This window comes from Nostoc sp. (genome assembly GCF_036917935.1).
In the GTDB taxonomy this organism is placed as follows: Bacteria; Cyanobacteriota; Cyanobacteriia; order Cyanobacteriales; family Nostocaceae; genus Nostoc.
The window spans coordinates 57,672-173,014 of the sequence record NZ_JBALEL010000022.1 but is presented as its reverse complement, the minus strand read 5'-3'; the positions used below and the strand labels follow the sequence as shown (position 1 = coordinate 173,014).

The following is a 115,343-nucleotide window of genomic DNA, read 5'->3' as shown; positions in this document are numbered from 1 at the left end:
AATTGAAATGTTTTGGGAGCAATAACAACCACTATTTTAGCTGGTTTGAATGCTTGATAGGGGTCTTTTTCGGGAAAAAGTTCAGTATTGAGTAAGTCTTCAGTCACTCCATTCCCGATGGAATAAATTTGCTGTGGAGTTTTACCATACCATTGGGAAATTAGTTTAGGAATTGATTCACCTGCTGCAATAATTGGACTACCAGAGAATATTAAAATTCCTTGAGCAATATATGTCTTAATACATTGTGCAAACTCCTTGAAAGGATTGGCAACTGAAAACAAGCGCATCCAGTATTCATAAGGCGAAAATGTATGAAAATCCAATACAAGAGAGGAACTACTGTGTTTCCTAAGCTTTAGTGAAACTAAAGCAGCCAATCCAGGTAATGTTTCTTGAGCATACACAATATCAGGACAAAACTCGTCGATGCACTTTTCTATAGCTTGAATATATGACTTCAAGCTTCTTGAACCAATAGAAAAAGAAGGTGCATAATTAACAGACGAACAATCTAAACCTAGCTGAAAAACATCAAAATATTTAGTAAGATATTGTCCTAAATAAAAAGGTCTAGTAAATGCACCAAATGGTTGACTAGAATCGAGTGTTGAGACAATTAGTAAGCGTTTACCCATAAAATGATTGCTAACTATGTTTATAATTTAAAACTACATTTGTCCACTTGTTAAGATATTTATAACTTATCCAAGTATTATTGACTAATGACTTTCGTGCAAGTACTAAATTTCTGAGTTAGTTTGATTAATATCCTCAGCAAATGTGGGAGAAGTTGCTAAATCCTTGTAACCAATAATTGCTCTGATATAGGGTAATAACCAGTAAAATATCCAGAATGGCCCAGAATGTCTGCTACAAAATATAGTCCAGGATTTCAATGGGAATCCTTTAATTTGTAGTATCTTTTTCAAGCGTTCTAATATATTTAAATTGGTATCTGCCCAACTATTGCGGATAGAATTTTTAGTACAAGTACCAATATATCCAGGAGCTACCCATATTTGAAAACCCAATTTCCGCGCTCTCAGGGCATAATCTAAATCTCCTAAACTGTGAACAAAAGCTGTATCGATATTGCCAACTTTGGCGGTAACACTTTTAGGAATTAGCACGCAGTTACCATACATAGCATCGCATTTTTGGATAACCGAATTTGGTTCTAAAAATTCAAACTTATTAGAATACCACTTTTTAGATTTTACTGCTCCTCCATAAGTTGCTCTTCCTGTAATTGAGTCTTTAGTTGAACCAACTATAATTGAGTCTGGATAACCAAGTTCCGTCAAATTTTGATGAACCTGCAATAGTTTACTCACAGCATTGGCTTCTAGAAAGGTGTCATCATTCAACCACAGATAATAATCATATTGATATTTTATCGCCTCACCAAAGGCGAGATGCATTCCTCCCACCCAAAATAAATTGCCATTCCCCTGAAGAATTTGTACTTCTGGATATTCTGCTTTAACAGCCTCTGTAGTCCCATCAGAACTCCCATCATCAGTTAAATAAACATCACAATGATTTTTTTGCTGATATAAAGAATTTAGGCAGGCAAGAGTTGTATTCCGCCTGTTATAACATGTCATAATTACAGCTAGATTTGCTTGCTTCATTTCATTTACCCCATATAATATCTACTATCGACAAAAACAATCATATAAATAATGCACTTTTATGCAATATTTACAAATTTACCTTCATAATCCAAACATCAAATTTTTCCCTTCCGTATATTTTTAGGTAAGTTTAAAATTTAACCATCTTTTCTATCCAGCCACTGAGATTAATATCTAAATTAAAGTTTTTTAGTTTTTGTTCCATTCTTCTGACCACCAACACATATCGATGCCAAACTGATACGCGAGGCATATTAAGTCTGACAACCTCTTGACATAACCATCGATATTTATCTGAATTTATATTGAATTTTTGCAATCTTTTTATTTGTGCATTCCAATCGTTATAGAAAAATAAGTTGAAATAATGAATGGATATAATATCATCCCAATGTTTAATTTGTATTCCTGTTGATAAACGGTTATGTAAAGGTAATGGATAACTATAATTAGGAGGAAGATGTTCGATATTCTCTTCCAAGGCACATAAAGTTACAGACAAAACAGACTGCTCAACAAAATAAATACCCTGGGGAGGAGTAATATCCAGGCGCATTACTTTTTCAAAGTTCTCTTTCCAAGCTGTAAATATACCCGCACTTCTTCTCACAGCAACCAAACCAGAATTCCAGTAGGCTCTGATTCTTTTATTACCAATTGGTGTGTCAACAAATACCTCACGCTTTACTCCCAGTACTTCATATAGTTTTTGCCAATACCATTCTTGAGGGTCTTGCAGACCTGTAGAACCAATTCCTTGACCATACTCAGGACGTATCCGTACATTACAATCTACTGGCAATAAAAATTCTTTTGGTTCAGAAAAAAAGCATTTGTCACTGTCTAAAAAAACCAATATTTCTGCATCGATATTTTGTTCTGCATAGGCACAAACTAAGGGTTTATTGGCTAAATAATATTCATGAAATTCTCGATTTATCGGGATTTGTTGATGAGTCACCTGCAATGCTTCAAACGCTTGTTGGGTTTGCTTTAATATCGGTTCACCTACCCTAGGATGAAAACTATATATAGGTGTATTTTTCAATTCACCGCAGAATTTACGAATACTTTCTGCAAGCATCAAAGATTGACCTTCTAAACGGCCAGGTTCTGTACAAATTATAAAAGCTATAGGTAGTGACATATTATGAAGTATTGATTTACTAGGTTAATTACTCAATGAAGATTTCTTTGCTGTCATCAATATTTCCTGAAACAAGGCTGAATAACGACGTGCTTGAAGTTCCAGAGTGAATTCTTGTTCGGCTTTGTCGCGAGCATAAAATGATAGTTTTTGCAACCTCTGTTCATTTTCAAGTACCCAGGTAATTCCTTTGGCAAAATCCTCAACTTCATAAGGTTTAGCCAAATAGCCGTTCTGCTGATGATCAACAATATCTTTTAAGCCAGTAGAATTAAACGCCACAACTGGAGTACCACAAGCGAATGATTCCGAAGCTGTCTGTCCAAAAGATTCTTGAAGAGACGGTACAAGCATCACATCAGCTGCTGAGTAAACAGTTGCTAAAGATATAGCATCGTGTAAGTGTCCCAAATAGTGGGTTTTGAAGCCTAAATCAGGTGGATTTTCGGGTTGAGATGCTCCAAAAATCACAACTTCCAAGTCATCCTTCCAGCCAGATTTACTCAATTCTTGTAAAGCTGGTTGCAACAAATGAAATCCTTTATTTCTATCGCTTGTTGCTTCTATCGCTCCAAAGAGTATCAGCTTCTTATCTTGGGGTAGATTGAGTGCTTCTCGCGCAAAATGTTGATTGATCGGTCGATATTTTTGAGTATCCAGTCCGTGGGGAATTACCTCGATTCGCAAATTCTGGAACAAAGAACTGGAACGAGCGCACTGTGCTAACCAAGAACTTGGTGAAACCAGAGTTAAATTTAAATTTTTCCAAGCTTTTACTTTCCGCTGCCATACCCAACGGGATAGATCCCATTCATTACCACTGTTGAGTTGAGGACAAGCCCCGCAGGATACTTTGTAGCGATCGCATTCTCCTGTAACGTGACATCCTCCAGTAAACCCCCACATATCATGGAGAGTCCAAACTAGAGGATACTTCAGTTTAGGGAATGTTTCTATTTGCATAAAACCTCCGCTAATCCAATGCAAATTAATTATGTCTGGATTAATCTGAGAAACTTTAGAAATAACTCTATCTGGCAACCATTGAGCAAAAAATGGAGTACTTTTCTTTTGACGATAAAGCTTTAATGGTAAACTTTCAATTGTCAACTTGGCCTTAGCGATGCCTTGAAATAGTCTAATCTTAGGTGCAATTACTGTTTTATCATCACTATATTTTTCCTGGACTAACATTTGTGACTGTAGTCCTATATCCTGTAAACCTGTGTGCAACCGATATGCAGCCCTCGCTGCACCTCCATTAATATCATGGGTACTAATATGTAAAATCTTCATTTTTATTAACCTCCTAATTACTAAAACTATTTCTGACTGCCAGAAAAATTAATCGATTAAAATATTTTTATGATTTCGTTGATATTCAACAGTCAAAGATAATGACGTGGTGACATACATTAACCAATTCCAGCTAGGAGTTAATAACCTGGCTTCTGAAAAGTTCACTATGACAATGATAAGTAGCATCTGCATTGGCCAATAATCTTCCGGTTTTTTAGCGACAGAAATAATTCGAGTCAATGCCATTACAAAAAACCGGACAAACCCTGCTGCAAAAGTCAAAAAACCTAAGAATCCTAATTCTAATAATATTTCTAAAAAACCATTGTGAGCATTGCTCGCCCAATCATAAGTAGCTCTTAATTTAGATGCAGCATTACTAGTCCAAAATCCCGAAAATCCATAACCTAGCCAAGGTCTTTCCAAAATCTTGGAAATCACTAGCTCCCAGAGGTCAGAGCGTCCATTGAAGGTAAGGTCTTTGCCAGAAGTACCAACTACAGTTTCGGCATTATTGAGAAGTAATATTGAAGAGATCATCAGTAACATTAAAGTTGAAGTAATCATAATAACTTGCAACTTATAATTAGTTTTTTTCAGGGATCTATAGAAAGGTAAAAGTAATATCATTGTCAATAGAATCGTTAAAGATGTTGTTGAACGTGAGAGGATAATTAGACATATAGATATCCCACATAGTGTCCACATCAACCAGCGATATCGATGTACACTAAGACCAAGGTGCAAAAAAACTCCTGCACTCCAAGCCATCATGTAACCTAATTCATTTTTATGACCATAAATTCCACTCCACATACCTAGTAATTCAGGTGATTCGTGAATATAACCTGGTACGAATGCAGAAAATAGTATAGATAATGATGCAGCTACACCAAGCGCCCAAGCTATCAGCCTCATTTGTTCTCTAAGGGAATAACGCATTGCTAAATAGATGGCAAGAAAATATATTCGGATTAGACCTCTTAGATAAGTAAGACTAGAACTTAGGTCTTCTGACCATAAAAGAGAAAATATAACTATTGCTAGTAACAAAAACTGTAATGGACTTCTAGTAATTACATAAAGAAAACCTTTCCAGTATGAAATTAGGAAATAAAATAGGATTAAATATGAAACTATATTGAATAAAGTATCTAGCTTATCGCCTCCAAGGGTAGACATGGAAACTTCTTGTGCAGGGTGTATTGTTAATGCCCCTACAGCAATGAGTAATAGCAAGATAGTTAATATTTTTTCTGTTAATTTTACTTTCATTTCTGAAATTTAATCTATCTATTTTTTTATTGTTGAGTAATTCAATCTTTTCTTCAATTCCTCTTTAAAAATATCCAATGCAGTTGCTTTATAGACTGTTTTTTGGGTAAAATTATCTGCTTCTACATTCCTAACAATAAATGGTGGATGCTTTAAGGGAAATTCCATTGCTTGCATCGACATATTGATGAACGAAAATTCTTGATTGGATGTGAAATGAGTTGCGTCTGCACCAACACCAACATTAGAGATTAAATTGACATTGGGAATAATGCTTAAGCTTCCCTGCATCCAACAAGCAAATGTCCATTGGTAATCCCAGGTTATACCTGTAGGATTGTTATAAACAGATTGAAATATTCGTTGCCAAGAATTTACTGCTTTTCGGTCTAAGAGAATGTCATGTAAAAGGTTTTCTGCTTGCACCTCTTTCCAGAGTTTGATGGTCAAATCATAATGTTGCCAAGCACGTCTCCAACTTGCCCAACCCCAGCAGTGATTGTAGCGAGAAAAATAGTAACTGTAATTTGTGCGTTTTCGTCCGAGTTGAAGATTTTGAGCAGAGATTGTGGCGATTCTGGTGTCATTTCTATATTTTTCCAGCAGATCTTCACTAAACCTGAAAAAAGTTGGGTGAGGGATACAATCATCTTCTAAAATAATTGTCTCTTCAACATTATTAAATACCCAATCTAAACCACTCGATACTCGTTTTGCACAACCTAAGTTGATATCAGAATAATTTTTGATAACTTCGCATTCCCAATCAACTCTCTCAATAATTGCCCTAGTTGCTTCACACTTTTCTACTTCATCTTCGCGCTCAGTGCGGGGGCCATCGGCAATTACAAAAAGTTTTTTTGGCTTGGCTTGGCGAATAGCCTCAAAAACTTTTTCTGTTGTTTGTGGGCGTTTAAAAATAATAAAAGTTACTGGTGTTTGCATCATATAAAGGTTAAATAACAACGATCAGTATTTGTAAAAAGGAATAAGCGATCGCACCTGAATCTTAAATATTTTTTGTGTTCTTGAATCAAATGCGTTGCATATAAAAGCAGCAGCCGCTTGAGATATTATTGTTGCGATCGCAGCCCCTAGTCCTGCATATTTAGGAATAAGTAATAAATTAAGAACAATGTTTAGTATCGCCCCAAATAAAGTCTTACCTAAAGAAACGTGATTCAAACCTTCAGCAATAAACCAAGGTGATGTTGCCAGACCCATAAATACAAACAAAGAAGTCCAAATATGAACTGCTAATATTGCTCCTGCTTCTGCATATCCACTTCCAAACATCACCATAATTATCTTGTCAGACAAGAATGACATTGGCAGAGCAATTGCCAAAGATATACATGTCATTAGACTGAGTAATTGTCCTATTCGCTGATAGTAAAGACTTTCTGATTTTTCCTTAGCTGCATAAATTGCAGGAGCGACAGAAGAAACAATAGCCCCTGGAATAAAATACCAAATTTCAGAAATACGCACAGCAGCAGAATAAACTCCTACCTCACTATCTCCGATCATTTGACCTAACATCACCTGATCTATTCTCATAAAAATCATGATGGCGAACCCCGAAAAAATTAGAGGTAAACTCTCTTTCAGAAGAGTTTTGGCAGCCGCAAAACTCCAACGCCATAACCACAATGAAGCTCCTTTCACTTGGTAAACAATCAACAAGCCAATTGCACTCATCGCAAATTCCGCTAATGTTACCAAAGCAAAAGCTAGCAATGGTGCTTTTGTTAAAATTAGTGCGATTTTAATGACAGTATTTAGCAGAAACGCTGTATTTTTAGCAATCACAGTGTATTTTGACTGCACCTGTGATTGAAACCACAGTTCAATAGTATCAGACGCCCTAAAAATTCCTGCTATTCCTAAAATTGCAACTAGCCATATCTTTAGTGTTTCCTGCTCACCTAAGAAAAACATCGTGCTAACTGCTAATAAGACAGAAGCAATTCCACCCAGAAATTTTAGCCAAAAAGTGGTTCCTAAAATTTCCTCTTTGTTTGATGATTGACGAACAAGATGGCGAACTACTACCTCATCCAGTCCGAGAGTGAAAATTGGGCTAAATAAGGCAACAAAAGCTAAAGCATAGTTAAATAGACCATACTGCTGTACTCCTAAATAGCGTGCTACCCATACTCCTACTACCAAGCTTGCACCCATACGTAGAATGCGATCAGCGAACAACCAACCTGTATTGGCAATAATTGCACGCAGTCCAGAACGAGATTTAAATGTTGATAAGTTTTTAAATTTGAATTTACTTAACATTATTTTTATTAATTAATAATATGACATTCTCTATCCCTATCAAGCTCAGGCTATTTTTTCGTTTTCACAGATACAAAATAAAATGTATTTATCCAGTAACTCACATCATTTACCGCCTACCATGTTTTTAATTTACCAGTCATCAAAGTTTTAAAAAAATAGCTAAATAGTAAAATCATCCCCTTTATTTTCCAAAACAAACTATGCTCAAACAAAAATATTATTTTCAAATACGAAACAAAATCTTGATATTTTGGGCATGATATTGTTTTTAACTCATTGAGAGATGTGAAAGCTAAGAATAACGGTGAGCTAAAATTATTTTTTTGCAGAATATAATTAAAGAGGGAATTGCGTTTCCAGAATCTCTTGTATTCATAGTTTTTGTCTATGTCTAAAAACTTTTTATTATGATACTGATTATTCTCATGTATTCTATACATCACTAGAGGTTTAGACATATAAAACTTTTTAGCCCCTACCAAAGAAGCTCCCCATACCAGACAGTCATCAGCCCTTACACGCCAATCTTCTATATTTGGAATAGGTAAAAATTTTCTGACTATTTCTCTACGTATTGATAATGTTGAAGTTATCGAACCAATCCATTCACCATTATATAAAGTTCTGATTACTGAATAACCCAAATCTAAATCAACTGCATCACTTTGAAATGTTCCTTCCACGGCTCCAAATTTTTTATAAGCACAAAATATCAAATCACATTCACTACGTCTCTTGTAAAAATTTAGAGCGGTTTCTAAATACTGAGGTTCATAAATATCATCAGCGTCTAAAAAAAATATAATGTCACCAGTTGCAGCTAAAAATCCTTCATTAAAGGATGATAATTGTCCTTCATTTTTTTCTTTCAAGATACATTTAACATTAGCTACTTGAGTAAATTTATTGATGACTTCCGCAGAGTTATCTGTGGATGCGTCATCAACAATAATAATCTCATCAAATTTAACTGTCTGATTTAAAGCGCTATCAATTGCCTCAGAGAGAAATTCAGCATAATTGTAATTATTAATTAAACAAGATGTTTTAATTTTATTTTTATCCATTATTTCTACAGTCAAAAAGTTGGGTTTAAATGGTTGTAGTGATAGCCGCTTTCACAATTTATAAGAGAAATTAACGCTCTTTGCGAAATTTTGTTAAGCTACTCGATACCAAATCTTCCTCAATTTGTCGTTTTTTGGTGTCATGAAAATAATTATTAGGTTCATTTTTAGTATTTACACCATTGATGACTATCCCTAATACCTTCTGACCTGACTGAGTTAAAAACTCTTTAGCTGCATTCGCACTGCTCAAGTCAACCACTCCAGGACGAACGACTAATAAGATACCGTCAGTCAGGGTGCTTAAAACAGCAGCATCTGCTATTCCTGACAGAGGCGGAGTATCAAAAATCACAAGATCGTATTCTCTCTCAAAGTTACTAATTAATGTCACCATGCGTTGAGAATCTAGCATTGCTACTGGATTGGGAGGTAAAACTCCAGAAGTAAGAACCTCCAGATTAGGCATTACTTCTTGTACCGATGTATCTAATAAAGCTTGTCCAGTAATTACATTACTTAGTCCTGTTGTATTTGTTAGCCCCCAGATATGATGCTGTATAGGATGACGCATATCTGCATCCACCAATAACACCCGACGCCCAGCCTGAGCCATAGTCACAGCTAAATTTGCAGATACGTCAGACTTTCCTTCTTTGGCAACAGAACTTGTAATTACAATACTTTTGAGCGGTTTATCAGAACAGAGGAACTTCAAGTTAACTTGTAGTATTTGGTATGCATTACCAACAGGGAAGTAAGGAATATCTCTGCCGATGATTTTGGGAATAGGTCTATCGAGTCCTGCTATAGAAGAATGATCTTTACCATTTTTACCTTGTGTGGGAATCACTCCCAAAACACTATATCTCAAGACTTCTTTGGCTTCTTTGACGGTCTTCACCGAGCGGTCTATCAAGTCTAAACTAAAGGCAATAATTATACCTAAGAAAAGACCAACTCCTCCACCACCAACAATAAACAGAATTTTGCGAGGTCCTTCTGCTTTATCAGGGATTAAGGCATAGGAAATAACACGAGCATTAGGAATCTTTTGGTTCTGTGCAATATCAATTTCTTGGCGTTTCTTTAAGAGTGTTTCGTAAGTTGTTTGAGCTGCTTGCAACTTCCGTTCTAGCTCTCGTTGATTCTGTTCTAGCCTTGGTAAATTATTTGCTCGTTTGATGTAGGCATCTTGCTGTTGCTTGAGTGTGGCAATTTGTCTCTCCAGACCAACGCGTTCTGCCTGAGCACGAGTAATATCTGCAATTAGGCTTTGCCGCAGTTGTCCAACTTGTAAACTTCCCTGTGTTATCTGCGCTGAACCTGCTACTTGTCCTGTGCGCTCTTTTAACAAGTTGTTAAGAGCTGCGACTTTTTCTTCTAAGTTAGTGATTGTAGGGTGTTCAGGTGAAAAACGGGTACGCTCAAGTGCCAGTTGGCTCTCTGTTTCTTGGAGTTGGGCAAGCACTTTCTGAACTCCAGGTGCTTGACTCAATTCAGATTCGATTACACCTTGCCGTGAATCTACCTGAGCTTCACTGGTTAACTGTTCTAGACGACCCTTGACATCATCTAGTTGAGCTAAAGCTTGAGAAATTTGGTTTCCTAACTTGGAAATTGTATCGACTGCTGCGGTTGCTTCTTGTTCTAGGACAACAACTTTATTCGTTTCTTTAAATAGCCGCAGTTTTGATTCGGCTCTTCTGACAATTTCCTCAGCTTTAGGTACTTCTGTTACAAGAACCTGTTTGGCTGTCCGCGCTTCATTCTGATTAGCCTTGATATTTAGATCGATATAACTGTCAATAACTTCATTGACAATTTTAGCAGCTAGTTCCGGATCGCCGCCTTTATAAGAAAGTTGTACAACATCAGTGCCTTTGATTCCTTCTATTTTTAGTTGTTTTGCCAAGTCGGGAATCGAGAGCAGTTTGCCTTGACTATCTTTGAGGTTAAGGGAATTAATTGTTTTCTCAATTACTGGATTCGATCCAATAACTCTCACCTGAGTTTCCAGGGGATTGTCGTTCACATTCAAAGCTTCTAGGCGTCCTATGTCATCCGGTAAGCCCGTGAGTGAGGAAGAGCGATTTGTTTTAATCATCAAACTTCCTTCTGCTTTGTATGAAGGTTTTAGTGAAAATGCATACAAGCATCCAAGGGTAACAGATATGGCAAAAATTCCAACTAGAGGTAGCCAACGCCGTTGAATAACTTCTAAGTATTTCTGAATATTTACTTCTTCAAAGTTTGGTAAAGATTCCATCGTCATAATATATACAAACTTTTATAAAAAAGACTATTTACTTACAGTAGATTGTTCTCAGCATTTCGCTTACAGTAGCACTGTAGTTTACTTTGCGATGGTAATATTTGCGTTGATTTTCAGCTAATGCCTTTTGGCTGAGGTTGTTCAATATCTGAAGTTAACTAATAGTTTTGCAAGTCGCAAAGTTAACAACTTACATTGATATTCTCCTGACAGCAAAAACAAGATAGATCGCAATTTCCTCCCTGATTTAGTGGCTTTCCACTTTTTTTGGTTAACTTAGTTTTGTGTTACTACTACTACTGATGCAAGTATTGATTATTAATCTAACAATCACTATCATATTATGTAAGAACACTGAATTCGAGAACTTTACAAAAAATTCATACAAAATGCTATCAGACTAGTACAGGAGGGGGGAAATCCACTTACTATCTCAATTAACCAGACAAGTAGCTCAAGGAACTTGTTCAAGGTAGGCAAACTTGCGTCACTCTTTACTATATTTTTAATGAAGTTTGGCTATACTTCTTATTACCTGTGTTAATCTGAAGTACCCATAGCTAGATTGCTATTTTTTGGTTTCTGTATCTAGCCAATTGTAATTATTAAACTGACATTAAATGTTGAGAGATTGAATTATGAAATCCTCTTCTATTATCTTAGTGCTTGTGATTAGCGCACTTGCTCTCAGCCAGAGTGCAGATGCTAACCAAGAGAATGTTCCCATGACAACAGGCGATCGCAATCAGGCTGGAGTTTTATTGACGGAACCAGCCACGATTAACACTACATGGAGTAATTTTATTGGACAGACTAATAATCCAAAACAAACTCGTGAATCAATTTCGTTAGTGCAGGAGCAAGGATGCCAAAAAATTAACCCGCTTGAGTACATTAATAACCCAGGCGCTTTTTTTAAGCAATGTCAGGAGCCAACAAAGACTCAAAGTACTGAGCCAATTGAGTATCTCAAGGTTCCTAAACTGGATTCTGGTATTAGTGTGACAGTTACTAAGTTTTGATATAGGAACTTTTTTAACAATAGGTAACTAATTCTTGGTAGTGTAATTTATCTAGATAATTTACGCTCAAACATGGATGAAATATTTATGCTGGCTGCTTTAGCTCAAAGCAGAAAAGCTTTGCCGGAATGTTTGCCTAATCCACCAGTAGGTTGTGTAATTATAGATACCCAAAAGATAGTGGCTCAAGGATACACGCAAGCACCAGGAAAACACCATGCTGAGGCTGACGCACTTAAACAGATTCAAGGTAAAGCTTTCAACTTCTTGAAAATGTATGTAACTCTTGAACCTTGTTCTTTTCATGGATGCACTCCCGCCTGTACTTTAGCGATCGCTGAAGATTGTCGGATACATGAAATATATGTATCTATACTTGATCCAGACCCCCGGAATAATGGTCAAGGATTAGACATTATCAGTAAAGCAGGAAAGATAGTTAATGTCGGATTATGCGCCAATGAGGTGAATGCTTTTCTTAACCAATATCTACTAAAGTGATGATTGAAGAGTTAGATTAAAATTTCAAGATAGTAGCATTTTCGCAAAAATCTTGGCAATAAGTCAATCATCTGTCTAGATGCATAAATCTGCTTTGGTGTCAACTTAAGGTGAAAAATAGTAAGCGAGAAAGCTATGAGATGTTGCTTGGTTATAAGTCTCAGACTATTTTCGACTTCTCCAATAAGTGAGGAATCTTGTTGTTCAAGTTATGCTCTATAACAATCAACTACCTACCTCTAAATAAAAGTCTTTTCGCTTCAATCGGATATTTAGTGGCGATCGCGGGTGTTGCTATCTTGCCAAGTATTATCCTTGGTGTTAGTGTTACCACTGTTACCACTTTTAATCCATAAAATGTCTTCAGGAGTAATTCTATTGATAATACCGCATCCAATACAGATATCTGCGTACACTATGACACAAATGCAATTGTCACAGATATCTGCGTTTTTGTCATCCTCAATCCCTAATAGAGATATGAGTGAAAATGAATGTAGAGATGTAGTGCTGATACGTCTCTACAAGGGTTCTGGATACCGCATAATTAATTTCATTAGATGTCTAATTACTAAATATTGGACCTGACTTCTAAAAAAAGCTGTTATTGAGCAGCGGGAAAAGGAGAAGTGCTTTCTCCCATGTTTAACGCTCGCCCGCTATGTACCCAGCTTGATATGATTGGATTATCTAGCAAAAAAGTAGAGGTGAAAATGGATATTTTATATTTAATTAGAATTGCATGAAAGTATAACTAGACTATTAACACTTCAACAAATAAGCTTTTTGTATTTTGATGATTGTAAAAGTTGCTGTTAGTAATTTAACTCTGAGATAATAGAATCGTTAATCGTTAGGTTTTGGAATTTTTCTCAGAACTGCATTAGATAATTAAACTAAAGATAATTGTGGTTGAAAAAATGCAAAAATCAATAAAAAAGGAGTGTAATTACTTCAAAGGATATGCTGATGATACTTTAGGTAATTGATTTGTGACTGGTGATGATGTTAGTATTAATGGGTGGGTTGATTTTGGGTTTATTATCTCCAAGAATTAACTTGTAATGTATCATAGACCAGAATTCATCAGTGTTGCCAATTGATTACATCTGTTGCACAAATTACAAATAATAGTTCCACCCCGCCAAAGCTGCGCTTTGTCTCCCCTAAAATCTAGGGAAAGGGAATTAAGGGATGGGGTGTTAGGGACTTTTGCAAGATATGTATTGATTGGCAGTGTGAAATGGCTGTAGGTCTGAATATCTAGACTTGATACCAATAAATTGATGAGGTTACAGAGGAGCAAATAACCATGAGCAACTTAACATCTCCACATACCGAAGTTCAAAAAACGAAGAAAAAAAGTTTAGCCGCAGATAAAAAGCCTCGAGCTACAGATGATATTGTGCGTAGTTATCTGCAAGAGATCGGGCGTGTAGATTTGTTGACTCGCGAACAAGAGGTTATTTTTGCCCAACAAGTGCAGCAGATGATGAGTTTATTAGCTGCTAAAGAAGAATTGGCTGTGAAATTAAACCACGAACCCACGCAGCAAGAATGGGCAGATCAGGTGGAGTTAAGTGTTGAGGTGTTAGAGCAACAGCTAAATTTAGGACACCATGCCAAGCAGAAAATGATTCAGGCTAATCTCCGGTTAGTGGTAGCTGTGGCGAAGAAATACCAGCACCGCAACCTGGAATTTATGGATTTAATTCAAGAAGGTACTTTAGGTTTGGAGCGAGGGGTGGATAAATTTGATCCTGCCCTTGGTTATAAGTTTTCTACCTACGCTTACTGGTGGATTCGTCAAGGAATTACACGGGCGATCGCTCAACAAGGACGGACAATTCGTTTACCTATCCACGTCTTTGAGAAACTGAACAAAATTAAACGGGTGCAGCGAGAATTATCTCAACAGTTGGGTCGCGTTCCCACTACTGCTGAAATTGCCACTGCCTTATCTTTGACACCTAGCCAAGTTCGAGAGTGTTTGTACTTGGCGCGTCAACCCTTCTCTCTAGAGGCGCGAGTTGGTGAACAACAAGATACAGAATTGCAGGACATACTGGAGGATGATGGCCCTTCTCCCGAAGATTATGCGGTTGAAGAATCTCTCCACCAAGACTTACAAGACTTATTGGCAAAGCTGTCTCCCCAGCAGCGAGAAATATTAACCTTGCGCTTTGGTCTAACTGATGGGTATGAACTTTCTTTAGCACAGATTGGCGATCGCATGGGTATTAGTCGAGAACGGGTGCGTCAGATAGAACAAAAAGCTCTCAGTCTCCTCCGACGCCAAAAGGAACAAGTGCGTAGTTATCTAGCTAGCTGAGGTTATTTTTTGATAATTTAGGGCATTTAAACTGAGGAAATCACCATCATGACTGTGTAAAATTCAGTCATTTTGGGCAAAAATAAACCTAAATAATCTCTCTTAATGATTTGATATGAACACATCAAAGACAGTGCAACAATTGCAAGTACAATGGGTGACTTCTGAAAACTTTCGCCGTTATGGACAGGTGATTTTTGCAAGTCTTGATGGTAAAACTTATGATGGGGAAGATGCCCAGTTAAACCTGCAAAACGGGATTCCACGATTTTATGTTATGCGGTTGGAGAAGAGAGGGCGAAAGTTCCACAAAATTACTCGCCATCTCCAATGCACTCAATGTCTGGGTTCTTTGTCAGGGAAGGATTGGTTAATTGCAGTTTGTCCTCCTGATAATAATGTGAATGAACCCGCATTAAAAGAGATTGCTGCTTTCCGCATTCCGGGAGATTGTTTTATCAAGCTAGATGAGGGTACTTGGCACGCTGGCCCCCATTTTGACCATGAAGCTGTGGATTTTTATAATCTGGAACTAGCTGATACAAATATGGTCGATCACTTCACCCATGATTTTCTCAAGAGTCATCAATTAGAGTTTGAGATGGTTTAGGTGAGATTAGGTTTAATTATAGACATAGACAAGCCATTTTCCTAAATCAGTTCAACCATTTGAATCTATTTTCCACAGAAGGAAGGATTAGTTCAAGTGTTAGGTCAGTTTGGTTATGATGTATAGATGTGTAATGTTAGCCTAGAAATTGATATCCCAGCAGAATGGTTGCGTAAAAGTTTCCACTGCCTTTGAAATTTTTCTTAAACATTCATTTTATGTCTTCTTCCAATTCTCAATCTTCTCACAAAAGCTTTGTCTACCGCGAATTTGGCAACGACAACTCCGCTGCCATAGAAAGACCAATTCCAGAACTACCCCCACAACAACAAAATCTGAAAGTACAAGCTTCCCGCAAAGGACGCAAAGGCAAAACCGTCACCGTGATTAGTGGTTTTCAAGCCAAACCGGAAACCTTAGCAGATTTGGTGAAGCAGTTGAAAACCCAGTGTGGGACAGGTGGGACACTTAAAGACAACGAAATTGAAATTCAGGGCGAACACAAACAGAAAATTGTCGAGGTTTTGACCAAGCTAGGTTACAAAGCCAAAATTAGCGGTGGCTAATCTGGAGTGCGGTTTACCGTATCTAAACCGCGATCTAGATTAAGAGAGGGAATGTTATCTTTGAAAAGTACAAATATGCTTGAGCAGTGGTGAATCAGTTCGCCAGCAAGCTGTTTTTTGTGAGATGAACAGGAGGTTTAAATGGATTTAGTTCGGATTCTGTGTGCCATTTTCCTGCCGCCTTTGGGAGTTTTTTTACAAGTAGGTTTTGGTATAGACTTTTGGATTAATATACTTTTGACGCTTTTTGGTTACATTCCTGGGATTATTCATGCAATATGGATAATTGCTAAAAAATAATTCTTTGTAGAAGTAGGTTGAGCGTACCAATCTCGGCGTTACTGATTCTGAGTAATGTTGGTGTAGAGGCAATTCATGAATTGCCTCTCTCAAAAAGGTTAGGAAATTAACTGTTTTGTATTTTTAACTTTAATTAAAGAAAAATCTCTAAAAATCCTATTTTATTTTTGAAATATACATAGACACTGCCCAATAAAACCCGATATCTAAATAAAAGTTGTAAAAACAGTATTTATAAAGTGTCTAATGTCGGCTTTGGTGTAGTGGAAAATATCGAATTAACTCTAATTTTTTAACATGGCATAGAGTCTAAACTCTAGAAGCAAGGGGCAGATGTGCAATTGCCATTGCACAGTTGAGACGTTCAAATCTTTGATTAACCCAGTGCGTATATCTAGTACCCAGCCATGAACCATAGGCGCTTTTCGCTCATGGAGTACCTGACGCATGATGGAAGTTTGGTAAAGATTTTTTACTTGTGCCACAACATTGATTTCCGCCAAACGATTCAGACGTTCTTCTCTTGTTGGCAAGGCATCAATTTCTTCTTGTTTGTCTAAATACAGTTCCCGAATCGGATTTACCCAGTTATCAAGAATTCCGATGCTTCTCCCTTCTAAAGCTATCTTAATTCCTCCGCAATCATAGTGACCACAAACGATAATATGTTCCACTTTAAGATGTAAAATTGCGTATTCTAAAACTGCTAAAAAGTTTATATCCGTTAGAGAAACTTGATTGGCAATATTACGATGTACAAATAACTCTCCTGGTTCTGTATGGGTAAACTTTGTTAATGCCAGACGACTGTCAGAACACCCGATATATAGAAAAGGTGGTGTTTGTCCGCTAGATAATTCTTGAAAGTAAGTTGGGTCTAGGGCTAGCTTTTCGGCAACCCAAGCCTGATTATTTCTGAGGAGTTCATCAATGCTGTTGTATTTCATCTTTTGTCAAATTCGAGAGAGAATCTGATCAATATTTTAACTTATCTACAGTTTCCTCTAAATCAAGATGAACTTTTTCAGAGCTAAAATCTGATAAATATGACGATTATTTCTACAGCATTAATAGAATTATTGTATAAATTGTAAAAAGCTAAGTTAGTAGTTAGAGAAACAACAACTATGTATAACTTGAGAAAACTAGCTAAAGAAAGTAAAAATTATATCAATTAAAGTCTGAGCGTTGAAACTGCCGATTTAAAATCTAGCATTTATAGATATTTTTCCAAAGCTAAGAAAGTTCTGTAACCAGAATGTATATAAATTCTTTGAAATCACACCCCAAACTGTGCATTTGAGTCAAGCAAGTGCGGCGGAACTTTTAAGCACTCACCACTTCAATACACAGGGACACTTTCTGATGATGGTAAGCTAACTTCACAAAAATGCCAAATTTGAGGTTGAGATATTTAATTTATCAACTTCAATCGGGGGCAACAACTTTGCTATCGTGATGATGGTTGATCGACCAACGATGATCAATAGTTACAGAGGAAAACTCGCAAATTTCTTCTAGTCGCTTTTGCTGCACAGCAGCTTTACGGAGAGTAATAATTAGCTGATTCACCTGATACCGTAAATCTGGATTATCATTTACTGCTAACATAGTTTGTCTTTCTAAGAGTTGAAGTATAAGTTCGTAGTGAATAGGTGAAGGTAGAGGAATTTGCTCCATGAACTTAAATTTTGATTTCATATTTGGTATTTTCTATTAAGTAAGTAGGTGGGAAAATTTACAAGTATGTCATTGCGAGTGAAACGGAGTGTAACCAAGCAATCACAAGGACTTTGACGGGTTTACATTTTGTTACATAGTTAGATTAATTCGTGCCTACCTACTTAGTCAGAGTTTGTCTTTTGTAAATGAATTGTTACATAATAAATAACTAGTTGTTTATGGCTTTAATTTGATTAGCAATGAAGATTTGGCAAAGATATTGATGATATTTGATGGCAAAGTGCTGCGTGTCTACGCATAGTGTGCCCAATTGCCAACTATTGTGTGCAGTTTGCCCTAAGCCAGTTGGGGCTGATGAGGTGTAACTTTTCAGAAATTCCTCGGCAATATATGGGCGATCGCAGCGCCGGGATCTGGTTGTTTTACCAAAGATTCTCCAATAAGCACAGCAGATGCACCTGCTGTCAGCACCAAACTCAAATCCTCTGGGTTGTGTAGTCCTGATTCGCTGACAACAAGGATGTTTTTCTCTTGCAATTGGCTACCCCTTGCAGCTAAAAGTTGGCAAGTGGTTTGCAGATCAACAGAGAAATCTTCCAAATTGCGATTATTGATTCCTACCAAGGAGACTCCATCTAAGGCTAACACACGGTCAAGTTCTGCCAAGCTATGGACTTCAATCAGGGCTGCCATTTTCAGGTTGTTAGCAATTTTGAGGAAGTATTTCAAATCTTGATCGCTCAGGATAGCTGCAATCAACAAAATAGCATCTGCACCCTGAACTCGCGCCAAGTATATTTGGTAAGCATAAATCACAAACTCTTTACAAAGTAAGGGCAAATCTACCGCAGCCCGAACTTTGGCTAAGTTATCAAAACTACCTTGAAAGAACTTGGTATCTGTCAGTACAGAAAGACAACTAGCTTTGGCTTGCTGATAAGATTGGGCGATCGCTACTGGGTCAAAATCTTCTCGTAAAACGCCTTTGCTGGGTGAAGCTTTTTTGATTTCGGCAATCAATGCTGGCTTTGTCTTACCTTGGCGCAAAGCGGCGACAAAATCACGGGTTGGCGGCGCAGTGAGTACCTGCTTCTGTAATTCTTGCAAAGGAACCTTTTCCCGCATTTGGTCATATTCTACTTCTTTCTGCCAGACAATTTCCTCCAAGATGTTGTTTGGCGCTCCGTCAGGCACGACAGCCTGATAACGTAACATGGATACAGCAATAACTGGGTTAGGTGAACGACGACGGATTTGCATAATTAGTCATTGGTCAGTGGTCATTTGTCATTGGTCATTGGTCATTGATCAGTGGTCATTTGTCCTTGTTTATTAGCAAAGGACAAATGACAAAGAACAAATGATTAAATTGCGATCGCTCGTTTATAAGCTTCGTCCAAGACTTCCGAAAGTGTTGGATGGGCGTGAACTAAATGTGCGAGACTTTGGACAGATTGACGGTTGGCGATCGCAGCTGACGCTTCATGAATTAAGTCTGAGGCGTGCAGTCCGAAAATGTGAACGCCTAAGACTTCTCCGGTGTCTTTGCGATATATCACCTTGGCAATACCGTCGGCTTCATTTTCTGCCAACGCTTTGGAATTTCCTTTGAAGTAACTTTTACTTGTGGCAATTTCAAACCCCTCGGTTTGTCCCAACTCCTTAGCTGCTGTTTCAGTTAAGCCTACATAGCTGACTTCTGGGTGGGTAAATGCCGCTGCGGGGATGCTGCGATAGTCTACTATTCTTTCCCTCCCAACTATGTTTTCTACCGCGATGATGCCTTGAGCAGAAGCCGCATGTGCCAACATCATTTTCCCATTAGCGTCGCCAATTGCCCACAAATGCGGCACGACTTCACCTGCTGATAGCACTGCCATGCGATCGTCAACTGGGATAAAATTCCGCCGATCAACTTCCACGCCCACAGACTCTAAACCCAGATTTTTGGTCGCTGGGATGCGTCCGGTAGCCACCAAGCAAGCATCTACCTCGATGACATCGACATCTTCTTTGGTTTTGAAATCTGCTAACTCAATCACCACAGGTGAACCGGGAATGACTTTTTTGGCGTATATCCCGACTTTCGTTTCAATATCGCGGGGAGTAATTAGCACCCGTTCGGCAAGTTTGGCAATATCGCGGTCAAATCCTGGCATTAACTGATCTAGGGCTTCAATCAAGGTGATTTCACAACCCAAAGCTGAGTAAATATCAGAAAATTCCAAGCCGATATAACCACTGCCAATAATCGCTACCCAGTCTGGTAGCGACTCCAACTTGACACCTTGATCGCTGGTAAAGACAGTTTTGCCGTCTACTTCAATCCCCGGAGGCACAAAAGGAATTGAACCTGGCGAAAGGATGATATCTTTGGCTGTGATCGTTTTTTCACCACCGTCTCCGGTGATAGAAACTTTTTGCGCCCCAGCGATTTTTCCCCAACCTTTGATGATATCGACTTTTAGACGTTTGAGGCTGTTGGTTAAGTCGCCTTGAATTTTCGAGACGAGATTATTAGCATGATTGGCGATCGCTTGGCGATCGAATTCCACGCTACCAATTTGAATTCCCAGTGACTTGAGGTGGTGGGCATTGCGTAACTCCCGTACACGTCCAGATGCTGCCAGCAGAGCTTTAGAAGGAATACAGCCCCGATTAACACAGGTTCCTCCCATATCAGCAGCTTCAATAATCGCTGTTTTCAGACCACAACTCACGGCGTGTAAGGCTGCGCCATGTCCGCCTACACCAGCGCCGATAATTACTAAATCGTAATCATATCCTTGACTCACGTTAGTTTCCCCGTGTGCTTCGCCTATTTATTCTCAACTTGACCGACAATCAGCGCAACCCCTTTAACAGTTATCAGTTTTATCGCTAGACTATAAATCCCTCACCATACATTACCCTGACTGTTTACTGTTGACTGTTCACTGATTTAAGGTTCGGGTGTTGCTAACTCAAATTATGATTCACTCACTTCTGGCGAAAATATGGATGTTTTCATTATATGGGTTGGTTTTCCCAGAAAAGCGACAATAAATTAGGTGAGTATTTGCAGGGTAGTGAAGCGGATTCCAGTTCTGAGCTAGTTAAGGAATAGAAATTGCAGTCTCATCCAGAGTCCCCACACCTTTTTCTTTACAGCGCGTTAGCGTAACACTAAGCTGGATTTAGGATTGATCCAGCTTAGTGTTACGCAGGCGATCGCTCGATGTCTATTCCCCAAATTAGTGAATTTACTATTCGCCGTCATGCCAACGCCAAATCTTTCCAGCGGGGCGAGGCATATTATCAGTCTGGTGCTGTCAATGCCGTGATCCAACGTGGTCATCTGCTTCAGGCAGATGTTGTCGGCACTCAAGCTAGACCTTATCATGTCAACCTGAGTTTCGATAGCAGTGGGTTAACCTCAGTAAAATGCACCTGTGCCTACGACTTTCAAGGGTGGTGCAAACACATTGTCGCGACGATGCTCGTCTGTGCGCGTAACTCAGAAAATATTGAGCAGCGCCCCACCCTAGAACAACTACTAAATCGCCTCGATCATATCCAAACTCAAAGGCTGCTGCAAGAGTTGGTAGCAGAATACTCACCACTGATTGAGGCGATTGACCGCCATGTCAGTTGGATGACGAATCCTGCTGATAACCAAACAACCATAAAACCCGTGCGCCGTAATACTCTTGATCCGGCTCCCTTTCGGCGGCAAGTACGGCAGATTCTCAAGGATACCGTGCGCTACTTTGAGGAGGGGTACGAAGAAGACCCGATTGGCGAAGATTTGCTGAGTGTGGTGCAAACTGCGGTAGATTTTAGCGAACGGGGAGAGGGTGAAAATGCGATCGCTATTTTGGAAGCGATTACCTCTACCTGTGTCGAAAATTGGGATGATGTTGCCGAATACGGTGCTGAAAATGAGCAAATTGTCAAGGAACTGAATCAAGCTTGGTGTGAAGCAATTCTTAGCACCGAACTCTCCCCAGAAGAAAAAGTTGATATTCAAATAAATTTGGAAGCGTGGCAAGATGAGTGGAATGTTGATTTTGGCCTAATTATGGAGGCTTTACGCCAAGGTTGGGATTATCCGCCCCTGGTACAAGTTCTCCAAGGTAATATCAGCGAAAGGGGAGCTTGGGAAGAAGATGTACCAGATTATGCAGACGATTTGGCATTAATTCGCCTGAAAATTCTCGAACGTCAAGAACGTTATCAAGAATACCTGTATTTAGCAGCAGCGGAAGGGCAAACCCAGCAATATCTGACAATGTTGGGGCGTTTAGGCAGGGTGGAAGAAGCAATTGATGCTGCTCAAACCCAAATGAACTCAATGGAAGAAGCCTTTGCCCTAGCGAAAACACTCAGCGTTCAGGGAGCATTACAGCAAGCACTAGATATAGCCCAGAGTGGATTAAATTTACCTGGTAATTGTCAGTACGAACTGGGAATTTGGACAAGTGATTTAGCTGTTGAGTTGGGTAATAGTGAAACTGCTTTATTAGGAATCAAAGCGGCTTTTCAAGTCAAGCCCTCCTTTGTGGATTACCAAAAGATGGCAGAATTGGCTGGGGAAAACTGGGAAAGTGTCCAAACAGACCTGCTGAGAATTGTCCGTACTTATAGTGGTTGGGGAACAGAATCAGCCAAGGTGGATATATTCTTGCATGAGGGGCTAATTGATGATGCAATTGCGATCGCTAGTGAAATCAGTTCTGATCATTCAGAGTTAATTCACCGAGTCATGGATGCTGCTATCCCTCACAATCCTAGTTGGGTGATTGCTAATGCTCGTCGCCGTGCCGAAAAGATTATGGATGCAGGAAAAGCCGAATACTACTATTACGCGGTTGAATGGTTGAAAAAGGCGCGTAATGCCTACTTAGAATCTGGGAAGAAAGCTGACTGGTTAAGCTATCGGGAAAACTTGATGCAAACTCACGCTCGTAAACGTAAATTGATGGGAATGTTTAAGCAAAGCGGTATGGAGTGAAAAAGGCAGGAGGTTGCAATCAGCGTGTAGGCTTCTCTTGCAGAGACGCGCAACGGAAAGACCTCCGCTGATTGCAGCACACTAAAATTAGAGATTTGCTGTAAGACTTAAACCGCAAAAAAAGCTTTAGTCACTTTACTGAGGCAGAGGACAGCATTCCTCTAGCAAGAATTATGACAACAAATATAGGAGTGAAAATGACGTAGGCACAATCCATGAATTTTGCCTACCAAGGATTTTTGGCAACGCATAATTAATTTATGGAGATGTCTCATCGATACTTTTAAGTCTGCGATAACCAGATGATTTAGCTTTTATATCATGTCCGGCTGATTAGTTGTCATTGCGAACGAAGTGAAGCAATCTCCAAACCCTTGTGATTGCTTCACTTCGTTCGCAATGACTATCGTAAGTTATTAAGCGGACATGATATTACAGCTATTTTCAGGTAAATAAACCACGCGGTAGGGGCACAGCATTGCTCATTGATTGGTGTCAACTTAAGCTGAAACTCCTTTAAAACCTCGTTTCTAGCCAGAGGCTAGAAATGCTGCTCCTGGCGGCTCTGCCGCCAGCAAGAGAGGCGGAGCCTCAAGGACGAGCATTCCCAGTCGGAGACTCTTAACGAGGCAATCTAAAAGCTAGTTCTAGACTTGCTTTCACGTTAAGTTGACACCAATGAGCTTTTTCTGTGCCCTTACGACAGATGTGGTTCAAATACATGAAAATTGCTTTTAAATTGAGATTTGCTCAAGATATCAACTTTAGCGACAAAAGATGAAGTAAGATTCACATCTGAAGCAGTCCCCGTATAATCCCATAGTTGCTGACAAAAAATAGTCCAGTGCGATGATTGATAAATACCCTCAGAATCTTATAGTGTCCTGCTTACCGCTGAGTATGCTTCTATTGTTCAGCAGTATATCTTTAAGTCCACTGAAAGCTCAGGCTGTTGATGCTACACAATTACCAACTAGTAATTTCACCCGATCACAAAAAATTCCCCCACCACAGGATATCCAACCACCTTCACCTTCCCCCCTTCCCTCACCTGAACTGCCACAGCCACTCCCCCCACCAGCAGAACTATTTCCACCCTCCGCCCCAACTCCCACACCAGATGAACGACTCCCTGGCAACTTTCCTCAAACTATTGTTGTTGAACGGTTTGAAGTTCTTGGTAGCACAGTCTTCAGTGCCCAAGAGTTAGCCAAAGCCACTGCTGAATTTACCAAACGACCGATCTCGCTGACTGAAGTCTATCAAGCACGTTCTAAAATCACTGATTTATACGTCAAAAATGGTTACATTACTTCTGGTGCTTATATTCCACCTCAAACAATCCAATCCGGTGTTCTCAAAATTCAGGTGGTCGAAGGTAAATTAGAAGATATCCTGGTAACTGGGACTCGGCGGTTGAATCCGAATTATGTCCGCAGCCGACTAGCAATAGCAACATCAGCGCCTCTGAATCGCCAGCGTCTGTTAGAAGCACTGCAACTTTTGCAACTTAATCCTTTGATTGAAAACGTGACTGCTGAACTCTCAGCAGGATCGCGGACTGGTGCGAGTCTCTTAGAAGTTAAAGTCACTGAGGCAAAAACCTTTAGTAGTCAAATAGTTCTTGATAATGGGCGATCGCCTAGTGTTGGCAGTTTTCGCCGCGGATTACGATTGAATGAAGCGAACTTACTCGGATTGGGAGATGGTCTAAGTTTAGGATACACTAACACTGATGGTAGCAACTCCTTTGATGCCAACTACACATTACCTCTCAATCCCCGCAATGGAACCCTTAGCTTCAACTATGGCGTCACGTCGAGTAATGTCATTGAACCTCCTTTCGACTTCCTAGATATCGAATCGGCATCTCGCTACTACGAACTGACATTTCGCCAGCCCATAGTTCAAACTCCTACAAAAGAATTCGCTTTGGGGTTAACAGCTTCCCGACGCGAAAGTGATATCTCATCTTTGCTACAGAGACTAGGGGTTCCCGCCTCTGAACTTTCGCCTGGTGCTGATGAAGAGGGACGTACCAGGGTATCTGCGTTGCGATTTTTTCAAGAATGGACTTCTCGTAACAGTCGTGAAGTCATCGCCTTACGCTCTCAATTCAGTTTGGGCATAGATGTGTTGAATGCCACGGTTAATCAAGATGCTCCCGATAGCCGTTTTTTTGCTTGGCAAGGACAAGCGCAGTGGGCACGCCTTTTAGCTCCTGAAACCTTATTGTTATTACGTTTAAATACGCAATTCGCATCTAGAACACTTTTGCCTTTAGAGCAATTTGGCTTAGGTGGGCAGGATAGCATTCGGGGCTACCGTCAAGATTACCTGCTGACGGATAATGGCACTTTTGTTTCTGCGGAAGTTCAAGTCCCGATTTTGCGCTTACCCCAGATAGATAGCACCTTACAGGTTATCCCTTTTGTAGATTTTGGTGTTGGCTGGAACAGTTCTGGTAGAGAGAATCCCGACCCTAATACTTTAGCTGCTGTTGGTCTGGGGTTGCGTTGGTCACAGGGCGATCGCTTCACCGTTCGTCTTGACTGGGGCATTCCTTTAGTATCTATTGACTCAAATCATAGAACATTACAAGAAAACGGTCTGTATTTTAGTTTACTCTATAATCCTTTTTAACAGTACCCCTGTCCATCCCCACCCTACTAAGAGTTGAGGGTGGGGATGACAGTAGTCAACGATGAAAACACAATGATTATCTAAGTTTTTATAAAAAAAGACCCTGGGTATTATTCCAGGGTGCATACACGTTTTTCAGGCATTAATAGGCTGAATAATAACTCTGTAAAATAGTGATTTCTACTATCCATAGAATGATCCAAAAGCAGAATTTAGTTAATTTTAGTCTATCAATACATCTGTCGTTGGGGAGTATACAAGTATCAATTTAAGCTAATTCAATTTTTGGTAATTTTTTGGGAGATATCCTCAAAAAAATCTCTGGTAAAGGAGAACAACTTAAGTGTTTTTAGGTAGTTGTACAGTAAACAAACTACCTTTACCTAGTTCAGAAGCGACCTGGATAGTTCCTGCGTGCCCTTCGACAATGCGGTGGGATAGATGTAGTCCTAAGCCACTACCTGAGCGTTTATTTCTACCTTGGCGAAATCGCTCGAAAATTGTTGCCCGATCTTCAGGCGCAATTCCATATCCTGTATCTTGTACCTCAATTTTTACCAAATTTGAATTTCCTGGAGCAGGTGATGTTTCAAAAATGCGGATTGTTATGCCTCCTGTATCTGTAAATTTGATGGCATTTGCAATCAGGTTGTTTAGGACTCGCCGTAGTTCCAAGCGATCGCCCATAATAATACCAGCGTTTTGACTCAGTGGATCTAATTCACGGGTATCTATTTCCAGAGTCAAGCCTTTTTCACTAGTTAGAGGACTTAGTTCGCTGACTACTTCTTGAGATATCTCACGTAAATCGCATTCCTCCCAATTCAACGTTTTTTTACCTGCCTCGAAGCGATACACTTCTAACAGGGTGTTCACCATTTCCATCAAATTTTGGTTACTGCGAATCATCACGGCGATCGCTTGTTTCATTTCCGGCGAAATTTTGCAGAATGTTTCCATCTCAAACAAATTCAACATCCGATCGGCGGCTACTAGGGGAGTTCGCAAATCATGAGTCAGACGGGAAACAAAGTCTTCGCGTTGCCGGGCCATTTTTTGTTGTTCGTCCAGACTGTGCTTAAGACGCAATAGCGATCGCACTCTTGCCAGTAGTTCATCAGTATCAAATGGTTTACGAATAAAATCGTCAGCACCAGCATCCAAACCTTCGACAACGCTGGATTGGTGAAAGGCAGTAATCAACAGAATTGGAATATAAGAGATTGCAGGGTTATTCCGAATCCGACGTGTGACTTCATAACCATCTATCCCCGGCATCATCACATCTAACAGAATCAGATCGGGTGGAGATTGGTCAATTTGCTGCAAAGCCTTTATTCCATCTGAAGCCAAATCAATTTTATACCCCTCACTTTCTAAAATTGCTTCAACCAAAATGAGATTATCTCGAGTGTCGTCAACTGCGAGGATACGATAAATTTTATTATCTTCAACTACAGACATGATTTATCAACTTTTATCAGTTTTTTTGGGAAGTAATTTATAGTTTAAATTTAGGATATCCTATTGGTGCTTTCCTGGCTTGACAAGATGAATGATGGGGTTTATTAGCAGAGCAAAAAACTTCCTCACCATCTAAATATAAAGGTAGAGCATCATCGACTACAGTCGGTAATCTAATTTGATGTGGCAATTCAATTTTAAACATTGAACCGACCCCCAATTTGCTCTCAAGAAATATTTTACCACCCATCATTCGTACTAGCGAATCTATAATTGCCAAACCCAGACCTGTACCTGGATATTTGCGAGTGATGGTTTGATCAACTTGCCGAAATGCTTCAAAAATATGTTTAAAATCTCTGGGTGCTATGCCAATACCTGTATCCTGAACAATAATTGCCACTTGATTTGCAGGGAGTTCCTTAACCTCAACCCAAATTTCACCAAACTCTGTAAACTTAATGGCGTTAGAGAGCAGGTTAATTAAAATTTGTTTTACACGACCCGGATCATTAAATACCAAAGGATTTTGCAAATCGGTTTGTACTAATAATGAAAGATTTTTAGCATCAGCTAGGGAACGCATTTCACCTACAGCAAGATTTATTACCTTTGATACATCAAATACTTCCGCCTTTAAGTCTAATCCTCCTCCCTCCAGTTTAGAAAAGTCGAGAACTTCATTAAGTAGCATCAGCAAATGCTTCCCATTATTCAAGATCCGCTCAATCATATCTGCTTGCTGGTGCGTTAGTTGACCGAACTTAGGACGCAGCAGTATTTGCGAAAAACCAATAATCGCATTCATCGGCGTTCTGAGTTCGTGGGATATAGTTGCCAAAAAAAGTGATTTTAGCCGTGATGCCTCCAATAGCTTGAACTTTTGTATTTGAATCTGTTGCTGTTGTCTCTCCAATTCTTGGTTCTTACTAATGAGTTGTTTATGACTTTCTCTAAGCTGCTGGTTTGCCAAATCTGCCTGCATTTCCGCCCGATAAACCCGAATCGCACTCCGCAAAACCTGCGACAAAGTTTCTGGGGATATTCTAGACTTAGAGAGATAGTCTGTAGCACCAGCTTTCAATAATTGGAGAGTAATTTGTTCATCTCCTTGACCAGTTAAGACTATTAAAGGAACTTTAATTTCCGAAGAGCGTAGCTGTTGAATCAAGGTTAGTCCATCCTGATCTGGTAAGCTAGAGTCGAGGAAAACACAATGATATGCAGTAGTGGTTAAGGCAGAAAACGCATCATTACCATCGCCTACTTCAGACAGTTCCATCTGAACACCTGCTTTCGTTAGGGCAGAACGAATGCTTATCCGGTCTCCTTCGTCATCGTCTACAAGCAAAATTTTCAGCGTTTCTTCCATCGGGTTTTATTTTTACCGCCAAACATAGGTTGATGTTTAATATTTCCCTTTTCAGATTATCCAACTAAAGAATATAATATTTTCGGACATCTAAAATCTGTAATTTGATTGATTAAGATATTGTGCATAATATCCACTTTCATGCCTGCTTGACATCCATCACATCAACTTCCTTCTTCTCCCCTAGTAGTATATTAATCACTCTTTCGGGCATTTACCTGGGTTTAAATTGAGTCTTTTGCATCCTGAATCTGATTAATTTACCAGAGTCGGGGAATTAAACTCTTAATAAATGCTCAATGACTATCAAAAAATTAGTAATTAACAAAGTAGACGCAGCTGATATTAAAGTAAAATAAAATACTTTACTCAGCTTAAAACAATTGTAAATGAGTGAGCAAGCCACCGTCGTCAGCCATTGGTGAGAGTTGCATCCCATTATCGTGTACCATAAGCTTGAAGAGTTTTACCTATCAGATTAGTTAGACCAGCTAAATAAAAAAGTACTATCTATACCTATTCGTGAATCTGAAGTAATCCTACCTCCTGAAATTTCGACAATTTTCTTAGCGATCGCCAGGACTGTGTTAGTATTTACCCAGCTAGATCGGACTTAATACATGTTCGTAAAATTACCAAAACTTAACCCATAAGAAAGCTTCCCGACAAAAGTTAGGCAGAAATTAAAAACCTAAAAGGGGTGAGGTTTGCACAGATGGCTTGTATATTTTTTGAAAAGTCAGGCGAACAAGCTAGCCACAAAGGACTACGAATTACTTTGCTGTTGCTGATTCTGGCAAATTTTAACCCCGTCTGATTCCCTTCCATGAGGATTTCTATTGGCTCCATCAATTGGATGAATCCAAAGGTTTGGTTAAAAATCGTTCCAAACCATCCTTTACTTTTTCGTAAAGCAACTTTGACGCGCTGTAATTTTTTCATTTTCGTAAGCTTTTTTTTAAGTTTTATACAAAATAATACTAATTAAGGAATGGAACATGGCAACTTCAAGCTGAATTATAAGCAGGAAGCAGCAATTTGGCATTTGTCTCAATATTTCATACTTTTTGTCTAAGTATCCATATATCTTCAGCTAGATTTGTCCTCTATCTAAATATCAAAAAATTGGGTACTTATTATTTCTATCGGTGGATGCAGACTGGTTGAAATATCATCTATCTTTAGTTTGGGAAAATAAGAGATAGTAGTTAGAGAAAGGTAATACTTTGAAAGATGCCAACGGCACAAGAGTGAGTGTAGCGATGAATGAAATTAGTATTATTTTAATTGAAGATCATGACTTAACGCGAATGGGGCTACGAGCGGCATTACAGTCTCATAGTGCATTGAAAGTAATTGGCGAAGCAGCAAATGCTACCCAAGGATTAAAACTTTTAGAAACGGCAAAGCCAGACGTAGCGGTTGTAGATATCGGCTTGCCTGACATGGATGGCATCGAACTCACTCGTAAATTCAAACGCTACCAGGCTGAAACTGGGCAATCAAATACGAAGATTCTCATCCTGACAATGGATCATACAGAGGATGCTGTACTTGCAGCCTTCGCCGCTGGTGCTGATTCTTATTATATGAAAGAAACCAGCATCAGTAAATTAACAGAGGCGATCCAAGCAACTCACGGCGGTAACTCTTGGATTGATCCGGCAATTGCCAATGTGGTATTGCGGAAGATGCGGCAAGGTATTCCTGGAGAAAGCCAAAGTTCTGACAAGCCGAAGACTGTAAAAATTGAGGCGCTGGCGACAGAATACGAGCAAGTTTTGGAAACATACCCCTTGACTCAACGGGAACTAGAAATTCTGGAGTTGATTGTAGCTGGGTGTAGCAATGGTCAGATTGCTGAGAAACTCTACATTACGGTTGGTACTGTGAAGACCCATGTTCGTAATATTCTAAATAAACTATGTGCTGATGACCGTACCCAAGCTGCTGTGAGGGCCTTACGTTCTGGGTTGGTAGCGTGAGGGACTAGGGGGAGATGAGGGAACAAGGGGACAAGGAGAATACCCAATACCCAATACCCAATACTCAATGCCCGATCATCCCAATCTTTCCTGCAAGCAATTAGCAATGCGTAGTGCTGCTCCCGATTTGCCCATGCGTCGGCCACCATTCTCGGCAATAATTTGCAAATTATCAGGATTTTTAAATAGGGATTGTACAACCTTCGCTACTTCTGACGGCTGATCAATTAAAATCAGAGATGATCCAAGAAGGCGACTTTGAGCTTCAGCAAAAGCAGGGTTATATTGTGGCCCATTACCGGAAATCGCGATCGCAGGTTTCCCTAAACCGATAAACTGTTCTGTGGCTGTCCCTGCCATTGCGATCGCTAAATCTCCCAAATGCAAGCAATCATTATAGGCTTGTTGTGTCAACAGCAGATAGGCATTTCTCTGTTTAAATGTTAATACATTTGGGTCGCGAAGTTGGATAGGAGATGCTGATTCAGTGCGCCAGCCTTGGGATTGCACACTTTGGGATAAAATATGAGAGTCTAAACTAGGAGCGATCGCACCTAAAAATATCACTGTGCCAGAAGTGTAAAACACCGAATCTCGCTCCTGGAAACTTGCCATCAATGCAGAAACGGCAATCATAATTTTTTCCCAGTTCGTGTATGCCTCTGGCGGACGGGAACCAGGAAGAAGAGTCACCATTAGAGGCCGAACTGTCTCTTGTTGTTGGACATCCTGACTATAAAATTGTTGGCGTGAAAAGGTCGGTTCTAGACCATCCATCATGGGATTACCGAGATTAAAAGCTGGAATTGGCCATTGTTTTAATGTTTCCGTCGTCAGCGCATCTCTAGGGAACACTGCCTTACAACGGCGACGACTCATTAACCAACGTTCCCAAGGATGGTAAACTGAACCAGAAAAGTTTTCCCAACGTGCATTCTGAGATTTCCGTGGTAATAATCCAGCTTCATCTTGCACATAATATTCAGATTTCGCCGTACCGACAAAAGCATAATTAGCGCCGCTGAAAGTTGCAAATAACAGCGGGACAATATCTCCCACTGCTAAAATCGCTCTTTTGTTACCTAATTTTTTTTGAGAACTTACCCAACGGCGAACAGCTTTAATCTGGCTGAGGGTAAGTTGCAATAAACCACCGCGTACATCCCGCGCTAATTGGCGTCCATCCATATAAATAAAGCCGCCAGAAGGCATAGTGCGGACTGAACCGATGAGTGGAATATCCAACTGTTGATAAGCATGTCCTTCACCCACCAGAGGTAAAGCAAAGATTTCTGGTGGGTTTGGTTGTCGTTGGAGTTCTTGCAAAATCCGAACTGCAATCATATCTTCCCCATGACCATTACTTAATACAAGTAACCGCAAAGGAGAAGTTACAGATTGGGAGTTAGAAGCTAGGGATGACCGAGATACATTACTCATAAGAAACAAAATATCAAAATTAACTGTCTATTTGGGTAAGAGGTATAAATAGGGAAATCGGCGAAGAAGCTGGAAGTTAGTATTATCCCTATTTCTTTACTTTCGTACAACTAACACCAATTTTGGATAGGTAGTATTGTTTGAAATTCCACCGAACAGCCTTTTGGTCAAGACTTTTAATCAAAAATCTAAAATCTAAAATCCAAAATTAGTATAACTCCCAGTTAACTAGGTTAAATATTATGCGAGTTTCTGCTACTGCAATTTTTACTTTAGCTACTTTAGCTGCTGGCAATGTCACTCAGCAAGCAACGGCTGCACCTGCTAAAACCGTTACGCCAACTGCAAAAGCTGGTAACTTGGTGGTGTCGAGAATTGAAGACACTCCCGCACGGGTAGAGACAATTGCTTCCCCAGAAACTATAGTTGCACAACAATTTTCCCAAAATCTCGTCATCGTACAAACAGGTGCAAACAAAAATTCCCCAGTAGTCTTAAAGTCAGCAGACAAGGGTAATTCTCCTGTAACACTCCTTCCCACTCCCTCTTTTTCCCCCTCATCTCCCAAAACTCCTGCTACTGAAAACGATTTAGTAGTTACAGCTACAGATGTACAGGTAGTGGGAGCCAATCAAGAATTGCAGGAGATCATTCGCAAAGTCATTAAAACTGAGGCTGGTGGAGAAACCAGTCAAAGCCAGTTACAAAAAGATGTCGCTGCAATTTTAGATACAGGTTTATTTAGCAATGTCAGTGTGAATAGCTTTAGTACACAGACTGGATTAAATGTAGTTTATCAAGTGCAACCGCTGATTGTGCGATCGCTGCAATTATCTGGTGCTAAAGTACTTACCTATCAAGTCGCCCAACAACGTTTGCAATCTCAGATTGGAACCACCATCAGTCCCATTGGACTGCAACAAGCAGTAGCACAAATTAACAAGTGGTACGCCGAAAATGGTTATAACTTGGCGCGGGTGCTATCAATTAAACCCAGTTCTCAAGGTATTCTCACTGTGAATGTTGCTGAAGGCTTGGTGAGTGATATTAAGTTTCGCTTTATCAGCGATGAGGGTAAAACTGTTGATAGTAAGGGTAATCCCGTCGGAGGACGCACTAAACCAGATTTCCTACAACAACAACTCAAGTTGAAACCTGGTCAAATCTTCCAAGAAAATGTCGTTAAACAAGACATACAACAGCTATATCGTACTGGTTTATTTGAAACTGTGAATGTTGCCTTAGAAGGAGATGCGACAAAACTTGATTTAGTCTATCAACTCAAAGAAACTGGGGCGCGTGGTGTTAACTTGGGTGGTAGTTACAATGCCGATCAGGGATTGGTAGGTACAATCAGCTATCAAGATCAGAATGTCGGCGGTATTAATGATACTTTAGCTGCGAATGTTGGTGTAAGTAGCCGAGACTTGCAGTTTAATACCAAATTTATCAGTCCCTATCGGACAACTAACCCCGATCGCTTGGGCTATACTCTGAATGGTTTTCGGAATCGAGAACTTTCGGAAACCTTTGATGACAAGATTACGCTAGCTAACGGCGACAAAGTGCGAGAAGGTCAAATTGGCGGTGGTATCAGCTTGCAGCGACCAATTGATGACTGGAATACCTCATTAGGATTAAACTATACCCGAACTAGTATTCGCGATCGCCAAGGTAATATTACCCCAACCGACGCTCAAGGCAATCCCCTCTCTGTGAGTGGAACTGGTATTGACGACCTAACTACCGTATCCTTCATCGCCACCAAAGACCAACGAGATAACCCCATCAATCCAACTCAAGGTTCCGTTTTAAGTCTGAGTACAGAACAATCTATACCTATCGGTCAAGGTAATATTTCTCTAAATCGCCTCAAAGCCAACTACAGCCAATATTTACCAGTCCAGTTATTTAACAGCAAACAGCCACAAGTTTTTGCAGTGAATCTGCAAGCTGGTACCGTCATTGGGAATTTACCGCCCTACGAAAGCTTTAACTTGGGTGGTTCCAATTCAGTGCGCGGTTACGATTCTGGAGAAGTTGGCAGTGGTCGCAGTTATGTGTTAGCTTCCGCAGAATATCGTTTTCCCGTATTACCAATTGTAGGCGGTGTATTGTTTGCCGACTTTGCCTCAGATTTAGGCTCTGGTGATACTGTATTAGGAGATCCGGCTGGTGTGCGGGATAAACCAGGTTATGGTTTTGGTTATGGGGCGGGAGTGCGATTAGATTCACCACTAGGCTTAATTCGGGCTGACTATGGCATTAATGACCAGGGAGAAAGCAAGGTGCATCTAGGAATTGGGCAGCGATTTTAATGTTAAGGCGTTGCTAAGAGGTCATATCCAGAAATTAAATATGCGTTATCCAGAACCCTTGTAGAAACGTAGCAGTGCTAGGTTTCTACATTCTTTATTGACATAGATTTCACATGGTATCTTAACAATTCTGTTCAAAATCTAGGGTTTTATTAGTGAAAGTTCCATAACACTTCACTCATATTATTTGTCTATATGAGATAATTTCCGATTAATTATTAAAGATAAAGAAAATTAGCTCAATATTCGTATGCAGCAACTATCAATCTACAATGTGGAGTTCCCAATTCATCTCAGTGCTAAAACAATTGTTCGACGTTTAAGTGCCACAGTTATGTGCCTTACCCTAGCAGGCGTTCAAGGAAGAGAACAACTGTCACATTTTCGCGAGACATTAATTTTTTAATAGTGCTAATCATCCAGAATATAAAAAAATATTATAAGTAATAGTATGGAAAAAAGTGTTATTAATGCCAGCCTTTCTACTCAGAACCTAACCTTTCGTCCCGGTGATACTCCTGTATCATTTGAGGTAACTGTCAATAATGACAGCGATCGCTTCGTCAATTTTCAGATAGAAATTGCCGCAGCTGGAGAAACCCGAAACACAGGATATCGCTGGTATAGACTCGAACCAGAGGTAGCAGCAGCCAAGCCACCCGGCAGTAGTACCATCTTCCAAGTCTTCGTATTCAATACACCCATTCCGGGATTTATCGGTACTGTCAACCTAATGGTGAAGATTTTTTCACCGCAATTAGCACAACAGTGCAGACTTGTGCTACGTCTGAAAATCGAGCGAGACAACAGACCAACACATTTAAGTGTAGAATTGCCTGTGCGAGAGTTCCAAGTTTATCCCCGCAATTCTGTCGATATACCTGTAAGGGTGCGGAACTTGGGGCAACAACCGACTGAGGTGATGCTACGTTTTACAGGTGTTGATCCGTCTTGGCTGGCTGGCAGTGCAGAACGTCGATTATCTTTAGATCCAGGTGGTTTAGCAGAAGCCACATTCCAATGCCAACCTCCTTCTGTAGTACAAGCGCCCAGTCAAAATTACCCTTTTACTATTGAAGCTGTTAGCAATAACGGTTATCCCACTAATGCTGAAGGCAACATTGAAGTTTTACCTGTAGGTTTTATAGACTTTACCACTAGAGAAAAACACCTGAAAATTCCTAGTAAATCGGCATGGTTGCCTGACTGGAAATCTGATACAGCTTCCTTTGAATTACTATTTAAAAACGCTAGCAACCTCAACCAGCAAATTAATGTGCAGGTGCAGGGTAGAGACTGGCGAAAATGTAGTTTTAAAAACCTTCCTGAAACCGCCAATCTGCATCTAGGAGAGACAAGTAAAGTTATCCTCGATGTTAAAACAAAACGCCCTTGGGTAGGAATCGGCAAAACTTTGTTGCTGGAAGCTAAATCGGAATTATCCGACCAACGTTTAGGGAGTACAGACCCAGCCACGCAGACATTAGAAGTGGAGACTTTGCCAATTATACCTCTATGGCTACAATTGGCTGCGATCGCACTTTTAGCCGCACTCCTAGCATTAATCCTGCAACCAAGAGATGTAATGCATACCCGTTCTGTAAACTCAGTGCGTTTTAGTGGTATTGGTTTATCTGTAGTCAGTGGCTCAGATGATTGTACCTTAAGACTTTGGAGAATCGGTGCTGATAACTTAGACCCCGATGACAGAGTAACATACGCAGGGCAGCCCCTTGCTTGTGAGCAACCGCAACAGCCCAAAGGGTTGATGGCGATTACCGATGACGCAGTACAAGTCTTACGCTTCATGCCGTTACAAAACGATCGCGCGGCTGTTGGTTTAGATAATGGTGTAATTGAACTCAGAGATGTCCCATCAGGTGCAAAGATTAGCCAACTTCAAGACCTTAAAGATCCTAAAGCAAAAGGCGATCGCGTTTTTGACTTAGCTTTCACCTCAAACTCACTTAACTTATTCAGTGGTTATGGCAGTGGTAAAGTTAGATTATGGTCAAGACCAGCGCCTAACAGCGATTTTCTGCCAGAACCGCAAGTTATCGACGTACAAAGTACATTGAAACTATCAGGTTTCCAAGTCCGGGCATTAAATCTCAGTCCAGATGCAAAAACTCTCGTAATTGCTGGAAACTTTAAGCGTTTCATCTTGTGGCAGTGGAACCCAACTCAATCTGATAAACAATTCCCAGGTTTATCTGTGCAAAATCTAGAAAAACTAGACCCATTAGTTGGGCGTGAAGACTATATTTGGGCATTGGCTTTTGTTCCTAATTCGGCAGAAAAAATCCTCGCAACCTCCGATTCTGCGGGCTTTATTACGATTTGGAATTTGAATCAGTGTCAAACTATCAAAAATCCGAATCCCCTCGAAAAAGTAAATGAACTCAATTGTTCGCCACTAGACCGCTGGCCAGCATCAAAAACATCTGTGCGTAGTCTGGCATTTAGTGATGATGGTAGTCTCTTAGTAAGTGGTAGCGATGATGGCCGAGTTGTGGTTTGGTACTTAACCCCCAAACATCAGCTCGACAAAACAAAAGCCGCAGAAGGTAAAACAATTTACCAAAGCTCTAAAAAAATCAATAGTATCGACTTGAAAACAAATCAAGGAACCATGATTGTGAGTGGTAGCGAAGATTTTCAGGTCAAACTACACCGCATCAAATAAGGGAGTCAATGACATGCAAGCTAAATTCAATCCACTGCAAGTTATTATCAACCCACCTGGAATTCAATTTGGGATGCCAGGAGACACCATTGAACTCTATGTTGTTGTAATCAATCAGGGAGATCAGAGTGCAGTTATTGACTTATATTTTGTTTTTGACGAAGTATTTCAAAATTTAACCGGCTGGTCTAGTTCTCCTAGAGAAAGTTTAGCATTAGCTCCAGGGCAAAATAGCGACGAAGTAAAATTTGAGTTTCAAATCGCTGCAAATGCTCTCCCCGGAACCTATGACTATACACTAGTCGTAGATTCCCCTGTACATTATCCCCAAGATACTCCCATAACCTTCCCAAACCAAATTAAGGTTCTGCTAAAAGAACAGACAGCAATTCGGGTAAATGATCCGACATTTTCCCTTAGACCTAACACCAACCCCAACAAACCGCTAATTTTCAATCCTAGTGAACCTCTGCAAGTGGAGGTAATAGTTGACAATCGCTCTTATCTCGTAGACAGGTTCCGCTTGAGTTGCCCAGATTTAGACGATGACTGGTTCACAATTAATTATCCTGCAACTGGATTTGAGGGGACAGGGTTAGTGTCTGACGTGACTGCACTAGAACTCAACCCTGGTACTCAAGGTCAAATACTGTTGAAATTTCACCCACCTGGGGATACCCTTGCGGGAAGCTATTCTCCGACAATCCGCTTGTATTCGGAAAACTCTCCAGACTTAGTATTGCTAGATTTGGTGTATATCCAAATTCCGACAAATTATCGCCTAGATATAGAACTTAATACCATCTTGGGACAAGTTAGCCGTAGTCTTGGCAAGTACGAATTATCACTAACTAACCAGGGTAATATTGTCCGTGAACTGATATTAAACTTAAAAAGTCGAGACGAAGAAGAACTATATACTTACAAATTTGATCCGACTGAAGTAAGATTATTACCTAATAGAAGTGCCCTGGCTAATTTGACGGTCAAACCCAGACCTTGGTGGCGACGACCGTGGTTTGGCACAGGGTTAGTGGTCAACTTTCAACTCGACATCAAAGACCAACAAAATTTACCCCTACCTAACACATTGCCTCAAGGAACTTTGGTATGGAAATCCCGTCCTTGGTGGCAATTTATTCTGTTAATTTTAGCAGTTTTGGGGTTACTAGGTGGGATAGGATTCATCATTTGGCGAATTTTAAACCCCGATCCTTTGAGATTAGAAAATTTTAGTGCAAATGACTCTCAAATCACTGAAGACGATGAAGTCGCTTTGAAATGGGACATTCACAATTATCAACAGTTGCAAAAGTTGGTTCTGACAGCCAAAGGTTCGCAACCGATTCAGCCGATTACATATAACTTTAGCAATGGCATTCCGGAAACACTGGGTAAGGGAAGCCCTAATGAAATACCTCCTTGTCAGGTGCAAGATAAACAAGAGCTAATTTGTAGCAACGTTAAAACTGGAGTGAAAACAAAAGGGAATTACACTTTTGAGTTACAAGCCTTTTATCGTAATGGGATAAAATTATTTTCTCCTAATAACAAAGTAGCCAGCCAAACAACCCAAGTAGAAATAGCTGAAAAACAAATTGCGGAAGTACTTAGTTTCCAAGCAGATAAACCACTGTATACAAAAGGTCAAAATATACTTTTAACCTGGACAATTGCCCGGCCATTATTGTTAGCACAAATTCAACTTGCTGGCAGTGCAGATGATGGTACATTATATAGTAAACCAGTTACTTATAAATTTAATCAAGGTAATATTACAGACCCGAAACTTCAAAAGCTATGTACACAACAAAATCAGCAACTGCGATGTACAAATATTCCTCTATCAGCATATAAAGCTGGAAAATATGCCTTTGAAGTCAAAGCTTTTCCTAACAATGGAAGTCAAAAAACTAGTTTTAAAAAGACTGAATCAAAAATTGAAATATTGCCGAAACCATTTAAGATTGTCTCTTTTAGAATCAATGGTAGCGAGCAACCAAATTTGGTTCTCAACGAAGGCGAATCTGCTACCCTGAGTTGGAGAGTAGAGGGAGAAAATATTCAGGTTAAACTTCTACCATACGGCAATGACGTTCCACCAGTTGGCTCAATGAAGCTTCCAGTCAATCAAGCTTTCCCCCCTCAAATCGGACTGCTAGTGAATGATATATCTGGTAAGCAACAATCCCAGCAAAGAGGATTTGCAATCACGGTACTCAAAAAAGTAGAGCCTACTCCTACTCCTATACCTGGCATTAACCCAATTCCACCTACTCTGCCACCTAGAAATAGCCCATTTAAGACTCCCTTACCTCTGAGGTAAGGGGAGATGCCGCAAGCGGTGGGGTTCTTTCTATGCGTCTTCATATAGAAATGGTATAAGCATCGTTCTTCTCTACGAGACGTTACACGTAGCTTGCTTCTCCGTAAGAGTATGCGTAGTTCTGGTGCCCTGGTGGAAGCCAACGCACCAGAAGGCGGTAGCCTGGGGTAAGCTGCTCCACGTCTATCTTAAAAAAAATTGACTTTGATAAAGGCGTACTAGCTCAATTCCTATTTTTTTCAAAAGCTCTGCGTCTTTGCCCATTCTCAAACAGGGGTTTTCGCAACGGTACTACGTCAGCTTCACTACTCTCACGTGCTACCCGAATCAACAACCCAGCAGCTATTAAGCTGGCAATCATCGAATTACCACCATAACTAAACATAGGCAAAGGTAAGCCAGTAGTCGGTAGAGAACCTGTAGCAACACCAATGTGGAGCAATGATTGTCCTACCATCAAAATCGTTACACCGATCGCTACCAATCGATATACTGTATTTTTAGCCTTCAGCGCCACAATTAATCCGAGAGTAGCAAATGTAGCTAAAAGTGCTAACAACACCATACTGCCAACAAAGCCAAACTCTTCAGCGAACACCGCAAAAATAAAATCGGTATCCTGAATTGGTAAATAAAACAACTTTTGTTGAGAAAGCCCATATCCAGAACCCCAAGTTCTACCAGAACCCACAGCTAGTAGACTTTGCACCAACTGATACCCATCTCCTGTAGCATCCGCCCAAGGATTGAGGAATGACATTACCCGCTTACGCTGATACTCTTTAATGCTAATACTGAGTACTGCCAACATCACTCCACCAATTGCTGTTCCTCCCAGATATTTGTAAGGTAAGCCAGCTGCTAGAGCAATTAGCCAAATAGTCATACCGCAAAGTGCTGTTGTACTCAAGTTAGGCTGGGCAAGAATTCCTAAAAGTACCAGACCGAAAATACCCAACCAAGCCAAGCGAACCCGCCAACTGATTCGTTCCCACTGACCAAAAAGCCGCGCACTTTGCAGCACTAAAAAGGGTTTAATTAATTCTGAAGGTTGAATCGGAATTGGCCCGATCGCAATCCAACGCGCTGCATCAAAAGCCTTTCTTCCTAATCCTGGGATCAGTGTGACGAAAATTAACCCCAAAAACAGCAACAAAAACCAATGGGATAGTCCCAAAATTTTCTGCAACGGCAAATTAACAATAATATTGAATCCGATTAAGGAAACTAAGACCCAAAGCAGTTGACGTTTAAAGTAGTACAACCCATCATTCTGACGGGCGTCAGCGACGGCGTATGATGCTGAAAATAGCATTATCAAGCCGACGAACAGCCAAATCAACGTTAACCAGCGCAACAACCGCGCTTCTAATGCCCAGTTGGAAACTGAACTATCAAAAATTGGAATCAGGCGGCGTAGATTCACGATCAGTACAGGTAAAAAGTTAGAAATTAGGAGTTAGAAATAAAACTCATAAATCATAACTTATAACTCATAAGTGGACTTTACAACCATAAATCTTAGGGTTTTCAACTTCAATACACCACTAATTCAATATTTCTGACAATTTGCGATCGCTCTCACGCAATGTAAAAGTAGTATTTTATACTCAAAATTTAGAATTGTTATAGTTAAGAGCGATCGCTCGAAAATTGACTTAAAGTATTTATTTAATTAAACTTAATGATTTAACGTAATTGACTAATTGTTTATCCATAGATAAGGGAATTTCAATCCAGAACTCAGTTCCTTTTGGTGACATCGATAATATAACTATTGAAGCAGGTGAGATGCCCCGCGAGATGGAACTAGAGGCGATGCGGGTGATGTCAGACTTTGCTGAAGGCCGGGATGTTCCAATGGTTGTCTCCTATACAGAAGCACAACTACAACACGGCACAATGTACTTTAATGATGCCCGTGGATTGCACCAAACAGTAAGAAGGAAAACTGAAGGTCTAAGAATTTCAGTAGATTTCCGGTTTCGCAGAAAATTTAATGAAGATTATCGAGCAATGGTAGCACCTAGTATTGGTGGTGTTGAAGAAGATATGAGTGTGCCTTACGAAGACTGGTTAAAGGTTGGTAAGGAAACACTAATTGTATTTGATGAAACTTCTGAACAAGCAAGGAAAAAACAAAATTCTGGCGCTCCAGTTCCGCTATACACTCGCGGATATCGCCTTGTAGAAATCTTCAACTCTTAACTTTCAGAAAGACGAGCAACAAAAACAAAGAGGTCTAATACCAGACCTCTTTTTTAATTTTTATCACCCATAGACCTTGATTCATAAACTTTGCGATAGTCTAATTTTCTGAAATAGAAGTTTTCTATCTGTTACCCGAAATGAAATAACATCTTGATAAATTCTGGATATTTACCTGAAACAGGGTACATATACGGAAGTATACAAAAGATATATGTGTTATGAAAGCTAGTTATATACTTTTCATAGAAATTGATAACCCTTGTACTAATTTAGGTGCAGCACAATCATGCCAACACGTATTTTCTTAGCAAATCCAGATATTGATGTTAATATTCCTAGCTATATTGAAGAAGCACTTGATTACATCAAAAATAAACGGGAGTATCAGATCACCTGGAGTGCAGGTCAGGTAAAGTCAATTAAGGTTGAAGATAAAGCCTACTTGAAAAAAACTGGACAGGGGAAACGTGGTTTCATTGCGGTAGGAGAAGTAATCGAGGCTAAAGATGCTCAACGCTTGAATCAACTTCCTGAATATCCTAAATACTCTAAATACTCTGATGCTTATACTCAACATTTCTTTGGAAACTGCCCTACTGTATTAATAAGGCTCGATGAGGTTGTGAGTCTTGATAGTCCTTTAGAAGATAGCCATCTACTAAAATTATCAAGTATGCAGGGGGTCAATCTTGTTAGGTACGGAAGTGGACAAGAACTAGGTTTTCAGTACGAAGCTGCCCTAGATGCTGAGTGGAAGAAGTACTTTAAGAAGGTTAACAAGCTTTATTAAGAGTACCTGGTTTCTATATGACTTAATTAACATATTTTTTGTAGTATCAATTCTCAACAAAAAAGAGGTCTTTCTCGACCTCTTAGCAATTCCCTAAAATAATGTTCTATTTACAGAATTACAACAAGCCAGTATTAGTACCTTGCTTACCAGTTACCAGTTGCACCTTGATGATTTTGCCGCCTGCTTTTTGAATGCGTTGCTGTTCGCGGAACCAGTTCTCATAAGGAACTAGCTTCGTGAAGTAAGTATTTTGCAGTTCGCGTTGGGTACGAATTCGGGTTTGACTAGGAACTAGAGCAGTAATTTTAAACAAACGGGACATATTTGGAAAATCTCCTGTATACTTTGTGAAAACTTTTTTATCTCAAAATCTTTAGTGCAAATCTTTTAATCATTCAAAGGCTGGAAATCAAACATCAATACTAGACCACCAACACTCATCACTGATAATTTACCAAGATAAGCAATAAAACGTTCTAGCACTCACGATTGATTTCCAGACCTTAATAAAGTCGCACCTAAATTTTTAAGCGCAAACTAGTTCTTAGCTTAAGCCAGAGGAGATATAGTCTAAGTAAACGCCCATTTCCTTGCCGGCGTCAGAACCTACCAAACTGGCGGTTACTTCCTTGATTGCTTGGATAGCTTGCACGGTAGCACCGACGGGAACACCTAAGGAGTTATAGGTTTCTTTCAAGCCATTCAATACACGCTCATCCAAAATGGAAGGATCGCCAGCTAACATAGCGTAGGTGGCATAGCGGAGGTAGTAGTCCAAATCGCGGATGCAAGCAGCATAGCGGCGGGTGGTGTACATGTTGCCGCCTGGACGGGTGATGTCCGAGTACAGCAAAGATTTTGCTACAGCTTCTTTGACGATCGCAGCAGCGTTAGCGCTGATGGTGCTAGCAGCACGTACCCGTAGTTCGCCAGTGGCGAAGTAGCCTTTTAGCTTTTCTAAAGCCGAAGAGTCTAGGTATTTACCTTGAACGTCTGCGGAGTTAATGACAGCGGTAATTGCGTCTTGAGCCATGTTGTTAATTCCTTATTTCCAACCGTATTGCAATACTTCTGTTTCAGTAGGTAAACAGCTTTAACCTATCCTAGAAGAGCGCCAACTAGGTAGTCGAAGTAGCTACCAGCTTCACTAGCATCATCACCAGACAGCAATGTACCAGCTACATTCTTCAGCCCACGGATACCTTCAGCGACACCATCGATAGGAGTTCCCAAGGACTTGTACAGTTCACGGGCACCGATAACACCAATTTCTTCGATGGGGGTAACATCACCAGCAACGATACCGTAGGTAACGAGGCGGAGGTAGTAATCTAGGTCACGCAGACAAGTAGCAGTCAATTCTTGACCGTAAGCGTTTCCACCAGGAGACACAACATCAGGACGCTTTTGGAACAGTTGATCGCCAGCTTGCTTAACAAGCCGTTCGCGATTTTCTGACAAAATTTGAGCAATCCGCACACGGCGCTCACCACTTGCAACAAATGACTTGATCCGATCTAACTCACCAGGGCTGAGATAGCGGGCTTCTGCATCAGCATTCACGATAGCTTTCGTGACAATACTCATTAATGGATTCCTCCAATACGAATGAAACCAGGATTTGATTAAACTGGTGCGACTTTAAATTTGGTTTACTGAGTTTATTTTCTCGTTCTTTTAAACACAACAGTTTTATAACTGCTACGGCTAATAAATTACGAGTTTGCTTGAGTCAACATAAGTACACAAGCTTTTAAACTCAGTTACCTTCCGCAAAACATTTTCCGGCATTCTGTTGAGCATTTATGACTGCTCTTAATACTTTGTAATATTGCTTTTCAGAATTTGCTGTTCAAACTGCAATCTGAGAGCGGTATTACGAAAGGTTACGAAGGTTACGGGGGAAGGGTTACAGGGGACTGGAGACTAGAAATAATCTATTCCCTATTCCCTATTCCCTACCCCCTACTCCCTAATCAACCGCTACACTGCCGAGGTAGTTACCTGCTGGCAAAGATGGGAAGCGGTTGTAAGGCACAACATCTTCACCGAAGTAGCGGCTATATTCTGGACTTTCGACTATTGCTTCTACCGCAGCTGACAAACCGCTATCGGCTAGCAGATTGTTATACTGGCGAATTTCTTCCTGAGTTGCGGGTGTACGCCCCAACAGGTGACGGAAGAGGAACTCAATGACCTTGGCATGAGGATAAGGTGACGAGAAGCGCTGGCGATAGATTTGGGAACTGGCTAGTTCACGCACAAACTCGCGGACGGAAATTTCACCATTCTGGAGTTTGCTATCTAGGTCAGTACGGCGGAAATTATCAGGCACTTCACCGTTAAATACATCCAACACTTGCCGATAAATGGCGTTGATTGCCTGTTGTTTATCGGTTTGGTTGGTGCTTTCTGTTAGACGGTAAATGCGTGCATGTTTACGCACACCCTGTTCCACGGGTTGTCCGCTAACATCGTTGTAGGAACGACCTAATTCAGCAAATGAGGGCTTACCGTTTGTTTGGGCTGCTATATTTGCGATCGCTTGTGTCAACAGCTCCGTATCGCTAGCTCCGACGCGGGCTTGCACTGGCTTAAAGCTAGGCACAACTACGTCATCGTTTTGCTTGGTAAGCTGGTTGTACAATTTCTCCGTATTCGGGAAGTTTGCCGCCGGGAGGGTCGGGAAGCGACGGTAAGGAACCGTATCTTCACCAAACACCTGGTTATATTCCACACTATCTACCAAAGCACCAATAAAGGCACGAATACCCTGGGTAGCCAAAATCTGGTTATACTTGCGGATTTCTGCTTGGTCTAGTGGCGCACGTCCCAAGAAGTGTTTAGTTCCCAACTCAATCACTTTGGTGTTGGGGTAAGGTGTGTAGAACTCTTTTAGGTAGAGGTTAGAGTAACCCAAACCTTCAATAAATTCCTTCACACTAATTTCGCCGTTCCCCAGCTTGCTTTCCCATTTTGTAAATTCGTTTTTGGCGATGTAGGGTGCAATATCCCGCTCAAAAATCTGACGATAGGCAGCGCTAATCAAAGTTTGCACTGCAACTTTATCGCTGATATTCGCCACCAACTTAAAGATTTTGGTTTGTTCGCGTTGCTTGCTGACACCTTGGTTAATGCGGAACTGAATATCTGGTTCTGACCGCTGTTCTGTGACTGTACCCAATGTCACAAAGCTCGGCGTTACTTCCTTCTGGACTTTCGCAGCAACATCTTCACGAATGCTACCAACGCGCAATTGTCGCCCTGATACACCACCAGGAGTCAGATACCGTTCGTAAGGAATTGTATCTTCACCAAATGCTTCGTTGTATTCTACGCTGTTAATAATGGCATCAACTACCGCGTAAAAGCCCTGTTTAGCGGCGATGTCAAAGTACTTGTTGATTTCTTGACGACCATAAGTCGGACGACCCAACAAGCGGCGGTGAATATACTCGATCGCTTTACAAACATAAAGCGATGACCAGTACAGATTGCGGAATACATCTGACTTAGCCAAACCACGGATAAACTCCCGCACAGAAATGTCGCCGTTTTCCAGCTTGATTTCCAATACCTTCGGGCGCTGACCTTCGTAAAGATCACGACCGAAAACTTGCAGGTAAGCAGCTTTAATCAGAGCTTGCGTGGAGCTTTCGGAGTATCTGACGCTAGAATTTTTGGCAGCCTTTTTACCTCTAGTACCAGGCAGTTGGTCTAATTTGAACACTTTGGGCCCAAGAGTACCAGGAGCTTCACCCCGCGCCTTGGGATTGCTATTTTGGTTATTAATCCCTGCCCCTTGGTGAATCAGGATGCGTTTGGTATCCTTGCCAAAAGGAGCCGGACTGGTGCTGGGGTTGCGAGTTTCTTTCGGGAAAATCGCCCCAAACTGAATTTCCAAGGGGTCATTACCAGAACCATAAGGATGTTGATCTGGTAGCGGTTGCTCGTAAGCGGCAAATGTGGTAAGGAACTGAGGGATCTTGCGGAAAGGCGCACTGTAGTTAAACAGGTCTTGCTGCGGCCCCCAGTTGCGACATTCTTGTGCTTCTTGACCCAGACCCCGCAGGTAGGGTACTGTTTCTTCACCAAAATAGTCGCTGTATTCAGCCGAATCTACTAAGCCATCTACCAAGGCTGGTAGACCACCGTTAGAAATAATCGAGAAGTATTTTTGTACTTCTTCGCGGCTACTTGGCCCCCGTCCTAAAATGTGACGGAAAGCTAGTTCGATGACTCGGCTGTTAATAAAAGGCTGGTAAAACTGTTTTTGGTAAAGGGGAGATTTAGCTAAACGACGGACAAACTCTTTCACAGAGATGTCGCCATTCTTCACCTTGGATTCCAGGTCAGATATGGACAAGCTATAAGCACGGGTAATGTCGCGCTCAAAGATTTGCCGATATGTCGCTTTGATTACCTCATTTTTTTCGCTCGCTGACAACCCAGTTTTCATCACAAACTTGGGACGTCGTTCTGCCGCATTAAAGTAAATTTGCGGCAGTTGCAAACCTTGCTGGTCGCTAGAGGGGCGTTGGCGGACTTTATTTGAAGGTGTGGCTGCTTTGAATTCTGTTAACAAAACATCCATGTACTGAGACACAATTTCTGTAGCCTCAGCATCGTTGCGGAAAAATGAAAGTGACCCGGCTTTGATTTCCTGCAAAGCTACTAGCGTTGCTTCACCAGAGCAGGCATTTTCAATGATTTCCCGCAAACCCCGTGTATTCACCGCTATGATGTTGGGGTCGCCAGCAACGATCGCATAAGTAGCGTAGCGCAAGAACCAGGATAAATCCCGTAAGCTCTTGGCCATGTTGCTTGGGCCATAACGAGCAATGTTAATTGGTCTGAAACCTGCCGGTGTCGGGCCGCTGGGGGATGAGTTAAAGATTGAGCGTAAATTTTCTAGGAACCCACCACGACTTTCAACGTAGGTTACAGTTCCTAATTGCATCCCTTGTTGAACATTAGCACCACCACCACCAGCAGTTACTAGTTCCGCTTCTCTGGGCTTTTCTAAAAAAGCCATTGGCGAACCACCGACAAAAATCCGGTTGGCAGCGCGAGATACAATAATCTCGGCATTATCCGTCAGCGTCTGAGAAATTTCTAGACGCTTTGCACCAGATGCAAAATAGCTTGCCAGTTCATTTAATTCACCACTTCCCAAAAAGCGGTCTTGCTGCTCGGCTTGGGTAATTGTCGCTACTGCTAGGGTTTGATATAGTTGCGGACGCGCAACTGAGCTTCCACCACTTGCCTTAACACTCATCGGATTTGTAAAACTCCCATCATAAGCGTTTATGTGTTAAGTCTGGATCGTTTTGAGGCTTGACACATCGGTGTGTCTATGCTTTCTGATCTTGAGAGTATTGCCTGCAAAACTGCCAGTAAATTAACCCAGTTAGCTTTTAGATTAGAACGTTTTGCGTTCTCAAGGCGGGTTTATTAAGAAGTGTGTAGAACCTGTATCTTAAATGTCTCCAGTATTAAAAGTGCATACTCCAGTTTGTCTGAGATGAAGTCTAAGTTTTGTAACCAAGTAGTAGGTTGGGAACTGTCTACTGATTTGTTTTTTATTTAAACGTATAGGGGCGCAGAGACACGCAGAGAATTTACTACTAATTAATTAAATGTTGTACTTAGTCACTGGACAGTGGTTATTAGTCGATGTTAAGTTGTTTTTGCTACTAAAGAACTCATATTCGCAACTGAATACCGCACGGGAAGCAATTCTTAATTTGTGGTGGTTTAATCTGCAAATAGTCAGTATTTATATACAGGGGAAATACTATGCACAAAAGTTGTAAATTTAACTATTTATTCCATGCTACCCTATCTGCGATCGCAGTTATTTTGGCTGTCACTCCTGCAAATGCGCTTCCAGAACAAAATATCAACACTGTTGTCAAGTGGGCAAAGACTAGATCCCAATTACCAACTCTGAGATACAACAGCGAAGCCCACGGCTACGAGGGTACAAAGGGAAATTTATACTTTTATGCTGATGTCACTTCTCAAAATGGGACAGTAACTAAAGAAGGCATAACCGTTAGTGGTGATAAACGCCTCAAATTCACCACAAAAAATGCCAATTCAGTAAAACTGTTACAAAATATTTATAATTCTAATATTGCCAATGACTTTCAGAAGTCCCGATATATCACCAAAGTTGGACGTGACCAATTTTATCGTGGACAAAAGCTTGCTTACATCGCTGCTGAGGTACAAGGTGGCTCATCATTGCAGATGATTCCCTTAAATAAGTTGCAAGAGTTTATAGATAATGCCAAATATTGCCAAACCAATCAGTGCGACGTTTAATTAGGGATTTTCCAGAATTGAGCAAATCCTTGTAGACCACACCCACAGCGTCAATTAAACTCTGATTGATTGTAAATCATTGGTGCGATCGCAAAAGACAATATGATAAAAATCAAACCACAAATTAACCAAGCCAGTATAAATAATTAAAGGTTTTTAGTAAGCACTACCCTGCGGGAACGCTGCGCGAACAATATTTAAAAATTCAGTACTAAAATCCTGACTATGAACTTGTTCTAGGTCAGCAGTTATAATCAATATAAAACTTCAAGGTTAAAAATATTATGAATTTAGCTGTAAAAAATTATACTAAAAATACTACACCCAAGTTAAATTATGATGTCTTAATTGAAAACCAACCAGACGGCACAATTAAAGCAACATTACTAGGTTTACCAGACTGCCAAGGTTTAGTCTGGATTAACAGGTTCGTGCAAGTATTCCTCCAAAGGTTTAAAGAAAGGTAAGAAAGGTTTCCAGTCGCTCAAACGAATTGCTACTTTTTCTAGTCCATCAGTGGAAGCACAAATAAACTCTTGTTTTTCGGAAATAACCTTTACCTGCATATCTTTTACTGCATTTGTTGAGGTGATAAAAGTTGTTTCATTGACAAACTCACCTTTATCGGGCTGAAACAACAGTTTATATTCTGACTCTTGGGAACGCAGCACAATAAATCCATCCCCGATTTGCATAGCTGCAACCCAGTCAGGAGTAGCCACGAAAACTAATAACGTACAAGCTAAATCATTGACAGAATAATCTCCTTCTTCTGCTTGCTTCTGTAATTCTTTAATAACTTGGTTCACAATCTTAACAAACACTTCCTCTGCTTCTTCTTTGGAAAGTGGTTGAGAAAAAGCTTTATTTTGAGGAAATTCATTAATTTCAGAAAAGCATTTAAGTACCGTTTCTACCGCCAACTTAGAACCAACATCAGAATGTTTTGCGCTACCAGTACCATCAGCAACCGCGCCTACAATGACATCATCAAAGATGCGATAATCCACATAATCTTGACAAAGTATCTCCTGCTTTTGATGACTTGTTCCGATCGCAGAATCCGCAACAGCTTTCCAACTCACAAAATTTCCCCTAAGTAGTAATTTGACCCCATCCCACAGCCGGTAAAGCTACAGCCTGTCCTACTTTGCCGCTAGAAACCCGTTTCATCGAAGCAGAAAGCCAGACAAACAACTCACGAAAATCCAAGCCATTTAGCATAATTGGTGGACGTTCAGGAGGAGAAATTTGTTTGAGTATATTCATATCAGCATCCTTTACACCAACCGCAAAAAATGACAGTCGGCTTTGTGCTTCTGCTTGTCTCAATCTTTGCGCGGCTGAATCCCAGGAGTCAGTTGGCGTTCCATCTGTAATCAAAAACACCCAAGGGCGATAATAGAGAATACCGTTATCTTTATAAGTCTGTTTCCGGTTTTCTAGAAAATCCAAAGCATACTCAATCGCCCCACCCATTGGGGTAACACCAGTTACTTCCAATATAGGCGGTGTAAATTGGTGAATCGTCACAAAGTCTTGCGTGAGTTTAACTATGGGGCCTTTAAGAGGTTAAATGAATAAGTATTTCACTGTGATTTTAGGCACTTTTAGATCCCCCCTAACCCACGCCAGTCGCTCATGGGGGAAACCCCCATCGCTTTTAGCGTCTCCCCTTGGGAGAAGACCGCGCTGGCTCCCCTTAAAAAGGGGGGAACCGGAATCAAAGTCCCCCAATTTATCGGGGGATTTAGGGGGATCTAAAACTTTTGATACCGACAAGAGGACTTTTCAAACATCCTCTAAAAGAATATCAAATTAAACTTTTAATATTTAATTCCTTAAGTCAGGACATTGTTTTATGGAAGGAATAAATTACTCTCAAATTATTCCAGATATTTTAAGTAATCATTCAGCTAATGATGTGGCTAATGGCACAGAGGTTCAATTGTTATTTGATGCAGAACGCCATCATTATCAAGTCTTAAATATTGGCTGGAAAGAACAACGGAGAATTTACGGAGTTATAATTCATGTTGATATTAAAGAGAAAAAAATTTGGATACAAAGAGATGGTACAGAAATCGGCATTGCTAATGAATTAATCGCTGCTGGAGTACCTAAAGAAGATATTGTATTAGGATTTCACGCTCCTTATAAACGCCAATTTACTGACTTTGCTGTTGGATAAATAGTAGGAAATAAGCAATAGTAATCTTTGCCCTAATCATCCACTATCCGCTAAACTCAGAAATGCTGCGTTATTCCTGATCATGTCCGACTCCCAAACTGTTAGTGCTGCTGTTGCCAAACTCTACAATACCTACCCCTTTCCGCCAGAAGCCCTGTTAGATGAACCACCCCCAGGCTATAACTGGCGCTGGAATTGGCTAGCCGCTCATAACTTCTGCACAGGTCAAAAACCCCAAAAGCAAGATATTCGGATTTTAGATGCAGGTTGCGGTACTGGTGTGAGTACAGAGTACTTGGTTCACCTCAATCCTCAAGCTTCGGTTGTGGGAATTGACCTCAGTAGTGGCGCTTTAGCTGTAGCCAAAGAACGTTGTCAGCGTTCAGGCGCTACCCGCGTGGAATTTCATCACCTCAGCTTGTTTGATGTGGAACAGTTACCGGGTGAGTTTGATTTAATTAACTGTGTTGGCGTTTTGCACCATACACCCGATCCCATTCGCGGTATTCAAGCTCTGGCGAAGAAGTTAACCCCAGGCGGCTTAATGCACATTTTTGTGTATGGGGAGTTGGGGCGCTGGGAAATTCAACTCATGCAAAAAGCGATCGCACTTATTCAAGGTGACAAAAAAGGCGACTACCGCGATGGTGTCCAAGTCGGGCGACAAATCTTCGCTTCCCTACCAGAAAATAACCGAATTGTCAAATACGATAAACAACGTTGGTCGCTAGAAAACAACAAGGATGAATACTTTGCTGATATGTACGTTCATCCTCAAGAAATTGACTACAACATTGAGACGCTGTTTGAATTAATAGATGCTTCGGGATTGGAGTTTATTGGTTTCTCGAATCCGAGTTTCTGGGATTTAGAGAGACTTTTGGGTAAAGCACCAGAGTTAGTAGAACGAGCAAAAGATTTGAGCGATCGCCAGCTTTACCGCCTGATAGAATTATTAGACCCAGAAGTAACTCATTACGAGTTTTTCCTCGGTCGTCCTCCCTTAATCAAAGCTGACTGGTCAGACGATAACGCTCTACTGGCAGCAATTCCCGAACTTAATCCTTGTATTGAGGGATTTCCCAGTCAATGTTTCTTTAATTACGATTACCAAATTGTAAATTTGTCTGTAGCAGAGTTTGAGTTTATGCAAAGATGTGATAGTAATTCCACCGTTACAGAGATTTTGGCAAGTGTAGAACTGGGATTAGATGGGGTAAGAACCCTCCTGCAACAGCAGTTAATTTTATTGACACCTACTTAGGGAATTCAAGTAAAAAAGATCCAATTATTTATTGTGGGATGGGCCTTTTGGCTATCCCACAATCAGATATTTATCCGACAACAGCCGGACTTGCTACCTTCTGGTGTCTTTGGGAAGGCGGACGCATTCCTAAACCAAGTAAATTCAGCATTTCTCGGTCAGTATCGTAATCTGGACAGGGAGTTGTCACCGTCAACATCTTGTTGTCGTCGCTGGAAAAGATAGAATTGGCTCCTGCCATAAAGCAGAAAGCTTGCTCAACTTGAGAAAGTCTCGCCCTACCGGCACTAAGACGCACATCGGCAGCTGGCATTAAAATCCTGGCTGTGGCAATCATCCGCACAATATCCCAAATGGGGACATCAGGCTGATTTTCTAAGGGTGTGCCCGGTACTTGTGAAAGAATATTAATCGGTACAGACTCTGGATGTGGATGTAAGTTTGCCAGAGTTTGTAACATCCCAACACGGTCATCAACAGTTTCACCCAAACCCAGAATACCGCCGGAACAGACAGTAACATTTGTCTCACGCACATTCTCAATTGTGTTCAAGCGATCGCTATATGTCCTTGTGGTAATAATTGTGCTGTAATATTCTTGCGAGGTATCTAAGTTATGGTTGTAGGCATAAAGTCCCGCTTCTGCCAATTTCCTAGCTTGATTTGCCGTCAACATACCCAGAGTGCAGCACACTTCTAAACCCATTGCGGTTACATCCTTAACCATTTCCAGGACTTCCTCAAATTGTGAGTTATCCCGCACTTCGCGCCAAGCAGCACCCATGCAGATGCGACTAACACCAGTTTCTTTAGCTTTCTGGGCGATGTTAACTACCGTTTCCTTTTCTAGGAGTGCTTGCGCCTTTACCTCTGTTTTATAGCGGGAAGATTGAGCGCAGTAGCTACAATCTTCTGGACAACCTCCCGTTTTAATCGATATAAGCTTACAAACTTGGATTTTTGTTGGGTCATGATATTGGCGATGCACGCTAGCAGCTTGATAAATAAGCTCTAGCAAAGGCGTGTTGTATATCGCCTGAATCTCTAATTCCTGCCAATCGTAGCGTATTCCCACCACATCACTATCCTTCTTGTAGATTGGGTTAATCAAGAGCTGTCTTTTGCTTGAATCTGCTGCGGTACAGCGTTTGGGCAAAGCGATTTTATCGAAGTTATGCCGCGCACTGTGCTTTATCACCCATTGGCTCTCAATCCTTCCGCTCTAGATATTAGACATCAGCTTATCAAGATTTTGGTTGAATGGCAGATTTACAGCAAAAATACTCATGTATTGGGGTTGGGGATTGGACAAATGAGTTCTGAGTAAAGAAGTGAGGTTCCCTACTTAGGGCTAAACGCACCGCTACCGTTAACAGCACTCCTGAGTGGTATTGGGCATACATATATCTTGTTTCATGGTGGCCAAGAGTTCAAAGTCTATATAAAATCAGTTAATTGGCCCTTGACTCTTGACAAACTTTATGGAATAACTATCACACTTACGTAAGTCCTGATGATGAGATAGCTAATCTAACTGCTGCTGCTAAACCGCAGGTTATGAGAGAATTTATAAGATTTAGAGAATGTTTTGGGAAGAGAACCCGTCGATTAAGTAATTTATGATATCAGAACTGCCAATAATTACAAGCGATCGCCTATTATTACGAGCAGCGATCCATGAAGATATACCCCAAATTCTCAAATACTTTATTCATAACAAAACTTATCTCACTCCATTTTACCCTCTTTGGGCTGATGGTTTTTTCACTGAAGAATATTGGCAGTATCAGATAGAGAATAGTTTTCTGGAATTTATAAACGGGCAATCGTTAAAACTATTTATTTTTACTAAAAAAAATCCCACTGTAGTTATTGGAACGGTAAATTTTAGTAATTTTGTCCGAGGAGCCGCTCATTTTTGCTATGTGGGATATAGCCTTGCTGAAAATAAACAAGGTAAAGGATATATGACAGAAGGGCTAAAAACTGCAACTCAATATCTATTTCAAGAGTTAAATTTTCACCGAGTCATGGCTAATTATATGCCTCACAATCGGCGTAGTGGTAATGTGCTAAAAAGACTCGGTTTTGTCATTGAAGGATATGCTAGAGACTATTTGTTAATTAATGGGCAATGGGAAGATCATGTTTTGACAAGTCTTACAAATTCTAATTGGAAAGTACCTAAATTTTAAAATATAGCTGAGAATGTTTTCAATAATATTTATTTTCTTTTCCCACTATCCCTGCTTATAAATTAATTTATTTATAAATACTAGTTTAGGACTTACGCATTGACAGACATAACCAAATGTGGATTACCTCTCGTTCCCAGGCAGAGCCTTCTAATGCTCTTGTGGGAGGCTCTGCCTGGGAACGAGGCAGAGCAAGACTTTTATCTTAATAAGCTTGATATGCAGATGATGCTCAATTTTTAAAGTGCGTAAGTCCTATAGTTATGAACGCAAGTTAGGTAATTTATATACAGCAGATTGCAACAGGCGTGAGGTACAGATAATTGTAGGGGCACAACATGTTATGCCCCTACCCCTGTACTTCATTTACCTGAAATACGCTGTAAGTAAAAAATGCTTAACTTTCGCTCAAAGCCTTATTTTTAATTTGTGAGTCTTGCCCACCTTACAGCTATTTATAATGGTACTATATCTAAATTTGAATGAATTTAATATATTAGTTGTCAATATCTACAAAATCATAGCAAATTCATAATAAATACACAACAGCTCCACAAGCAAATGCAATAGTAATATTTGTTAACTACCCGGCTCAGTTATTAAAGTTAGCTTTAGTCGATGTGTCCAACTTGATTAAATGATTGAGGAGTTTTTCAAAATGTCTATTAATTCTATAAAGCGGTTATCTGTCTTTTCTACTATCTTCGCTTTTGCTACCATCTTAAACGGAATTGTCTTGGCAGCACCAGGCCCAAACTCCGCCACGACACCAGCTTTAAAAACTCAGACTAGTGCTGCATCACACCAGCCAATCAAACTCACAAAGCAACAGCGGCTACAAATCCAACTGGCTCGCCAGCAAAGAGATAAAGATATTGAGGCTCTATTAAACCCATCCCAAGATACTAAATTTAAGGCAGCACTGCAATCCCGTCAGAGAATCAGAACAGTGTTAACATCTTTGGATCTGAATCAAGATCAACAGAAACAGGTTCAATCAGTTTTGCAAGCTTATAACCTGCAAGTGAAAAAAATTCTATCTTCACAGGCATCACAACCAACATCAAACTCAGTAGGAATTACTACACCAACATCACAACCCATTAAAAAATAAAAAATCAGTTTTATTTAATTAAGGTTAAGTTTCGGAAGACTGGCGGAGTTTATCTAAACTTCGGTTGAGCCAGTCTTCTTTTTTTTAATTGTAAAATTTTATTCATTATCAGAGAAGGCAGGAGGAAAGAATTGTGAATGAAAACTTTCCTTCTCTAGGAGACGCACCGTGTTCGCGTGCGTTCCGAAAGAAAGACGCTAGCCTTTCTCTTTGTGGAGTATCCTTGCTTCAATTCCAGGTTTGTGAACATGGGTTACTCCTTCCTCCTTCCTGAAGCGCTCCAGATTTTGATGGTGACGCTACAATATTTTAGAGGTTGTTTGAAAAGTGGTCGGCTGTGATATCAGGCACTTATCGATCCCCCCTAGCCCCCCTTAAAAAGGGGGGAAACGGAATCAAAGTCCACCTTTTTATCGGGGGATTTAGGGGGATCTAAGAGTATTTGATACATCACTAAGGACTTTTCAAACATCCTCTTAGATATGGGTCGCTTTTTGCGTCTATGCTGATGCTGAAGCCAGAGGTAGTATTAAGAGAAGAATGAATTAAGCTTTGCTCGTAATGACTCTGGCTGAAACTCCAAACTACAAGAATTCTAGCAATCCTTTTCTCACCCTCAACTACGAAAGCGCTTTAGAATCTCTAGGCGATGACTACTATGATGAGGTTGCAGCGGCAGAATTTCCCCAACACCTCCTGCGTTGGCGTAACGATGAACTATTACCCCGTTTCGGTCTAGACCCCCAAGTAGTCAAAGACGAAGATTTTATCACAGCTTTTGGTAAATTTCAGGGGCGCGAACCCTTGTTGGCACTGCGTTACCACGGCTATCAATTTGGTGAATATAACGGACACTTGGGTGATGGTAGAGGCTTTCTCTACGGGCAAGCACGCGCCAATGATGGCGAATTGTACGATTTTGGCACGAAAGGTTCCGGGAGAACGCCCTACTCCCGTGGTGGCGATGGTATGCTCACGCTCAAAGGTGGAATGCGGGAAGTTCTGGCTGCGGAAGCACTGCACTATTTGGGTGTACGTACTTCGCGCTGTCTAAGCATGATTGAAACAGGTTTACCACTCTGGCGGGGCGATGAACCTTCGCCTACCCGTTCATCTGTGATGGTCAGGATGAGCAGTTCTCATATTCGGTTTGGCACTTTTGAGCGACTGCACTATTTCCAGCGTCCAGATTTAACTAAGAAGCTGTTAGACCACGTAATTGAGCAGTATTATCGACACTTAAATGCTGAAGAAGAGAAATATGCTCTGTTTTACGCCGAATTAGTTAAACGGGTTGCAGAACTAGCAGCGCAGTGGATGGCGGCTGGCTTTTGTCATGGAGTTCTGAATACTGACAATATGTCGATTACCGGAGAAAGTTTTGATTATGGCCCTTACGCGTTTATCCCTAGTTATAATCCCTACTTTATAGCGGCATATTTTGACTATTCTGGACGCTACTGTTACGGTAATCAACCAAGTATTTGCCAGCTGAATCTACAAATCCTCCAAGAACCTTTAAAGGCGATTATTGATACAGGTGAAATGGAAGCTGGATTAGCTAGGTTTGGTGAATATTATGAAGCTGAATACAGTTCTTTGATGTTGAAAAAGTTAGGTTTTGTGGAGTTGGTACATCCACAAGCTCAAGAACTCTTGAATCTAACGATTGAATTTTTGAAAGTGAGCCAAGTGGGTTATCACCAATTCTTTTATGAGATGGCTCGCACTTTTTCATCTAAATGGCGAGATGAACCAGGTTTTGTAATGAATGGTTCCGATATTGTACCAGTACCGGGTGCATCAGCAATTTTTGATGATTGGTGTATACTGTATCATCAAATTTTGAATGATTTTGATAGCGATGTCTACGACGGGCTACGCCTACGCATCGATGTAATTGCCCAAACTCTAGCTGTTCATAATCCGCAAACGGCATTATTAAGACCTGTGATTGAATCTATTTGGGAAGCAATTGCTCAGGAAGATAATTGGCAACCTTTTTATGATTTAATCAAGGCAATTCAGTCTAGGAAATAGTTAGCAAGGGGAGAGTCCATTTAAGATTTATCGCGCAATACCTCACCCTGATTTTACTACACAAAATCTGTCCCTCTCCTTAGTAAGGAGAGGGATTAAAGATAGGACAGGGTGAGGTTTTTCTTTTGTTTTGGGTAATTCGATGACTTGTGTGTACAGGGTAGCTTAAAAGGAGAGAGGTTTTGAGACTTACTCCCCAACGCTAGTAGGGAAGGGGCTGGGGTTAGGTCTGTATTTCATGCAATTGAGAACCGCTATATTACCACACTTTGTGCTTGGTCAGCGATCGCAATCGGGCTAATCAGGTCTTCTGGGTAGGTCTTAGATTTGGATGTCAATATTCAAGGTGGGGTCGAAGAGGTTAGACCAGAGATTGAGTGGGTTATCTTTATACGTGTTAGTTGATACCGAAGTTGAGTTATGGATGTTGAAGAATTCTTGGAAAGGTATACAGCTGGAGAGAGAAACTTTGCTGGACTTCTTGATTTCATTGAAATTGGTTTGAATTTTACTTATATGGACTTGAGCGGGGCTGACTTGAGCAGAGTTAATTTGGAAGGAGTTATTTTGGAGGGTACTAATCTGGACAATACCAATCTCAGTGGGGCTAATCTCAAAGGAGCTTACATGGAAGGAACTGAGTTGAATGAAGCCATCCTTAACGGCGCTAATTTGAGTGAGGCTAGAGGTGGTCAAGCCAACTTCATCAATACTTCCTTTGTCAACGCCAACCTGAGCAGAGCCGAAATGTATCAATGCGGTTTTAATGGCGCTAATTTCAGCCATGCTATTCTCAGGGATGCTTTCGTGAACCACTCCTCTTTCGATGGTGCTAACATTCACCAATGCCGATTTGCGTTCGGTCGAGGGCTTCTATAACATTTGTAAGGCTATTTTCTCTAATACCATTATGGAAGATGGAAGCATTTGGTACGACAGTATTGGGTATTAAAGACCATACAATATTGCTGTCCGCATATATTTCGTTCTTTTGGGAACCCAAAAATTCATCGAGCAAAAAAATTGCTTTGTTGGGTGGAGGCTTTGCGTAACCCAACATCCTGATAATCAGTTGGGTTGCGCTCCGCTCCACCCAACCTACGTCTACGTCTAATGCACTATTAAAGCCATGACAGTCCACTACCTGCATTTCAAAAATCAAATACTAGTCCTATAGATACTCATTCTTCTAGCTCAAAAATAGTTTTTGTGAACTCAAAAACTAATTCGGTTGTCTCAAAACCTCGAACTTCCCCTGCCTCTAACTAAATTGTTGAGCATAAGACCGCGCATAGCGACGCTCTAGGGCTAATAATTCTTCATGGGTTCCCGATTCGACAATTTGTCCTTGTTCGATAACTAAAATACGATCGCACCTTCTCACGGTCGATAAACGGTGAGCAATAATAAATACTGTCCGTTTTTCCATCAATCTTTCCAGCGCTTCCTGTACCAGCGCTTCTGACTCAGAATCTAATGCTGATGTCGCCTCATCCAGAATCAAAATTTGGGGATTGAGCAGAACAGCACGAGCGATCGCAATTCTTTGTCTTTGTCCACCTGATAAGTTTACCCCACGTTCGCCTACCCAAGTCTGATAACCCTCTGGTAGTTGGCTAATAAACTGATGGGCATTAGCAATTTTTGCCGCTTCTTTAACTGCTTCCATGTCAAAAACATCTTGTCCAAAGGCGATATTTTGGGCAATTGTCCCCGAAAACATGATGGTTTCTTGGGGAACAATCCCAATTTGTCGCCGCAGACTATGCAGCTTGACATCCCGAATATCAATACCGTCAATGAAGATTTGACCAACTTCGGGATCGTAAAAACGCGGTAGAAGATTGACAAATGTGGTTTTACCAGCACCAGAAGCACCCACAAGAGCGATCGCTTCACCTGGCGATACCAATAAACTGATATCTTTTAATACAGGTTCACCTGGTTTATAGGCGAAGGAAATATGACGATATTCTACTTTGCCCTTGACTGGGGGTAGAGCGATCGCATTTATCTTTTCGATTACCGTCGGCTGAATTGCCATCAATTCAAAAACGCGGTCAACAGATGCTTCACCCTGCTTAAATTCGTTGTAGTTGTTAGTAGTGTGACCAATGGGATCAATTAACAGCGCCGCCGCCGCCAGATAACTGAAAAAATTCGCCACTGTCAAGTTACCTTGGGAAATTTGCCACGCTCCCACAATCAGTAACGATAACGCACTTAAGGCTTCTAGAAACCCGATGATCGGAATCTGAATCGCTTTCAGGCGTTCGGCTGAGTATTTGGCTTTGAGACTGCGTTCTGCTTCATGGCCAAAGCGGGCGATTTCGTAATTTTCGGCAGCAAAAGCTTGTACCAAACGAATACCGTTGAAAACTTCCGCGAGGATGGCTGATAAACCCGATACCCGATTTTGACTTTTTAAGGAATATTTGCGTAACCGTTCACCAAACCAGCCAACTAAAATACCCATCAGCGGCGCAACTATCACTGTTGCTAATGTCAGTTGCCAATTTAGGTAAATCATGTAAATTGGAATTGCTAGCAACTGCAAAATGCAGGGGATAAAGTCGTGAAATACTTTATTTACTACTTCGCCAACGCGGTCAACATCTTCGGTGAGGCGGTAAGATAAATCACCTGCTTTTGCTGTTTCAAAATAGCTGAGATTTAGCTTTTGCAGATGGGCGTAGACTTGCTGGCGGAGATAAAAAGCAACTCTCAAAGCAGCTTTCGCCATGTACATATCTTGTATAGACTGAAACAAGCCTCTGACAAGAAAGACTAAAGCACAACTGCCAGTTATTTGAGCGATCGCTACTACATTACCTTGGGCAAAGGGAATTGCCAATTTACCAGCGAGATTGATCAACACTAATGTCGCCAGTACGTATCCCAAGATACCAATAAGTCCCTTGGCGATCGTTTTCCACTGGAGTCGGATATAAGGCAGCAGTTGCCAGTAATTAGAACGGGTTTTCAAGCTCGAAAGTCCACAACGATATTTTACTTTGTTTGACGCTAGCAGTTTTTGGGGAGTTTCTGAACACTTAACTAATTAACGTGAGTTCGATGAACCTCTCCCTCCCAGCCTCCCTTTCCGTTTCGGAGAGGGAGGAGCAAGAAAAATTCCGCTTTTTGCTCCCCTCTGGGCGTCGGAGAGGGGCTGGGGGAGAGGTCAAATAAGACTTGTCGAACTCACGTTGGAGGTAATGACTTATTAATTGCTGCCCATTCTTTAACCCTTGGTCTAACTCTCGTTACCGCCAATACTCGTGAATTTTCCCGTGTTCCTAATTTCAAAGTAGAAAACTGGCTCGAACCTCGCTAAAATCAGAAATATCTAAAAAATTAGCCCTCTCCTTGTTAAGTAAGGAAAAGGCTGAATTAATCTTAAAATACTTCCTAATTTTCCAGTTGAATTACGAATTACCCTTCGGGTGACGCTCCTACATCGCTACCGCTACGCTAACGGCACGGTTCCTTTCCTATGCAGGGGAAGGGGAAACCACCTTCTGAGACGCTCCGCCTTCACGTAGTGTCTCGTAGAGAAGGCGCTAGCCTCTCCCTTTGGGAGAAGACCGACTGCCTAACGAATTACGAATTACCAATTAGTTAATATCCGCCTTCTTCTTCGTATTCTGGCTGTCTTTCCTTGACTTTCTTGGGAATATTCACCGGCTTCGGCGCATCTTCCCAAGCATCGCCGTCTACATCGTCATAATCATCGTATTCATCAACATAAGGCTTGCTATAGGGCTTTGCTTCATACTTTAGCGGCTGCGGTTGTTGATACCTGTCGCTGCCGGTTGCTTCGCTCCAGTTATCTTCTTCCTCGTCTTCTTCGTATTGAATAGATTCATACTGCTGCGCCTTCATTACCTGACGCTGTGGCCTTTCTTCTTCCACATAGTCTTCATTCCATTCTTCTTCCCGCGCTACGGGTTCGGGGGCGCGAACTCTTTTGGATGGCTGCTGCAATGGCACTCCCGCAGGCAGTTGATTGGGTGGTGCAATTTGGCGTGGTGGAGTATAGCCGTATTCTTCTTCTGCATCGCGTTCCCACGGTGCTTTACCGATACCCAGGCGCTCCAGAAAACCAACTGTTAACTGGTTTACCCGTTCTTCGGCTCCCTCAAACACAATCAACCGATTGGGGCCAGTGCTGACAATTTCATCCACTAAGAACTCGTAAGTACTCAGAAATTGATCGGGAATTTGGGGCAATCCTAAAGAAGCAATAACTATAGATTCAAGCTTCCCGGTTTCGCCGTTGAACTTGAAGCCCCGAACTTTGCCTAATACTTCACCTGTTTCTGTAATTACTTCCCAGTTAATCAGATTACTGAGAGATTCAACTTCGATATCTTCAATGACATCTTCGTTGTCAACCAGGATGACATCACCAATTTGGCTGATGTTGTTGAGGTACATATAGCGCGGTATGCCCGAAATGGAGATCAGGCTGTCTCGCAAACCAAGAGCCACAACCTCTCGTTGATCAATATCAACCCAGACTTGACTGATGATGCCTAGCCGCTTGCCGTTGTCGCGGGTAATCACCTGGGTATTTAATATGTCGGAACGCCTAATTATCTGTTCGGAGGTCATTCTATACCGAGTCCTGATCTCGAATCCGGTTTATCTATACACTATTATTAACAAAAACTCAAGCAGATGTATTGGATGATTGTAATTTAATCCCCAAAACTTGAGTGTAAGCTCCTCGTGCTTGAGTAACGCCAATTGTGCGTTCGGCTGATTCTATCATCGGACGACGCAAACTCACAACTATAAATTGCGCTTGTTGTGACTGTTGTTTAATCATTCTAGCTAATCGTTCTACGTTTGCCCCATCTAGGAACATATCTACTTCGTCAAAGGCGTAAAAGGGCGATGGGCGATAGCGTTGGAGGGCAAAGATAAAGCTCAAGGCTGTGAGTGATTTTTCTCCCCCAGACATGGAAGCTAGGCGCTGTACAGGTTTGCCTTTGGGGTGCGCGACTAAATTCAGTCCACTGCTAAAGGGATCTTCGGGATTTTCGAGTTGTAGATAGCCGTCGCCGTCTGAAAGAATGGCAAAAATTGATTGAAAGTTTTCATTCACAGCATCAAAAGCTTCTTTAAAGGCAAGTTGCCGTAATGTGGTAAAGTTTTCAATCCGCAAAAGTAATTCGGTGCGTTCTCCTTCTAAAGTTTGCAATTTTTGCGTGAGTTCTTGAAGGCGGTTTTGCGTGCGTTCGTGTTCTTCCAACGCCAGCATATTCACAGGTTCCATTGCCTGTAAGCGTTTGGTAAGCGATCGCAATTCTTTCTGTAATTCTTCCAAGTCTACCTGATCTGGAACTTCCGGCAACGGATTTGGTAATTCTCCTCCCACATCCCCCAACTGACTTTGCAAAGCAACTAATTCCTCTCGCCGTTTCTCTTGGGTTTCTTGGAGTTTTTGAATTTCCCATTGCAATTGTTGTTGGCGCAAAAGATGCGATCGCACTTCCAGTTCTGTAGCGTCGCGTTTTTGTTTCTCTTCTCCCAAGTTCTGTTCCATCAGACTGAGCGTGGCGCGGGTTTCGGCAATTAGAGCGCTGAGTTCTGAGTGCTGAGTGCTGAGGGAAGTTAGTTGATTTTTTCGCGTCTCTTGCTCACGATGATATTGGGCAATTCGCTCCTCCCCTTCTTGGATTTTCTCTTGCAAACGCTGTTGCTGATTTTCCAAATTTTTTAATCTTTGTTCAGCTTCCCTTAATGCCGCCTCCCGTTGTTGCAATTGTTGCTCTTGAATTTTAATTGCCGCCTGGATTTGTTGCCATTCACTGGGAGTTTGGGATGCTTCCAACTCAGCTAAAGCGTGTCGCAATTGTTGCAACTGAGTTTCTTGTCCCGGTAATTCCCGCTCCAAAATTTCTAATCGGGATTGAGCAGTGGCTAACTTTTCGCTGTTTTGGGCGAGTTGCGATCGCGTCCCCTCTAATTGCGCTGTTAAACTCTTAATGTCTTTCTGCAACTGTTCCAATTGCAACTGCTGTTCGCGCCGTGCTTGACGCGCTTCTGTGAGTTCCTGGGTGAGTTTTTTGGTTCTGGCTGACAAAGTAGCGATCGCTTCAGTACAACGCTCTAAAACCCGCTCAATATCCACCAAGCGACTTCTGAAAGCGATCGCTTCATCAGATTCCGCCGCTTCCGCATTCCCAAACCGCAAGGCTGAACGCTGGGTGTTACTACCACCAGTCATTGCACCACTGGTTTCCAGAAGTTCCCCGTCTAAGGTGACGATGCGATACAGTCCTAAATTTTTCCGCGCCGCCTCCAGGTTGGCAAATACTACCGTGTTACCGAAAACATAGCTGAATACATCTTTGTAACGGCGATCGCAATCGACTAAATTAACAGCATAATTAACGAAACCGTTGGCAAAACGTAGCGTTGCATCTTGAGTAAATTTGGGAGCGTGAATTTTATTCAACGGTAAGAAAGTCGCTCTCCCTGCACGTTTCTGTTTGAGCAGTTCAATCCCGGCTGCGGCGATTCCATCATCTTCCACCACAATATGTCCCAACCGCCCACCAGCAGCCATTTCTAAAGCTAGCTGATGGCGAGGTTCCACCCTTCCTAACTGCACAACTAAACCACAAAGTCCAGGCATTCCCGATTGTAAAATAACTTTACTAGCTTGGGTTCCTTGGACTTCTTGCTGTGCTTGCGCTTGCGCCTCTATTTTATCCAACTGGCGTTGTTTTTCTCGTTGTTCAGAAAGTAACCGTTTTTGAGTTTCCTGTTGGATTTGCAGTTCTTGTTCTGTGGCTGAGAGATTTTGGGCTAAATTTTGGATGGGTTCGCTAGAGGCGTTAAATTCCGTTTCAACTTGATTACACTCAGTTTGTTTTTGGGCTAAAAGGGGTTCATCACGTTCAATTAACTGGGTTTGCTCTGAAATTAACTGCTGTAACTGATTATTGCGTTCCCTGAGTTGTGCTTGTTCCGTGCGTTGCGGTTCTAGAGTGTGCAGCAAAGTTTCAATTTGACGGTTGAATGCCGTTTGTTGCTGCACCCACGCTTCCGAAGCCGAGGCAATTTCTGCTGCTGCTTCGCGGGAAGTTTCTAAAGCTTGCTGTGTTTCATCTCTTTGCTGCTGACAATAGACAATAGATTGTCTCTCTACAACCTGTGTTTTGGCAATTTCTTCTAGGGAAAGACGGTGTTTTTGAATTTCTTGCTGAGTTTGAGTCAGACGTTTGGCAGTTTCTTGAGAAGCTGTTTCTAATTCCGTTAGCTGACGCTGGAGTTGTTTACGTTCTGCTTCTTGGGTGGCGAGGGTAGATTGTACCGCTAAAAGTTCCTCTTCTCCCAATGCTTTCACATGGGCATTGAGTTGTTCCAGTTCCGCAGTTTTTTGAACGATTTGGGAATTTAGGTTTGTGAGTTGGGTAGTGAGTTCAGTAGAATTGCGATCGCCAGTTTGAATTTCGTTAACTAACTTTTCTTGTTGTGCTTGTAGCGATCGCCATGATAAAACAGCTTCCCACGATTGTTTAGCTAGAAATTCCGTGCGAAGCTTTTGATATTTCTCAGCTTTCGCCCGATCTTGGGAAAGGCGATCGCGCTGTGCAGTTAATTCTGTCTCAATAATCCGACAGCTATCTTCCTTTTCCTTCACCTCATCTAAAGTTGATTTGGCTTGGACAATTTTGCGATCGAACGCCGCCACCCCAGCCAATTCATCAATAATTTCCCGACGTTCCCGCGTATTCATCGAGATAATGCTGGTGACATCCCCTTGCAGCACCACGTTATAGCCTTCAGGATAAACCCGCAGGTTACTTAGTTGGCTATGCAATTCTGTCAACGTGCAAGCTTCACCATTGATATAATAATTTGACGTGTAACTCCCTTGGTGAGTGACTCGCAGCCTTCTAGTAACACTCCACTCTCCCGATTTTGGATTTTGGATTTTGGATTTTGGATTTTCTTCCCCTGCTTCCTCTGTTTCCTCTGTTTCCTCTGCTTTCTCACTCTGCACCTTTGCGTCTTTGTGTGAGATTTCGTCAGACAAATCAAACGTTACCGTGACGCTAGCCTCAATAGAAGCACGTCCTTTAGCCGTTTGAGTGTTATTTACCAAATCTGGGAGGCGATCGGCTCGCATTCCCTTAGAACTGGAGAGTCCGAGGCAAAATAGCAGTGCATCTAAAATATTAGATTTACCCGAACCATTTGGCCCAGATATGACAGTACACCCCGGTAGCAAAGGGACTGAGGTAGTGCCACCGAAGGATTTGAAGTTGGTAAGTTCCACGCGCTTGATATGCACCATGCAGCTAATCACACAATACCAGCACTTTCAGCCATTCTCCCCTCAAAAATGCTCACACAATGCTCAATTACCCTATTTTCAGCGTTTGAGCATCAATAACAGGTATAAATTACTACTCAGCAGTCATGCTCAAAGGATGCTCACATTCTCAGGGATAAATCTCTCTCTATCTTATATGCGAATTTACTTGCAGTAATACTCACAGTAATCTGAGATACACTCCCAGTAGAAAAGCCAGTCCCCCGTTAATTGCGTTTCGGGTTGCTGGCTATCAATTAATTTCGTATCTCAACTATAACTTTCTTCCTCGCTCTCCGCTCACTGTTGCATCAGTGTGTATGTTTGGGTGATAGCATTTTTCCTTACTTCGAGTTATACACACTGATGCAATGCTCGGTTGTGAGCGGGGGATAATTTACTCTTTTAAAGCTTGTTTCAGTTCGCCTAGCAGTTGAGCAACGTATTTGTACCTCTCACTGGGTTGCCCCCCAGCACTCTTCCCCCTACTCTCCTTTACCTTCCCTTCCCAGTTCTCAAGTATGGATTCTACCATCCCTGTTGATTTCTGTTCCCCTAATTGCTCCTTCAGTGCCTTAATCTTTGCTTCCGCCTCATCAAGCTTGCCCTTCCCTACCAGTTCCCCCTTTAGCCACTTACTCACCATATCATCAATACGTTCTGAAGCATTCCCACTTGCTGCTAGCCATTTTTTAGTCTCTGGCAACAGGGTAAAGTTGCAGCGTATTTTGTCTCGGTTGTTTGCAATACTTCCCATTTTCAAATTTTCTAACGATGCCGGACTCATTTTTCTCTCGGTCACGGTAGTCACTTCCATCTGTGTGTATATCTGGATATAAGCTAACACAGCTTAAATCGAAGTGTGTGTATAAATGGAAGTGAGTGCGGCGATCGCAAAAAAAAGAGAGGTGTTTAGCCTCTCTGGTAAAATTTATTCCCCTAGCAGTTCCATCACCTCTTCAAGTTTCAGCTTTGCCTTATAAAGGTTGATTAGCCTCTCCTGTTCCCACCTCTCAGGTGCTTTGTACCGTTTCCCTTCCATCGTCAGCTTAATCAGCGCCGCTTGCTCATCTGTGGGTGAATTCATCTCATCTAGTGCTGCACCAAGGTTTTGATAGGCTTCAAAGCTTATCTTTTTTAATCCCCTACCTGATTGCATCTGATTGATTGCAATGGCTGGAAAGGCAATCAGGGAGGTGATGTAACTCACTTTGTAACCAGCGTTCCCAGTTGGTTTGATACCATACCGCCTACATAAATCTCTCAGTTCGTTGATAGTTTTGATTTCGAGTTCTGACCTTGTGAACATAAAGCAGGTACAGGTACAGCCGTGTCATCACCAAAATACCAGCGAACTTTTACTATAGGAAATTTACTGCCTTTAGCAATTTCTATTACTGAAGTGCCTGGTGCGGCGGCGGCGGTTAATCCTGCGGAATCAAGTCCACCCCATAAGGTTAGAGTTCCATTAGGAACTTTTAATTTAAATGTGCGGGTAATCTCTAATGGGTCGCGGTAATAGACTTGTGTGTAATCTGTATCAACTTTAGGAGTGTAAGGCTTGGGGTTTGCAGTTTTATGCGCTAAACGTGCTGCTGTTTGTGCTCGTTTAATTTTGGCTAATTCTTCTAACTCAACTGCACTTTTTCGCTTTGACATGATCAAAAATCCTTGCTTTTATAACTCCAACCATAGCAAGGATTTTAACCTGATTTTTTCTCGGAAATATTGTATACTTCCATTTTTTTTAAATGAAAATCGTCTTCACTCATTTACACGTTAAACACGCTTACTCTCACAAAATCAGCGAAGCGTGATATTGATGCAACTTTAAACTTAGCTCTCATTTTAATGCTAATAAACCGTGTATCTCAGATTACTCACAGTATTACTGTGAGTAAAATTAAATGCTCTTCCTAGTATTCTTTATTTCATTTTCCAATCTCTCAAATACTTCTTCAGTTCTTTGCCACTTGTGTTTGATTTGTTCTGTCACCCCATTGATAGCAACGAGGTTAGCATCTTTGTGATTGACGTAATCCTGTGAGTGAATGTCAAACCTTTTATCAAGTGAGTGAATGTCTTTCTGTAAGGTTTTTACTTCTTGAATCATTGCGGCATGAGAATTCAAGCTTTCTTTTAAGTCTCGAATTTCTGAAGTTATTTCGTTGAACCTACTCACGACTTTAATCGCAATTCCAACCAAGATGGATGCACTAACTAGTACCCCTAAAAATATGCCAGTAGACTCTAGGGTTAACGTAACCGCTGGCTGTGAATTTTGAGAGGTTGAAGTCATAATTACTTGACAGTATTGTTTTATACATTATACTTAAAATACTCTAATAAGCATATATCCAAAATTACTTGGAGAAGTTATTGGAGTAATTTCAATTACTAGGAGAAACGCATGGCAGAACCAACTTTCGTAGAAGTTTTCGGAGCAGGTGCAACCCAAGATAGCAGTAGCATCACAATTCAAAAAGCAGCACTTCTTCGTTTAATTGCAAGCTCAAACAATAGCGCTGAAAGCTTATTAACGGGTATTTTGTTAACGGCTCAAACTAACTTAATTCAAGCTAACTTTGACACGAATTTTGACCAATCTATTTACATTGCATCTGGATACCCCAGTTTTGCTAATCGAGCAAATAACGAACAACACAGGGTAGACCAATTAATAGTTAATTTAGCGAAACTCGATACTGAATCAATAATTAATCCAGGCAACTATTGATGGCTAACGCAACCGACGCTAGGGGCTGTCCGGGTATCTGGATATTGCATGATAATTGGAGCGGACACCCAACATTTTCAGGCAATGATACTTATGCAGGATTTGAACTTGATAACCCTACTTGGACATTAAATAGCGGTTCTGCTACTGTATGGAGTTTGCTCTGTGTTGGTAGTGATAATAGGTCGCTTGCATCTGCAAGTATCAATGACCCAAGCAGCACTCTTTACAGTGATACAAAATCTTTTACAAAAGACGATCCAAACTGCACAACAGTAGCGCCCGATATAAAACATGATTGTGTTAACGGAGTGTGTGTGCCTTCAACCACTCACAGCACTTTGGGACTATATGCTTCTTTGTCAGATTGTCAAGTTGCTTGCGGCTCCAAAGGCTGTAGTGGTCAATGCGTATCGAGTTCCGACTGGGCACAAATCGAAGCTTTATCCAATCAATTGAAAAATAGGAATTGTAACTAGACATGAGTACCTCTAGCGTGCTTGGGAGTATGCAATCAGCGCTAAGTTGTGCTGGTAAATGTGATTGTTGTGACAAGTTACAGCAGCAAATAAATGCTATCAATGCTCGAATTGCAAGTATCAAAGGTATTGATGAAAATGCTTTAAGGAACAGCCTTAAATCATCATTAGCACCAGACTTAAATACGATTGCAGTCGGTGCAGTTGCGGTGTTGGCAAACAGGTTGGAACCTCAAATAAAAGGTTTGATTAATAGCATCACTGATGTAAGTACCAAACAAACAGCAACTAAAATAGCAATAGATGAAGCGGCACGTTTGAAAGCTATTTCTGATTTAGAAGCAAGGCAAAAGTACAGTAATTTAAGTACCTTAGAGAAAGAGGTAAGGGATGCTCAATATGCAAAAAATATAGTAGGACAGGGCTACAATAAAGCCCAAGTAGATAAATTATTGACCGATACGGAATTAAGTAGACAACTGGCTGAAGCGAAAGCACAAAGGCAATTTCAAACTGAAATTCAATCGGCAATAAAAAGGCAGGCTGAACTTGATGCAATTGCCTTAAGTAATTCAAGAGTAAACGCTGTAGACAATGTAGCTAGAACTGCTGCTACGAATGCTGCTAAGGAAGCTCTTGATGCTAACAACGCTGTAGGTGGATTAAAAGGAGTAGTGGAAGGATTAAAAGGGCGCATTGGTGCTTTAGGCGCTGCGATTACAAAGCTGGAGACTACCGTGGGCAACGCCGTTGTTAGCGCTGCTAAAGCAGTCGGGATTAGTGAAGCGGCTTTAAATGCAACAGGTAGGATTTTAGGAAAAATAGCAGAAATTTTTAATATTATCGGCACGTTTGCTGTGCTGATTGAACAATTAGCGACACTTAACGTATTAGGCGGGCGCATTGATGCAGTTGAGCGTGGGTTGGATTTTCTCGGTAATAGTGTGTCAGGCATCCTTGGTAAGTTGCTGGGGCTTCAAAATCGCATTGGGCGAAATGAAGCAAGCATCACCGAAGTAAGGGGTATAGCAGTTGATGCAAAGGGAATCGGTGAGGCTGCAAATCTGAAAGCGGGGGGTGCTTATGTACTTGGTGGAAGAGCGGACAGTAAAGCTGATGTTGCAAATAGTAATGCAAAACAAGCCCAGCTAACTGCTGATGGTGCAGTGCGGAACGCTTCGAGAGCCAATGACAATGCTACAACTGCATACCAAAAGGCAGCTGAAGCTCAACTAGCGGCGAATAAAGCACAAAGTAGTGCTGCTAATGCTGAAGGGATTGGTAGTCAAGCTAAAAAATTCGCAGGTGATGCAATTGGTAAAGCTGGGCAAGCAATTGGTTTGGCGCTAACAGCAATCGCACTTTACCAAGGTGTAAAAGCACTGCGGGGATTACGGGGACTGCCTGGAATTCCAGGGCGTGACGGGCGAAACGGTACTGATGGCGCACCGGGAGTTACTACAGTTATTCAAATTCCTGGTCAGCAAGGCGTACCGGGTAGGGATGGTAGACCAGGAAGTAACGGGATAAATGGAAGAAATGGAGTAGATGGAATGCCATACGATGATACGGGGTTGAGGATATTAGTTGTTCAACAACACGCGGAAACAAGGGCAACAGTTAACGCTACTACTACTGGATTGTTTGGCAGTCTTCAAGCTTTTATTGCTACACGTACATCGGCAATAACATCACTAATTGAAGCAGTTGCAAGGAATACTTATGTCGATAAAGCGGTGCAATTGTTGACACTCGCAGCGACTTTACACAATGCTTTGATGTTAAGCAATAATTTGGGGCAAACACTTGGTGGAATCGTTAATACTGTACTTGGCTTGATACTGCCAAAAGGTTTTGACGGAACACCACTAAACATTAATGAATTGCTTGGAAAAGCGGCAACAGAATTGATAACAGATGCTATCGGGACTGAGAATTACACTAAGCTTACGGAAGATTGGGCAAAAGCAAATAGAATTTATCAAGCGACGGCGAATGTATTTAACAGCCTTGCTAATTTTTCTAACACAATTATTAGCGGACTTGAAATCATAGGCGGAATACTTGGGAAGATTGGCAATAGTTTGAGGAAGTGGGGAGTTGTCGGTGATAATGCTTTTCAGTTTTTCAATCCTCAGCCGAACTTTCACAATAAACTATTTGTGTTTTTGGAGAATGCAAACAATGATGCAAACACAATTCAAAACGTTGTTAATGTTCCGGTGTCAATCGGTCAAGCGGCGACTGACCTAAATAACAGCACTGAGGAATTAAAGAAGGCTGTATCACAAGACAAGGATGCTAAACCGGGAACCCCTGTACCTAACGCTGAGTTAGAGAAGGCTAAACAAGATATTGCAAACGAAGCATCAAAAGGAATAGTGTTACATGACTTTTTTGACACTTCCTCGTTGATGTGGCTGAGTAACAACGATGGAGGTATTGATGAATGACAGACCCTAATGATGGGAGTGGAGGTGTCACTGTAACACCTTCTGAGGGTGGAACTACAAGCGGGAGCGGTGGTAGCTCAACTCCACTTACTACAAATAGTCAGGCGAATTATCCCGACCATGTTACACCTGGCAATAACAGCAAAGCTAACCCTATAAAACTACCAGATGATTTTGACCCGTTTAAGCATCTGCAACAGCAATACATCCCTTTGCACAATCAAATAGTAAAGCATTGGTTTGGTGATACCAATCCGCCAAGTGGTGAAGACTGGGAACCAAATTTACACACACCACGACATAGTAGCCGTGTTGCTTGCACTATGACGATGAACGATAACCAGTTAGTTATGCAAATGAGACATCATCTTTTTTATGATTTATTGGGTTATGGACGTTCAAGTTTAGTAACTTTCTACGGAAGCAGAGAGAACCAAGAGCCGCCTGTTATTGGTCATCCAAAAGTACTCTTTTATTTCTCGCAAGATGCGGGGTCTTTACCGCCTGATGAAGACCATATAACCGATGCTGAGTATAGTGTTAGGTTGATGACTCTTGAAAATACTTCTACTGATTTACACCAGAAATTAGTAGAAATAGCTAATGAGATTAAGGTGCAGTTTATTCACCAAAAGCAAGGGATTATCCACGCTAAAGGAAGTCTTTGTGTTAGCTACAAGGATGTAAAGCATGGATTCCCTAATGGGTCAAAAATACTTTCACACGCTGAAACGGACGGGATAGCACTTTACCAGAAGATTTGTAATGTAATTGATGTCCCCTTTGATGAGCTAAAGATTAATGTTGGCAACCCGAAAAAACCAAGTACTGTTGGGGCGGTTGCTGAGACTCAAGTGATTATGGGACAAACTAGGAAGAAGAGGGCTTATCGTCGTGTAACTAATGTTAGGTTTCGGTACGCATACGCGTTGATACCCGGTGAACCTAATCCATTATTTTTGGTGGATACAACTTATCGGTATAATCCATTGGTAAAATTGTGAGTTGACAAATTTAAATTAACTATTACTATTGACTTAACAGAGTAATAGGGGTAATGGATGGAACAATACTAATTAAATAAATAAGTTAGAACAGAGGTTTTTCAACCTGACTGCTCGTGGGGGGGGCTAGTTGAAAAAAATAAATATATATATATATAAATAATAAGTAAGTAAGGTATAGATAAGTAATAAGTAAGGGAGATGAGTTAATAACTGTCTCCCTTTTTAGTGTGTATAAGTGAAGCTGATTAATGAAGGTGAATATAGGGGTGAATATGTTCCTATCTCCCAAGCATCTCAAATTACTTGCAGTAATACTCACAGTAATTTGAAACATAGGAGAGATAGGCACTAAAAACCCCTTGATTGCTTATTTCAAGGGGTAATTAATGGTTGAATGATAAGGTTTATTTATCTCTGTCCTGAAGTAGCTTGTTGATGAGTTCCTGTTGCTGCTTCATCTGTTCCCTGAGTAAGTCAATCTCTGATTGTTGCTGTGCTTGCTGAGTAGTGGTAGCTGGTATTCCGTAGCCTGGGGTAATTCTAGTATCAGTTTGTCTGTAGCATTGCTTGCTCACTTTCTCGCTATGTTCGCACCAATCATTAACTACGTGTGGCGCCACTCCAATAACGTTAATTTGGTGATTGATGAAAGTGTGCCGTGTGTTGTAAGGTGGCAGATATTTTGTAAGCTTACCTTGCTTTATTAATTCAGTAATGATACCCTTCTGTGATTTTTCTCTGCCTAACCATGTAGTTTGGAAGATATGAGATGAGATTTTTTTACCCGACTTGCTTTTAAAAACTGTATCGTTAGGTTCACCTTGAGGAAGCGATTTTAAAAGGTTCCACAACTCGCCATATTTGGGCATAGGGAAGATTCTAGCGTGTTCATTTTTTGTAGGCTTGTGAACACCTAATCGATAGTCGTAACTTCTGTCAAACACAATATTCTCGTGTTCCCACTTAACATCACGCCACCATAAACCAGCAGCCTCACCAGGTCTACAACCAGTGAGGAATTTGAATTTAAGATAATTAAGCCAGTGAGAGTAATTCATTTCAACGTAATCAAGTATTATCTGTACCTCATCCCATGTGTAAGCCCTTCTTCCGTCCAAAATATCTGCATCGTTCTCGATATCGTCTGACTGATTAATTACTTTAGGCTTCCGCTTAATTTGTATGTTTTCTGACATTCCATCATAAAGGTCAGTTGGGACTAGTTTTTGCTTCATTGCTATTCGATAGGCTTTAGACAACTGAGATAAAACCTCTTTAACAGTTTTATGATTCCTATTTTCAAGTAGCCAGTTGTGAACACCTAGTGGGTTATTTTCTCCCACAGCTTCTATTGCTTGTTTAATCGCCCTGTAATAAACACCTCTGAACTCTTGATGATATGTTGTTATCGCTAAATCCCTGTTTTTTTTGTACTCACAATATATATCCCAGATTTCAAGGGTGGATAACTCAGGCTTAGGTGGTAACTGTCCATCACTGGTAACAGACTCACTCTTCACCAACCTCAACCTTGCTTGTAGTCCATACTCCTTTAGGATGTCGTTGTACCGTCCCAAGTCAAAGTTCCCTTCACCGTCATCCAGCTTCCCATCCTCAAGTTCAATTTGCAATCTCCTTTGCAACTGGCTAGCTTTACTCTCCCATCCATCAACTAGTGAGATACCCGTAGCCAGCTTAATTTGCCCCTTGTTGCAATACGACCTAGGGAAACAAGCCTTGACGCTACATGAATCAACCCTTACCGCTACTTGCCCCTTCTTAGCCTTACCCGTTGGTGTTTTGCTGCTATTTACCATAATGCTCATTTAATGCTCAATTGGTGAAAGTCAGTTTTTGAGTGACTGGTATTAAAGCATTATAGTAAACAAACGCGCTTGAGATGCACCATAGGCGCTGGTTCACTGGGCTAATGAAGAACAAGTGTATCAACTAATTAAAAATTCGCAAGAGGGTAGGGGGGAGAATTAGGGATAAACCGCTTCAATGATGTCGGTGGTTGGTTATCCTGGCACTCTTAAGAGAAGCACATTAGATCCATAAATATTATGCTGGTGTAAGAAACACAACTATGATTAGTCCTTTCAAGGTCGGTAAAACTTGGGACATAATTTATGGAAACACTGCTAAACAACCGCTATCGAGTAATTCGGACTTTGGGTAGTGGCGGATTTGGTGAGACTTTCTTGGCAGAAGATACCCAAATGCCTTCTAATCGCTGTTGTGCAATTAAACAGCTTAGACCAATTCAAAATAATCCTCAAATTTACCAGTTAGTGCAAGAGAGGTTCAAGCGGGAAGCGGCAATTTTAGAAGACTTGGGCGGCGCAACTAAACAGATACCCACGTTGTATGCTTACTTCCAGCTAGATGGTCAATTCTACTTAGTTCAAGAGTGGATTGAAGGTGATACCTTAACTAAAAAAGTTCATGAGCAAGGCTTATTAAGTGAAAGTGCGGTAAAAGAAATATTAATAAATTTATTACCAGTAACGGAATACGTACACAATCAGGGGATTATCCATCGAGATATCAAGCCAGATAACATCATTTTGCGTCATCGCGATCAGAAGCCAGTGCTGATTGATTTTGGCGCGATCCGCGAAACGATGGCAACAGTGGTGAATTCTCAAGGAAATCCTACGAGTTCAATTGTGATTGGTACGCCTGGATATATGCCAAGTGAACAAGCAGCAGGTAGAGCAGTCTATTCTAGTGATTTATATAGTTTAGGAGTCACAGCAATTTATCTCCTCACTCTTAAACAGCCACAAGAATTAGAAACAGATCCATCTACTGGGGAAATTATCTGGCATCAACACGCTGTTAATGTGAGCCAGACAATGGTAAGGGTGATAGATCGAGCGATCGCTTACCATCCGCGCGATCGCTTTCCCACTGCGAAACAAATGCTAGAAGCCTTGCAAGTTGGTGCAGTCACCTTCTTGCCTACGGTAGGTTATATCCAATCACCAGTAGTAACTGCACCTCCTGCAACACTTCAAAACACAGTTGCTCTCAGCCCAGGGCTTTCGTCTCAACCTGCGCCAAGTAGTAGGCACAGAGAAATATTTCTCCCCAGTTTGATTGTAGGTGGTTTGATTGGTGGTTCTATAATCATTGGTTTTGCCCTGAGTAGATCGCCTCAACCAGTGGAACAGTCGAGGGTTTCACCTGAATCTTCGCCAACCCGCGATCAAGTGCAAAATCCGCCGACACCTTCACAATCACCAGTTTCCATCACTCCAGAACCTACCACAGTTAAGGAACCACAGGAGCAAGAAGTATCACCTGTGCCAGATGTGCGATCGCAATTTCCCACCCAATCTGCTCAACTGCCTTCTTCAACACAGCCTCAAATCGATAGTTCAACACCAGAACAAGCTGTGCAAAATTATTTTGAGACTATTAATAAACGTCAGTTTCAAGCTGGATGGAATCAACTATCTCCCAGCTATCAAAATAATAAAACCCTGCATCCCGATGGCTATCTTTCATACATTGACTGGTGGGGAGGAAAGGTTAAAAGCGTAGATATTGAACAAGTTAGTTTGGTAGAAGCAACTGCCCAAACAGCTACAGTAAATGCTAATATCAGATACTTGATGAACACTGGAAAGGTGGTTCCTGCTTCTGTACGGTTTTTCCTTTTATGGGATGCCCAAAATAGCAGATGGATTGTTAGTGACACCAAATAGTTCCATCCTAGAATCAAGCCTGATCATCAAAGATAACAGCCCAATTCAAGCTAGTTTTAAGGGTTTTTTTACTCCCCTCTGGGCGTCGGAGAGGTCAAATAAGACTTGTCGAACTCACGATCAGTTATTATTTTCTGGCTTATTTACAGCTTCAACTTTTGCTTCCACCTTCACCGTTTTCACACCTTTAACTTCTTTAGCCAAGGTTTCAGCTTTCTTGAGTTCTTCTTTAGAAGCGGCTGTGCCTTTGAGGATGATTTCACCCTCTTTGTTTTCAACTTGTAACTTATTGCCTGGTAAGCCTTTATTCAACTTTTCGCTAACTTCAGTTTTCAAGTTGCTCTTAGCTTTTGTTGCTGCCGTTTTTTCCGAATCGGTTTTAACTTTAGTATCTGTACTAACTGCCAAAGGAGTCGTTTGTGTTCCGGGAATTTTGGCGGTAGTTTTATCCGCAGTTTGATTTATCTGCGAAGCTGGTTTTGCTGGTAATTGAGCAGCTTCATTAGTTGTGCTAGGAGTTTCTGAACCAGTTTTAGGAGCCTCTTGACAGCCAAAAGTACTAACTACCAAAACGCCACTAACTAGTAATGTAATTAGCTTTTTCATTATCTATCTCCTAATTGAGTACTTGAAGCGGTTAATTGAGGTGTGTGTCATGGTGAGGAGCAGATGTTAAAAAACAATTAAATGTGAAGTAGTAAGATTACCCAAGCAACTATTCAGGTTACTGAAAATTGAAACTTAGACGATTTCTTGAGGCTAAGATTTTGCAGCCATTTCTGAGAAGCGTCAATTCAATTTTCCTGACGGTTGCTAACCAGGATGCCTATGCATACAGTCTGTAGCTCTCTATAAATTTAATGTAGATGCTGAGTAGCTAGACTATGCAGCCTTACAGTCGTGACTCGATATTATCAGATTTAAGTTAGTTTGGCGATGTCTAAGCCTATGCAACTCAAAACTTCAGCATTTTTGCAATTCTGTGCCAGCAAAATTACCAACAAAATGTTACTTTAGAAAACTATGGCTTACTTACAATGCCTTAAATATCAGGAAATATTAGCCAATGCCCTACCTTACTTCCGCCCACGAAATTCGTGCCATTGTCGCTGAATATACCAATGCTAAAACACTGTGGATAGATACAGAAGTAGCTGACTATAAAAGTCGTAATCCCCGATTATCGCTGATTCAGATATTAGATAATCCTGAAGATATGAGTGGCGATCGCGTCTACCTTTTAGATGTCCTAGATCAGCCTCAAATTATAGCAGAATTTATTGAAAAAATTATGATAAATTCTGCTATTGAAAAAGTTTTTCACAATGCCAGTTATGATCTAAAGCTTCTCGGTAACAAGAAAGTCAAAAATATTACTTGCACTTTGGAAATGGCAAAAAAAATTCCCTACTATCTTTTACCATTACCCAATTACCAACTCAAGACCATAGCTACTGCACTTTGCAGCTTTAACAATATCGATAAACAAGAGCAAAAAAGCGATTGGGCAAAACGCCCCCTAACTGAAGAACAGATAGAGTATGCTTACTTAGATTGTATTTATCTTGCTCAAATCCACTTAAAATTGTTAGGATTACAAGCCCAAGCTAGCCCCGAACCCACAACGGAAGACTTAATATCACTAAGTACCAGATACTCACAACTTGAGCAGCAATGGAAGTCGTTGAATTCCGAATTTGAGCATTTGCAAGAACGCATGAAAAAAGCCATGCAAGCTCAGAATATATCTGAAACTTCTAATTATAAGCTGAGTAGTTATGAACGGACTACAGTCAAAGCTACTTTTACAGAGTTAGCAAGGCTAGCACAAACTCAAGGTATTAATTTAGATTTTCCAATCACACTAACCCAGAAACTCCAAAAAGATTTAGGGCAAAATCTGGAACAACTTTCTGTAGATATTGACAAAACTACCTCTTGGCGACTAACTACCAAAACTCAAGAGAGTGAAACGGAGGATGAGTAAATTGTTCATCAGGCTACAAATGCCAGAATTGATAGAGTTATTGTGAAGAATAAATCTGGAAATTTTATCATTCCTGCCTCCTGTCTTTTCTGATAAATCTATAAAATATCAGGGAAATTTGTCAATTAACTTTAAAGGTCTATCAAAAGTTAGAATAGTTATTGAGTTAAAGAATTAAAATCTAGATTTTGGTACTAATTCCGTTCAGGTATTATGGCAGTTTATACTAACTTATGAGACGGCGTTTATTTAGGCAAAAGCGAACAAGGGTAAATACTTTATTTACCATAGCTATTTTTACTACATTGACTGCAACTAGCAGTGTTTCTTGTACTAAGAATGACAATGTTTTGGTAACAGAAATAGGAGTCAGTCAACCTAGCCGTCGTTCAGCGACAACATCCATTGGTGGAGAATTCTATCTTCAGGGAAAGAATCAGCATTTAAATGGCGACTTGCAAGCTGCGATCGCTTCATACAGTAAGGCAATTAGTCAAAATTCTCAATATGGCGCTGCCTACAACGGCCGGGGATTAGCTTACTTTGATTTGGGAGACAAGGAAAAAGCGATCGCAGATTACAATCAAGCCCTTCGCATCAACCCTAACGACGCTGAAGCCTACAATAACTTAGGGAATGCCCGCGCCTCACTAGGAGGTAACAGAGAAGCAGTTAAAGATTACAGTGAAGCGATTCGCCTGAATCCCAACTATGCCGAAGCCTACAATAACCGGGGAAATGCCCGCGCCACCAATGGAGACAAAAAAGGGGCAATAGATGATCTTGACCAAGCGATTCTCCTCAACCCCAAATATGCGATCGCTTATAATAACCGAGGAAATGCCCGTGTTGCCAATGGAGATAAACAGGGTGCGATCGCAGATTACAATCAAGCCATTCGCCTCAACCCTAACTTTGCCCCTGCTTACAATAACCGGGGAAATGCCCGCGCCACCAATGGAGATAAACAGGGGGCACTCAAGGACTTACAACAAGCAGCAAGCATTTTTCAAAGTCAGGGTAACAACGACTTATACCAACAAGCGATGGATAACATCAAAGAACTTGGACAGTAGGCAAAACCCACCTCTGTGGGTTAAATAAACCTTACTTTTTTCTTAGCCTACGGAGGTGGGCTTTGTTTGTATAACCGCAAATTCCATTCGCTGGGGCTTAAGTTTACGCTTGTTTATTCGTTGACAAAATCACATCTCAGAACCAATGTGAATGCGATCCTCAACTTCCGCAAACTTTTCTAGTGCCTCCTGTTCAGTACTCAATAGTGAAACGACAATCGCCACAATAAACGCCAGTGGGATACTAATTAATCCCGGATTTTTCAGCGCAAAGGGTGCAGAAGCGTGCTTGAGAATCGTTACTTGAATCGTAGGTGACAAATAAATCAGCACTAAAGAGGAGACAGTACCTACTAACATACTTGCAACAGCACCGTTGGTGGTGAAGCGTCGCCAAAGCATTGATAAGAGCAACGCTGGGAAGTTTGCACTAGCTGCGATCGCAAATGCTAAACCTACCATATAAGCCACATTTTGCCCTTTAAACAAGATGCCCAGGAATATCGCCACTAACCCTAAAACCATTGTCGCACCACGAGCCACTTTCAGCTGTTCTGACTCGTCAGCATGACCCGATCGCACCACGTTCACCCACAAATCATGAGACAGTGCAGCTGCACCTGAGAGTGTCAACCCAGCGACAACTGCCAAAATAGTTGCAAAGGAAACAGCGGCGATAAAACCTAAGAAAGCATCACCACCGAGAAATTCTGCCAACATCGGCGCAGCCATATTACCACCAGTACCAATTTTCTCAATGGCATCTTTACCTACTAGCACCATCGCTCCAAAGCCCAGGATGAAGGTAAGGAGATAAAAAACGCCAATAATAGCTGTGGCATAAGTAACAGAGAGCCGCGCGGCTTTGGCGTCGGGTACTGTATAGAAACGCATCAGGATGTGGGGTAGTCCAGCAGTGCCGAACATCAACGACATCCCCAAAGAGATCGCATCAAAGGGGTCAGAAACCAGTTTGCCCGGAGCTAATACACCTGTATACTTCTGGGATGCAGCAGCGAAAAGAGCGATCGGGTTAAAGCCAAATTGTGCCAGTACCAAGATAGCTAGTAAGATCGTTCCGCCAAGCAACAGAACTGCTTTGATAATTTGTACCCAAGTGGTGGCAATCATCCCGCCAAAAATCACATAAGCCATCATCACACAACCGACGATGACCACAGCTAATTCATAATCAAAGCCAAACAGCAGTTTGATTAGCTCCCCAGCACCTACCATCTGGGCAATTAAGTAAAAGCTAATTACTACCAGTGTTCCAATTGCAGATGCTATGCGTACAGGTTTTTGTTGTAAGCGAAAAGCTACTACATCGGCAAAAGTGTATTTACCTAAGTTACGTAATGGTTCGGCAATTAGGAACATAACAATCGGCCAGCCCACCAGGAAGCCGATAGAATAAATTAAGCCATCAAAGCCGTTAAGTGCCACCAGCCCAGTGATACCTAGAAAGCTAGCTGCACTCATAAAGTCTCCTGCTAGGGCTAGTCCATTTTGGAAACCGCTGATTTTACCGCCAGCTGTATAGAACTGTGCCGTATTTTTGGTGAGTTTTGCCGCCCAATAGGTAATGCCTAAAGAACTGGTGACAAACAGAAAGAAGAATGCGATCGCCAACGGGTTAAACTTACCAAGATTGGTAATATCCGCCGCTAGTGGCAGATCGAACCACACACTATTCATGCTTTTTTGGTTTAGTATTTTGGATTTGGGACTAGAAATTGCTAATAGCTAATTTACTTGCGTGTCAGCCTTGCGATTTGGTCGTCGTAACTGCTATTTGCCCAACGCACGTAGATAAAAATTAATATCCATGCTGAGACAATTACCAGCGCCCCTAGTAAAATTCCCAAACTGAGGCCAGGAACTACCAATGACCCTAGCAGGGGCTTATTGAACGCGATTAATAGGATAAAGCCAAAGTAAATAAACATCATGGCTCCAGTGAGAATCAGGGATACCCGCCAACGTTCCGCTGCGAGAGCCTGGAGAGCCTTTGTGCGATCGCTCATGTCTTCCTTTAGGTTGAGAAGATTAGGTCAGATTGTCTCATTGAAGCTGATTTCTGCGTAATTTTCTTAAAGATTATTAGTAAATCTATTGCTATATCAGGTAATAAAATTAACTTTGCAAAGTGATATATCAAAATAACAAGACAATAGCGACTCTGTTTTGAGTCAGATAAACATAAAACTATAGATGCAGCTACACACAAATAAAGCTGATCTATTGAGTGATTTGTGATTTTATGGAAATAAGTATTTTTTTATACTAATTATTTCAGCCATTAACTCAGCTATTAAATTTTTATATACTAAGAAATAAAATAAACACGTAGTTACTACTAGGCTTTAAAATCCTTCAAGTGTTATGAAATATTTTTTTAAGTTATCAAATCAACTGAGATTAATAAAAGTAGTAAACTTTGATTTATAAAATATACCAAAAATCACCCTAGCAGGTTATAGCGTTTCCTGATCACATGAGATACATCATAGTCCCCTCCTCGCTTGCTCTTAGGGGGTTGGGGGTGGGGTTCTTGTACCTCACTCAACTGAGAACCGCTATAAGTAAATATTTTAATAATATTTATATCAAGAGCTTGTTATTACACAGATGGGGCATTACCAAAATTTAGTAAAGTATGTTTATCCAAACACTCATCACAGAGCCGATTCATTTTTTCAGAATCGTTGCCATTGTCATATTCTCCATCACTTTGCATGAACTTGCTCACGGCTTGGCTGCGATGAGTCAGGGAGATCCCTCCCCGCAAGCGGGGCTACGGTGTACACACAAGTCCTAAAAACCCTGCTTGATAAGGCTTGACTCGTTCCCATGCAGAGCATGGGAATGCATTCATTGAGTCAGAGACTCAATGTCTAATATCATGTCCGCTTGATTAGTTATTAAACCCAAAGAACCCCACCCAGCCAAAGCTACGCTTCGTCTCCCCTGCCGAAGAGCGGGGAGGGGATTAAGGGGTGGGGTGCAATGACTGGGGGAATCATAACTAATTATCCGAACATGATATAACTGGAGGCAGAGCCTCTAATCAGTCATTCCCATGCAGAGCATGGGAACGAGAAAACATGGGAAATCGAGCTTTTTTCGACTTGTGTGTACACCGTAGGCTCTTCGGGAGGGGGTAAGGTTCTTTGAAAATCGCTATATTTGATAAGTCGGGGATCTTGTCGATCACAAATGATTTAGGATAGCCACCTCTTTGCTGTAATATTCAGTTTTTGCATAGATGCCGATCATACTATCACTAACTGCAAAAAAAGTACCTTCTTGCTCATCTTTAGAAAATTGCAAATTTGGGTATTTAGCAGCAGCTTCTTCAGCAGTTATGGCTTTTGCTTCCATTTTATCTGGTAATACTCCAGTACAACCAATGTAAAATACTAAGGGAGAAATCTTTTCTTGGTAGATATTTTCTGCATATTGTTCTAGCTTGGTATTCGCAATTGTCAATGCTGCAACCATTTCCTCTTTGCTGAACTGCGTACCAGTTTGTTTATCCTGCAATAACTGCGCCAAACTATCAGCACCAACTTTCTTAAGAATACTTCCAACAATGCCATTTTGCTCAAGCCCCAGAAAATCATCAAAAATTGGTTTCATCAACTCGTCAACTTTTGTAATCTTGGTGCGTGATGAGAGTAACCTGTGCCTAACAGTGAGATTCTGATTAAATGCCATCTCAAAACTGGGCTTAACGATAATTTCTCCAGTTTCCTTGTCATAAAGACGATACATTCTATTGAGAAACCTGTTAGCAGAAGGTAACTTACTCAGGTTCAGAATATCTTGGCTACCAATATCGATTTTATAGCTCAATTTTGAGTCAATAGTACCATTATCTAAAGCTTCGTTGATGTCGGTGTATTCGTTAGTTGTAGGAAAGTTGATGTAAATATTCTTGGACAGATAGTGCTTTTTAAATTCATCTAACTGTGCGTCTATAAATACATCTGACTCCTTTTTTAAGTGAGCGCAAATAATACTAGTTAGTACTTTAATTTCTGCTAATTCATTGAATAGCCCATCAAGACTGCTATAACGACTATTAGCACTTACAAGCGGCAAGTTATCTAACTGAATGGTATGTTCAGCCCGGAAGTCAAATTCTTCTGCATCCAGTATGCCTTTTTCTTTGAGTAAATCAAAGACTTTTTTACTGCTAATTTTGACTTGTAATGACTTTACGTTGATTTTGCCGTCACTGACAATCGTGTAATTATTAAAGGTGTTGAGGTCATTTACTAACAAACCTGCAACTTCAATCGTAGGAGTTTTGTCTTCAAATTTGGCAAGTTTAACTCTACGTTTGATAAGCATATTGATAGTAGCAGTGTTGCGGTTAAACTGAAACTCGCCCAGAGCAACATACTCAGTATCATCCATATATTCTGTTCTCAACCAAGGTTGGAGCAGTTCTCCATTTTCGTTTCTAACACCTCTAATACGCTTAATACCTGTTCTTTGATAATATTCTTGTAGATGCTTGATATTGACGATAATATTATTGCGGGATTGTGCAAATACTTGGATTAGTTCTACCAGAGAGATTTGATTCTTTGTCATATTACCACCTTCCAGATAAAGGTCAATAATCTTTTAAAGGCACGGTTATTGAAGTCTATTAATATTCCAAAATAAGCTGTTATAACCGTGCAAAATTTAATGGTAAGTTCGTGGACAATTGAGAGTTTAAGTTTAAACGCAGAGGGGCGCAAAGTTTGTTTGAGTCTATTCGCTACGAATTTAGACAAAGCTGTACTTCGCGTTGCATACTTATCGGATATTCAGGCTTTATAGTACAAGTGTATCACATAAATACCAAGTTGTGTAGGCGTCGCCCCTGGTAGACATCGCTGTGCAATGAGGTGTTATGGTGTTGCTGATGATTTCTGCCATACTGCTGAATAACGCCAGAATATATGCTTTCTAACCCTTGCACCCTTGAGAGACTTTGTTTTGAGTCCACATTTAGGCTCCGGGTTTGAAATAATCGAAGAGGCGATCGCCTGAATCTGCGCGAATCAATGCCACAACTACATCCGGTAAGGCGGTTAAACTGGGGTAAACCAAATAACGCGGTTCCCAACGGGGGCGGAACTTGTCTTTGTAGGCGTGCAGTCCCTTGAAGTTGTAGAAGCGATTCAAATGCTCATAAAGATAGTGCAATACTTTCTCCAAGCGGCGTGATTCTGGGTTTTCTCCAACTCCTGCTAGCGCAGAAAGACCGAAATTAAAGCTGTCGTAACCACACTCTTTAAAATGCTGGAGCAGGGAAATAAATAGAAAGTCCATTGTGCCATTTTCAAGAGATGGGCGATGTCGCATCATGTCAATAGTGGCTTCGTTAAGTTGGTACTCCCGGACAATGTTGGCAAAGGCGCTGATCTGACCTTCGGGATTATGCACCACAGCAATCTCGCACTCTCGCAGGTAAGCTTCGTCAAACCAACCCAAAGAAAATTGTTTTTCTGAACCTTGTACCATTTTTAGCCATTCATCACTTACAGGTTTGAGGAGGTGCAATAAATCATTGGCGATGGGTGGTTGGTAAAAGTCGATTTGGTATCCTAGCTTAGTTAAACGACTAATTGATGGTCTAAAGTTTTTACCGGCTTTACCTTGTAACGTAAAACTTTTCAGGTCAACGATCGCTTCCTCGCCAATCTTGAGTACCTTAAACCCCAATGACTTGTAAAGCTCAACATCATCAGGCATAGTTTGGTAAAAGCCAGGATACCAGTCATTGCGCTGGCAAAACTGCCAGAAAGCAACAATTGTCTCTTTGCGGTCTTCAATCGGGCCTATCGGATCTCCTAAAGCGATCGCGCCCCGTCCTTTGGGAACATAAGCAATTACACTATTACCCGAAGGACTGAAATAATAACTTTTATCATTTAAGAGTGTGAGCGCTGCTAAAGAAGAACATCCATGTTGCTCGACAATTTCTTTAGCTCTTTGCCGCTCATTTGACGTTGCTAAATTCCGCCAAAACACAGGTTGCAAGAGCATTACCATTGCATAAGTAATAGTACCTGCGGCAATAATATAAATAGAGTTAGCAAAAAAGTCTCCAAATCGACTCTTTGGTTGCAGTCCCCAATTATCCTCGGTGAAGAACATTGCCAAAGTCTGAACTATCGCTTCACGCCAATTAAAATTCTCTGAAAACTTGCCGTCTAACAAGTAAAATCCAATAGTTCCGTATGCCAGAGTAAATAATAAAGCGCCTATTAGCACTCTGACTCCCCGTGCGATCGAAGGACGGTCTGATCGCGCTGTAAAAAAATGGCGCATCAAGATTAATTGCACTAGTAAAACTCCAGAGAGTAGACTTTCTTCATAGTCCAGTCCCTTCAGCAAGTGGCTGCAAATGGAAATTACTAGTAAAGCAATGGTCAGTAACCAGGCTATTCTTTTCCGGCGTAATAAATTAGTAGCAAGTGTTAGTAAAACAAACCCAGTCAATGCTGCAAATATATGACCACTGGCACGAATTTCAAATGGTAAAAATTCCTTCAACCAGTGAGTTCGCCCAGACAGGTTAGGTGTCACTGCTGATAACAAATTTACTACTCCGACTAAACCTGTTAGGAAAGCTGCACTCCAAAGTCCAATCTGAGTTTTTAAATTATTGGTCATTTGTCATTTGTTATTTGGAATTTTTAAACTGTTCTCCGACATAGGAGAGCGAATCTTTGAGATGTTTGTGAAAGTAGTTCCAACCTACATCTGCACCAGACAAACCATGACCTCCAGGAAATGCATAAAATACATGAGCAATGCCTAGTTTATTTAAGGTTTCGCTGAAGGCTTTAGTAGAAGCTAGCAAATTAGTATCCTTCAAACCAGCATCTAGATAAACACGCAATCGCTTCCTATCTTCAACTGGTAGCTGTTGCACAATTTGTTGAGGACTATTTTGTGAACCGCTGTCATCAGTAAAGTAACCGCTATGGCTAAACAAAATCTGGAAGTTGTTGAGATAGCGTAATCCGATATTAAATGCCCCCCATCCCCCAGAAGACAGACCTCCCAGCGCCCAAAACTGGGGTTTTTCTAAAGTGCGGTAGCGCGACTTGACAACTTGTACTAATTCCGAACCAATCAAAGTCCCCACTTTGCCATTCAGCCCATCAAAATAATCAGGATCGTACAAAGGACTAGAGCCGCGATTATCATTACCATCAGGTGTAATTACAATCGATGGCGGTAATTTTCGACTTTGGTAAAGTTCATGCAATACGTCTAAGAGTGCGTATTTATCAGCATAAGCACGAGCATCATCATGACCACCGTGTAGTAAGAATATCACAGGGTAGCGCTTTTGGGGATTTTTGCTATAACTAGGCGGCAAAATCACGCCGTAGTTACGGACTGCACCCATCGCTTGGGAGTTAAAGCTTGCTAATTGAAACTTTAGCCCAGTATTTGCCTCTTCTTGGGGTGGGTCTAGTTGTGGCGCACCTAAAATGAATACATAATAATAACCAGCAGTAGTAAGGAGTGCGATCGCTCCTACTAAGCCAATTAAAAATTTATAAATCTTCATATTTTTTTAGCGGTTAAAAAAATCACCTCCATTAGAACTTACTATAGTTAATCTGCTGAAAAATTGCAGCAGTCTTGTCCACATTGATGTTTAAATATCAACGGTTTTGCAAACAAAATAGGATTACTACTACCGATAATTGCTAATTATTTTGAGTATTATTCTGATGATTAACACTTAAATTATCAGCCCTACGTGCTATTTTAGAAGCTCGAAATTGTTCACCGACAAACGTCAATGAATCGGCTAAATGTTCTCGCCAGTATTGCCAAGTGTGACTGCCAGGAAACTGACGAAAAGAGTTCTGAATTTTAAGTTTATTTAGGACTTTAGTAAATCGTTCGGCTTCGTCGATTTCCTCAATATCTGATGTACCCGAATCCAGGTAGATTCTCAACCTTTTTTGAGCTTGTAGGGGAATGGTTTTGATATAAAATATGGGGCTATTTGCTGGCCCACTTTTATCACGAAAATAACCACTATGACTAAATAAAATCGAGAAATGATCCACGTTATGTAATCCTACATTGATTGCTCCCCAGCCACCAGAAGATAAACCACCTATCGCCCAAAAATCTGGATTAGTTAGTGTACGATAACGGCTTTGTACAACTTTGACTAACTCATCCCCCACGGCTGTAGAGACTTTACCGTTAGGGCCATCGATATACGCCGGATCTCGATAGGGACTAGAGCCACGTTTGTCGTTACCATCTGGTGTAATGATAATACTGGGTGGTAACTTACCTGTAGTATAAAGTTGTTCTACTGTCTTGAGAGCTTTTCCCTTATTCTGATTAAACCAATCACTGGGGCTTCCATGGCCACCGTGGAGGAGAAAGATTACAGGATACCTTTGTTTTGGGTTTTGCTCATAGCCAGGAGGTAAAGAAACGCCGTAGGTGCGACTTGCACCCATTGCTTGACTATCGTAGGTTTCAATTTTGTAGGTTAGGAGAGTAGCTGAATTACTAGTATTGCGCTGAGTTGGAAGAACGGAAGGCGTTGTTTGTAAATCGTGCTGTTGCGGTGGTTTTGCTACGACACCTTGGGAGAAATTACAGCCAACTAGGGTTAATACTGAAAATAGCAAGAGAATTTTAGATTGTTTGTAGTTCATCTTTGAAGGGCATTGGCTAAACAGGGCATTGGGTAGTTCGTGCTTGCCTTCAAAAGCTTATGCAAATGATATGTCAATGCTGTGTCAATAGGATGGAAACTTTACGACTGGTTGTAAATTAAAAGTCAAGAGTTAGGATGAGTTTTTCACGATGCTTAAAAAGCTGCGACTCAATTTCAGTTCTTTGTTTGGCTTGTTGCTGCTGGTGCTTTCCCTGTGGGCGATCGCTAACGAATTGCGTCAGTATAATTATCGTGATATCCTCAACTCTCTAGCTGCTATTCCCAAAAGCCGTTTAAGTTGGGCAATTTGGCTGACAGCTTTGGGCTATGTAGTGATGATTGGGTACGATATATTGGGTTTTAGTTACATTAATCGTTCCCTAAGTTGGAACAAGATTGCTTTAACTAACTTTATTAGCTCTGCATTTAGTAATACCATCGGTTTTGCGTTGCTGACTGGCAGTGCTATCCGTTATCGATTTTACTCAACTTGGGGAGTGTCAGCAGTAGCGATCGCTCAAGTAATTGCTTTCGCCAATTTTACCTTTTGGTTGGGAATGTTTGCCGTTGCAGGTTTCTTGTTCCTCATCAACCCTATCAAGATTCCCACTCAATTACATTTACCTTTTGCCACTGTGCGTCCCATCGGCGTAATTTTTATACTATTAGTTGCGGTTTATTTACTAGGAAGTATTTTTATTAGACAAACATTAATAATTCGTGGACATGAATTTCGATTTCCTTCTTTTAAAATATCTCTGGCTCAAGTAGCAATTTCTAGTTTTGACTGGATTCTTGCGGCAGCAGTTCTTTATGCTTTACTTCCTAGCAATATATCTTTGTCATATCTAGACTTTTTGGGCATTTATTTACTAGCGATGTTTGCAGGTGTGGTTAGTAATGTCCCCGGTGGTTTGGGAGTATTTGAAACTATAATTTTGCTGATTCTCTCCTCAAAAGTTTCTGCTGCGGAAGTTTTGGGTTCAATGTTAGCTTATCGGGGAATCTATTATTTCTTACCTTTGCTAGTAGCAGCAGGTTTGCTCGGACTTTATGAAATGAGATTTAGAACAGGGAATTTACAAAAATGAATAAGCTGTAAAGGTCAGTTTCAGTATGAACACTAAGAGATAGATCCTGGACTTGTTGAAGAAGTTGGGGATCTAAGAATTTTAAGTAAGTAAAATCGATAGCTACTGCTAATTTTAAATGCGATGTCTTCACAACTAGCGATGAAAGTTCATAATTTTTGCTGAGGCGATCGCTAATTTAATCCCATAAAAATAGTAACAGTTAGTTGCAAATTTTGAAGTAGATTTTCAGAAATCATCATCAAAATTCCGTTTTACTGATTGAGGAGATAAATAGTCATGAAAAACAAAGTATTGTTTGGTGCCATCTTCATGGCAACTTGGGTAGGAACATTGATTCCTGGTGCTTTTGCGGCTTCACCCTGTTCTGTGGGACAAAAGGCTGAGGTTCTTTGGAAGGAAGCATGGTATCCAGCAACAGTACTTAAGGTTAATGATGAGAAGTGCTATATTACCTACGATGGTTACAGCAGTTCCTGGAATGAATGGGTTGATGCTGAACGCTTTCGGGCATCATTTCAAGCTGGAGATGCAGTGAGAATTTTGTGGAAAGGAAAATGGTATCCAGGACAGGTTTTAGAAGTTAGTAACGATCTTTATAAAATTACTTATGATGGCTACGATAGCTCTTGGGATGAGTGGGTTGAACCTGCCAGAGTAAGCAGATAGAGAATATTTCATTTTTATAAGTTTAAAGGGACGACTTCAACTGTTGGAGTCGTCCCTTAATTTGTTTTATAGCGGTTCTCGGTTGAGTAGGTACTGAATGAACCCCACCCCCAACCCCTCCCCGCAAGCGAGGAGGGGCTATGATGTACCTTCTATGATTAGGAAACGCTATATAATTTATTCTGTTATTTGCTCTGCATTAGGTGTTTAGAGGCTGTTAGACTGAGAAACATAAGTAAAATCTCTTATATTTTGGCAAACTTATGGAGCCAGTATCACTGACAGCTGCTGCGATCGCTGGCATGGGTGGAGTTGGTAAAACAGAACTCGCTTTACAATATGCCATCAAGTACCGCGAAACATACAACGGTGGGCTTTGCTGGTTGCTAGCAAAGCCTGGAGATGTGGGCATTCAAGTTGTGCAGTTTGCCAGAACCCAGCTTGATTTAAAGCCGCCAGAAGATTTTGATTTACTCGCCCAAGTGCAATATTGTTGGCGGCGTTGGTGTGAGGGTGACGTGCTGCTAGTACTGGATGATGTCAGCGACTATGAGGAAGTCAAGCCTTACTTACAGTCGCTACCTTCTCGGTTTAAAGTGCTGATGACTACGCGCCAGAAGTTGGGACGCATCGCACAGTTATCTTTGGATGTGCTGCAACCAAAGGCGGCGCTGGAGTTATTAAAGTCTTTACTCAAAGAAACACCGGGGCGAATTGAGCGAGAATTAGCTGTTGCAAATCAGTTGTGTGAATGGCTGGGATATTTACCTTTGGGTGTGGAATTAGTGGGGCGCTATCTGGCGCAAAAACAGGATTTATCTCTAGCTGAGATGTTGCGGCGGTTGGAGAACAAGCGATTAGATGAGCGTTCCCTCTCTAAATCTAAGTCAGAAGCCGACATGACAACGAGGTGTGTTAGCAGCCTTTGAGTTGAGTTGGCAAGAATTAAAAGACAGTGATAAGCTACTGGGCTGTTTATTGAGTTTATTTGCCGCCGCACCCATACCTTGGAAGTTGGTAGAGCAGTCCTTGATAGAGGAATATGAGGGAGAATTAGAAGAAATTAGAGATGATAGCTTGCTGAATCTGCATTTACTTCAGCGCAAAGGTGAGGGAGTCTACCAACTGCATCCACTGTTGAGGGAGTTTTTCCAATATAAGCTTACAGGTTTAGAACAGGTAGAGGAATTTAAGCGATCGCTTTGTGGGGTAATGGTAGCAGTTGCTAAAGATATTCCTGACTCGCCCACTCTTGACCAAATCACCGCCGTTTCTCCCAACATACCTCATATAGCTGAAGTAGCAAATCATCTTGTTCAATACGTCAGCGATGATGATTTACTTTGGCCTTTCGTTGGTAACGCTCGATTTTATAATGGTCAAGGACTATATTATCAAGCTTTACCTTGGTATGAGCAATGTCTAGAAGTTACTAAAAAGCGCTTGGGAGAAGAACATCCAGATGTCGCCACTAGCCTCAACAACCTAGCAGCACTCTACTACTCCCAAGGCAGATACAGCGGAGTCGAACCCCTTTACATCCAAGCTTTGGCACTCGGGCGCAAGCTGCTCGGAGATGAACATCCATCTGTAGCACAAAGCCTCAACAACCTAGCAGCACTCTACAAATCCCAAGGCAGATACAGCGAAGCCGAACCCATTTACATCCAAGCTTTGGCACTCACGCGCAAGCTGCTCGGAGATGAACATCCAGATGTCGCCACTAGCCTCAATAACCTAGCGTTACTCTACGACTCCCAAGGCAGATACAGCGAAGCCGAACCCATTTTAATCCAAGCTTTGGCACTCTGGCGCAAGCTGCTCGGAGATGAACATCCATCTGTCGCCACTAGCCTCAACAACCTAGCGTATCTCTACAAATCCCAAGGCAGATACAGCGAAGCCGAACCCTTTTACATCCAAGCTTTGGCACTCACGCGCAAGCTGCTCGGAGATGAACATCCATCTGTCGCACTTAGCCTCAACAACCTAGCAGCACTCTACTACTCCCAAGGCAGATACAGCGAAGCCGAACCATTGTATATGCAAGCTTTGGCACTCAAGCGCAAGCTGCTCGGAGATGAACATCCAGATGTCGCACTTAGCCTCAACAACCTAGCAGCACTCTACAACTCCCAAGGCAGATACAGCGAAGCCGAACCCATTTACATTCAAGCTTTGGCACTCACGCGCAAGCTGCTCGGAGATGAACATCCAGATGTCGCTACTAGCCTCAACAACCTAGCAGCACTCTACTACTCCCAAGGCAGATACAGCGAAGCCGAACCCATTTACATTCAAGCTTTGGCACTCTGGCGCAAGCTGCTCGGAGATGAACATCCAGATGTCGCATTTAGCCTCAACAACCTAGCAGGACTCTACAACTTCCAAGGCAGATACAGCGAAGCCGAACCCATTTACATCCAAGCTTTAGATATTTTTGAGCGACAGTTAGGCACAAATCATCCTAATACTGTTACTGTGCGTGAAAATTTGGCATATTTGCGCGATCGCCTCTCCCAAAATCCAGAATAAGCTAGTTTTGTGCAAAGCGTACCGTGATAAAACTGAAAAGTGCGTTAGCGAAGCTCACCGTTCGCGTAGCGTCTCGTAGAGAAGGTATCGCCTAGACTAAAATTCATATTGAACTAAGTAAAAATGCCATTCAACTTACTCAAAATGAGCTTTTACTTTCTCAAAATAAGCTTTGACTTACTCAAACCCCAGTTTGCTTACTCATTTGAGTAATTCACGCATTCATTTTGGTATATCATTGAGCCTACGCTATTATGTGGTTGCGAATGATGGAGAGCAATATCTCCTGTAACAAAAAATTAGCTATGATAAATCATATAATTATCTTTACAAACACAGCAATGTTAATTACCATTTAGGATTACTCAAATAAATCAAATCCCTTTTCACTTCTCAACTTTCTGTCAAAAGTTACTGTTGAACTACAACCAGAATGTTGAGAAATCGCCCCAATTAAATAATCAGAAAAATCTGCACTTCCCTGCTTAAATCTTTGTAATGCTTGATAGATTAAAGAGCGATTTTCTAGCTCAAATACCGAACATTGGAGCATTAATTCTATAGTGTTACTAATTTCTTCCCTACTAAATTGATAAGGATTACTTCGCAAAACCCAAACCAATTCACAAATAACTATATTAGCAACAAAACATTGCTCTCCCCCTTCGATAATTTCAGCAGCTTGCTCCCACTGCTTTTCATCATCTTTTGTCAAATAACGCACTAAAATATTTGTATCAAGTCCAATCACTTGAGCCTTCTTTAATTGCAGCTTCCATTTCTTCTAAAGTTGCGCTTTTCATGCCCGGACGGTGTAAAATCCCTGATAAACTTTGGATAGAGATATTCAGGGGAATTAATTTAACTATTCCATTTTCATCAATGACAAAATCAACCTTACTACCTGTATCAAGGTTAAGATAATCCCTAATTTCTTTAGGAATAGTTACTTGCCCTTTAGTGGTGATGGTCGCACTAGCCATTATCCAGGCTCCTTACATAAGTTCCTTACCTGATTATAAAGTCTACTGCGCCTAACGCACCGCCACAGGTAAATCGGCACAATAAAACTTTTAAAATATGATAGCCTCGCCCCAACAAAACTATCTCACCGTTGAACAGTACCTCCAAATGGAGGAACAGAGCAATATCAAGCATGAATATATAGACGGCTATATTTACGCAATGGCTGGAGCGCTAGATCCACATGTTACCATTGCTGGAAACTTGTTCGCTCTCCTCCGTAATCATGTGCGCGGCTCTGGTTGCCGTGTTTACATCCCTGACATGAAAGCCCGAATTGAATCTCTGAATCGCTTTTATTATCCCGATGTCATGGTTACTTGCGATCAACGAGATCGAGAAACGCCAGGTTATAAAAGATTTCCCTGTTTAATTGTCGAAGTTTTATCTAATTCTACCGAAGCCTTTGACCGGGGCGACAAATTCGCCGATTATCAAACACTGGAAAGTCTGCAAGAATATGTTTTAATTAATACAAAACGTTAGCGAGTTGAGTGTTTTCGACGCAATGAGCAAGGGTTGTGGGTTTTACAATCCTACACATCAGAACATCAATCATTTCGACTCAGCAGCGTGGATTTTGAGGAAACAATGGCAGCACTCTACGAAGATGTAGTTTTTGAACAATTGTGATATTATATCTGCTTGATTACTTATTAAACCCGAATCACCCCACCCCGATGCTTTCGGGAGGGGATTAAGGGGTGGGGTGCAATGAGTGTGAGAATCATAACTAATTACCCGGACTTGATATGATAGGGTATTTGACGCAATATTTAGTAAACTATATAACTGATAAGCCTTGAAGACTTCCTAACCAGGTGGAAGCGTTGATGAAAGCAGGCACAATTGATTAAATAAAAAGTTATGGCGCTCATAGTTCAGAAATACGGTGGTACATCTGTCGGTTCAGTCGAACGTATCCAAGCTGTTGCACAGCGTGTTTATCAAACTGTTAAAGCTGGAAACTCTATTGTCGTAGTGGTTTCGGCAATGGGCAAAACCACCGATGGACTCGTCAAACTAGCTAATGAAATTTCTCCAAATCCTAACCGCCGGGAAATGGATATGCTGCTTTCTACTGGCGAACAAGTAACTATTGCTTTACTCAGTATGGCTTTGCAGGAACTCGGACAACCCGCAATTTCCATGACTGGCGCTCAGGTAGGAATTGTTACCGAAGCTGAACACAGCCGCGCTCGGATTTTGCATATTGAAACTACTCGCCTAACTCGCCACATAAATGCAGGTAAAGTAGTTGTAGTAGCAGGGTTCCAAGGTATATCCAGCGCCGGAGAGATGGAAATTACCACTTTGGGGCGCGGTGGTTCTGACACCTCAGCAGTGGCGATCGCAGCCGCATTAGGAGCAAGTTTTTGTGAAATTTATACAGATGTTCCAGGGATTCTGACTACAGATCCTCGCTTAGTAGCTGAAGCCCAGTTGATCGATGCCATCACCTGCGATGAAATGTTGGAATTAGCTAGCTTGGGCGCAAAAGTGCTGCATCCCCGTGCTGTGGAAATTGCCCGTAACTATGGTGTTCCCCTTGTAGTTAGGTCTAGCTGGACGGATCAACCAGGTACTTGGGTGACATCAGCTAAACCCCAAGGGCGATCGCTAATCAATCTAGAAATTGCCCGTCCAGTGGATGCTGTAGAATTTGACACCGATCAAGCGAAGGTCGCTTTGTTGCGTGTACCCGATAAACCAGGCGTTGCAGCCAGGTTATTTGGCGAAATTTCTCGGCAAAAAGTAGACGTAGATTTAATTATTCAATCAGTTCATGAAGGTAATAGTAATGACATTGCCTTTACTGTGACAACACCAATATTAAGACGTGCAGAAGCAGTAGTAACAGCGATCGCCCCAGCGCTGAGGAGTCAATCTCACCCCAAATTAGACGAAGCCGAGGTAATGATAGAACATAACATTGCCAAAGTCAGCATCGCAGGTGCGGGAATGATTGGCCGTCCTGGTGTGGCTGCGAAGATGTTCGCCACCTTAGCCGAAGCTGGTGTGAATATCCAGATGATTTCCACCAGCGAAGTGAAAGTAAGTTGTGTAGTAGATGCCGCCCAATGCGATCGCGCCGTCTTAGCACTCCGCACCGCCTTTGAGATCGAAGCAGGGGAAGAAGGGACAAGGGGACAAGGGGGACAAGGAAGAATCATTGAACAAACTTCTCCCTTGTCTCCCGCCTCTCCCGTTCGTGGCGTCGCCCTCGATTTGAACCAAGCGCGTCTTGCTATTCGCCAATTACCAGATCGTCCGGGGATGGCGGCGAAATTATTTGGATTATTAGCGCAGCATAATATCAGCGTTGATATGATTATCCAATCTCAGCGCTGTCGGGTGATTAATGGTGTTCCCAGGCGAGATATTGCCTTTACAGTCTCACGAATAGACGGGGAAAATGCCAAAAAAATGCTTACCCAAGTAGCGGCAGAGTTAGGATGGGGTGAAGTTGTTTTAGATAGTGCGATCGCTAAAGTGAGTATTGTCGGCGCAGGTATGGTAGGACAACCAGGTATTGCCGCTAAAATGTTTGAAGCTTTAGCCCAACAACAAATCAACATTCAAATGATTGCCACCTCAGAAATCAAAATTAGTTGTGTTGTGGCGCAAGAGCAAGGTGTTAAAGCTTTGCAAGCCATTCATGCAGCCTTTGAACTGGCTGGTAGCGAGAAATTTGTAGTGCCAGCGTAAAAACTGACTCATGTCATGTCTGCTTGATTACTTATTAAACCTGAATCACCCCACCCCGCCAAAGCTACGCTTTGTCTCCCCTCCCCGCAAGCGGGGAGGGGGTTGGGGGTGGGGTTCTCTTGTACCTCACTCAACTGAGAACCGCTATAAGCGAGAACCGCTATATTGTAGAGATACGCCGTAGTAGTCTCAATACGGTTCGGTTAAGAATATTTGTAGGTTGGGTTAAGGCAATGCGTTACCCAACAAACCCGGTAAAATGTTGGGTTTTGTTCCTCAACCCAACCTACACATTTTTATTTTTTGGGCTTAACCGAACCATATTGGTAGTAGTCCACGCATTTATTTCATTTGAAATTGCCTAATAAATAAATATTTATATTTTAAAATCAGCAGTAATAACACTTAAGCTATAATCGAACAATTTATCAGACTATATTTATATTGATGAATAGTCATTTCCTAGATGGACATTATCGAATACTAAAAGTTCTCAATGATGAGGAAAAAGGTAAAACCTATCTAGTTGAAGATGTTAATCTTCCTGGCAGCCAATTTATAGTAAAGCAGTTACGTTCTGCTAGTAGCAATCCCCAAGCTTTAACAATCCTACACCGCTTGTTTGCTAGTAAGGCAGCAACTTTAGAAAAACTAGGACAGGAACATGACCAAATTCAAAAGCTAATTGCTTATTTTGAAGAAAATGAAAAATTTTATATAGTCCAAGAATTTATACCCGGTGATCCTTTAACTGAGAAAATTATCCAGGATCAACCTCTGAAAGAAGACGAAGTAATTAGTCTTTTATCAGAGATATTAAACCTTTTGGTGATTGTACATAGCTATGGCGTAATTCATCGGGATATTAGACCAGCAAATATTATTTGCCGGGAATCAGATAAAAAGTTAGTTTTGGTTAACTTTGGTACTTTTAATGAAGTCATCACTAATACCGTTGATCATCTCGAATATATACCTATAGAACAAGTTAACGGCAACCTTAAATACAACAGCGATATATATGCTTTAGGTATCGTTGCGATCGCAGCACTTAGAGGTTTATCTGCAAAGGAAATATCTACTTTGCAAAGTCATAAAAATAAGCTGACAGGTGAAATAATTTGGCGCAATAAAAATCTCAATTTGAACAGAAAACTCGTAAAAGTTATTAATCGTATGGTGCGTTTTGACTATCGTAAACGCTATCAATATGCAACCGAAGTTTTAGACGATCTGAACAAGATAACAAATGTTGATCGCGATCAGCAAAAACAGTATCAGAAAAAATTATTACTAGTTCTGATGGGGCTAGCTGGCTGTATCACACTTGGTTTTGGAGCGTGGTTTTGGCAACTTCCAAAACCTGTAAGTGATGCTCAACAAAAATTATATCAAGAGGGAGTAAATAAATATGATGCCGGAAACTATGAAGGAGCAGTCGAAGATTTCAATCAGGTTATTGAATTAGATCCGCAAAACGCTTTGGCTTATAATCGGCGAGGTGATGCTTATTATCGATTAGGAGACTACGAGCAAGCACAAGCAGATTCTAGCCAAGCTATTTTGCTCAATCCTCAAGATGCTAATGCCTACTTTGACCGAGGATTTGCTTTTTCGGAATTAGGAAAGTACAAAGAAGCGATCGCTGATTATACCCAAGCAATTAAGTTAAATTCTCAGGATGCATACCCTTACTATGGTCGAGGGTTAGCCCGTTCTCAATTGAAGGATAATAAAGGAGCAATTGGAGATTTTAGCAAAGCGATCGCTCTCAAACCTCAATATACCGAAGCTTACTTACAGCGAGGCATTCTCCGCCGTCGTCTCAGACTCAGAGAAGAAGCTATCCAAGATTTTGATAAAGTAATTAAGATTAATCCTAGTGATGCTAAAGCTTATTATCACAGAGGTTTAACTCAATTGATTAATAAACAAAAATATGCAGCACTTAAAGATTACACCGACGCAATTAGCATTAATCCCAAATACATAGAAGCCTATCTTAATCGTGGTGATGTTTATAGCGATCTGGGAGATAACCTCGAAGCTACTGAAGATTACAACACTATTTTACAGATTGATCCTAAATTTATTGCAGCTTATATTCACAGAGGTATTCACCACTTTTCTTTCGGGGATTATAAAGGTGCTATTGAAGATTACACCGCAGCAGTGAAGTTAGATCCTAATAATATAGTAGCTTACAACAACCGTGGTAACGCCTATCTCGAACTGGGAAATAAAAAAGCTGCAAATCAAGACTATTCACGAGCGATCGCAATTAATCCTAACAATGCCTTAGCCTACTATAACCGGGGTGTGATTCGCACCAAGCAGAAAAATAAACAGGGTGCGATCGCAGATTTCAAAAAAGCTGCAAAACTATTCCAACAGCAAGGGGAACAAGATAGTTATCAAGATGCACAGCGGGAAATTGAAATTTTAAAAAATAAGTCAGCACCAGCGCCAACTACTCGCCCTAAATCTGGGAAAATAGAAAAAAATTGAAATTATGAATTACTTTGACATTTTATGTGTAGTTGTAGTCAAATAAATTATTGCTCAATATGAGTCACCGGATTTTATCACGACTCAATTAGGATTACTTTATGCTAATTCTCCTGACTTTTTATCCAGATAACCTGGAAATATTCACCAGTAGGGATCTCGATACGGTACTGAAAAGAATTGATAGTTCTCACAATATTTGGTTGCGTTGTATTCACTTCCGCGATCGGACTGGAACAGCCAGAATCATCAAGCACTTTGGACTCAATCCATCTCGTGTTAACATGATTTTCAACCATTCTCCTCTAGGAATTGATGAAGACGTAGAAGATTGTTTATTTGACAGCTATGAAATCCTAACTCCTCAAATAAAAAATCACGAGTTTGAGGTTGTGCGTGGTAATATTGTGGTTGGAAATAATTTTATCATAACTTTTGAAATCACTGAGCTAAAAATTTTAAGTATTTTAGCTAATAATCTCCAAAAGCGAACTCTAGATGTTCAAAAGTTGGGAATTGACTATCTTTTTTATCTCATATTTAAAGATATTTTGAATAATTACGAAACTGTATTTAACTATATTTCTAGAAAACTTGATGATTTAGAAGATGAAGTTTTAGACAATTCTGGTGATGAATCAACGTACCAAAAAATTGCCACAATGAGGCAATCTACTCGTTCTGGACGCCGTAATTTTCAAAGCATCAAGTTACTTATGGCTATTATGGATAATGAAGATTTCCAATGGATCGGCCAGCCAGTCAAAGAACTATTTAATCAAGAATTAGTTCATCACGTTGATAAACTATGGCAAGAATATCAAGCTCTGAGAGCTTGGATGTCAGAATTAATGGAAATTCAACGCGATAATATTGCTAGCAAAACCGGTGAACGAATTAATCGTCTAACTATCCTCTCGACTGTATTCTTACCAATCACTTTTATGTCTGGTTTCTATGGTATGAACTTCAAATATATGCCGGAGTTAGAGCAACCTTGGGCTTATCCTGCTGTCATCGGCGTGATGACATTAATCGTGATTGGTAGTATTGTTTATGCTAAAAAACAACGTTGGTTATAGCATCTATTAAGTTACATAAAATTTACATTTTATTTGGCATTGCTATATGCTTTCAGTAAGTAGAGTAAATCAACCCTAAAATGGTAAAAAAACGTGAATCTCCCATTGATTATTCGTGCTGAAGAACACAAGGATAAAACAGCAATTGCGACAACGAACGGAGCATTTACCTATCGAGATTTGCTGCACACTTCTAGTCAAATAGCAACAGGTCTTCTTCAGAATGCAGAAGATTTACAGGAGCAGCGAGTTGCCTTTCTGATTCCACCTGGGTTTGAGTATGTAGCCACTCAATGGGGAATTTGGCGGGCTGGTGGTATAGCTGTACCTCTGTGTATTTCCCACCCGCAACCAGAATTAGAGTATGTAATTACCAATTCTGGAGCATCGATTATTATTGCTCATCCCAATTTTGAGGGTATATTGCGATCGCTCGCAACTGAACAAAATTTACGATTTATCCTCACCTCAGAAACGCTCCCACATAATAGACATCTCCCACAGATAAATATCACGAGACGCGCCTTAATTCTCTACACTAGTGGTACAACAGGTAAACCAAAAGGTGTAGTTACGACTCATCAGAATATTCAAGCGCAAGTGACTAGCTTGATTACTGCTTGGGAATGGACATCGGATGATCGCATTTTACATATCCTGCCACTACATCATATTCATGGGATTGTTAACGTACTGACTTGTGCTTTATGGGCTGGGGCGGAGTGCCATATATTGAGCAAGTTTGATGCCAAAACTGTTTGGAACCGAATTTGTGAGGGTGACTTAACCCTATTTATGGCAGTACCAACGATTTATGTAAAGCTGATTGCTGCTTGGGAAGCTGCCTCTAGAGAACAACAAAAAAGTATGTCAGAAGGCTGTGCTAAAATGCGTCTGATGGTTTCTGGCTCGGCAGCATTACCAGTTCAAGTTTTAGAAAAGTGGCAGACCATCAGCGGCCATTTTCTGCTTGAGCGCTATGGCATGACTGAAATTGGTATGGCGCTATCGAACCCTTTAGACGGTGAACGGTTGTCTGGATATGTAGGAAAGCCTCTGCCTCAAGTTGAAGTGAGATTAGTGAATGAGAGTACAGAGTTAGTCCCAGCCGGAACACCAGGAGAGATCCAAGTTAAAGGCCCCGGAGTCTTTCTAGAATATTGGCAAAACCCCCAAGCAACTGCCAAAGCCTTCCAAGATGGCTGGTTCTGTACTGGAGATACCGCCGTAGTTGAAAACGGTAACTACCGCATTCTGGGCCGGATGAGTGTAGATATCATCAAAACGGGAGGGTATAAAGTTTCAGCTTTAGAAATTGAAGAAGTATTGCGATCGCATCCAGATATTCAGGAATGTGCAGTGGTTGGGGTTGCCGATTTAGAATGGGGTGAACGGGTTTGTGCGGCGTTGGTATTGCAAGGTTCACAACCTTTAACATTAGAAGCTTTCAGGAGTTGGGCAAAAGAGCAATTGGCTGTCTATAAAGTGCCAACCCAAATTCTGATAGTTGAAGAATTACCGCGCAACGCTATGGGGAAAGTGACCAAGCCGACAGTGGTTGAGCTATTTTGCTGATAGCGATCGTAAAATTATGCATATTAGGATGACAAGTGATCCAAATCAAGTGGATCACTCTCAATATACTCCTTCGCTGTCATATCTTCCAGAGCTACTATCGAACCCTCTACAGATTGGAATCGTCCAGATTCAGGGATTAATTGCAACCACTGTTTGAGGAATTGATCCCATCCTATTCCCTCAAATTGATTCTGTTCCTCGTCTCGAATAAACCAAAATATCAGTCGAACTTCAGAGTTATTCCATGAAGGTTCTGCACGCACTCTAATTTCTCGTAAGGCGCGAAGTGCTTCTCCTTCAGTGTTAGATTTATCATGCTTATCTCGCAGACGGTTTTGAAGCTTTTTAGCAAAATCGTTGAAGTCGTCAGGGAAAGCAAATCGAACAAGTTTTCGTGTTAATGCTTGCCCAAATGTCCTAATCTCTTGATCATTGCGGCATCCTGGCTCGCGCTCCCATTCTACAATAACAGCCTTCTCTAATGTCATCACACGATCAAGGTCAGCAACAAGATTAAATTTTGCAACTCCTGGAACATAAGCAAACTGAGGTCGCCTACTTCGCTGAATTTCAGATAAAAGTTGCTCCTCAACCTTCACCAGAGGTACCACCTCTATAAATGGACGAACAGCGCAAGAGCGTACAATATCGCATGTCTGTGTAACTACAATTAAACCTTTAACATCGGATTCTACAAGGTCAGTTTCTGATTCTGCAACATCAGCAGAATCAGATGTCAAAGGGTGTTGAGGATTAAAACGATGGACAAACCAGTGTTCTCCAAGCACACAATCACCCTGACACCACTTCTTAAGAGTGGTGTCTATTTTCTGAATCCAAATATCACGCTCATTGACCACTACGATTTTTTCGACTCCTTGCTGCTCTAGCAGGTCTGGATTGTCTAACTTCAAGATGGATAGGATCTTGGAGAGCGTCAACCAGTTCTGCTGGATTCTGTGGCCTACGTGCTGCGCGTGCATCTTCAGACAAAGGACTTAACTGTGGTTTTTGGGGTGCATTACCGGAACCAATAATCTGTTTGAATTCTTCGTATTTACCTACAACCATTAAGTCAAAAAGGGGTCTACCATTACTGCCAGCTTTCAGTAAGAGACTGCGATTGAGACTTGCACTTCCTCGATCAATGTATTGGATAGCACCTAAGACTCGATGAAGATGCTCCTCATTAAACCGGGATAACGGTTGCCCACTTGCCCAAAAATGAAGGCTTCTGCGTGAGACATTGAAGAGTTTAGCAAGTTGATCCCAGGTTAATCCACTCAATCTTCTCAGTTCGCTAAGAGCCTTCTGTGTTGATTCTGGAGAACTAGTTGATGGTAGAGTCAGCCCACTCGTTGTCATCTCTAAAGGGGCCAAAATATTCCTATTAGTTGCTATAGAATTAGCAGTGCTATTAGGAGCGATTAAAATTATAGAGGGAAAGCGATTAACGATAGATTTCCGCATAGCTCCCAGCGCAGAAGTCTTCGGTAATAGATCAGGTTTTCTATCTAGCAAATTACTCATAATTCACCTCCAAAGCGCCGCAAAAACTCATCAGTCACTGCCCATCGAAAGAACGTATAAATTCTTTCAGAAAATTGTTTTGCTTCATTCATCAAAGCTTCAACACTGAAATCTCGTTTCTTTGAGAGAGACATGTCTAGATCCAGTATCCAGCTAGACTCAGCAAAAGGTTCAATCGCCGCAGGATCAAAAGTTGTATCAGGGGGAACGAGTCCCCACCTCGCAATGATTTGTTCCCCTCCATCAGGGATGATGAACAAAGATTGATTAATATTTTGATGAATATATTCTCTGAATCCAGCAGTTGCAATGCCAGCTATCTCAGGTTTTACCAGTGATGATAGATCATCTATATTTTGTCCAACAAGTCTATCGATGTATCGCATACCGAATCGCTCAATCATGTCAATATTAGGATGAAAACTTTCTTTAAGAGCGATAAGTAAGCTTTCCAGACGTTCCATAAAATCACTGCGGCTTGAATAAACAGTTGTCTCAAGTGCCAAAAAATTAGGTGCTAATGAGACTCGCCAAGTTTCTGTTTTGTCCACAAATCGCCAAGTTATTTGAGGCACAGTTGGTACAACACCTTGAGGGCTAAAAACGAAGCCCTGAGTTTGCTCAGGCTGTAGATAAGGGTAATTTTCCCTAATCGCTTCTTGGAATACACGAACAAATTCCTTATCTTCCATCGAAAGAATGGAAGGAAAGAGTACCTGCGCGATAACTCGAATCAGCGGGGCATTTTGTAACGGCACTTCCTTGGGTGGCTGTGCAATGAATGGATTGGTATTGACCACTTTCTACATCCTTTGCGAGGCTTCTAGAGAGATTGTGCATTATCGTTCTTTACATCTATCGTAATGCCATAGTGTGAAGTATAGTGTGAAGTTTAAGAAATATTTTACCGTAGGGTATTGCATAGCAGGAAAAAATTAGAGGAAGCCCAATATCTATAATTGCTTCTCTAGTTGTAGTTATGTTTGTAAGCCGCATTATATCGAAGGGTTTGAGTAGTCGAAAAGCGTTGGTGCAGTCCGTTGCAGGCATCGCCCCTAACTAATTTCTCACTCCTTCGGTGTCTTGGGCGGACACCAAAATAGGTTTTTACTAGACACACCCAGGGATTCCAGAATTCTTCGCATCACCTCTGTGCAATACATCCAATGTCCTAAATCGTCATACATGCAATCGGGATTAAACTCGACATTGTAATGCAGCACATTGGGAAGGTCTAAAAACTGATCATCGCTTTGGGGAGAAAGAAGCAAGAGATGAAATGGTTTCCCTTGGCATTGTTTTTGTAGCTTATTGACCAAATCTATCACACCACCGCGATCGCTAATTCCTGTGCGAACAAAAAGCACTTTGTCGCAATGCCGCAGTGCGTACCAAAACCTTTCAGAGCGTGCCGTGTAACGAACGCGCATCCGTTCATGGACTGGAAACATATCGTTCGTGGGGTCGTCTGTCTCCTCGACTTCATGGGCAAAGGATAAACCTGACCACTTACTATGGTAGATTCTACTTGCATCGGGGCTGTAGTGCAGGAAGGCAGGGTTCCACATATCATCAAAACTATTTTCGATCGCATCTGCGACATCTGCAATATTAGTCGTGCGCGTTAGATCAAAGGGAAAGGCGGGGCCATCATATTCCATCTTATATAGCATCATACGGACGGCACAGCGATCGCCAAGGGGAAGAATCGCCACACGGCTGATATCCGATAACTCACATTTGTATTGAAAAAACACCGCAGATTTAGGTGGTGCTTTCACCCGGCTTTCTAGCCCATCCTTACCAATCATCAGCGTGCGAAAGGGGGCATTGGGATAAAGCGGATCTTCATAAACACCCGATGGCACGGCTTTAAGTGCGTTGCAAACCTCCGTCCACATCGGTTGGATATTGTACTCGTTGTCTGATTCGTTGATTATCCAGAGATGACGTTCATCCGCTTGCAAAATCCCCAAATCCCCGTCATAGAACAAAACGTTATTTGGCGAAAAGAGATTGAAGGCGGCGCTATATTCTAGATCGGTATTAGGGGAGATGTTTATTGTAGTTGCGATCGCGCCATCCTCTTGCACGGCAAAGAAGGGGAGCGTCCCTGCCTTGACAGACTTTGGAATGTAAATACCTGGTATCAATCCTGCCTGACTTTGCAGTACAGTTTGTAATTCCTGCCAATAGGGAGCGATGGTGTAGCTGTATTGCGATCGATTAATGATTCGTAAACGCTTCTCTTCGATACAGACAGAGAGATGAAAGCCAGCATTGTCAAAGTAGATGGGGAATTCATTCGTTTGCTGGAAACGTTGTTTTTGTTTTGGTAATTCGTCTTTGTCGATGTCGAAAAGGTGCTGGTCGATCTGCTGATACATGAGGCTGTGACCGATAGTATTCGGGTGAGCCGGATCGAAGGATATCCCCGCTTTCCATCGTCCTTGCCCATCATCCACAGCTGCCAACCAATCCAGTAGAGTCACGCCCCAACTTAGCATTCGGTTGTGTGTCTCTCGTATCAGCCAGTAATGTTCCAGGGAATAGTCATCATTAGGATAGACTCCGCCCAGAATCGGAATAGCTCCGATATCGCGCGTCATTTTCACCAGCTGCTGCAAGCCACTTTCAAACCGCCGCTGTACTGCCCGCCGTTCGTGAGGGCGACAGTAGGCTAACCCTTCGTTGCCCAGAGACAGGGCAATGATCACGATATCCGGTTGTTCTGGGGTGACAACTGAGGGGAATCGGGCGATGGTTCTGCTGACATTCGCCCCCACTTCTGACACATTCACGAGTTTATGCCCATATTTTTGCTGTAAAGCCTGTGCCAATAGCCAGACCCAACCTTTCAAAAACCAGGCTTTATGACCTAATGCGACGGAACTGCCAATTACCAAGATTTTGAGTCTTTCAGTCCCTTCTTCCACGGGCATTCTGACAGCCGACTTCTCAATATATCCAAAGGGGTAAGGCTGTAAATAACCGAATGCGCCATCATCCACAATAATTGTGCTGGAATGATCCTTGGGATCAATCGGAATCCATCGGTTTGTATCTAGTAAGCTCTCCCATCGGGCGTTGCCGTTTGCATCGAGACGCACGTACTTATACCCAAGTCTGGGGCCTAGACACGGAGTGGCTTGTCGTGAGACATCGCCTGACTCCAAAGACGGCTGAATGTCAATTTCTATATCTGTCCACCATAAAGGATAGCGATCGCCACTTGTACGCAGGTGGACACATTTGGTGATGTCCCACAATCCCAACTCTGGAGTAGAACCGACAAGACCAATGGATTCGCCCGTTTGAGTGTATGCACTGATCTGGAATCGATACATATAGTTTATCCTGATTTAGTAAGTACAATACCAAACAGAAAGGCTAAATCCTTAAACCTGCTTTGACAATATCACATAGAACTCTTAATAATCCGGTATGAATCTTGTTAAGTATACTGAAGCTCTGATTTACATCACCCAAAGCTACAGCAGTCAAGCTTTTCAAAAATTAAATCGGATTTCTATAGAAGATTTAATACTGATTAAACAGAATATATTGTATTAAAAGTCTTGGCACAACTAAGAACAAATCAAAAAAAGGATAAGATTAAGTTAAATTTTTGCTTTAAATGCCTATCTCGCAAACATTTTTGTTACTACTCAACTGGGATATGCCTGAACATGAGCATCAGAAAAACATAAAAAAACATTAATATCTTTATAGTTATATATAAATTAATAGTTAAATAATCTTAGAAGAAATAAAAATAGCTGGGATTTGCATCGGCAGTGGTATTTGCTGAATAGAGTGATGCAGATCCTCTCTAAACCTAGAATAACAATTTTTTAGCAGCCCCTGGTAGGCATCGTGAGTCGGTGACTGCCGAAAAACCTTGCGCTTGAACAAGAAAGAAGGAAGCAACAATGAGTAGCAATCTAGCCATCAAACTGCGCTCTGGAACTCAACAAGCCCACACATCAGCGGAAACATTCATGAAATGTTTTTTGCAAGGAGTTGTGGATAGAGACTGCAACGCCCAAGTTCTTAAGCAACTTGTATTACGTCTACAGCGAACTAGAAGCGGCATTAGAGAGCTATATAGAGCATCCTGTGATTAGTGCAGTTTACTTTCTGGAACTTAGGGACTTCCAAATAAAAAAACATCCAACTTTTCTTGTGGGGTGGGCGTCTCGCCCGCCCGTGACTAAGGGCGGACAAGATGTCCACCCCACAAGATTGGATAATTTATTTCTTGGTAATCCCTTAATCGCCAATCCTCGCTGGAAAAAGATATGGTGTTCTATTATGGGGATAATTGGAGAGAGCAAATTACACCCTCACCTGCTACCCAGACCTACATTAACCGCATTCGGGAAATTTCTGCTAGTGAACCAGCCTTATTGCTAGGTCATACCTATACTCGCTACATGGGCGATCTTTCGGGGGGCCAAATGCTACAAAAAGTTGCTCAATCAGCCCTGAAGCTTTCTGGCTATGAAGGCACATCCTTTTACAACTTTGAGCAAATTCCTGATAAAAAGGCATTTAAAAATAAGTATCGTCAGGCATTAAATGCATTACCCGTTGATGATATAACAGCAGAACAGATTGTTGCAGAAGCTAATAATGCCTTTGGGTTTAATTTACAGATGGCTCAGGAGTTAGAAGGAAGTTTAATTAAAGCACTCGGTCAAGTTTTGTTTAATAGCCTCACTCACTCCCAAAATTCAGGTAGCACTGAAGTAACTGCGGCTAATTAAGTTAGTCATTTTTCATTAATTATTTCCCTCTTACTCCCTACTCATACATTCATTGGAAAGCAACTCAATGGTTTTTCTATTACCTGGTGTCAAGTTTGATCTCGATCTGATCCAAAAGTACGACACTCGCGCACCTAGATACACCAGTTATCCGCCTGCTACAGAGTTAAGCGAAACATTCACCGAAACTGATTTTAAGGCCGCGATCGCAGCATCGAATCAACGCAAAACTCCTCTTTCTTTGTATTTCCACATCCCCTTTTGCCAAAGTGCTTGCTACTTCTGCGGCTGTAATACAGTAATTTCCAACAACAAGAATATTGCTAAACCTTATGTGGAGTCTTTGGCTCAAGATATCAAAAACACCGCAGCCTTAATCGATCCAGATAGAAAAGTGTTGCAAATCCACTGGGGAGGTGGTACTCCTAATTACTTGGAGCATCACCAAATAGAATTTTTATGGAAAAACATCAATCGCTACTTCAATATCGATCCACAAGCAGAAATCTCAATTGAGATTAATCCCCGCTATATCGATAAAAACTACATTTTCTTTCTGAGAGAAATTGGGTTTAACCGCATCAGTTTTGGCATTCAGGATTTTAATCGCCAAGTTCAAGTAGCTGTAAATCGTGTCCAGCCAGAAGAAATGCTCTTTGATGTCATGAGTTGGGTCAAAGAAGCTAAGTTTGAAAGTGTGAATGTAGACCTAATTTATGGTTTACCTTATCAAACTCGTGAAACTTTTCAAGAGACCTTGAAAAAGACGATTGAATTAGATCCTGACCGAATTGTAGTCTTTAACTTTGCTTATGTACCGTGGCTCAAACCGACGCAAAAAAATATTCCTCAAGAGGCGCTACCCCCAGCAGAAGAAAAGTTAGAGATTCTGAAAATGACCATTGAAGAATTGACAAATAACCAATATCTATTTATTGGGATGGATCATTTTGCTAAAACTAATGACGAACTAGCGATCGCTCAACGTAATGGCACTCTCAAACGCAATTTTCAGGGCTACACTACCCACGCCGAGACAGAATTATTTGGTTTTGGTGCCACATCCATCAGTATGTTAGAAGATGCTTATGCCCAAAACCACAAGGAATTAAAGGATTATTATCAGACACTAGCAGCGGGGGCTTTACCTGTTAGTAAAGGTATCAAGCTGACTCCGAATGACATCATCAGACGGGATGTGATTATGGGTATTATGTCTCACTTTCAACTTCATAAGCAAGACATTGAAAACAAATATCATATCAATTTTGATGAATATTTTTCTGAGGAACTAAAGGCGTTAAAACCACTAGAAACCGATGGCCTAGTTAGTTTATCAAAAAATCAGATCCAGATTACAGATATCGGTAGATTACTGGTAAGAAATATTGCCGTTATATTTGATACTCACACAAGAACGCGAGAGACAAAATTCTCCCGCGCTATTTGATATCACTTCTGCAAATGTTTGCTACATATTATCCCCTCAATCTACCTTAAAAATAACAGTTGAGGGGATATTATTAAGACTAGCTCTTTCAAGGTGAATAAAATTTTCGGACAATAATTTCTCTATGCTCTCTACGCCTCTGCGGTTCAACAAATGACTTTTAAACCGCAGAGGCACAGAGAACTCAGTGATTTTATCAGTCACTTTCAAGGTGCTAGGGCGTGTTTTCAAACCTTTCTTGAAGCACCTGATTCTTTGGAGATCCCCCCAACCCCCCTTAAAAAGGGAGGCTTTTAGAGTTTCTTTTCCCCCCTTAAAAAGGGGGGTTAGGGGGGATCTTCGAGTTTGAAAACAGTCTCTAGTCCTCAAAGTTATTGGTAATTGTTGAAAAACATGAATGATTAGGAAAATTACTATTCGGGCAGTTCGTAGAGTTGTTAAATAAAAAATGTGCAACAAGCCTGATTAATCATATAGATCATTAATAATGAATTATCAAGAAAATTCTATATATTTGTATGAGGAAATATTGTTAATACATCCCCAAAAAGTTAGATCGAAAATATCTATCTTAAGATAGATATAATAAAAAAATAACTGATCAGCATTTTTTTTACAGCCAATCATATCTAGCATTATATATTTTTAATATTTTATAACTTATTATAGAAAAAACTTTCGTTTAGCATTAAATTTCTGAAAATGCCAACTCTCATCTAATCTAGATATAAACTCTTTTGTCTAACCTTTGGATTTAGCATTTACCCCATCTGGTAGAAAGAATTTGTAATCAGAGTTGATAACTTAGAGGTAAGTGAGATTGAGTGAGATTGTTAAGGCAGTTATGAGTATTATTGCTCATATAGTTTTAGGAGTGTTGGCAGGTGCGATGAGAACCACCAATGCCAAATCACTGATTTTCAGTTATCAACGCTGAGATAACTACTGCATTTTATCAGTCTTCTAGTTCACTAGTTTAAGAAGCTATAAAACATCAAATTAGCTCTATCTGGAAAAAGACTAGGAGACAAGTTAACTCATTCTGTAACATCATAATCTTGGGAAGTGTAAATCTATGTTTTTTCACAAAAAAGAGCCTATTCACGCAGTTAACGTTAGTGAACCAAATCCTCGTTTTGCTCAGTTGCTACTAGAGCAGTTTGGCGGAGCTACTGGCGAACTTAGTGCAGCACTTCAATATTGGGTTCAATCATTCCATGTTGAAAATGCTGGCATTAAAGATATGCTACAAGACATTGCCATCGAGGAATTCAGCCATTTAGAAATGGTTGGTAAGCTCATCGAAGCTCATACCAAAAATGTGGATCAAACAGAGGCTTATAAGAGTACTCTTTTTGCAATCCGAGGGGTTGGGCCTCATTTTCTAGATAGTCAAGGTAATGCTTGGACTGCAAGTTACTTGAATGAGGGTGGAGATGTAGTGCGTGATTTAAGAGCTAACGTTGCAGCTGAAGCTGGCGCTCGTCAGACTTACGAAGAATTGATTAAGTTGGCAACTGACAAAGGAACCCAAGAGACTTTAGTCCATCTGTTAACACGAGAAATTTCTCATACCCAGATGTTTATGAAAGCCCTAGATTCACTAGGTAAGTTGACAGATCCATTCTTTGGTAATATTAAGCCAGATGAAACTGTTGCTCTCTACTACAACCTATCTACAAGCGGAGATGGTAAAGATGAGCGTGGCCCTTGGAATTCTGAGCCAACATTCAAATACATTGCTAATCCGCTAGAAAACCGCTCTTAATTGCATAGGTTGCAGTTAGAGTATAGGTTGATTTTGAGCAAAGAGATTTTTGGCAGATTCTGAAAAACTCCCAATCATCTGGTGGGTAAACAGCCTATCTTATTTAGAAAACATTGGGCTGTTTAGCTACATCTAGTAAGCAAAAAGATTCCCGACTTTTCTAATAAGTCGGGAATTTTATTTAAGTATTTGAGTATTACAGTCAATTGAAAATAGCTATAGCTATAAATATTCAGCTAAACTGAAAAAGGCACTCTTCTCTCAAATCCCTACTTATCTTTGGAACGGTGATCTCAGTAACGACCATTGTAGGGAGTCATGCTGTGGGGATAATCCAAGCAGCTGAGAGAGAAAAAGTAGCGATCGCATTTAACGTCAAGGTCGTGAGGTCAGTTTTAATTATTCTAACTTTTACCTAAAGATGTAGTTTTAAGGCAGATTGTTATTACTTATGATAGTTCCTTTAAATCATTCCGATCAGTGAAAGTAAATATACTTAACAATTGAGGTTCAAAGCATGGACTCAACAGGTAAGGTTCAAACTGTGGACTCGTCCTGGTCTCTTCCACTGCCGTTGAAAGAGTATGCAATGAGCCGAGTAACTGTCTACTTTTATAACGACAGATGGGTTCCAATTAAATATTGTTCTTTGGAAAAGGCAATTTTGCTTCACCACAAGGCAAATTTAGAAGGCAAGGAAATTTTGTTATTTCCGGCTAATATAGACCCTAATGAATTCTCAAACTCTTTTAACTGAAATGCATTGAGGTAAGTAAGTCGGTGCTAATATTTCAAGCTATGTTAAGAAATTTATTTAAATGTAGGGTGTGTTGTCGCGCAGCGCAACGGCACCGTCAAGAATTCAAGGTGCGTTAGCCTACGGCATAACACACCCTACGGACAATTTATATTTCTTCATATACATGGAATTTTTCTCGCCGACTTACTTAGACTATCTTTCAAATATCTTGGCAACAAATGAATTGGCTATAGAGGCGTACATATATATGTACGCCTCTACTTGTAAATGGAACTGCGATCGCCAGCATAATTGAATGAATTGAATCTTTAATCTACTAGAAACCCAACATTTCCGGGGCTTTGTTGGGTTGCGCTTTGCTTAACCCAACTTTGTCAATACTTGTCGGTTAAGGGGAAAATGGGAAGGGGAAAGGGCGAAAGAAAAAACCTTTAACCCTTACCCTTTAACCTTTTCCCCGAACCGAATTCCGAGTTGAAAATGCTTAACCGAGCAGTATTGCCAACTTTGTTATCGTATCAATCATTCTTCGCGATTTGTGGGGCAGAAGGTGAGAAATTCCTTATTAAGTTTGGATACACCAGTAATCTTACTTTTGCTAAGGTTTATCTCTGTATTTTGCTGCATTTGTTTTAGAGGATGTTTGAAAAGTGTTTTGGTGTGACTTTAGGCACTTTTAGATCCCCCCTAACCCCCCTTTTTAAGGGGGGCAACCTCTCTCAAAGTCCCCCAATTTATCGGGGGATTTAGGGGGATCTAAAATATTTTGATACCGACAAGAGGACTTTTCAAACAACCTCTTATGTTCAATTCGTCATTGGTGCAAAACTTTCATCTCCTCTAAAATTGTTTTGCCATAAGAATCAGATACTGGCTTCTTTGATAGCCATGCTTGGTGTAAAAAGCCTCTGCTTGTCCATCCTTGTTAGTCAACAGATAAACCTCAGTAACTTTCATCGCGGTTAGAGTATCCATTAATTCGTTAAGTAGCTTTGTCCCAATTCCTTGATGCTGCTTATGAGCTTGGACACAGATTTCTTCTAGATAAAAGCTTTGACTTTTTTGCCCTTGCTTACAATAACCTGCTATGAATCCTAGCAGTTCATCTTGTTTGAATACAAATCCGACAAAACCTGGTGTATTGAGAATTTCAAACAACTTTGTTTTTGCAGTCTCGAAAGTCCATTGCTCATTCCAAGGTTCAGCATTGAATACTTCAACATATAGATGAGCGCACTTGTCAAGATATTCAGTAGTAAAGGTTTGAATTTCTTCTAACATCAAACCAACCCAGAACGCAATGCAACAACTGCTGCTTGCACGCGATCGTCCACTGCTAATTTATTCATAATCCCTCGGACGTGAGTTTTGATGGTGTTGGGACTGAGATAGAGTTTTTCGGCAATCTCTGGGTTACTCAACCCGTCTACCATGAGTTTCAACACTTCTAACTCGCGTCCAGATAAGTTGGCGGTGTTGGTGGTCGGTGAAGGCGGTTTGAGATTGTCAATCACTCGCCGCGCAATTTGGGGATCGAGATAGGCTGCACCATCAACTGCGGCTGCGATCGCACTTAACAATCGTTCCACACTTGCACCTTTGATACAATATGCATCTGCACCGCTAGATAGTGCCGCAATAATTTCTGTCTCCGTTTGATGAGATGTCAGCATCACCACATGAGTTGCTGGCAGTGCCGCCTTAATTTGCTGTGTTGCTGCAATGCCATCCAATCGCGGCAATCCAATATCCATAACCACCAAATCAGGTTTCAGTTGCAGTGCGGCTTGAACTCCCAAATAACCATCTTCAGCTTGTCCAACAATTTCTAACTGAGGATGAGCCATTAACGATTGCTCTAATCCCAGTTGCATCATTGGATCATCTTCGACAATTAACACGCGCAATGGCGGAGCATTGGCGGGTAAATTTAAAGGATAGCGAGTATCTAAAGACATTTTTATTAATTAAGAGTCATTTGTCATTTGTCATTTGTCATAAATTAAAGGATTTAAGACCCCTACCTCTACAGGTAGCCTTAGTTCCAGTCGGGGTTTAAATCCCCATCTGAAAATGTCTTTAATTTTGAATTTTGAATTGTTAATAGTCTTTTGCCTTTTGTTATTTAATTTTTTTTTCTCTCGTTCCCATGCAGAGCATGGGAATGACTGATTAGAGGCTCTGCCTCTAGTGATACGTTGAGTCAGAGCCTCAATGAATGCATTCCCATACGGAGTATGGGAACGAGAAATTTCTCTCGTTTCTCTCGTTCCCATGCAGAGCATGGGAATGACTGATTAGAGGCTCTGCCTCTAGTGATAAGTTGAGTCAGAGCCTCAATGAATGCATTCCCATACGGAGTATGGGAACGAGAAACGAGCAAACTCCTAACTGTACAGACGCGATTAATCGCGTCTCTTTTCTATTCTTCCACGCGATAGCCTAACTCTGCTAAAGTGATCCGCGACTGTCGCCATTTTGGTTGGACTTTCACAAACAATTCGAGGTAAACTTTACCAGCGATTAACTTTTGGATTTGTTCGCGAGCTTCGCTACCAATTGCTTTAAGCATTGCTCCACCTTTGCCAATGAGTATGCCTTTTTGGGAATCGCGCTCGACATTGATGGTAGCAAGTACACGGGTAATGCTGGGAGTTTCTTCTACTAGATCAATAGCGATCGCTACTGAATGGGGTACTTCTTCACGAGTCAATAATAAAATTTGTTCTCGGATTAATTCACCCATAATAAAGCGCTCTGGCTGGTCAGTTACCAAGTCTGGAGGATAATATAATGGCCCAATTTCTAAATGTTTAATTAATAATTCTTGAAGTTGCGGTAATCCGGCACTAGTCTTGGCAGAAAATTTCACGGTTTCCCACTCATGGGACTGGGCCATCTGGGCGTAACTATCATCTATAAACTGAGAATCGGCGGGTTGTTGGTCGGTTTTGTTCACACCAATAATTATCGGTGTTTTGCTGCGACTGAGCAATTCGGCAATATAGCGATCGCCGGCACCACAAGCCACGGCTCCATCTACCACAAACAACAATACATCTACCGATTCAATGGCAATTTTGGCATTTCGCACCAACACTTCGCCCAATTGATGATGGGGCTTGTGTATTCCTGGTGTATCTACAAATATTAACTGCGCCTCTGGTGTCGTTAATATACCGCGCAAACGGTTACGTGTTGTTTGTGCGATCGGTGATGTAATTGCAATTTTTTCTCCTACCAATTGATTCATCAAAGTAGATTTACCGACATTAGGACGACCAACAATGCCGATAAAACCTGATTTGAATCCAGGAGGAGCCTCTGGGATTGTGGCTTCTCCTGAAAAAGAGAAGTTGTAATTATCAATACTAGTCACCTTTGGCTCCACCCTCATATTTTACAGCTGGTATAACTTGATTCTTTCTTAGACACAAAATAAGCATAAAAACACCCTAGCATTTTCGGGGATTGCTTTTGCTTAGGTTTAATCTACTACTGGCTCTACACTTATATTTTACAGCTGAGATAACTTGATTTTGTTTTTAGATTCAAAACAAACAATTCCATGACGAGGTTTGTATTAGCCTCAAGGGACTCTGTGTATAATTGAGCAATTAATTCCTCCGTAGGGGCAATTCATGAATTACCCCTACAGTGTTTTCGAGAAATTAGACCCAATTTTCTAACGAAAATTCCCCTACCTGACGTATCCCTTCAAAATCACTATCACAAGACACAACAATCAGTGAATGACGTAATGCTGTAGCAGCTATCCATAAGTCATTCTCACTAATACCAATTTCTGTTAATTTAGTAGTCTGACGTTTGCGCTTTTCTTTAAGAGGTTGTTTGAAAAGTCCTCTTGTCGGTATCAAAATATTTTAGATCCCCCTAAATCCCCCGATAAATTGGGGGACTTTGACTCCGGTTCCTCCCTTTTTAAGGGGGTTAGGGGGGATCAAAGTGCCTAAAATCACAGCCAAATACTTTT

General features: G+C 41.1%; 88 protein-coding genes and 5 pseudogenes (1 of these 93 only partly in view). 41 read left to right on the top strand and 52 right to left on the bottom strand.

Features of this window, described 5'->3' with window-relative positions; translation table 11 throughout:
- The 9 genes from V7K62_RS10230 to V7K62_RS10190 form a co-directional block, all read right to left on the bottom strand.
- Positions 1–638, bottom strand: partial view of a glycosyltransferase family 4 protein gene (locus tag V7K62_RS10230; RefSeq protein WP_334863816.1) — the 5' portion only. 514 nt of this gene lie to the left of the window's left edge; 638 of the gene's 1,152 nt are visible here — the first part of the coding sequence; it begins with the start codon at positions 636–638; its stop codon lies off the left edge, out of view.
- A 105-nt stretch (positions 639–743) separates the two neighbouring features.
- Complete coding sequence (locus V7K62_RS10225; RefSeq protein WP_334863815.1) at positions 744–1,637, bottom strand: glycosyltransferase family 2 protein; 894 nt, start codon at positions 1,635–1,637, stop codon at positions 744–746.
- A 133-nt stretch (positions 1,638–1,770) separates the two neighbouring features.
- Positions 1,771–2,787: a hypothetical protein gene (locus V7K62_RS10220; RefSeq protein WP_334863814.1), complete on the bottom strand. Its 1,017-nt coding sequence runs from the start codon at positions 2,785–2,787 to the stop codon at positions 1,771–1,773.
- A 24-nt stretch (positions 2,788–2,811) separates the two neighbouring features.
- The gene (locus V7K62_RS10215) at positions 2,812–4,083 is read right to left on the bottom strand and encodes a glycosyltransferase family 4 protein (RefSeq protein WP_334863813.1); all 1,272 of its coding nucleotides are present in this window, start codon (positions 4,081–4,083) and stop codon (positions 2,812–2,814) included.
- A 48-nt stretch (positions 4,084–4,131) separates the two neighbouring features.
- Positions 4,132–5,361 (bottom strand): O-antigen ligase family protein, encoded by a 1,230-nt coding sequence (locus V7K62_RS10210; protein ID WP_334863812.1) that lies wholly within the window; start codon positions 5,359–5,361, stop codon positions 4,132–4,134.
- Positions 5,362–5,379: 18 nt separating this feature from the next.
- Complete coding sequence (locus V7K62_RS10205) at positions 5,380–6,306, bottom strand: glycosyltransferase family 2 protein (RefSeq protein ID WP_334863837.1); 927 nt, start codon at positions 6,304–6,306, stop codon at positions 5,380–5,382.
- Positions 6,307–6,330: 24 nt separating this feature from the next.
- On the bottom strand, positions 6,331–7,653 hold the full coding sequence (locus tag V7K62_RS10200; protein ID WP_334863811.1) for a flippase: 1,323 nt from the start codon (positions 7,651–7,653) through the stop codon (positions 6,331–6,333).
- Positions 7,654–7,769: 116 nt separating this feature from the next.
- Entirely contained in the window at positions 7,770–8,723 is a 954-nt protein-coding gene (locus tag V7K62_RS10195; protein WP_334863810.1) for a glycosyltransferase family 2 protein, read from the bottom strand.
- Positions 8,724–8,793: 70 nt separating this feature from the next.
- Positions 8,794–10,998, bottom strand: a complete 2,205-nt coding sequence (locus V7K62_RS10190) for a GumC family protein (protein ID WP_334863809.1) — start codon at positions 10,996–10,998, stop codon at positions 8,794–8,796.
- 638 nt (positions 10,999–11,636) lie between these two features.
- Between V7K62_RS10190 and V7K62_RS10185 the strand changes: the two genes are divergently transcribed.
- On the top strand, positions 11,637–12,020 hold the full coding sequence (locus V7K62_RS10185) for a hypothetical protein (protein WP_334863808.1): 384 nt from the start codon (positions 11,637–11,639) through the stop codon (positions 12,018–12,020).
- Between the two features lie 72 nt (positions 12,021–12,092).
- Positions 12,093–12,521, top strand: a complete 429-nt coding sequence (locus V7K62_RS10180) for a bifunctional diaminohydroxyphosphoribosylaminopyrimidine deaminase/5-amino-6-(5-phosphoribosylamino)uracil reductase RibD (protein WP_334863807.1) — start codon at positions 12,093–12,095, stop codon at positions 12,519–12,521.
- A gap of 272 nt (positions 12,522–12,793) precedes the next feature.
- Here the strand turns inward: V7K62_RS10180 and V7K62_RS10175 are convergent, their stop codons facing one another.
- Positions 12,794–12,937 (bottom strand): hypothetical protein, encoded by a 144-nt coding sequence (locus V7K62_RS10175; protein WP_334863806.1) that lies wholly within the window; start codon positions 12,935–12,937, stop codon positions 12,794–12,796.
- Here V7K62_RS10175 and V7K62_RS31500 point away from each other — a divergent pair.
- The 5 genes from V7K62_RS31500 (at position 12,899) to V7K62_RS10155 (ending at position 16,329) form a co-directional block, all read left to right on the top strand.
- The gene (locus V7K62_RS31500; protein WP_442937249.1) at positions 12,899–12,994 is read left to right on the top strand and encodes a DUF3172 domain-containing protein; all 96 of its coding nucleotides are present in this window, start codon (positions 12,899–12,901) and stop codon (positions 12,992–12,994) included. The genes V7K62_RS10175 and V7K62_RS31500 overlap by 39 nt on opposite strands.
- An 839-nt stretch (positions 12,995–13,833) precedes the next feature.
- Positions 13,834–14,853, top strand: a complete 1,020-nt coding sequence (locus tag V7K62_RS10170; protein WP_334863805.1) for an RpoD/SigA family RNA polymerase sigma factor — start codon at positions 13,834–13,836, stop codon at positions 14,851–14,853.
- Positions 14,854–14,968: 115 nt separating this feature from the next.
- The gene (locus V7K62_RS10165; RefSeq protein ID WP_334863804.1) at positions 14,969–15,463 is read left to right on the top strand and encodes an ureidoglycolate lyase; all 495 of its coding nucleotides are present in this window, start codon (positions 14,969–14,971) and stop codon (positions 15,461–15,463) included.
- Positions 15,464–15,681: 218 nt separating this feature from the next.
- Entirely contained in the window at positions 15,682–16,029 is a 348-nt protein-coding gene (locus V7K62_RS10160) for a translation initiation factor (RefSeq protein WP_334863803.1), read from the top strand.
- 141 nt (positions 16,030–16,170) lie between these two features.
- A complete protein-coding gene (locus V7K62_RS10155) occupies positions 16,171–16,329 on the top strand; it encodes a YqaE/Pmp3 family membrane protein (protein ID WP_334863801.1) in 159 nt (52 codons plus the stop codon).
- Positions 16,330–16,613: 284 nt separating this feature from the next.
- On the opposite strand, the gene V7K62_RS10150 is transcribed toward V7K62_RS10155, so the two are convergent.
- The 4 genes from V7K62_RS10150 to lpdA all read right to left on the bottom strand — a co-directional run bounded on the left by V7K62_RS10150 (position 16,614) and on the right by lpdA (position 20,807).
- A complete protein-coding gene (locus V7K62_RS10150) occupies positions 16,614–17,276 on the bottom strand; it encodes a carbonic anhydrase (protein ID WP_334863800.1) in 663 nt (220 codons plus the stop codon).
- A 481-nt stretch (positions 17,277–17,757) separates the two neighbouring features.
- Positions 17,758–18,009, bottom strand: a complete 252-nt coding sequence (locus V7K62_RS10145) for a DUF5340 domain-containing protein (RefSeq protein ID WP_334863836.1) — start codon at positions 18,007–18,009, stop codon at positions 17,758–17,760.
- A 372-nt stretch (positions 18,010–18,381) separates the two neighbouring features.
- Positions 18,382–19,272 carry an indole-3-glycerol phosphate synthase TrpC gene (gene trpC, locus V7K62_RS10140; protein ID WP_334863799.1) on the bottom strand — a complete coding sequence of 297 codons (891 nt, stop codon included), beginning with the start codon at positions 19,270–19,272 and terminating at the stop codon, positions 18,382–18,384.
- A 104-nt stretch (positions 19,273–19,376) separates the two neighbouring features.
- On the bottom strand, positions 19,377–20,807 hold the full coding sequence (lpdA, locus tag V7K62_RS10135) for a dihydrolipoyl dehydrogenase (protein WP_334863798.1): 1,431 nt from the start codon (positions 20,805–20,807) through the stop codon (positions 19,377–19,379).
- Positions 20,808–21,229: 422 nt separating this feature from the next.
- On the opposite strand from lpdA, the gene V7K62_RS10130 reads away from it, so the two are divergent.
- Together V7K62_RS10130 and V7K62_RS10125 are read left to right on the top strand one after the other, a co-directional pair.
- Complete coding sequence (locus V7K62_RS10130) at positions 21,230–23,005, top strand: SWIM zinc finger family protein (protein ID WP_334863797.1); 1,776 nt, start codon at positions 21,230–21,232, stop codon at positions 23,003–23,005.
- Positions 23,006–23,905: 900 nt separating this feature from the next.
- Positions 23,906–25,648 (top strand): ShlB/FhaC/HecB family hemolysin secretion/activation protein, encoded by a 1,743-nt coding sequence (locus tag V7K62_RS10125; RefSeq protein WP_442937247.1) that lies wholly within the window; start codon positions 23,906–23,908, stop codon positions 25,646–25,648.
- A 339-nt stretch (positions 25,649–25,987) separates the two neighbouring features.
- Here V7K62_RS10125 and V7K62_RS10120 read toward each other — a convergent pair whose 3' ends face one another.
- The 3 genes from V7K62_RS10120 to V7K62_RS10110 form a co-directional block, all read right to left on the bottom strand.
- The gene (locus V7K62_RS10120; protein WP_334863795.1) at positions 25,988–27,112 is read right to left on the bottom strand and encodes a hybrid sensor histidine kinase/response regulator; all 1,125 of its coding nucleotides are present in this window, start codon (positions 27,110–27,112) and stop codon (positions 25,988–25,990) included.
- A 37-nt stretch (positions 27,113–27,149) separates the two neighbouring features.
- Positions 27,150–28,484, bottom strand: coding sequence for an ATP-binding response regulator (locus V7K62_RS10115; RefSeq protein ID WP_334863794.1), 1,335 nt, complete (start codon positions 28,482–28,484; stop codon positions 27,150–27,152).
- Between the two features lie 672 nt (positions 28,485–29,156).
- A complete protein-coding gene (locus tag V7K62_RS10110) occupies positions 29,157–29,426 on the bottom strand; it encodes a hypothetical protein (RefSeq protein WP_334863793.1) in 270 nt (89 codons plus the stop codon).
- Between the two features lie 320 nt (positions 29,427–29,746).
- Here V7K62_RS10110 and V7K62_RS10105 point away from each other — a divergent pair, with 320 nt between their 5' ends.
- Positions 29,747–30,469 (top strand): response regulator transcription factor, encoded by a 723-nt coding sequence (locus V7K62_RS10105; RefSeq protein WP_334863835.1) that lies wholly within the window; start codon positions 29,747–29,749, stop codon positions 30,467–30,469.
- Between the two features lie 75 nt (positions 30,470–30,544).
- On the opposite strand, the gene V7K62_RS10100 is transcribed toward V7K62_RS10105, so the two are convergent.
- On the bottom strand, positions 30,545–31,909 hold the full coding sequence (locus V7K62_RS10100) for a lipid-A-disaccharide synthase-related protein (protein ID WP_334863792.1): 1,365 nt from the start codon (positions 31,907–31,909) through the stop codon (positions 30,545–30,547).
- Between the two features lie 242 nt (positions 31,910–32,151).
- On the opposite strand from V7K62_RS10100, the gene V7K62_RS10095 reads away from it, so the two are divergent.
- The 3 genes from V7K62_RS10095 to V7K62_RS10085 all read left to right on the top strand — a co-directional run bounded on the left by V7K62_RS10095 (position 32,152) and on the right by V7K62_RS10085 (position 39,239).
- On the top strand, positions 32,152–34,227 hold the full coding sequence (locus V7K62_RS10095; RefSeq protein WP_334863791.1) for an outer membrane protein assembly factor: 2,076 nt from the start codon (positions 32,152–32,154) through the stop codon (positions 34,225–34,227).
- Positions 34,228–34,678: 451 nt separating this feature from the next.
- Positions 34,679–36,913, top strand: a complete 2,235-nt coding sequence (locus V7K62_RS10090) for a hypothetical protein (protein ID WP_334863790.1) — start codon at positions 34,679–34,681, stop codon at positions 36,911–36,913.
- A gap of 13 nt (positions 36,914–36,926) precedes the next feature.
- Entirely contained in the window at positions 36,927–39,239 is a 2,313-nt protein-coding gene (locus tag V7K62_RS10085) for a COG1470 family protein (protein WP_334863789.1), read from the top strand.
- 223 nt (positions 39,240–39,462) lie between these two features.
- Here the strand turns inward: V7K62_RS10085 and V7K62_RS10080 are convergent, their stop codons facing one another.
- On the bottom strand, positions 39,463–40,665 hold the full coding sequence (locus V7K62_RS10080; RefSeq protein WP_334863788.1) for an FtsW/RodA/SpoVE family cell cycle protein: 1,203 nt from the start codon (positions 40,663–40,665) through the stop codon (positions 39,463–39,465).
- Positions 40,666–40,937: 272 nt separating this feature from the next.
- Here V7K62_RS10080 and V7K62_RS10075 point away from each other — a divergent pair, with 272 nt between their 5' ends.
- Positions 40,938–41,447 (top strand): hypothetical protein, encoded by a 510-nt coding sequence (locus V7K62_RS10075; RefSeq protein ID WP_334863787.1) that lies wholly within the window; start codon positions 40,938–40,940, stop codon positions 41,445–41,447.
- A 289-nt stretch (positions 41,448–41,736) separates the two neighbouring features.
- Positions 41,737–42,240: a hypothetical protein gene (locus tag V7K62_RS10070; RefSeq protein ID WP_334863786.1), complete on the top strand. Its 504-nt coding sequence runs from the start codon at positions 41,737–41,739 to the stop codon at positions 42,238–42,240.
- A gap of 118 nt (positions 42,241–42,358) precedes the next feature.
- On the opposite strand, the gene V7K62_RS10065 is transcribed toward V7K62_RS10070, so the two are convergent.
- The 4 genes and pseudogenes from V7K62_RS10065 to V7K62_RS10050 form a co-directional block, all read right to left on the bottom strand.
- Positions 42,359–42,565 carry a phycobilisome linker polypeptide gene (locus V7K62_RS10065; protein ID WP_334863785.1) on the bottom strand — a complete coding sequence of 69 codons (207 nt, stop codon included), beginning with the start codon at positions 42,563–42,565 and terminating at the stop codon, positions 42,359–42,361.
- A 222-nt stretch (positions 42,566–42,787) separates the two neighbouring features.
- Positions 42,788–43,276 (bottom strand): allophycocyanin subunit beta, encoded by a 489-nt coding sequence (gene apcB / locus V7K62_RS10060; RefSeq protein ID WP_069068902.1) that lies wholly within the window; start codon positions 43,274–43,276, stop codon positions 42,788–42,790.
- 65 nt (positions 43,277–43,341) lie between these two features.
- The gene (gene apcA, locus V7K62_RS10055; RefSeq protein ID WP_094341663.1) at positions 43,342–43,830 is read right to left on the bottom strand and encodes an allophycocyanin subunit alpha; all 489 of its coding nucleotides are present in this window, start codon (positions 43,828–43,830) and stop codon (positions 43,342–43,344) included.
- 397 nt (positions 43,831–44,227) lie between these two features.
- Positions 44,228–47,521: pseudogene (locus tag V7K62_RS10050) on the bottom strand (phycobilisome rod-core linker polypeptide); the annotation flags it as partial.
- A gap of 521 nt (positions 47,522–48,042) precedes the next feature.
- On the opposite strand from V7K62_RS10050, the gene V7K62_RS10045 reads away from it, so the two are divergent.
- Positions 48,043–48,573 (top strand): hypothetical protein, encoded by a 531-nt coding sequence (locus V7K62_RS10045; RefSeq protein ID WP_334863784.1) that lies wholly within the window; start codon positions 48,043–48,045, stop codon positions 48,571–48,573.
- A gap of 410 nt (positions 48,574–48,983) precedes the next feature.
- Here the strand turns inward: V7K62_RS10045 and V7K62_RS10040 are convergent, their stop codons facing one another.
- Positions 48,984–49,658, bottom strand: a complete 675-nt coding sequence (locus V7K62_RS10040; protein WP_334863783.1) for a PP2C family serine/threonine-protein phosphatase — start codon at positions 49,656–49,658, stop codon at positions 48,984–48,986.
- A gap of 10 nt (positions 49,659–49,668) precedes the next feature.
- Positions 49,669–50,106, bottom strand: a complete 438-nt coding sequence (locus V7K62_RS10035; protein ID WP_334863782.1) for a vWA domain-containing protein — start codon at positions 50,104–50,106, stop codon at positions 49,669–49,671.
- 328 nt (positions 50,107–50,434) lie between these two features.
- Here V7K62_RS10035 and V7K62_RS10030 point away from each other — a divergent pair, with 328 nt between their 5' ends.
- Positions 50,435–50,764 carry a XisI protein gene (locus V7K62_RS10030; RefSeq protein WP_334863781.1) on the top strand — a complete coding sequence of 110 codons (330 nt, stop codon included), beginning with the start codon at positions 50,435–50,437 and terminating at the stop codon, positions 50,762–50,764.
- Positions 50,765–50,846: 82 nt separating this feature from the next.
- Complete coding sequence (locus tag V7K62_RS10025) at positions 50,847–52,028, top strand: class I SAM-dependent methyltransferase (RefSeq protein WP_334863780.1); 1,182 nt, start codon at positions 50,847–50,849, stop codon at positions 52,026–52,028.
- A 70-nt stretch (positions 52,029–52,098) separates the two neighbouring features.
- Here V7K62_RS10025 and bioB read toward each other — a convergent pair whose 3' ends face one another.
- Complete coding sequence (gene bioB, locus V7K62_RS10020) at positions 52,099–53,106, bottom strand: biotin synthase BioB (protein ID WP_334863834.1); 1,008 nt, start codon at positions 53,104–53,106, stop codon at positions 52,099–52,101.
- A gap of 541 nt (positions 53,107–53,647) precedes the next feature.
- On the opposite strand from bioB, the gene V7K62_RS10015 reads away from it, so the two are divergent.
- The 4 genes from V7K62_RS10015 to V7K62_RS10000 all read left to right on the top strand — a co-directional run bounded on the left by V7K62_RS10015 (position 53,648) and on the right by V7K62_RS10000 (position 58,256).
- Complete coding sequence (locus tag V7K62_RS10015; RefSeq protein ID WP_334863779.1) at positions 53,648–54,223, top strand: GNAT family N-acetyltransferase; 576 nt, start codon at positions 53,648–53,650, stop codon at positions 54,221–54,223.
- 658 nt (positions 54,224–54,881) lie between these two features.
- The gene (locus tag V7K62_RS10010; RefSeq protein WP_334863778.1) at positions 54,882–55,337 is read left to right on the top strand and encodes a hypothetical protein; all 456 of its coding nucleotides are present in this window, start codon (positions 54,882–54,884) and stop codon (positions 55,335–55,337) included.
- A gap of 561 nt (positions 55,338–55,898) precedes the next feature.
- Positions 55,899–57,377, top strand: a complete 1,479-nt coding sequence (locus V7K62_RS10005) for a protein adenylyltransferase SelO (RefSeq protein ID WP_334863777.1) — start codon at positions 55,899–55,901, stop codon at positions 57,375–57,377.
- 420 nt (positions 57,378–57,797) lie between these two features.
- Positions 57,798–58,256 (top strand): pentapeptide repeat-containing protein, encoded by a 459-nt coding sequence (locus V7K62_RS10000; RefSeq protein ID WP_334863776.1) that lies wholly within the window; start codon positions 57,798–57,800, stop codon positions 58,254–58,256.
- Between the two features lie 382 nt (positions 58,257–58,638).
- Here V7K62_RS10000 and V7K62_RS09995 read toward each other — a convergent pair whose 3' ends face one another.
- The 7 genes from V7K62_RS09995 to V7K62_RS09965 all read right to left on the bottom strand — a co-directional run bounded on the left by V7K62_RS09995 (position 58,639) and on the right by V7K62_RS09965 (position 68,008).
- Positions 58,639–60,363, bottom strand: a complete 1,725-nt coding sequence (locus V7K62_RS09995; protein ID WP_334863775.1) for an ABC transporter ATP-binding protein — start codon at positions 60,361–60,363, stop codon at positions 58,639–58,641.
- A 632-nt stretch (positions 60,364–60,995) separates the two neighbouring features.
- Positions 60,996–61,991, bottom strand: a complete 996-nt coding sequence (locus tag V7K62_RS09990; RefSeq protein ID WP_334863774.1) for a PRC-barrel domain-containing protein — start codon at positions 61,989–61,991, stop codon at positions 60,996–60,998.
- A gap of 58 nt (positions 61,992–62,049) precedes the next feature.
- Positions 62,050–65,691, bottom strand: coding sequence for a chromosome segregation protein SMC (smc, locus tag V7K62_RS09985; RefSeq protein ID WP_334863773.1), 3,642 nt, complete (start codon positions 65,689–65,691; stop codon positions 62,050–62,052).
- 415 nt (positions 65,692–66,106) lie between these two features.
- Positions 66,107–66,511: a hypothetical protein gene (locus V7K62_RS09980; RefSeq protein ID WP_334863772.1), complete on the bottom strand. Its 405-nt coding sequence runs from the start codon at positions 66,509–66,511 to the stop codon at positions 66,107–66,109.
- Between the two features lie 129 nt (positions 66,512–66,640).
- Positions 66,641–66,919 carry a hypothetical protein gene (locus V7K62_RS09975; RefSeq protein ID WP_334863771.1) on the bottom strand — a complete coding sequence of 93 codons (279 nt, stop codon included), beginning with the start codon at positions 66,917–66,919 and terminating at the stop codon, positions 66,641–66,643.
- Between the two features lie 53 nt (positions 66,920–66,972).
- Positions 66,973–67,368, bottom strand: a complete 396-nt coding sequence (locus V7K62_RS09970; RefSeq protein ID WP_334863770.1) for a hypothetical protein — start codon at positions 67,366–67,368, stop codon at positions 66,973–66,975.
- A 244-nt stretch (positions 67,369–67,612) separates the two neighbouring features.
- Complete coding sequence (locus tag V7K62_RS09965) at positions 67,613–68,008, bottom strand: hypothetical protein (RefSeq protein ID WP_334863768.1); 396 nt, start codon at positions 68,006–68,008, stop codon at positions 67,613–67,615.
- 111 nt (positions 68,009–68,119) lie between these two features.
- Between V7K62_RS09965 and V7K62_RS09960 the strand changes: the two genes are divergently transcribed.
- The 4 genes from V7K62_RS09960 to V7K62_RS09945 are packed head-to-tail and all read left to right on the top strand — an operon-like array spanning position 68,120 to position 72,382.
- On the top strand, positions 68,120–68,446 hold the full coding sequence (locus V7K62_RS09960; protein WP_334863767.1) for a hypothetical protein: 327 nt from the start codon (positions 68,120–68,122) through the stop codon (positions 68,444–68,446).
- Positions 68,446–68,925: a hypothetical protein gene (locus tag V7K62_RS09955; protein WP_334863766.1), complete on the top strand. Its 480-nt coding sequence runs from the start codon at positions 68,446–68,448 to the stop codon at positions 68,923–68,925. The genes V7K62_RS09960 and V7K62_RS09955 overlap by 1 nt, the downstream gene beginning before the upstream one ends.
- Before the next feature lie 29 nt (positions 68,926–68,954).
- A complete protein-coding gene (locus tag V7K62_RS09950) occupies positions 68,955–71,378 on the top strand; it encodes a collagen-like triple helix repeat-containing protein (protein ID WP_334863765.1) in 2,424 nt (807 codons plus the stop codon).
- The gene (locus tag V7K62_RS09945; RefSeq protein WP_334863764.1) at positions 71,375–72,382 is read left to right on the top strand and encodes a hypothetical protein; all 1,008 of its coding nucleotides are present in this window, start codon (positions 71,375–71,377) and stop codon (positions 72,380–72,382) included. The genes V7K62_RS09950 and V7K62_RS09945 overlap by 4 nt, the downstream gene beginning before the upstream one ends.
- A 407-nt stretch (positions 72,383–72,789) precedes the next feature.
- On the opposite strand, the gene V7K62_RS09940 is transcribed toward V7K62_RS09945, so the two are convergent.
- Positions 72,790–74,211: a site-specific integrase gene (locus V7K62_RS09940; RefSeq protein ID WP_334863763.1), complete on the bottom strand. Its 1,422-nt coding sequence runs from the start codon at positions 74,209–74,211 to the stop codon at positions 72,790–72,792.
- Positions 74,212–74,517: 306 nt separating this feature from the next.
- Between V7K62_RS09940 and V7K62_RS09935 the strand changes: the two genes are divergently transcribed.
- Positions 74,518–76,101, top strand: a complete 1,584-nt coding sequence (locus V7K62_RS09935; protein ID WP_334863762.1) for a protein kinase domain-containing protein — start codon at positions 74,518–74,520, stop codon at positions 76,099–76,101.
- 120 nt (positions 76,102–76,221) lie between these two features.
- Here the strand turns inward: V7K62_RS09935 and V7K62_RS09930 are convergent, their stop codons facing one another.
- A complete protein-coding gene (locus tag V7K62_RS09930) occupies positions 76,222–76,707 on the bottom strand; it encodes a BON domain-containing protein (protein ID WP_334863761.1) in 486 nt (161 codons plus the stop codon).
- 460 nt (positions 76,708–77,167) lie between these two features.
- Between V7K62_RS09930 and V7K62_RS09925 the strand changes: the two genes are divergently transcribed.
- Entirely contained in the window at positions 77,168–78,088 is a 921-nt protein-coding gene (locus V7K62_RS09925; RefSeq protein ID WP_334863760.1) for a ribonuclease D, read from the top strand.
- 233 nt (positions 78,089–78,321) lie between these two features.
- On the top strand, positions 78,322–79,164 hold the full coding sequence (locus V7K62_RS09920; protein ID WP_334863759.1) for a tetratricopeptide repeat protein: 843 nt from the start codon (positions 78,322–78,324) through the stop codon (positions 79,162–79,164).
- A gap of 129 nt (positions 79,165–79,293) precedes the next feature.
- On the opposite strand, the gene V7K62_RS09915 is transcribed toward V7K62_RS09920, so the two are convergent.
- The 7 genes from V7K62_RS09915 to V7K62_RS09880 form a co-directional block, all read right to left on the bottom strand.
- The gene (locus V7K62_RS09915; RefSeq protein ID WP_334863758.1) at positions 79,294–80,862 is read right to left on the bottom strand and encodes a sodium:solute symporter family transporter; all 1,569 of its coding nucleotides are present in this window, start codon (positions 80,860–80,862) and stop codon (positions 79,294–79,296) included.
- Between the two features lie 53 nt (positions 80,863–80,915).
- Positions 80,916–81,191: a DUF485 domain-containing protein gene (locus tag V7K62_RS09910; protein ID WP_334863757.1), complete on the bottom strand. Its 276-nt coding sequence runs from the start codon at positions 81,189–81,191 to the stop codon at positions 80,916–80,918.
- Between the two features lie 1,186 nt (positions 81,192–82,377).
- Positions 82,378–83,769 carry a hypothetical protein gene (locus tag V7K62_RS09900; RefSeq protein ID WP_334863756.1) on the bottom strand — a complete coding sequence of 464 codons (1,392 nt, stop codon included), beginning with the start codon at positions 83,767–83,769 and terminating at the stop codon, positions 82,378–82,380.
- Positions 83,770–84,013: 244 nt separating this feature from the next.
- Positions 84,014–84,172, bottom strand: a complete 159-nt coding sequence (locus tag V7K62_RS09895) for a hypothetical protein (RefSeq protein WP_334863755.1) — start codon at positions 84,170–84,172, stop codon at positions 84,014–84,016.
- Between the two features lie 2 nt (positions 84,173–84,174).
- Positions 84,175–85,845, bottom strand: coding sequence for a phosphatidylglycerol lysyltransferase domain-containing protein (locus V7K62_RS09890; protein ID WP_334863754.1), 1,671 nt, complete (start codon positions 85,843–85,845; stop codon positions 84,175–84,177).
- A gap of 10 nt (positions 85,846–85,855) precedes the next feature.
- Positions 85,856–86,755, bottom strand: a complete 900-nt coding sequence (locus tag V7K62_RS09885; RefSeq protein ID WP_334863753.1) for an alpha/beta hydrolase — start codon at positions 86,753–86,755, stop codon at positions 85,856–85,858.
- A gap of 142 nt (positions 86,756–86,897) precedes the next feature.
- Complete coding sequence (locus tag V7K62_RS09880; protein WP_334863752.1) at positions 86,898–87,875, bottom strand: alpha/beta hydrolase; 978 nt, start codon at positions 87,873–87,875, stop codon at positions 86,898–86,900.
- A 151-nt stretch (positions 87,876–88,026) separates the two neighbouring features.
- Here V7K62_RS09880 and V7K62_RS09875 point away from each other — a divergent pair, with 151 nt between their 5' ends.
- From V7K62_RS09875 to V7K62_RS09860, 3 genes and pseudogenes are all read left to right on the top strand, one after another.
- Positions 88,027–88,968 (top strand): lysylphosphatidylglycerol synthase domain-containing protein, encoded by a 942-nt coding sequence (locus V7K62_RS09875; protein WP_334863751.1) that lies wholly within the window; start codon positions 88,027–88,029, stop codon positions 88,966–88,968.
- Positions 88,969–89,247: 279 nt separating this feature from the next.
- The gene (locus V7K62_RS09870; protein ID WP_334863750.1) at positions 89,248–89,637 is read left to right on the top strand and encodes an agenet domain-containing protein; all 390 of its coding nucleotides are present in this window, start codon (positions 89,248–89,250) and stop codon (positions 89,635–89,637) included.
- A gap of 263 nt (positions 89,638–89,900) precedes the next feature.
- Positions 89,901–92,172: pseudogene (locus V7K62_RS09860) on the top strand (tetratricopeptide repeat protein).
- 361 nt (positions 92,173–92,533) lie between these two features.
- Here V7K62_RS09860 and V7K62_RS09855 read toward each other — a convergent pair.
- Together V7K62_RS09855 and V7K62_RS09850 are read right to left on the bottom strand one after the other, a co-directional pair.
- On the bottom strand, positions 92,534–92,923 hold the full coding sequence (locus V7K62_RS09855; RefSeq protein WP_334863747.1) for a PIN domain-containing protein: 390 nt from the start codon (positions 92,921–92,923) through the stop codon (positions 92,534–92,536).
- Positions 92,910–93,155 carry an AbrB/MazE/SpoVT family DNA-binding domain-containing protein gene (locus V7K62_RS09850; protein WP_289794873.1) on the bottom strand — a complete coding sequence of 82 codons (246 nt, stop codon included), beginning with the start codon at positions 93,153–93,155 and terminating at the stop codon, positions 92,910–92,912. The genes V7K62_RS09855 and V7K62_RS09850 overlap by 14 nt, the downstream gene beginning before the upstream one ends.
- Before the next feature lie 97 nt (positions 93,156–93,252).
- Between V7K62_RS09850 and V7K62_RS09845 the strand changes: the two are divergent.
- From V7K62_RS09845 to V7K62_RS09825, 5 genes and pseudogenes are all read left to right on the top strand, one after another.
- Positions 93,253–93,828: pseudogene (locus V7K62_RS09845) on the top strand (Uma2 family endonuclease).
- 234 nt (positions 93,829–94,062) lie between these two features.
- A complete protein-coding gene (locus V7K62_RS09840; RefSeq protein ID WP_334863746.1) occupies positions 94,063–95,904 on the top strand; it encodes an aspartate kinase in 1,842 nt (613 codons plus the stop codon).
- 447 nt (positions 95,905–96,351) lie between these two features.
- On the top strand, positions 96,352–98,412 hold the full coding sequence (locus V7K62_RS09835) for a tetratricopeptide repeat protein (RefSeq protein WP_334863745.1): 2,061 nt from the start codon (positions 96,352–96,354) through the stop codon (positions 98,410–98,412).
- Between the two features lie 101 nt (positions 98,413–98,513).
- A complete protein-coding gene (locus V7K62_RS09830; protein ID WP_334863744.1) occupies positions 98,514–99,494 on the top strand; it encodes a magnesium transporter CorA family protein in 981 nt (326 codons plus the stop codon).
- A 93-nt stretch (positions 99,495–99,587) separates the two neighbouring features.
- Positions 99,588–101,069, top strand: a complete 1,482-nt coding sequence (locus tag V7K62_RS09825) for an acyl-CoA synthetase (RefSeq protein WP_334863743.1) — start codon at positions 99,588–99,590, stop codon at positions 101,067–101,069.
- 23 nt (positions 101,070–101,092) lie between these two features.
- On the opposite strand, the gene V7K62_RS09820 is transcribed toward V7K62_RS09825, so the two are convergent.
- From V7K62_RS09820 to V7K62_RS09805, 4 genes are all read right to left on the bottom strand, one after another.
- Entirely contained in the window at positions 101,093–101,986 is an 894-nt protein-coding gene (locus V7K62_RS09820; protein ID WP_334863742.1) for a hypothetical protein, read from the bottom strand.
- A complete protein-coding gene (locus tag V7K62_RS09815; RefSeq protein ID WP_334863741.1) occupies positions 101,922–102,602 on the bottom strand; it encodes an XRE family transcriptional regulator in 681 nt (226 codons plus the stop codon). Before V7K62_RS09815 ends, V7K62_RS09820 begins: the two co-directional genes overlap by 65 nt.
- On the bottom strand, positions 102,599–103,402 hold the full coding sequence (locus V7K62_RS09810; protein WP_334863740.1) for a TIGR04255 family protein: 804 nt from the start codon (positions 103,400–103,402) through the stop codon (positions 102,599–102,601). The genes V7K62_RS09815 and V7K62_RS09810 overlap by 4 nt, the downstream gene beginning before the upstream one ends.
- A 267-nt stretch (positions 103,403–103,669) precedes the next feature.
- A complete protein-coding gene (locus tag V7K62_RS09805; RefSeq protein WP_334863739.1) occupies positions 103,670–105,949 on the bottom strand; it encodes a DUF1796 family putative cysteine peptidase in 2,280 nt (759 codons plus the stop codon).
- Between the two features lie 585 nt (positions 105,950–106,534).
- On the opposite strand from V7K62_RS09805, the pseudogene V7K62_RS09800 reads away from it, so the two are divergent.
- The 4 genes and pseudogenes from V7K62_RS09800 to V7K62_RS09785 form a co-directional block, all read left to right on the top strand.
- Positions 106,535–106,748: pseudogene (locus tag V7K62_RS09800) on the top strand (biliverdin-producing heme oxygenase); the annotation flags it as partial.
- Between the two features lie 125 nt (positions 106,749–106,873).
- Positions 106,874–107,371 (top strand): annotated as a pseudogene (locus tag V7K62_RS09795) (biliverdin-producing heme oxygenase); the annotation flags it as partial.
- 67 nt (positions 107,372–107,438) lie between these two features.
- Positions 107,439–108,821 carry an oxygen-independent coproporphyrinogen III oxidase gene (gene hemN, locus V7K62_RS09790; protein ID WP_334863738.1) on the top strand — a complete coding sequence of 461 codons (1,383 nt, stop codon included), beginning with the start codon at positions 107,439–107,441 and terminating at the stop codon, positions 108,819–108,821.
- A gap of 1,075 nt (positions 108,822–109,896) precedes the next feature.
- A complete protein-coding gene (locus V7K62_RS09785) occupies positions 109,897–110,589 on the top strand; it encodes a manganese catalase family protein (protein ID WP_334863737.1) in 693 nt (230 codons plus the stop codon).
- Between the two features lie 1,600 nt (positions 110,590–112,189).
- Here the strand turns inward: V7K62_RS09785 and V7K62_RS09780 are convergent.
- The 4 genes from V7K62_RS09780 to V7K62_RS09765 all read right to left on the bottom strand — a co-directional run bounded on the left by V7K62_RS09780 (position 112,190) and on the right by V7K62_RS09765 (position 115,227).
- The gene (locus V7K62_RS09780) at positions 112,190–112,630 is read right to left on the bottom strand and encodes a GNAT family N-acetyltransferase (RefSeq protein ID WP_334863736.1); all 441 of its coding nucleotides are present in this window, start codon (positions 112,628–112,630) and stop codon (positions 112,190–112,192) included.
- Positions 112,630–113,307 (bottom strand): response regulator, encoded by a 678-nt coding sequence (locus V7K62_RS09775; protein ID WP_109008954.1) that lies wholly within the window; start codon positions 113,305–113,307, stop codon positions 112,630–112,632. Before V7K62_RS09775 ends, V7K62_RS09780 begins: the two co-directional genes overlap by 1 nt.
- Positions 113,308–113,771: 464 nt before the next feature.
- On the bottom strand, positions 113,772–114,746 hold the full coding sequence (gene era, locus V7K62_RS09770) for a GTPase Era (RefSeq protein WP_334863735.1): 975 nt from the start codon (positions 114,744–114,746) through the stop codon (positions 113,772–113,774).
- Between the two features lie 274 nt (positions 114,747–115,020).
- Positions 115,021–115,227 carry a type II toxin-antitoxin system VapC family toxin gene (locus V7K62_RS09765; RefSeq protein WP_334863734.1) on the bottom strand — a complete coding sequence of 69 codons (207 nt, stop codon included), beginning with the start codon at positions 115,225–115,227 and terminating at the stop codon, positions 115,021–115,023.
- Positions 115,228–115,343 lie beyond the last annotated feature (116 nt).

Excerpts from the sequence above, each read along its gene's own strand:
- trpC (WP_334863799.1), bottom strand. The coding sequence starts at position 19,272 with ATGCAAATCCGTCGTCGTTCACCTAACCCAGTTATTGCTGTATCCATG.
- V7K62_RS09990 (WP_334863774.1), bottom strand. The coding sequence starts at position 61,991 with ATGACCTCCGAACAGATAATTAGGCGTTCCGACATATTAAATACCCAG.
- V7K62_RS09890 (WP_334863754.1), bottom strand. The coding sequence starts at position 85,845 with ATGACCAATAATTTAAAAACTCAGATTGGACTTTGGAGTGCAGCTTTC.
- V7K62_RS10030 (WP_334863781.1), top strand. The coding sequence starts at position 50,435 with ATGGAAGGAATAAATTACTCTCAAATTATTCCAGATATTTTAAGTAAT.
- V7K62_RS10170 (WP_334863805.1), top strand. The coding sequence starts at position 13,834 with ATGAGCAACTTAACATCTCCACATACCGAAGTTCAAAAAACGAAGAAA.
- V7K62_RS10025 (WP_334863780.1), top strand. The coding sequence starts at position 50,847 with ATGTCCGACTCCCAAACTGTTAGTGCTGCTGTTGCCAAACTCTACAAT.
- V7K62_RS09910 (WP_334863757.1), bottom strand. The coding sequence starts at position 81,191 with ATGAGCGATCGCACAAAGGCTCTCCAGGCTCTCGCAGCGGAACGTTGG.
- V7K62_RS09850 (WP_289794873.1), bottom strand. The coding sequence starts at position 93,155 with ATGGCTAGTGCGACCATCACCACTAAAGGGCAAGTAACTATTCCTAAA.
- V7K62_RS09915 (WP_334863758.1), bottom strand. The coding sequence starts at position 80,862 with ATGAATAGTGTGTGGTTCGATCTGCCACTAGCGGCGGATATTACCAAT.
- V7K62_RS09780 (WP_334863736.1), bottom strand. The coding sequence starts at position 112,630 with ATGTTAGAAGAAATTCAAACCTTTACTACTGAATATCTTGACAAGTGC.
- hemN (WP_334863738.1), top strand. The coding sequence starts at position 107,439 with ATGGTTTTTCTATTACCTGGTGTCAAGTTTGATCTCGATCTGATCCAA.
- V7K62_RS10115 (WP_334863794.1), bottom strand. The coding sequence starts at position 28,484 with ATGGAAGAAACGCTGAAAATTTTGCTTGTAGACGATGACGAAGGAGAC.
- V7K62_RS10215 (WP_334863813.1), bottom strand. The coding sequence starts at position 4,083 with ATGAAGATTTTACATATTAGTACCCATGATATTAATGGAGGTGCAGCG.
- V7K62_RS10205 (WP_334863837.1), bottom strand. The coding sequence starts at position 6,306 with ATGCAAACACCAGTAACTTTTATTATTTTTAAACGCCCACAAACAACA.
- V7K62_RS10165 (WP_334863804.1), top strand. The coding sequence starts at position 14,969 with ATGAACACATCAAAGACAGTGCAACAATTGCAAGTACAATGGGTGACT.
- V7K62_RS10155 (WP_334863801.1), top strand. The coding sequence starts at position 16,171 with ATGGATTTAGTTCGGATTCTGTGTGCCATTTTCCTGCCGCCTTTGGGA.
- V7K62_RS10085 (WP_334863789.1), top strand. The coding sequence starts at position 36,927 with ATGCAAGCTAAATTCAATCCACTGCAAGTTATTATCAACCCACCTGGA.
- V7K62_RS09940 (WP_334863763.1), bottom strand. The coding sequence starts at position 74,211 with ATGAGCATTATGGTAAATAGCAGCAAAACACCAACGGGTAAGGCTAAG.
- V7K62_RS09875 (WP_334863751.1), top strand. The coding sequence starts at position 88,027 with ATGCTTAAAAAGCTGCGACTCAATTTCAGTTCTTTGTTTGGCTTGTTG.
- V7K62_RS10015 (WP_334863779.1), top strand. The coding sequence starts at position 53,648 with ATGATATCAGAACTGCCAATAATTACAAGCGATCGCCTATTATTACGA.
- V7K62_RS10145 (WP_334863836.1), bottom strand. The coding sequence starts at position 18,009 with ATGGAGCAAATTCCTCTACCTTCACCTATTCACTACGAACTTATACTT.
- V7K62_RS09900 (WP_334863756.1), bottom strand. The coding sequence starts at position 83,769 with ATGACAAAGAATCAAATCTCTCTGGTAGAACTAATCCAAGTATTTGCA.
- V7K62_RS09805 (WP_334863739.1), bottom strand. The coding sequence starts at position 105,949 with ATGTATCGATTCCAGATCAGTGCATACACTCAAACGGGCGAATCCATT.
- V7K62_RS09945 (WP_334863764.1), top strand. The coding sequence starts at position 71,375 with ATGACAGACCCTAATGATGGGAGTGGAGGTGTCACTGTAACACCTTCT.
- V7K62_RS09785 (WP_334863737.1), top strand. The coding sequence starts at position 109,897 with ATGTTTTTTCACAAAAAAGAGCCTATTCACGCAGTTAACGTTAGTGAA.
- V7K62_RS10190 (WP_334863809.1), bottom strand. The coding sequence starts at position 10,998 with ATGACGATGGAATCTTTACCAAACTTTGAAGAAGTAAATATTCAGAAA.
- smc (WP_334863773.1), bottom strand. The coding sequence starts at position 65,691 with ATGGTGCATATCAAGCGCGTGGAACTTACCAACTTCAAATCCTTCGGT.
- V7K62_RS09835 (WP_334863745.1), top strand. The coding sequence starts at position 96,352 with ATGAATAGTCATTTCCTAGATGGACATTATCGAATACTAAAAGTTCTC.
- V7K62_RS09885 (WP_334863753.1), bottom strand. The coding sequence starts at position 86,755 with ATGAAGATTTATAAATTTTTAATTGGCTTAGTAGGAGCGATCGCACTC.
- V7K62_RS10000 (WP_334863776.1), top strand. The coding sequence starts at position 57,798 with ATGGATGTTGAAGAATTCTTGGAAAGGTATACAGCTGGAGAGAGAAAC.
- V7K62_RS10225 (WP_334863815.1), bottom strand. The coding sequence starts at position 1,637 with ATGAAGCAAGCAAATCTAGCTGTAATTATGACATGTTATAACAGGCGG.
- apcA (WP_094341663.1), bottom strand. The coding sequence starts at position 43,830 with ATGAGTATTGTCACGAAAGCTATCGTGAATGCTGATGCAGAAGCCCGC.
- V7K62_RS09775 (WP_109008954.1), bottom strand. The coding sequence starts at position 113,307 with ATGTCTTTAGATACTCGCTATCCTTTAAATTTACCCGCCAATGCTCCG.
- V7K62_RS10090 (WP_334863790.1), top strand. The coding sequence starts at position 34,679 with ATGGAAAAAAGTGTTATTAATGCCAGCCTTTCTACTCAGAACCTAACC.
- V7K62_RS09935 (WP_334863762.1), top strand. The coding sequence starts at position 74,518 with ATGGAAACACTGCTAAACAACCGCTATCGAGTAATTCGGACTTTGGGT.
- V7K62_RS09930 (WP_334863761.1), bottom strand. The coding sequence starts at position 76,707 with ATGAAAAAGCTAATTACATTACTAGTTAGTGGCGTTTTGGTAGTTAGT.
- V7K62_RS10180 (WP_334863807.1), top strand. The coding sequence starts at position 12,093 with ATGGATGAAATATTTATGCTGGCTGCTTTAGCTCAAAGCAGAAAAGCT.
- V7K62_RS10045 (WP_334863784.1), top strand. The coding sequence starts at position 48,043 with ATGCACAAAAGTTGTAAATTTAACTATTTATTCCATGCTACCCTATCT.
- V7K62_RS09960 (WP_334863767.1), top strand. The coding sequence starts at position 68,120 with ATGGCAGAACCAACTTTCGTAGAAGTTTTCGGAGCAGGTGCAACCCAA.
- apcB (WP_069068902.1), bottom strand. The coding sequence starts at position 43,276 with ATGGCTCAAGACGCAATTACCGCTGTCATTAACTCCGCAGACGTTCAA.
- V7K62_RS10005 (WP_334863777.1), top strand. The coding sequence starts at position 55,899 with ATGACTCTGGCTGAAACTCCAAACTACAAGAATTCTAGCAATCCTTTT.
- V7K62_RS10130 (WP_334863797.1), top strand. The coding sequence starts at position 21,230 with ATGTCTATTCCCCAAATTAGTGAATTTACTATTCGCCGTCATGCCAAC.
- V7K62_RS10150 (WP_334863800.1), bottom strand. The coding sequence starts at position 17,276 with ATGAAATACAACAGCATTGATGAACTCCTCAGAAATAATCAGGCTTGG.
- V7K62_RS10185 (WP_334863808.1), top strand. The coding sequence starts at position 11,637 with ATGAAATCCTCTTCTATTATCTTAGTGCTTGTGATTAGCGCACTTGCT.
- V7K62_RS10070 (WP_334863786.1), top strand. The coding sequence starts at position 41,737 with ATGCCAACACGTATTTTCTTAGCAAATCCAGATATTGATGTTAATATT.
- V7K62_RS09815 (WP_334863741.1), bottom strand. The coding sequence starts at position 102,602 with ATGAGTAATTTGCTAGATAGAAAACCTGATCTATTACCGAAGACTTCT.
- V7K62_RS10120 (WP_334863795.1), bottom strand. The coding sequence starts at position 27,112 with ATGTCTGTAGTTGAAGATAATAAAATTTATCGTATCCTCGCAGTTGAC.
- V7K62_RS09880 (WP_334863752.1), bottom strand. The coding sequence starts at position 87,875 with ATGAACTACAAACAATCTAAAATTCTCTTGCTATTTTCAGTATTAACC.
- era (WP_334863735.1), bottom strand. The coding sequence starts at position 114,746 with ATGAGGGTGGAGCCAAAGGTGACTAGTATTGATAATTACAACTTCTCT.
- V7K62_RS10100 (WP_334863792.1), bottom strand. The coding sequence starts at position 31,909 with ATGAGTAATGTATCTCGGTCATCCCTAGCTTCTAACTCCCAATCTGTA.
- V7K62_RS09950 (WP_334863765.1), top strand. The coding sequence starts at position 68,955 with ATGCAATCAGCGCTAAGTTGTGCTGGTAAATGTGATTGTTGTGACAAG.
- V7K62_RS09840 (WP_334863746.1), top strand. The coding sequence starts at position 94,063 with ATGGCGCTCATAGTTCAGAAATACGGTGGTACATCTGTCGGTTCAGTC.
- V7K62_RS10195 (WP_334863810.1), bottom strand. The coding sequence starts at position 8,723 with ATGGATAAAAATAAAATTAAAACATCTTGTTTAATTAATAATTACAAT.
- V7K62_RS09920 (WP_334863759.1), top strand. The coding sequence starts at position 78,322 with ATGAGACGGCGTTTATTTAGGCAAAAGCGAACAAGGGTAAATACTTTA.
- V7K62_RS09830 (WP_334863744.1), top strand. The coding sequence starts at position 98,514 with ATGCTAATTCTCCTGACTTTTTATCCAGATAACCTGGAAATATTCACC.
- V7K62_RS10065 (WP_334863785.1), bottom strand. The coding sequence starts at position 42,565 with ATGTCCCGTTTGTTTAAAATTACTGCTCTAGTTCCTAGTCAAACCCGA.
- V7K62_RS09970 (WP_334863770.1), bottom strand. The coding sequence starts at position 67,368 with ATGTCAAAGCGAAAAAGTGCAGTTGAGTTAGAAGAATTAGCCAAAATT.
- V7K62_RS10220 (WP_334863814.1), bottom strand. The coding sequence starts at position 2,787 with ATGTCACTACCTATAGCTTTTATAATTTGTACAGAACCTGGCCGTTTA.
- V7K62_RS09965 (WP_334863768.1), bottom strand. The coding sequence starts at position 68,008 with ATGACTTCAACCTCTCAAAATTCACAGCCAGCGGTTACGTTAACCCTA.
- V7K62_RS10010 (WP_334863778.1), top strand. The coding sequence starts at position 54,882 with ATGTCTATTAATTCTATAAAGCGGTTATCTGTCTTTTCTACTATCTTC.
- V7K62_RS10125 (WP_442937247.1), top strand. The coding sequence starts at position 23,906 with ATGCTTCTATTGTTCAGCAGTATATCTTTAAGTCCACTGAAAGCTCAG.
- V7K62_RS10110 (WP_334863793.1), bottom strand. The coding sequence starts at position 29,426 with ATGAAAAAATTACAGCGCGTCAAAGTTGCTTTACGAAAAAGTAAAGGA.
- V7K62_RS10210 (WP_334863812.1), bottom strand. The coding sequence starts at position 5,361 with ATGAAAGTAAAATTAACAGAAAAAATATTAACTATCTTGCTATTACTC.
- V7K62_RS09925 (WP_334863760.1), top strand. The coding sequence starts at position 77,168 with ATGCCCTACCTTACTTCCGCCCACGAAATTCGTGCCATTGTCGCTGAA.
- V7K62_RS09955 (WP_334863766.1), top strand. The coding sequence starts at position 68,446 with ATGGCTAACGCAACCGACGCTAGGGGCTGTCCGGGTATCTGGATATTG.
- V7K62_RS10095 (WP_334863791.1), top strand. The coding sequence starts at position 32,152 with ATGCGAGTTTCTGCTACTGCAATTTTTACTTTAGCTACTTTAGCTGCT.
- V7K62_RS10105 (WP_334863835.1), top strand. The coding sequence starts at position 29,747 with ATGAATGAAATTAGTATTATTTTAATTGAAGATCATGACTTAACGCGA.
- V7K62_RS09870 (WP_334863750.1), top strand. The coding sequence starts at position 89,248 with ATGAAAAACAAAGTATTGTTTGGTGCCATCTTCATGGCAACTTGGGTA.
- V7K62_RS10200 (WP_334863811.1), bottom strand. The coding sequence starts at position 7,653 with ATGTTAAGTAAATTCAAATTTAAAAACTTATCAACATTTAAATCTCGT.
- V7K62_RS10160 (WP_334863803.1), top strand. The coding sequence starts at position 15,682 with ATGTCTTCTTCCAATTCTCAATCTTCTCACAAAAGCTTTGTCTACCGC.